At 67.4% G+C, this 111047-nt stretch carries 111 protein-coding genes, 1 tRNA gene and 2 pseudogenes (2 of these 114 cut by a window edge); 40 read left to right on the forward strand and 74 right to left on the reverse strand.

Annotation, left to right across the window (positions count from 1 at the left end; all coding sequences use genetic code 11):
- Positions 1 to 1262, forward strand: partial view of a PPE domain-containing protein gene (locus tag AAHH99_RS03330; protein WP_418767373.1) — the 3' portion only. The gene continues 274 nt to the left of window position 1, outside the view; the window shows 1262 of its 1536 coding nt (coding positions 275-1536); the start codon falls outside the window, past its left edge; it ends in the stop codon at positions 1260 to 1262.
- Entirely contained in the window at positions 1259 to 1588 is a 330-nt protein-coding gene (locus tag AAHH99_RS03335) for a YbaB/EbfC family nucleoid-associated protein (RefSeq protein ID WP_120279458.1), read from the forward strand. The genes AAHH99_RS03330 and AAHH99_RS03335 overlap by 4 nt, the downstream gene beginning before the upstream one ends.
- Here the strand turns inward: AAHH99_RS03335 and AAHH99_RS03340 are convergent.
- From AAHH99_RS03340 to AAHH99_RS03355, 4 genes are read right to left on the reverse strand one after another with little or no spacing between them, the layout of a single operon-like run.
- Positions 1585 to 2079, reverse strand: coding sequence for a TIGR04338 family metallohydrolase (locus AAHH99_RS03340; protein ID WP_418767374.1), 495 nt, complete (start codon positions 2077 to 2079; stop codon positions 1585 to 1587). The two genes, AAHH99_RS03335 and AAHH99_RS03340, sit on opposite strands and share 4 nt — an antisense overlap.
- Positions 2076 to 2852 (reverse strand): DUF2786 domain-containing protein, encoded by a 777-nt coding sequence (locus AAHH99_RS03345; RefSeq protein ID WP_418767375.1) that lies wholly within the window; start codon positions 2850 to 2852, stop codon positions 2076 to 2078. Before AAHH99_RS03345 ends, AAHH99_RS03340 begins: the two co-directional genes overlap by 4 nt.
- A gap of 40 nt (positions 2853 to 2892) precedes the next feature.
- Positions 2893 to 3846, reverse strand: coding sequence for a hypothetical protein (locus AAHH99_RS03350; RefSeq protein WP_418767376.1), 954 nt, complete (start codon positions 3844 to 3846; stop codon positions 2893 to 2895).
- Positions 3847 to 3881: 35 nt separating this feature from the next.
- Positions 3882 to 4721 carry a lysophospholipase gene (locus AAHH99_RS03355; RefSeq protein ID WP_418767377.1) on the reverse strand — a complete coding sequence of 280 codons (840 nt, stop codon included), beginning with the start codon at positions 4719 to 4721 and terminating at the stop codon, positions 3882 to 3884.
- A gap of 16 nt (positions 4722 to 4737) precedes the next feature.
- Here AAHH99_RS03355 and AAHH99_RS03360 point away from each other — a divergent pair, with 16 nt between their 5' ends.
- Complete coding sequence (locus tag AAHH99_RS03360; protein ID WP_418767587.1) at positions 4738 to 5760, forward strand: sigma-70 family RNA polymerase sigma factor; 1023 nt, start codon at positions 4738 to 4740, stop codon at positions 5758 to 5760.
- A gap of 1 nt (position 5761) precedes the next feature.
- On the opposite strand, the gene AAHH99_RS03365 is transcribed toward AAHH99_RS03360, so the two are convergent.
- Positions 5762 to 6682: a DUF4436 family protein gene (locus AAHH99_RS03365; protein WP_418767378.1), complete on the reverse strand. Its 921-nt coding sequence runs from the start codon at positions 6680 to 6682 to the stop codon at positions 5762 to 5764.
- A gap of 152 nt (positions 6683 to 6834) precedes the next feature.
- On the opposite strand from AAHH99_RS03365, the gene AAHH99_RS03370 reads away from it, so the two are divergent.
- Positions 6835 to 7959: an NDMA-dependent alcohol dehydrogenase gene (locus AAHH99_RS03370; RefSeq protein WP_066841943.1), complete on the forward strand. Its 1125-nt coding sequence runs from the start codon at positions 6835 to 6837 to the stop codon at positions 7957 to 7959.
- Here the strand turns inward: AAHH99_RS03370 and AAHH99_RS03375 are convergent.
- Positions 7934 to 8398, reverse strand: coding sequence for a MarR family winged helix-turn-helix transcriptional regulator (locus tag AAHH99_RS03375; RefSeq protein ID WP_418767379.1), 465 nt, complete (start codon positions 8396 to 8398; stop codon positions 7934 to 7936). The genes AAHH99_RS03370 and AAHH99_RS03375 overlap by 26 nt on opposite strands.
- A 66-nt stretch (positions 8399 to 8464) precedes the next feature.
- Here AAHH99_RS03375 and AAHH99_RS03380 point away from each other — a divergent pair, with 66 nt between their 5' ends.
- Together AAHH99_RS03380 and AAHH99_RS03385 are read left to right on the forward strand one after the other, a co-directional pair.
- A complete protein-coding gene (locus AAHH99_RS03380) occupies positions 8465 to 9256 on the forward strand; it encodes a pirin family protein (protein WP_418767380.1) in 792 nt (263 codons plus the stop codon).
- On the forward strand, positions 9234 to 10538 hold the full coding sequence (locus AAHH99_RS03385; RefSeq protein WP_418767381.1) for a PQQ-dependent sugar dehydrogenase: 1305 nt from the start codon (positions 9234 to 9236) through the stop codon (positions 10536 to 10538). The genes AAHH99_RS03380 and AAHH99_RS03385 overlap by 23 nt, the downstream gene beginning before the upstream one ends.
- Here AAHH99_RS03385 and AAHH99_RS03390 read toward each other — a convergent pair.
- Entirely contained in the window at positions 10535 to 10816 is a 282-nt protein-coding gene (locus AAHH99_RS03390) for a GlsB/YeaQ/YmgE family stress response membrane protein (protein WP_066841950.1), read from the reverse strand. The two genes, AAHH99_RS03385 and AAHH99_RS03390, sit on opposite strands and share 4 nt — an antisense overlap.
- Positions 10817 to 11088: 272 nt before the next feature.
- Between AAHH99_RS03390 and AAHH99_RS03395 the strand changes: the two genes are divergently transcribed.
- Positions 11089 to 12162 carry a phosphodiester glycosidase family protein gene (locus AAHH99_RS03395; RefSeq protein WP_067080279.1) on the forward strand — a complete coding sequence of 358 codons (1074 nt, stop codon included), beginning with the start codon at positions 11089 to 11091 and terminating at the stop codon, positions 12160 to 12162.
- Here AAHH99_RS03395 and AAHH99_RS03400 read toward each other — a convergent pair.
- The 17 genes from AAHH99_RS03400 to fadD5 form a co-directional block, all read right to left on the reverse strand.
- A complete protein-coding gene (locus tag AAHH99_RS03400; RefSeq protein ID WP_067080281.1) occupies positions 12159 to 14660 on the reverse strand; it encodes a hypothetical protein in 2502 nt (833 codons plus the stop codon). The two genes, AAHH99_RS03395 and AAHH99_RS03400, sit on opposite strands and share 4 nt — an antisense overlap.
- Positions 14661 to 14803: 143 nt before the next feature.
- Positions 14804 to 15571, reverse strand: coding sequence for a fructosamine kinase family protein (locus AAHH99_RS03405; protein WP_067080284.1), 768 nt, complete (start codon positions 15569 to 15571; stop codon positions 14804 to 14806).
- Between the two features lie 3 nt (positions 15572 to 15574).
- On the reverse strand, positions 15575 to 16405 hold the full coding sequence (locus tag AAHH99_RS03410) for an SDR family NAD(P)-dependent oxidoreductase (protein ID WP_418767382.1): 831 nt from the start codon (positions 16403 to 16405) through the stop codon (positions 15575 to 15577).
- A gap of 9 nt (positions 16406 to 16414) precedes the next feature.
- The gene (locus AAHH99_RS03415) at positions 16415 to 17098 is read right to left on the reverse strand and encodes a YoaK family protein (protein WP_067080293.1); all 684 of its coding nucleotides are present in this window, start codon (positions 17096 to 17098) and stop codon (positions 16415 to 16417) included.
- A gap of 15 nt (positions 17099 to 17113) precedes the next feature.
- Entirely contained in the window at positions 17114 to 18004 is an 891-nt protein-coding gene (locus AAHH99_RS03420; protein ID WP_067080297.1) for a mammalian cell entry protein, read from the reverse strand.
- On the reverse strand, positions 17971 to 18522 hold the full coding sequence (locus AAHH99_RS03425; RefSeq protein WP_067080300.1) for a mammalian cell entry protein: 552 nt from the start codon (positions 18520 to 18522) through the stop codon (positions 17971 to 17973). Before AAHH99_RS03425 ends, AAHH99_RS03420 begins: the two co-directional genes overlap by 34 nt.
- Entirely contained in the window at positions 18519 to 19502 is a 984-nt protein-coding gene (locus AAHH99_RS03430) for an RDD family protein (RefSeq protein ID WP_067080303.1), read from the reverse strand. The genes AAHH99_RS03425 and AAHH99_RS03430 overlap by 4 nt, the downstream gene beginning before the upstream one ends.
- Positions 19499 to 20143, reverse strand: coding sequence for a hypothetical protein (locus AAHH99_RS03435; RefSeq protein ID WP_067080306.1), 645 nt, complete (start codon positions 20141 to 20143; stop codon positions 19499 to 19501). Before AAHH99_RS03435 ends, AAHH99_RS03430 begins: the two co-directional genes overlap by 4 nt.
- Positions 20113 to 21681: a virulence factor Mce family protein gene (locus AAHH99_RS03440; protein ID WP_067080307.1), complete on the reverse strand. Its 1569-nt coding sequence runs from the start codon at positions 21679 to 21681 to the stop codon at positions 20113 to 20115. The genes AAHH99_RS03435 and AAHH99_RS03440 overlap by 31 nt, the downstream gene beginning before the upstream one ends.
- A 3-nt stretch (positions 21682 to 21684) precedes the next feature.
- Positions 21685 to 22836 carry an MCE family protein gene (locus AAHH99_RS03445; RefSeq protein WP_067080309.1) on the reverse strand — a complete coding sequence of 384 codons (1152 nt, stop codon included), beginning with the start codon at positions 22834 to 22836 and terminating at the stop codon, positions 21685 to 21687.
- Positions 22836 to 24491, reverse strand: coding sequence for a virulence factor Mce family protein (locus AAHH99_RS03450; protein ID WP_067080312.1), 1656 nt, complete (start codon positions 24489 to 24491; stop codon positions 22836 to 22838). The genes AAHH99_RS03445 and AAHH99_RS03450 overlap by 1 nt, the downstream gene beginning before the upstream one ends.
- 3 nt (positions 24492 to 24494) lie before the next feature.
- Positions 24495 to 26069: an MCE family protein gene (locus tag AAHH99_RS03455; protein ID WP_067080315.1), complete on the reverse strand. Its 1575-nt coding sequence runs from the start codon at positions 26067 to 26069 to the stop codon at positions 24495 to 24497.
- Positions 26066 to 27097: a virulence factor Mce family protein gene (locus tag AAHH99_RS03460; RefSeq protein WP_067080318.1), complete on the reverse strand. Its 1032-nt coding sequence runs from the start codon at positions 27095 to 27097 to the stop codon at positions 26066 to 26068. The genes AAHH99_RS03455 and AAHH99_RS03460 overlap by 4 nt, the downstream gene beginning before the upstream one ends.
- Positions 27094 to 28305, reverse strand: coding sequence for an MCE family protein (locus AAHH99_RS03465; protein WP_067294124.1), 1212 nt, complete (start codon positions 28303 to 28305; stop codon positions 27094 to 27096). Before AAHH99_RS03465 ends, AAHH99_RS03460 begins: the two co-directional genes overlap by 4 nt.
- Positions 28306 to 28309: 4 nt before the next feature.
- Positions 28310 to 29179, reverse strand: coding sequence for an MlaE family ABC transporter permease (locus AAHH99_RS03470; RefSeq protein ID WP_067080323.1), 870 nt, complete (start codon positions 29177 to 29179; stop codon positions 28310 to 28312).
- 1 nt (position 29180) lies between these two features.
- Positions 29181 to 29978: an MlaE family ABC transporter permease gene (locus AAHH99_RS03475; RefSeq protein WP_067294127.1), complete on the reverse strand. Its 798-nt coding sequence runs from the start codon at positions 29976 to 29978 to the stop codon at positions 29181 to 29183.
- A 212-nt stretch (positions 29979 to 30190) separates the two neighbouring features.
- Positions 30191 to 31867, reverse strand: coding sequence for a fatty-acid--CoA ligase FadD5 (gene fadD5, locus AAHH99_RS03480; RefSeq protein WP_418767588.1), 1677 nt, complete (start codon positions 31865 to 31867; stop codon positions 30191 to 30193).
- Between the two features lie 136 nt (positions 31868 to 32003).
- Here fadD5 and AAHH99_RS03485 point away from each other — a divergent pair, with 136 nt between their 5' ends.
- Both AAHH99_RS03485 and AAHH99_RS03490 read left to right on the forward strand, forming a co-directional pair.
- Positions 32004 to 32696 (forward strand): GntR family transcriptional regulator, encoded by a 693-nt coding sequence (locus tag AAHH99_RS03485; RefSeq protein WP_418767383.1) that lies wholly within the window; start codon positions 32004 to 32006, stop codon positions 32694 to 32696.
- Positions 32697 to 32975: 279 nt separating this feature from the next.
- Positions 32976 to 33314 (forward strand): hypothetical protein, encoded by a 339-nt coding sequence (locus AAHH99_RS03490; RefSeq protein ID WP_418767384.1) that lies wholly within the window; start codon positions 32976 to 32978, stop codon positions 33312 to 33314.
- Positions 33315 to 33324: 10 nt separating this feature from the next.
- Here AAHH99_RS03490 and AAHH99_RS03495 read toward each other — a convergent pair whose 3' ends face one another.
- The 3 genes from AAHH99_RS03495 to AAHH99_RS03505 all read right to left on the reverse strand — a co-directional run bounded on the left by AAHH99_RS03495 (position 33325) and on the right by AAHH99_RS03505 (position 34885).
- The gene (locus AAHH99_RS03495; RefSeq protein WP_418767385.1) at positions 33325 to 33765 is read right to left on the reverse strand and encodes an SRPBCC family protein; all 441 of its coding nucleotides are present in this window, start codon (positions 33763 to 33765) and stop codon (positions 33325 to 33327) included.
- A gap of 16 nt (positions 33766 to 33781) precedes the next feature.
- On the reverse strand, positions 33782 to 34219 hold the full coding sequence (locus AAHH99_RS03500; RefSeq protein ID WP_418767386.1) for an acyl-CoA thioesterase: 438 nt from the start codon (positions 34217 to 34219) through the stop codon (positions 33782 to 33784).
- A 510-nt stretch (positions 34220 to 34729) separates the two neighbouring features.
- Complete coding sequence (locus AAHH99_RS03505; protein ID WP_418767387.1) at positions 34730 to 34885, reverse strand: hypothetical protein; 156 nt, start codon at positions 34883 to 34885, stop codon at positions 34730 to 34732.
- Positions 34886 to 34977: 92 nt separating this feature from the next.
- Between AAHH99_RS03505 and AAHH99_RS03510 the strand changes: the two genes are divergently transcribed.
- Positions 34978 to 36084 (forward strand): alcohol dehydrogenase catalytic domain-containing protein, encoded by a 1107-nt coding sequence (locus tag AAHH99_RS03510; RefSeq protein WP_418767388.1) that lies wholly within the window; start codon positions 34978 to 34980, stop codon positions 36082 to 36084.
- A gap of 3 nt (positions 36085 to 36087) precedes the next feature.
- Here the strand turns inward: AAHH99_RS03510 and AAHH99_RS03515 are convergent, their stop codons facing one another.
- Both AAHH99_RS03515 and AAHH99_RS03520 read right to left on the reverse strand, forming a co-directional pair.
- Positions 36088 to 37884, reverse strand: coding sequence for an acyl-CoA dehydrogenase (locus tag AAHH99_RS03515; RefSeq protein ID WP_418767389.1), 1797 nt, complete (start codon positions 37882 to 37884; stop codon positions 36088 to 36090).
- Positions 37881 to 38564 carry a TetR/AcrR family transcriptional regulator gene (locus tag AAHH99_RS03520; RefSeq protein WP_064418125.1) on the reverse strand — a complete coding sequence of 228 codons (684 nt, stop codon included), beginning with the start codon at positions 38562 to 38564 and terminating at the stop codon, positions 37881 to 37883. The genes AAHH99_RS03515 and AAHH99_RS03520 overlap by 4 nt, the downstream gene beginning before the upstream one ends.
- Before the next feature lie 135 nt (positions 38565 to 38699).
- Here AAHH99_RS03520 and AAHH99_RS03525 point away from each other — a divergent pair.
- A pseudogene (locus AAHH99_RS03525) lies at positions 38700 to 38813 on the forward strand (CAP domain-containing protein); the annotation flags it as partial.
- Here the strand turns inward: AAHH99_RS03525 and AAHH99_RS03530 are convergent.
- The 6 genes from AAHH99_RS03530 to AAHH99_RS03555 form a co-directional block, all read right to left on the reverse strand.
- The gene (locus AAHH99_RS03530; RefSeq protein ID WP_418767390.1) at positions 38810 to 39331 is read right to left on the reverse strand and encodes a DUF2231 domain-containing protein; all 522 of its coding nucleotides are present in this window, start codon (positions 39329 to 39331) and stop codon (positions 38810 to 38812) included. The pseudogene AAHH99_RS03525 and the gene AAHH99_RS03530 sit on opposite strands and share 4 nt — an antisense overlap.
- Before the next feature lie 49 nt (positions 39332 to 39380).
- Positions 39381 to 40265 (reverse strand): potassium channel family protein, encoded by an 885-nt coding sequence (locus tag AAHH99_RS03535; RefSeq protein WP_418767391.1) that lies wholly within the window; start codon positions 40263 to 40265, stop codon positions 39381 to 39383.
- A 107-nt stretch (positions 40266 to 40372) separates the two neighbouring features.
- Entirely contained in the window at positions 40373 to 40993 is a 621-nt protein-coding gene (locus AAHH99_RS03540) for a DUF3159 domain-containing protein (RefSeq protein WP_418767392.1), read from the reverse strand.
- Between the two features lie 3 nt (positions 40994 to 40996).
- Positions 40997 to 42430: an NAD(P)(+) transhydrogenase (Re/Si-specific) subunit beta gene (locus AAHH99_RS03545; protein ID WP_418767393.1), complete on the reverse strand. Its 1434-nt coding sequence runs from the start codon at positions 42428 to 42430 to the stop codon at positions 40997 to 40999.
- A complete protein-coding gene (locus AAHH99_RS03550) occupies positions 42427 to 42765 on the reverse strand; it encodes an NAD(P) transhydrogenase subunit alpha (protein WP_418767394.1) in 339 nt (112 codons plus the stop codon). The genes AAHH99_RS03545 and AAHH99_RS03550 overlap by 4 nt, the downstream gene beginning before the upstream one ends.
- Positions 42765 to 43880 (reverse strand): Re/Si-specific NAD(P)(+) transhydrogenase subunit alpha, encoded by a 1116-nt coding sequence (locus AAHH99_RS03555; protein ID WP_418767395.1) that lies wholly within the window; start codon positions 43878 to 43880, stop codon positions 42765 to 42767. Before AAHH99_RS03555 ends, AAHH99_RS03550 begins: the two co-directional genes overlap by 1 nt.
- Before the next feature lie 114 nt (positions 43881 to 43994).
- Between AAHH99_RS03555 and AAHH99_RS03560 the strand changes: the two genes are divergently transcribed.
- Both AAHH99_RS03560 and AAHH99_RS03565 read left to right on the forward strand, forming a co-directional pair.
- The gene (locus AAHH99_RS03560) at positions 43995 to 44891 is read left to right on the forward strand and encodes a DUF4436 domain-containing protein (RefSeq protein WP_418767396.1); all 897 of its coding nucleotides are present in this window, start codon (positions 43995 to 43997) and stop codon (positions 44889 to 44891) included.
- Positions 44892 to 44960: 69 nt separating this feature from the next.
- Positions 44961 to 46100, forward strand: coding sequence for an acyl-CoA dehydrogenase family protein (locus tag AAHH99_RS03565; RefSeq protein WP_418767397.1), 1140 nt, complete (start codon positions 44961 to 44963; stop codon positions 46098 to 46100).
- Here AAHH99_RS03565 and AAHH99_RS03570 read toward each other — a convergent pair.
- Both AAHH99_RS03570 and AAHH99_RS03575 read right to left on the reverse strand, forming a co-directional pair.
- On the reverse strand, positions 46090 to 47256 hold the full coding sequence (locus AAHH99_RS03570) for a sensor histidine kinase (RefSeq protein WP_418767398.1): 1167 nt from the start codon (positions 47254 to 47256) through the stop codon (positions 46090 to 46092). The two genes, AAHH99_RS03565 and AAHH99_RS03570, sit on opposite strands and share 11 nt — an antisense overlap.
- A 46-nt stretch (positions 47257 to 47302) precedes the next feature.
- The gene (locus AAHH99_RS03575; RefSeq protein WP_418767399.1) at positions 47303 to 47956 is read right to left on the reverse strand and encodes a response regulator; all 654 of its coding nucleotides are present in this window, start codon (positions 47954 to 47956) and stop codon (positions 47303 to 47305) included.
- Between the two features lie 175 nt (positions 47957 to 48131).
- Here AAHH99_RS03575 and AAHH99_RS03580 point away from each other — a divergent pair, with 175 nt between their 5' ends.
- Positions 48132 to 48374 carry a hypothetical protein gene (locus tag AAHH99_RS03580; RefSeq protein WP_418767400.1) on the forward strand — a complete coding sequence of 81 codons (243 nt, stop codon included), beginning with the start codon at positions 48132 to 48134 and terminating at the stop codon, positions 48372 to 48374.
- A 66-nt stretch (positions 48375 to 48440) separates the two neighbouring features.
- Here AAHH99_RS03580 and ahpD read toward each other — a convergent pair whose 3' ends face one another.
- Both ahpD and AAHH99_RS03590 read right to left on the reverse strand, forming a co-directional pair.
- Positions 48441 to 48974, reverse strand: coding sequence for an alkyl hydroperoxide reductase AhpD (ahpD, locus tag AAHH99_RS03585; RefSeq protein ID WP_418767401.1), 534 nt, complete (start codon positions 48972 to 48974; stop codon positions 48441 to 48443).
- Positions 48975 to 48976: 2 nt separating this feature from the next.
- Positions 48977 to 49564 carry a peroxiredoxin gene (locus AAHH99_RS03590; RefSeq protein WP_064394629.1) on the reverse strand — a complete coding sequence of 196 codons (588 nt, stop codon included), beginning with the start codon at positions 49562 to 49564 and terminating at the stop codon, positions 48977 to 48979.
- Positions 49565 to 49781: 217 nt separating this feature from the next.
- Between AAHH99_RS03590 and AAHH99_RS03595 the strand changes: the two genes are divergently transcribed.
- From AAHH99_RS03595 to AAHH99_RS03605, 3 genes are read left to right on the forward strand one after another with little or no spacing between them, the layout of a single operon-like run.
- Positions 49782 to 50036 (forward strand): hypothetical protein, encoded by a 255-nt coding sequence (locus AAHH99_RS03595; RefSeq protein WP_418767402.1) that lies wholly within the window; start codon positions 49782 to 49784, stop codon positions 50034 to 50036.
- Between the two features lie 35 nt (positions 50037 to 50071).
- Positions 50072 to 51325: an acyl-CoA dehydrogenase family protein gene (locus tag AAHH99_RS03600; protein ID WP_418767589.1), complete on the forward strand. Its 1254-nt coding sequence runs from the start codon at positions 50072 to 50074 to the stop codon at positions 51323 to 51325.
- Positions 51326 to 52129: a tyrosine-protein phosphatase gene (locus AAHH99_RS03605; protein ID WP_418767403.1), complete on the forward strand. Its 804-nt coding sequence runs from the start codon at positions 51326 to 51328 to the stop codon at positions 52127 to 52129.
- A 7-nt stretch (positions 52130 to 52136) separates the two neighbouring features.
- Here the strand turns inward: AAHH99_RS03605 and AAHH99_RS03610 are convergent, their stop codons facing one another.
- From AAHH99_RS03610 to AAHH99_RS03650, 9 genes are all read right to left on the reverse strand, one after another.
- On the reverse strand, positions 52137 to 53300 hold the full coding sequence (locus tag AAHH99_RS03610; protein ID WP_418767404.1) for an LLM class flavin-dependent oxidoreductase: 1164 nt from the start codon (positions 53298 to 53300) through the stop codon (positions 52137 to 52139).
- Between the two features lie 9 nt (positions 53301 to 53309).
- Entirely contained in the window at positions 53310 to 53795 is a 486-nt protein-coding gene (locus tag AAHH99_RS03615) for a DUF456 domain-containing protein (protein ID WP_418767405.1), read from the reverse strand.
- 9 nt (positions 53796 to 53804) lie between these two features.
- Positions 53805 to 54545, reverse strand: a complete 741-nt coding sequence (locus AAHH99_RS03620; RefSeq protein WP_418767406.1) for a methyltransferase domain-containing protein — start codon at positions 54543 to 54545, stop codon at positions 53805 to 53807.
- A 23-nt stretch (positions 54546 to 54568) separates the two neighbouring features.
- Entirely contained in the window at positions 54569 to 55279 is a 711-nt protein-coding gene (locus AAHH99_RS03625) for a haloacid dehalogenase type II (RefSeq protein WP_418767407.1), read from the reverse strand.
- Positions 55276 to 56247, reverse strand: a complete 972-nt coding sequence (locus AAHH99_RS03630) for an NADPH:quinone oxidoreductase family protein (protein WP_418767408.1) — start codon at positions 56245 to 56247, stop codon at positions 55276 to 55278. Before AAHH99_RS03630 ends, AAHH99_RS03625 begins: the two co-directional genes overlap by 4 nt.
- A 5-nt stretch (positions 56248 to 56252) precedes the next feature.
- Positions 56253 to 57116 carry an SDR family oxidoreductase gene (locus AAHH99_RS03635; protein WP_418767409.1) on the reverse strand — a complete coding sequence of 288 codons (864 nt, stop codon included), beginning with the start codon at positions 57114 to 57116 and terminating at the stop codon, positions 56253 to 56255.
- Positions 57117 to 57188: 72 nt separating this feature from the next.
- The gene (locus AAHH99_RS03640; protein WP_418767410.1) at positions 57189 to 58589 is read right to left on the reverse strand and encodes an aldehyde dehydrogenase family protein; all 1401 of its coding nucleotides are present in this window, start codon (positions 58587 to 58589) and stop codon (positions 57189 to 57191) included.
- A 70-nt stretch (positions 58590 to 58659) separates the two neighbouring features.
- Positions 58660 to 59595: a class I SAM-dependent methyltransferase gene (locus tag AAHH99_RS03645; RefSeq protein ID WP_418767411.1), complete on the reverse strand. Its 936-nt coding sequence runs from the start codon at positions 59593 to 59595 to the stop codon at positions 58660 to 58662.
- Positions 59596 to 59648: 53 nt separating this feature from the next.
- A complete protein-coding gene (locus tag AAHH99_RS03650; protein ID WP_418767412.1) occupies positions 59649 to 60284 on the reverse strand; it encodes a TetR/AcrR family transcriptional regulator in 636 nt (211 codons plus the stop codon).
- A 145-nt stretch (positions 60285 to 60429) separates the two neighbouring features.
- Here AAHH99_RS03650 and AAHH99_RS03655 point away from each other — a divergent pair, with 145 nt between their 5' ends.
- Both AAHH99_RS03655 and AAHH99_RS03660 read left to right on the forward strand, forming a co-directional pair.
- Positions 60430 to 60996 carry a TetR/AcrR family transcriptional regulator gene (locus AAHH99_RS03655; RefSeq protein WP_418767413.1) on the forward strand — a complete coding sequence of 189 codons (567 nt, stop codon included), beginning with the start codon at positions 60430 to 60432 and terminating at the stop codon, positions 60994 to 60996.
- 14 nt (positions 60997 to 61010) lie between these two features.
- Positions 61011 to 63179 (forward strand): FUSC family protein, encoded by a 2169-nt coding sequence (locus AAHH99_RS03660; protein WP_418767414.1) that lies wholly within the window; start codon positions 61011 to 61013, stop codon positions 63177 to 63179.
- Here AAHH99_RS03660 and AAHH99_RS03665 read toward each other — a convergent pair.
- The gene (locus tag AAHH99_RS03665) at positions 63160 to 64128 is read right to left on the reverse strand and encodes a pirin family protein (RefSeq protein ID WP_418767415.1); all 969 of its coding nucleotides are present in this window, start codon (positions 64126 to 64128) and stop codon (positions 63160 to 63162) included. The genes AAHH99_RS03660 and AAHH99_RS03665 overlap by 20 nt on opposite strands.
- A gap of 91 nt (positions 64129 to 64219) precedes the next feature.
- Between AAHH99_RS03665 and AAHH99_RS03670 the strand changes: the two genes are divergently transcribed.
- Positions 64220 to 64489: a hypothetical protein gene (locus tag AAHH99_RS03670; RefSeq protein ID WP_418767416.1), complete on the forward strand. Its 270-nt coding sequence runs from the start codon at positions 64220 to 64222 to the stop codon at positions 64487 to 64489.
- 18 nt (positions 64490 to 64507) lie between these two features.
- Here the strand turns inward: AAHH99_RS03670 and AAHH99_RS03675 are convergent, their stop codons facing one another.
- Positions 64508 to 64816 carry a hypothetical protein gene (locus tag AAHH99_RS03675; RefSeq protein WP_418767417.1) on the reverse strand — a complete coding sequence of 103 codons (309 nt, stop codon included), beginning with the start codon at positions 64814 to 64816 and terminating at the stop codon, positions 64508 to 64510.
- 283 nt (positions 64817 to 65099) lie between these two features.
- On the opposite strand from AAHH99_RS03675, the gene AAHH99_RS03680 reads away from it, so the two are divergent.
- The 3 genes from AAHH99_RS03680 to AAHH99_RS03690 all read left to right on the forward strand — a co-directional run bounded on the left by AAHH99_RS03680 (position 65100) and on the right by AAHH99_RS03690 (position 67729).
- Positions 65100 to 65399 (forward strand): hypothetical protein, encoded by a 300-nt coding sequence (locus AAHH99_RS03680; protein ID WP_418767418.1) that lies wholly within the window; start codon positions 65100 to 65102, stop codon positions 65397 to 65399.
- Between the two features lie 105 nt (positions 65400 to 65504).
- Positions 65505 to 66887 carry an acyl-CoA dehydrogenase family protein gene (locus tag AAHH99_RS03685; RefSeq protein WP_418767419.1) on the forward strand — a complete coding sequence of 461 codons (1383 nt, stop codon included), beginning with the start codon at positions 65505 to 65507 and terminating at the stop codon, positions 66885 to 66887.
- A gap of 29 nt (positions 66888 to 66916) precedes the next feature.
- Entirely contained in the window at positions 66917 to 67729 is an 813-nt protein-coding gene (locus tag AAHH99_RS03690) for a DUF427 domain-containing protein (RefSeq protein WP_418767420.1), read from the forward strand.
- Here the strand turns inward: AAHH99_RS03690 and eccD are convergent.
- The 13 genes from eccD to AAHH99_RS03755 form a co-directional block, all read right to left on the reverse strand.
- A complete protein-coding gene (gene eccD / locus AAHH99_RS03695; RefSeq protein ID WP_418767421.1) occupies positions 67726 to 69252 on the reverse strand; it encodes a type VII secretion integral membrane protein EccD in 1527 nt (508 codons plus the stop codon). The two genes, AAHH99_RS03690 and eccD, sit on opposite strands and share 4 nt — an antisense overlap.
- Complete coding sequence (locus tag AAHH99_RS03700) at positions 69249 to 70625, reverse strand: MinD/ParA family ATP-binding protein (RefSeq protein WP_418767422.1); 1377 nt, start codon at positions 70623 to 70625, stop codon at positions 69249 to 69251. The genes eccD and AAHH99_RS03700 overlap by 4 nt, the downstream gene beginning before the upstream one ends.
- 91 nt (positions 70626 to 70716) lie before the next feature.
- Positions 70717 to 71016 (reverse strand): WXG100 family type VII secretion target, encoded by a 300-nt coding sequence (locus tag AAHH99_RS03705; RefSeq protein ID WP_064394651.1) that lies wholly within the window; start codon positions 71014 to 71016, stop codon positions 70717 to 70719.
- A 28-nt stretch (positions 71017 to 71044) separates the two neighbouring features.
- On the reverse strand, positions 71045 to 71344 hold the full coding sequence (locus AAHH99_RS03710; RefSeq protein ID WP_064394652.1) for a WXG100 family type VII secretion target: 300 nt from the start codon (positions 71342 to 71344) through the stop codon (positions 71045 to 71047).
- Between the two features lie 85 nt (positions 71345 to 71429).
- Positions 71430 to 72725 carry a PPE family protein gene (locus tag AAHH99_RS03715; RefSeq protein WP_418767423.1) on the reverse strand — a complete coding sequence of 432 codons (1296 nt, stop codon included), beginning with the start codon at positions 72723 to 72725 and terminating at the stop codon, positions 71430 to 71432.
- Between the two features lie 50 nt (positions 72726 to 72775).
- Positions 72776 to 73069: a PE family protein gene (locus AAHH99_RS03720; RefSeq protein ID WP_064417703.1), complete on the reverse strand. Its 294-nt coding sequence runs from the start codon at positions 73067 to 73069 to the stop codon at positions 72776 to 72778.
- A gap of 166 nt (positions 73070 to 73235) precedes the next feature.
- The gene (eccCb, locus tag AAHH99_RS03725; protein ID WP_418767424.1) at positions 73236 to 74993 is read right to left on the reverse strand and encodes a type VII secretion protein EccCb; all 1758 of its coding nucleotides are present in this window, start codon (positions 74991 to 74993) and stop codon (positions 73236 to 73238) included.
- Positions 74990 to 77221, reverse strand: a complete 2232-nt coding sequence (gene eccCa, locus AAHH99_RS03730) for a type VII secretion protein EccCa (RefSeq protein ID WP_418767425.1) — start codon at positions 77219 to 77221, stop codon at positions 74990 to 74992. The genes eccCb and eccCa overlap by 4 nt, the downstream gene beginning before the upstream one ends.
- Positions 77218 to 78690 carry a type VII secretion protein EccB gene (gene eccB, locus AAHH99_RS03735; RefSeq protein ID WP_418767426.1) on the reverse strand — a complete coding sequence of 491 codons (1473 nt, stop codon included), beginning with the start codon at positions 78688 to 78690 and terminating at the stop codon, positions 77218 to 77220. Before eccB ends, eccCa begins: the two co-directional genes overlap by 4 nt.
- A 2-nt stretch (positions 78691 to 78692) precedes the next feature.
- Entirely contained in the window at positions 78693 to 80414 is a 1722-nt protein-coding gene (eccA, locus tag AAHH99_RS03740; RefSeq protein WP_418767590.1) for a type VII secretion AAA-ATPase EccA, read from the reverse strand.
- On the reverse strand, positions 80407 to 80889 hold the full coding sequence (locus AAHH99_RS03745) for a YbaB/EbfC family DNA-binding protein (RefSeq protein WP_418767427.1): 483 nt from the start codon (positions 80887 to 80889) through the stop codon (positions 80407 to 80409). Before AAHH99_RS03745 ends, eccA begins: the two co-directional genes overlap by 8 nt.
- On the reverse strand, positions 80879 to 81658 hold the full coding sequence (locus AAHH99_RS03750) for an ESX secretion-associated protein EspG (protein WP_418767591.1): 780 nt from the start codon (positions 81656 to 81658) through the stop codon (positions 80879 to 80881). The genes AAHH99_RS03745 and AAHH99_RS03750 overlap by 11 nt, the downstream gene beginning before the upstream one ends.
- Before the next feature lie 56 nt (positions 81659 to 81714).
- Positions 81715 to 82038, reverse strand: coding sequence for a type VII secretion target (locus AAHH99_RS03755; protein ID WP_418767428.1), 324 nt, complete (start codon positions 82036 to 82038; stop codon positions 81715 to 81717).
- A 513-nt stretch (positions 82039 to 82551) separates the two neighbouring features.
- Here AAHH99_RS03755 and AAHH99_RS03760 point away from each other — a divergent pair.
- Entirely contained in the window at positions 82552 to 83844 is a 1293-nt protein-coding gene (locus AAHH99_RS03760) for a MinD/ParA family ATP-binding protein (RefSeq protein ID WP_418767429.1), read from the forward strand.
- A gap of 10 nt (positions 83845 to 83854) precedes the next feature.
- Here the strand turns inward: AAHH99_RS03760 and AAHH99_RS03765 are convergent, their stop codons facing one another.
- Positions 83855 to 84586: a transcriptional regulator gene (locus AAHH99_RS03765; RefSeq protein WP_418767430.1), complete on the reverse strand. Its 732-nt coding sequence runs from the start codon at positions 84584 to 84586 to the stop codon at positions 83855 to 83857.
- Positions 84587 to 84892: 306 nt separating this feature from the next.
- Between AAHH99_RS03765 and AAHH99_RS03770 the strand changes: the two genes are divergently transcribed.
- Complete coding sequence (locus AAHH99_RS03770) at positions 84893 to 85183, forward strand: WhiB family transcriptional regulator (protein ID WP_066846576.1); 291 nt, start codon at positions 84893 to 84895, stop codon at positions 85181 to 85183.
- Positions 85184 to 85367: 184 nt separating this feature from the next.
- Here AAHH99_RS03770 and AAHH99_RS03775 read toward each other — a convergent pair whose 3' ends face one another.
- Entirely contained in the window at positions 85368 to 86936 is a 1569-nt protein-coding gene (locus tag AAHH99_RS03775) for an acyl-CoA carboxylase subunit beta (protein ID WP_418767431.1), read from the reverse strand.
- Between the two features lie 96 nt (positions 86937 to 87032).
- On the opposite strand from AAHH99_RS03775, the gene AAHH99_RS03780 reads away from it, so the two are divergent.
- From AAHH99_RS03780 to AAHH99_RS03795, 4 genes and pseudogenes are all read left to right on the forward strand, one after another.
- Complete coding sequence (locus AAHH99_RS03780) at positions 87033 to 87449, forward strand: EVE domain-containing protein (RefSeq protein WP_418767432.1); 417 nt, start codon at positions 87033 to 87035, stop codon at positions 87447 to 87449.
- A 15-nt stretch (positions 87450 to 87464) separates the two neighbouring features.
- Positions 87465 to 88431 (forward strand): annotated as a pseudogene (locus tag AAHH99_RS03785) (pirin family protein).
- A gap of 7 nt (positions 88432 to 88438) precedes the next feature.
- Complete coding sequence (locus AAHH99_RS03790) at positions 88439 to 88771, forward strand: GNAT family N-acetyltransferase (protein WP_418767433.1); 333 nt, start codon at positions 88439 to 88441, stop codon at positions 88769 to 88771.
- Positions 88772 to 88848: 77 nt separating this feature from the next.
- Positions 88849 to 89601, forward strand: a complete 753-nt coding sequence (locus AAHH99_RS03795) for an acyl-CoA thioesterase domain-containing protein (protein WP_418767592.1) — start codon at positions 88849 to 88851, stop codon at positions 89599 to 89601.
- A gap of 165 nt (positions 89602 to 89766) precedes the next feature.
- Here the strand turns inward: AAHH99_RS03795 and AAHH99_RS03800 are convergent, their stop codons facing one another.
- The 4 genes from AAHH99_RS03800 to AAHH99_RS03815 all read right to left on the reverse strand — a co-directional run bounded on the left by AAHH99_RS03800 (position 89767) and on the right by AAHH99_RS03815 (position 94102).
- On the reverse strand, positions 89767 to 90720 hold the full coding sequence (locus AAHH99_RS03800) for a ferritin-like domain-containing protein (RefSeq protein ID WP_418767434.1): 954 nt from the start codon (positions 90718 to 90720) through the stop codon (positions 89767 to 89769).
- A gap of 130 nt (positions 90721 to 90850) precedes the next feature.
- Positions 90851 to 91330 carry a nitroreductase family deazaflavin-dependent oxidoreductase gene (locus AAHH99_RS03805; protein ID WP_418767435.1) on the reverse strand — a complete coding sequence of 160 codons (480 nt, stop codon included), beginning with the start codon at positions 91328 to 91330 and terminating at the stop codon, positions 90851 to 90853.
- 4 nt (positions 91331 to 91334) lie between these two features.
- Entirely contained in the window at positions 91335 to 91835 is a 501-nt protein-coding gene (locus AAHH99_RS03810; protein WP_418767436.1) for a pyridoxamine 5'-phosphate oxidase family protein, read from the reverse strand.
- A gap of 14 nt (positions 91836 to 91849) precedes the next feature.
- Positions 91850 to 94102 carry a molybdopterin-dependent oxidoreductase gene (locus AAHH99_RS03815; protein ID WP_418767437.1) on the reverse strand — a complete coding sequence of 751 codons (2253 nt, stop codon included), beginning with the start codon at positions 94100 to 94102 and terminating at the stop codon, positions 91850 to 91852.
- Positions 94103 to 94236: 134 nt separating this feature from the next.
- Here AAHH99_RS03815 and AAHH99_RS03820 point away from each other — a divergent pair, with 134 nt between their 5' ends.
- Positions 94237 to 94839 (forward strand): helix-turn-helix domain-containing protein, encoded by a 603-nt coding sequence (locus tag AAHH99_RS03820; RefSeq protein WP_418767593.1) that lies wholly within the window; start codon positions 94237 to 94239, stop codon positions 94837 to 94839.
- Here the strand turns inward: AAHH99_RS03820 and AAHH99_RS03825 are convergent.
- Positions 94823 to 96013 carry a DUF7373 family lipoprotein gene (locus tag AAHH99_RS03825; protein ID WP_418767438.1) on the reverse strand — a complete coding sequence of 397 codons (1191 nt, stop codon included), beginning with the start codon at positions 96011 to 96013 and terminating at the stop codon, positions 94823 to 94825. The two genes, AAHH99_RS03820 and AAHH99_RS03825, sit on opposite strands and share 17 nt — an antisense overlap.
- Before the next feature lie 220 nt (positions 96014 to 96233).
- Here AAHH99_RS03825 and AAHH99_RS03830 point away from each other — a divergent pair, with 220 nt between their 5' ends.
- From AAHH99_RS03830 to AAHH99_RS03840, 3 genes are all read left to right on the forward strand, one after another.
- Positions 96234 to 96563 (forward strand): hypothetical protein, encoded by a 330-nt coding sequence (locus AAHH99_RS03830; protein ID WP_418767439.1) that lies wholly within the window; start codon positions 96234 to 96236, stop codon positions 96561 to 96563.
- 12 nt (positions 96564 to 96575) lie between these two features.
- Positions 96576 to 98234: an alpha/beta hydrolase gene (locus tag AAHH99_RS03835; RefSeq protein ID WP_418767440.1), complete on the forward strand. Its 1659-nt coding sequence runs from the start codon at positions 96576 to 96578 to the stop codon at positions 98232 to 98234.
- A 104-nt stretch (positions 98235 to 98338) separates the two neighbouring features.
- Positions 98339 to 98800 carry an LppA family lipoprotein gene (locus tag AAHH99_RS03840; RefSeq protein WP_418767441.1) on the forward strand — a complete coding sequence of 154 codons (462 nt, stop codon included), beginning with the start codon at positions 98339 to 98341 and terminating at the stop codon, positions 98798 to 98800.
- A 315-nt stretch (positions 98801 to 99115) separates the two neighbouring features.
- Here the strand turns inward: AAHH99_RS03840 and AAHH99_RS03845 are convergent, their stop codons facing one another.
- On the reverse strand, positions 99116 to 99751 hold the full coding sequence (locus AAHH99_RS03845; RefSeq protein ID WP_418767442.1) for a type I restriction-modification system subunit M N-terminal domain-containing protein: 636 nt from the start codon (positions 99749 to 99751) through the stop codon (positions 99116 to 99118).
- Between the two features lie 146 nt (positions 99752 to 99897).
- Positions 99898 to 99980: transfer RNA gene (locus AAHH99_RS03850), tRNA-Leu, on the reverse strand.
- Positions 99981 to 100229: 249 nt separating this feature from the next.
- On the opposite strand from AAHH99_RS03850, the gene AAHH99_RS03855 reads away from it, so the two are divergent.
- The 7 genes from AAHH99_RS03855 (at position 100230) to pknB (ending at position 110010) form a co-directional block, all read left to right on the forward strand.
- Positions 100230 to 101693 (forward strand): FhaA domain-containing protein, encoded by a 1464-nt coding sequence (locus AAHH99_RS03855; RefSeq protein WP_418767594.1) that lies wholly within the window; start codon positions 100230 to 100232, stop codon positions 101691 to 101693.
- Positions 101694 to 101820: 127 nt separating this feature from the next.
- Positions 101821 to 102288 (forward strand): FHA domain-containing protein FhaB/FipA, encoded by a 468-nt coding sequence (locus AAHH99_RS03860; protein ID WP_418767443.1) that lies wholly within the window; start codon positions 101821 to 101823, stop codon positions 102286 to 102288.
- Positions 102285 to 103865 (forward strand): PP2C family protein-serine/threonine phosphatase, encoded by a 1581-nt coding sequence (locus tag AAHH99_RS03865; RefSeq protein ID WP_418767444.1) that lies wholly within the window; start codon positions 102285 to 102287, stop codon positions 103863 to 103865. Before AAHH99_RS03860 ends, AAHH99_RS03865 begins: the two co-directional genes overlap by 4 nt.
- Entirely contained in the window at positions 103862 to 105274 is a 1413-nt protein-coding gene (locus AAHH99_RS03870) for an FtsW/RodA/SpoVE family cell cycle protein (protein ID WP_418767445.1), read from the forward strand. Before AAHH99_RS03865 ends, AAHH99_RS03870 begins: the two co-directional genes overlap by 4 nt.
- The gene (pbpA, locus tag AAHH99_RS03875; RefSeq protein ID WP_418767446.1) at positions 105271 to 106746 is read left to right on the forward strand and encodes a D,D-transpeptidase PbpA; all 1476 of its coding nucleotides are present in this window, start codon (positions 105271 to 105273) and stop codon (positions 106744 to 106746) included. The genes AAHH99_RS03870 and pbpA overlap by 4 nt, the downstream gene beginning before the upstream one ends.
- A 46-nt stretch (positions 106747 to 106792) precedes the next feature.
- Positions 106793 to 108136: a protein kinase domain-containing protein gene (locus AAHH99_RS03880; protein ID WP_418767447.1), complete on the forward strand. Its 1344-nt coding sequence runs from the start codon at positions 106793 to 106795 to the stop codon at positions 108134 to 108136.
- Positions 108133 to 110010 (forward strand): Stk1 family PASTA domain-containing Ser/Thr kinase, encoded by a 1878-nt coding sequence (pknB, locus tag AAHH99_RS03885; RefSeq protein WP_418767448.1) that lies wholly within the window; start codon positions 108133 to 108135, stop codon positions 110008 to 110010. The genes AAHH99_RS03880 and pknB overlap by 4 nt, the downstream gene beginning before the upstream one ends.
- On the opposite strand, the gene AAHH99_RS03890 is transcribed toward pknB, so the two are convergent.
- A complete protein-coding gene (locus tag AAHH99_RS03890) occupies positions 109988 to 110674 on the reverse strand; it encodes an aminodeoxychorismate/anthranilate synthase component II (protein WP_418767449.1) in 687 nt (228 codons plus the stop codon). The genes pknB and AAHH99_RS03890 overlap by 23 nt on opposite strands.
- A gap of 73 nt (positions 110675 to 110747) precedes the next feature.
- A protein-coding gene (locus AAHH99_RS03895) for a DUF881 domain-containing protein (protein WP_418767450.1) crosses the window boundary here: on the reverse strand, positions 110748 to 111047 show its end. The gene runs 486 nt beyond the window's last position; only the last 300 of its 786 coding nucleotides appear in the window; its start codon lies off the right edge, out of view; it ends in the stop codon at positions 110748 to 110750.

Below are 111047 nucleotides of genomic sequence, written 5' to 3' on the forward strand. Positions count from 1 at the left end.
AGAACCCCAACCGACGGGCAGCGGTCGATGCGATCGCGGTGCCCGCCCCGGCGACGCCGCCGCCCGCGCTTCCCCATCCGGTCGGCACTCCGCAGCCACTCGATGCGGCCGGCTACAGCGACGTGCACGAGACGCAGGCCGACCTGGTCGCCGGGGACAACGGCGCATCGCTGAAAATGGCCATGCTGCAATGGGGTCTGGCCAGTAACCGGGCCAGGGACGCCGCGCCGCGCCCGCCCAGCGGCGATTGGGAGGGACGGGCCGCCGACGCCGCGTACGCCAGGATGGCCGAGTTCAGCGGCTGGCTGGAACAACTCGCCGAGGGGTGGCACGACCTCGCGGAGGCGGCGGCGAAAATCATCGCGGCACATGACGCCGCAAAGGCCGAGCATGCAGGCATCCACACTGAGTACGCGGCGTTGGAGACGCAGTTGCGTGAGCTCGCGGCCCGCGCGACCGTGGGTAACTCCGTCGCGACTTCCAACGAGATGGCGAAGATCCAGGGGCGGATGCAGGAGCTGCAGCAGCGGTCCGACGACGTGCGCCAGGACTATGCGAGCGGGGCAACCTTCTCACCCGTGCGGCCCGCGATGCCGTCCGGCCCGGACGCCGACAGCGCTGCCGTCGTCGGTGACCCCGGCGGCACCGAGTCGCAACCCGGCGGCGGTCGTGCGGGTGTGCCGTCGTACGGCCCGCAGCCGTCCGGGATAGCGGACAGGACCGATGCTGCGGCGCGTTCGGGTGGTGCTCCGGCCGGAGGTCGCGCTCCGGCCGGAGGTGGTGCGCCCACGGGCGGTGGCGCGCCCTCGGGCGGTGCTGCGCCGGCTGGCGGTAGTGCGCCGGCTGGGGCTTCGACGTCAGGCCCGAAGTCGACCGAACCGCACGTGCGCCCCGCCGCTGTCGGCGGTGCCGCGGCAGGCGGTGGCAGGGGCGGTGGTGCCGCAGGCGGCGGTGGCATGCCTGCGACGCCGATGTCGGCGCCGGTCACCGCGGAGACGGTCGCGCCCGCGCCGACCGTGCCCGCCGCGGCGGGTGCCGCACCGGGATCCTCGACGGAGGGGCGCGCGGGTACGACCATGGCCGGGGGTATGGCCCCGATGGCGCACGGTGCGGGCGCCCATCAGGGCAAGGAGAAGCGGCGCGATCCCCGAGTCGCGCCCGACGAGGACCTCTACACCGAGGACCGGCCGTGGACCGAGGCGGTCGTCGGCATTCGCAGGCGCAGGGCAGTCGCCGACGGCGAGAGCCGAGACGACACGTGAGCGACGAGATGCACCCCGACGTCGCCGCCGTGTTGCGGCAGGCGCAGCAGTTGCAGTCGCTGATGGACGACCAGCTGGACCGGATGAACTCTCAAACCTTCACCGGCACCGACGAATCCGAGACCGTGCAGGTGACGCTGGACGGGCACCACCAGCTGACGGGCGTCGTCATCGGGGAGGGCCTGCTGAACCTGGGTGTCGAGGAGGTCCAGAGGCGGCTCAACGAGGCGCTGGACTCCGCGACGGCCGCGGCCACCGCGTCGCTCGAGGCCGACCGGGATCGGATCGACGCCGCCGTCGCCGACATCACCGACGGGAACCACTAGCGCACACCCTCTTTCGCGTACACCACGCGTAACACATGGGCCACCTCCGGCCCCATCACCGTGCCGGCGAGTTCGCAGAAGGTGCCCACGAACTCCGGCCCGTGCGGCGGCGCCGCCTCACACAGGTGGTGTGCGATCTCGTGCAGCACCACCAATTCGCGCAATGCCCAACGGGTCCGGACTTCCGGCACCGCGATGACGGCGCCGTCGTCATCGAGTTCGTAGTGAGCGGCGCTGGCTCCCCGCCTGGGCCGCACGCCGAGCGGAGCCGCCCGTGGCCACCGTCGCCGTACGGCGGGCAGCGCCAGCACCTCGTCGACATACCGCTGCACCGACTCCACCGATGCGAACCGCGCCTCGGGCGGCAGCGTCAACGTCGTCCCGAAGAAGTCGATGACGCGGTTGCCGTGCTCGGCTGCCCGGTCGAACAACGTCCGGACGAACTCCTCGGCGGCGTACACCTTCGCCCGCTGGCTGTCGCGCGGCGTCACGTCTCCCCGGAAGCGCGGCGCCCGTTCCCCGGCAGCGCCGAACGCGCATTCGCGAGTTCCGGGCTGGGCCCGAGCCTGGCCTTGCGGCCCGCGCGGTCACCCGCACGACGGGCGGCCGAGGAGTAGCCGGCCGTCGCGCTGGTCGCCCGCCACGTCCCGCGCGCCTCCGAGGTCTCGCGGTAGAAGTCGCGCAGTTCGAGATCCTTGTCCCGCAACGCAATCGCGGTGCCCGGCTGGCTGTTGCGCCTGTTCGTGGCCTCCCGGCGTGCCTCCTCCCGCGCCTCGACCAGTCGTTGACCGATGCGGGCGCCGAACGCCAACTGGAAGTTGATCCGCGCGGTGATGGTGGGCGTGGGGCGGTGAGCGCCCGACTCGATGTAGGCCTGCGACGCCCTGACCATCTGCATGACCAGGCTCGCGTACAGCGCATGGCTGGCGTCGATGTCCTCGGGAAACCCGTAGGCGTAGACGAATGTCGAATTCGACGCGACATCGCATTTCACGTCGTTGGCGTGTGCGATCACGGTGAACAACTGCACATACGTCCGCAGCCCTCGGGTGCCGGCGTTGCCGATCGTGATCGTGCGCTGCACCGGCATCTGCGCCTTCGTGCGCTGATCGGAATGCGACCGCGCCACGGCCAGATCGATGGAGGTGGCCGTCGCCAAGCGCTGCGCAGCGGCCATGAACGCGTCCGCCTCGTGCGGATTGTCGGTGCCCTCGGCCTGCCGCAGCAGGGCGGCGATACGGGCCAGCATCTTGTCGTCACTCATGCGCGATCCACTTCGTCCTCTCCCACCTCATGGCGCCAGATTAGGGCTGCTCGGCGACAAAGCGGTCCAGTGCTTCGACGACCTGTGGAGAAAGCGGATCTTGGGAGGCGTAATTGGCGACGTTGTCGCTCGGGTCGTCGCGCAGCACGTGGTTGACGCCCTTGAGCTCCACGACCGTCAGCGCGGTGTGCCCAAGCGCGTCGGCGAGGGGCCTGATCGAGTCGCACGACGCCTGCGCGTCGGAGTCCGAACAGGTCAGCAGGACCGGCGTGCCGGCGGGCACCTTGGCCGCCAGGGTCAGCGGGTCGATCTTGTCGGCTTCGACGACCGCGTTGACATTGCCCGGGTTCAGCATCGCGCCCAGGCCCTCGGGCAGATTCGCAGGCACCGTCGCCGTGGTCCGGACCTGCTCGACAGCAGCCAACCACGCGGACAGGGCCTTGGGAGTGGCGTTGGCGCGCACCCGATTGGTGATGATGTCGAGGTAGCGACCCGGCAGGGGCTGAAAGAGGCCGAGCGCGTGGATCTTTGGCGCCCCGGCGTTGGTGTCACCGGCCAGCGTCATCGCGTGGATGGTGCCTTCACCCACCGCGTAGACCGAGATGCGGGAGTCGTCGGTCCGCGGCTGGTCGGCCAGATACCGCACCGCGGCCTTCGCGCCCGTGGTGTAGACCGAGCTGACCACCTCGGTGGGCCGCTGCGCGTACGGGCCGAGGCCGGTCAGGCCGGTGCCGACCTTGTCGTAGCGCAGGCTGGCCACGTCGCGGTCCGACAACAGTTCGGCGAGTTGGCGCATGTTGCCGACCGGCCCGGCGACCTGGTTGTCGCCGTTGCGGTCGGTGGCGCCGCTCTCGGAAATCAGCAGCGCGGCGCGCCCCACCGCGTCGCCGGTCTCGTGCCGGTATGTGCCGTGGATGGTCAGCTCGTCGGCGGTGAAGCTGACGTCCTCGTCGACCCACTGCACATCGCCCGAGGACGAACATCCCGACAGCATGACGATCAGTGAAAGCGCCCCGGCGACAACTGCTTTCAAAGCTTAGCCTCGATCCACGAGGTGACGTCGTCGAGCACGAGTTCACGCTCGGGCTCGTTGAACACCTCGTGGTAGAGCTCCGGATAGACCTTCAGGTGCGCGTCGGTCGATGCGACACACGACAGCAGGTGGCGGCTGCCTGCGGCGGGGATCAACTTGTCCTGCTCGCCGTGCACCACCAGCAGCGGCGCGGTGAGCGCGGACGCCCGCTGCGGCATCGTCTCGCCGACCTTGATCAGCGCCTTGGCCACCCCAGCGGGAAGCTTGCCGTGGTGCACCATCGGGTCGGCCATGTACGCGGCCACCACGTCTGGGTCCCGCGACACCGCTTCGGTGGGCAGTTGCTCGACGGGCAGGCCCGGCAGGATGCTGCCGAGGACCTTGGCGACCGTGATCATGACCGGAGACACCGCGTCCTGGGCGTAGACGGCGGGCCCCGACAGCACCATCGCGGTGTAGTCGTCGGGGTGCTCGACGCCGTAGGTGAAAACGACGCCGCCGCCCATGCTGTGGCCGAGAACGATGCGCGGCAGCCGCGGGTGCTCGTCGGCGGCGATCGTCACCAGGGTTCCGAAGTCGCCGGTGTACTCGCCGATGTCGCGCAGATAAACCCGTTTGCCGCCGGAGCGCCCGTGGCCGCGCAGGTCCAGCGCATAGGTGAGCAGGCCGGCCTCGCCGAACCGCTGCGCAACGTGGTCGTACCGGCGGGCGTGCTCGGCGTATCCGTGGCACAGCACGACCACACCGCGCGGATCGCGCTCGGGAGTCCAGACGTCGTACACGATGCGCACACCGCCGATACCGTCGAAGCTGCGTTCGCTGCGGGTCGTGGCCACGCAGCGAGACTATCCGTTGTCGGACCCACTGATTAAGCTCGGCGGAGTGACGGTCCTGGCCCACGATCTCGACGACAGCAGCGCTGAGGATGCCTTCCTGGCCGATGCCCAGCGGTATCGCCGTGAACTGCTCGCGCACTGCTACCGGATGACCGGTTCCCCGCACGACGCCGAGGATCTGGTGCAGGAAACCTATCTGCGGGCGTGGAAGTCGTACAAAGGCTTCGAGGGCAAATCGTCGGTGCGCACGTGGCTGTACCGGATCGCCACCAACACCTGCCTGACGGCGCTGGAGAGCAGGCAGCGCAGGCCGCTGCCGACGGGCCTCGGGGCCCCGAGTTCCGATCCGCTCGACGATATCGTCGCCCGCGAGGAAGTGCCGTGGCTCGAGCCGCTGCCCGATCAGGCGGATGACCCGGCCGACCCATCGGTCATCGTGGGCTCACGCGAATCGGTGCGGCTGGCGTTCGTCGCGGCACTTCAGCACCTCTCACCGCGGCAACGCGCCGTACTGGTGATGCGCGACGTGCTGCAGTGGAAGGCGTCAGAGGTCGCCGACGCGGTCGGCGCGTCGACGGCAGCGGTGAACAGCCTGCTGCAGCGGGCGCGTGCGCAGCTGGATGCCGTCGGCCCGAGCGAGGACGACGAGCTGCGCCCGCCGGAGTCCCCGGTGGCCCAGGACCTGCTGACGCGCTATATCGCCGCGTTCGAGAGCTACGACATCGACAAGCTCGTCGAGTTGTTCACCGCGGATGCCGTGTGGGAAATGCCGCCGTTCGACGGCTGGTACCAGGGCCCGGAGAACATCGTGCAATTGTCGAAGACCCACTGCCCCGCCGAGGGGCCCGGGGATATGCGGTTCATCCGGACCACGGCCAACGGTCAGCCGGCCGCGGCGTTGTACATGCTCAACCGGGAGACCGGCGTTCACGAGGCCTTCCAACTCCATGTGCTCGACGTGACGGCCGGCGGCATCGCGCATGTCGTGGCGTTCCACGCCTCGACCTTTGCCCCGTTCGGACTCGCCGATACCGCCTGACCTACGGCTTGCGGCCCAACGCGTACTCGTCGATGCTCAGGCCCGCCCTTTCCGCTTCGGCGCGCTCATAGGCGATGTCGTGCCGGTAGCCGAGCACGACGCTGGTGATCAACGCGATCGAGATGACGCCCTCAGCGATGAAGAACGCCACAAAGTCGATGAGCGAGCCGATCGGCGGGCCGCCGGGCACGGCGTTGCGAAGAGGAATCAGTGCGAACAGGATCGCAGCCATCATCGAGCAGGCCGGCAGGACAAGACCTCTGCGCCACCGCAGCGCGTAGTAGGACGCCGTGACGGCCGCCGCGGCCAACCCGAGCATGAGCAGCATCACGAACACGGCGAACACCAGCGTCGGGGCGCTGCGGTGCAGGAAGAGATCCGCGTCGACGCTGTCGCCTTCGACATCCGGGTCGGGCCCCAGCGCGACCCGGAAGAACGAGTCGTTGTTGAACACGGTGAGCGTCGTGGGCAACGCGGTGCCGTCGTCGGCCGCGATGTTGAGCCCGAGGAAGGCGGTGTAGCGATCGAAGGGGTAGTCGGTCGGGATCCCGACCATCCCGAATTTCTGCTCGATGACGGGCACGGTCTCTCCGCTCGGCAGGTTCACCGAGGGATTTGTGAAGGAATTGCTCAGCAGCTTGGTGTCCAGGTTGAGATGGCCGCTTTCATCGGCGTACTTCCCGTTGGCCTCGATGTCGGTGATCGTCGCCGCCACCGTCGTCGTCTCGGTGTCGACCCGGTTCACCCACACGGTGAGGTCGACCCGGTCGGGCTTGTCGAAGTCGCCGAGTTGCAGACCGTCCTCAGCCCAGTGCCTGCTGGATGCGTACAGCGCGAGGTTGCCGGCCATCAGCAGCACAAGCGCCACGGCGAAGACGGCAAGCGCCCGCACAGCGCGCCATCGCGGCGAAGGTGTGCTCATCGCGGCAGCGTATTACGAGGGGGGCGCGCAAAAGAGGCTCGACGCGCAGGTGGCTGGCCGACAACGGTGCCTGCGACGGCCCGAAGCCCCTATCTGCGCAGTTCAAGGCGGAGTTGACACCTGTTCTGCAACGTGTTCTATAGTCAGCGGCCATGAAGACCAAGGGCGCGCTGCTGTGGGAGCTCAACTCACCGTTCCGCATCGACGAGATCGAGATCGGTGACCCCGTCGCCGACGAGGTACAGATCCGAATGCACGCCGCGGGCATGTGCCATTCGGACTACCACCTGACCACCGGCGCCACCCCGATCGGGCTGCCTGCGCTCGGCGGACACGAGGGCGCCGGCGTGATCACGAAGGTCGGCAGGAACGTCACCGGCCTCGAGGAGGGCGACCACGTCATCCTCGCGTTCATCCCGGCGTGCGGGCAATGCGCACCATGCCTCAAGGGCCATCGCTCGCTGTGCGACCGCGGCGCGGTACTGCTCGGCGGCAAGGCGATCGCCGACGGCACCTCCCGCGTGCATGCCGGTAGCACCGAGGTCTCGCCGATGAACCTGCTCGGCACGTTCGCGCCGCACATGACGGTGCACAAGGACTCCGTCGTCAAGATCGACAAAGACATTCCGTTCGAGTCGGCGGCCCTGCTGGGCTGCGCGGTCCCGACGGGCTTCGGGTCGGCCACCAACGTGGCCGAGGTGAACCCGGGCGAGACCGTCGTGATCGTCGGCGTCGGCGGTATCGGCATGAGCGCACTGCAAGGAGCGGTCATCGCCGGGGCCCGCCACGTAGTCGCGATCGACCCCAACGAGTGGAAGCGCGAACAGGCGATCAAGTTCGGCGCCACCCACGTCTACCCGTCGATGGCCGAGGCGATCGCACCCGTCATCGACCTCACCCACGGCGTGATGGCCGACAAGACGATCATCGCCGTCGGCGATATGAAGGGCGAGTACATCGAAGAGGCGCTGACGCTGACCACCAAGACCGGCACCTGCGTCGTGACGGGCATGGGCTCGATGATGGACGTCGACGTCAAGCTCAACCTGTTTTTGTTCACGATGTTGCAGAAGACGTTGAAGGGCAACATTTTCGGCGGCGGCAGTTCGCACATCGAGACCCCGAAACTGGTCGGCCTGTATAAGTCGGGCTTGCTGAACATCGACGACATGGTCACCAGGACCTACCGCCTCGAGGACATCAATTCCGGCTATGCGGACATGCTCGACGGCAAGAACATCCGCGGCGTCGTCACCTACGACGAGGCGGACTGGTAGCCAGCCGGTCCAGCACCGCGTCCAAAACCTCGTCGAATGCCTGAAGCTGTTGTGGTGTCAACCCCTCGAACACCGTGCTGCGCACGAATTCTGCGTGCCCCGGAGCAGCCCTCTGCAGCGCTTCGAGCCCACCGTCGGTAATCGAGACGCTGGCGCCCCGCCGGTCGTCGTCGCTGCCGTGCCGCCCGATCAGTGCGCGCCCGCGCATCCGCCGCAGCTGGTGTGACAACCTGCTCTGCTCCCAGCCGAGCGTCTCGGCCAGGTCGTTGATGCGCTGCGGACCGCGCTCGTTCAACGCCACGAGGACCTCGTAGTCCGCCAGCGACAACTCGCAGTCACGTTGTAATTGCCGGTGCATGGCCGTCTGCAGACGGCTCGTGACCGTCAGGAACTTCCGCCACACCTCTTGTTCGTGCCTCGTCAGCCACACGGAATACATGACACATCATCTATGTTGTCGCGTCCAGTAGCCCCATTTAGGCTGGGCGCCGAGCGAGAGGTAGCCATGACCGCCCCCACCATCGACATCCGCCGGGCAGACGATCGCGCGAAGACCGCGATCTCCTGGCTGGACTCCAAGCATTCGTTCTCCTTCGGCAGCCACTACGAGCCGGACAACACCCATCACGGCCTGCTGCTCGTCAACAACGACGACATCGTCAAACCGGGTACGGGGTTCGACACCCATCCGCACCGGGACATGGAGATCGTCACCTGGGTGCTGCGCGGATCGCTGGTGCACCAGGACTCCACCGGCCACTCCGGCGTGATCTATCCCGGCCTGGCGCAACGGATGTCGGCCGGCCGCGGCATCTTGCACTCGGAAAAGAACGACTCGTGGACGCTGACGGGCGCCGATTCCCGCTGGGGGCACCTCCCGCCCGAAGGGCAGGGGGACGAGCCGGTGCATTTCGTCCAGATGTGGGTGGTCCCCGACGAATTCGGAATCGACCCCGGCTACCAGCAGCTCGAAATCGATGACGAACTGCTGCGCGGCGGTCTGATCACGATCGCCAGCGGTATGCCCGAACACCGGGACCAGACCGCGATCTTCATCCGCAACAAGTACGCCGCCCTACACGGAGCGCGCATGCAGCCCGGTGCCAGCGTCGAGTTGCCGCACGCCCCGTATCTCCACCTGTTCGTCCCCCGCGGCGAGGTCACGCTCGAGGGCGCGGGCCCCTTGGGTGAGGGCGACGCCGTTCGTTTCACGGGTGCGGGTGGCCAGCGCGTCACCGCCACGACGTCGGCCGAAATTCTGGTCTGGGAGATGCATGCGAGTTTGGCTGCGGCATAACGCGGTCGCCTGCATCGCAGGTGTGATGCTGGCGACGGGCTGCTCGTCGGATTCCGGGAGCGCGCCTGCGCCGGACCCGTCCACGAGCGAACCCTCGACCACCGCGGAAGCGACCTCGGACCTGTCCGAGGTGACCGTCGCCGTCGACCCGGCGCTGGCGCAGGCGCCGTTCGACGAGCCGCGTCAGGCGCTCGTTCCCGCCGGTTGGTCGATGTCGGTGTGGGCGCGCATCCCGAAGGCGAGGCTGGCTGCGTGGGCACCCGACGGTGCGCTCCTCGTGTCGCAGCCGAGCACGGGCGAGGTGTTGCGCCTGCAGCCCAGCGATGCGCAACCCCGCCAGTCGACCCTGCTGTCAGGACTTGACCAGCCGCACGGGCTGGCGTTCGAAGGCGACACGCTCTACGTCGCCGAAAGCGACCAGGTCGACGCCTACGCCTACGCCAACGGCGCGGCCACCGTTCGGCGCACCGTCGCGGGGGATCTGCCCGACGCGGGAAGTCCGGACCTGCGCGGCGCGTATGCCCACGCCCTCAAATCCGTCGCGATCGGCTCTGATGGCAGCGTCTACTTCTCGATCGGTTCGACGGGCAACATCACTGCCGCCGATCGCGACGCCGATCCGCCGCGCGCCACGATCATGCGGGTCCCGCCGGGAGGTGGCCCCGCCGAGCCGTTCGCGACCGGGGTCCGCAACGGGACCGGCCTGGCGATCGCGCCGGACGGAGCGGTGTGGACCGCCGTCAACAACCGCGACAACGTCGCCGACCCGCGCACCGGCGAGGTCCGCCAGGACTACGTCAGCCTGCATCCGCCGGAATCGGTGGCGCGACTGACGCCCGGCCGCGAACTGGGCTGGCCCTTCTGCAATCCCGAGGGTGGCCCGGCGCGGCTGCCGTTGATCCGCGACGTGCAGACCAACGCCGACGGCAGCCGCCTCGACTGTGCGGCCCTGCCGCCGATCGAACAGAGCCTCGGCGCGCATGCCGCCCCGCTCGGGATGAGCTTCACCGACGGCGCGTTACCTGCTCCGTACTCGAGCGGTGCGCTCGTCGGCGTGCACGGGTCGTGGAACCGGGAGCCGCCGTATGCCCCCGAGGTGGCGTTCTTCGGCTGGCGCAACGGAGAACTCGCCGACAAGCAGACGCTGGTCGGCGGGTTCCAGTCCGAAGACGGCTCACGGTGGGGCCGCCCGGTCGCCGCGGTCGTCGGGCCCGACGGCGCCGTCTACATCACCGATGACTACGCCGACGCGGTTTACCGGTTGGCCCCGCCGGAGCGTTAGCGCGTTCTCGGCGCTCCCGTGCCCCGCCGTCCGGTGATCGCTACGTAGATGCCGATGAGGATGATGGCCACTACCAGCCCGATGACGAATGGGATCGGGGAGAACATCTTGTCCCCGGTGCCGAACATCTCATTCGAAATCCACGAGCCGAGCAGGGCTCCCACTGCACCGAGCAGCACGGTGATGAGAACACCGACGTTCTGCTTACCGGGCAGAATCAGGCGCGCCAGTGCGCCGAGGATTGCGCCGACGACGAGCGCAACAATGATCGTCCACATATGTGACTCCTTCAGTTGGCGGCACTATGTGCCGCTAAGCACACAGTGCCCGTCTTGAGCGGTTCGTAACCCCTTGATTCGGCCTCCCACTCGTCTCCTGGTGCGTGGTCGCACACAATGATTTGACTCCTGCGGGACCTCAAGCGGCGCCGGAGCATCGAATCGCGACCTCCCAGCAACTCAACTGTGATGTAACTGCGACATATGTTGACAGTGGGATTGTTGTGAATAATGTGGCATTCGTTCCGCAGTCAACGCCAAAGGAGCCTCACGTGTCGGCGCGAACAGCAAACATCAAACGCTTCGCGGCCTCGGCTGCGGCGCTGTTGCTGTGCGCGGTGCTGTCGACGGCCCCTGCCGCCAATGCCGCCGGCGCACGCGAGAAACTCGCCAACGCGATCGCCAACACCCGCGGGTCCTATCTCGTCTACAACTTCGGCGGTGGCCATCCCGCCCCGATGCTCAACGCGGGCGGCGGCTGGTACGAGACCACCAGCGGCGGGCGTCTGATGATCATCAAGGCGGCCTCCACCCGGCTTGCGCCGCGGCTGCTGGTCGACTCGCACCGGGGTTATCAAGCGCGTTGCGAGCGCGATCCCCGCGCCCGCACCGGGGAGGGGCTGTTGCAGGCGTCGGAGATCTTCACTCCGCTGCAGGCCTGGCAGGCGCTCGGACAGCCGACGATCGCGATCAACGCCAACTTCTTCGACGTGCGCGGTCAGCGAGGCGGTTCGTGGAAGTCGACTGGATGCAGTTCACCGCTGGGCGCCTATGTCGACAACACCCGTGGCCAGGGTAAGGCGAACGTGGCGGTGACCGGCACCGTCGCCTATGCGGGTAAGCAGGGGTTGTCCGGCGGCAACGAGCACTGGAAAGCGTTGTCCACCATGATTCTCCCGGTGGGCGGAGCGCCGTACGTGGTGCCGCCTGCCAGCCCCGACGACTACGACGCGGCGTCACCGGTGGTGCAACGGCTGGTCGACGAGGGCGTGCGGTTCGTGGCGGTCGCAGGCATCGGCCTGCTCGCCCCCGGGGACACCGGGCAGCTCAACGACGGTGGGCCGAGCGCGGCGCGCACCGCGCTGGCATACGCCAAGGACAAGGACGAGATGTACGTCTTCCAGGGCGGCAGCTACACCCCGGACCAGATCCAGGATCTGTTCCGCGGGTTGGGCAGTGACACCGCCATTCTGCTCGACGGCGGCGGTTCGTCGTCGATCGTGCTGCGTCGCGACACCGGCGGCATGTGGACCGGTGCGGGTGTGCCCCGCGGATCCTGTGACACACGGCAGGTGCTCTGCGATTCGCGCGAACGCGGATTGCCGAGCTGGCTCGCATTCAACTAGGCGGCGGCGCTGTCGGAGCCTTCGCCGGATGTGCCGCCGGCGGTATCGCCGGTGCTGGTGGCCGAGGAGTCGTTGTCCGGCTTGGCATGTCGCGGTGACGATCCCGGTATCGCGCTGACCGGTTCGCCGTTGTCCGGCTTGGCGTGCTTCGGGCCGGACTTGGCTCCCGTGTTCGGGCTGAACTTGTTGCCCGGCTTGTAGCCCTTCTTCGACGAGACGGTGTCACCGTCCTTGTCGGTGCCGGTCTTGGCTTCCCCGGTCTTCGGGTCGCCGGTCTTCGTGTCGCCGGTCTTCGTTTCGCCGGTGTTGGTGTCGCCGGTCTTCGTTTCGCCGGTGTTGGTGTCACCGGTGTTGGTGTCACCGGTCTTGGTGTCACCGGTCTTGGTCTGGGTGACCTCGGTCTCGCGCACCGGAGCTTCGTCGGCCTTCACGTCCCCGGTCGCGGTCTCTTCGGTGACAATCGTCTGCCCGTCGGGCGTCTGCGCGACGGTTTCGCCCTCGAGTTTGTCTGCGACGACTTCGTCGCCGGCCTTGTCCGTAACGACTTCGTCGATGACGTGGGAGCCGATCTCGTCGGTGGGCTCCTCACCCGGTTCGCCCGTCACGAGGGTGAGCATCCGCGCACCGGATTCGGGCAGGTCCGTCGGCGAGGGAAGTTCGCTCTCCTCCTGCGTGGCGCCCGGGAGGATGCCTTCGGTAGCCTGTTCCAAGGCCTCATCGACGATGCCGGTCAGCACACTGGTCGGCGTTGTGCCCCACAGGGATCCGCCGGTGAGGAACCGGAGCAGACTGGTCAGGACGTTCGGTGTGCCTGCGGTCGGGTTGCCGCTGAAGAACTCCTTGAAGATGCCCTGGACCAACTGGTTGAGGATGACGCCCGGCGCCTGGGCCCAGTCGACGTTCGGAAAGGACATGAACGGCGTCGGGTCGCCGGCCTCGTCCAGTGTCCGCTCGTAACCGCCCGTCTGCGGGTTGTAGTAGACGTCGGTGTAGCCGAGGTTCACCAGGCTGGTCAACGCCGGGGCAAGCGCGTTGGCCACCATGCTGAACGGGTTGTAGCGCGCGACGCCTCCGAGCGTGACAAGGTTGAGCACGTCTGCGGCCAGATACAGTGGCTCGAGCAGAGGCAGGGTCGCCGAGCGCAGCGTGAGATAGAGGTTGACCGCGAGCGGGTCGCCGTTCGCGATGCGCTGCGCAAGATCGTCGAGCTGCAGCAGCTGCTGGGGGTCGAGCGTGACGCCGCGAAGCATGTAGGTGGGGAGCAGCCCCGCAAAGAGGTTGTTGGCCAACGAGAACGGGTTCGGCCATGCGGCGAAGTCGCTCAGCAGGTCGTACTGGACCGTCGCGTCGAGCTTGATCGGGATCAGGTTCGCGCCGCCGACGGAAAGGCCGGTGCCGGGCACCGGGAGGCCCCCGCTGTAGGAGGCTTCGGTCTCCGGCGTGACCGTCTTGATGCCCGCAAGCCCGAAGAGGGGATAGAAGCGGGCGAACATTCCGCCGTTGGCCCGTCCGGGATTACGCAGCAGGATCATCGGGAGGATGGTGATGCTGCCCAGGAGCGGATGCTCGTCGGCGTTCTCCCCGCCCGGTTGATTCACCAGATCGGCAACGATTCGCTCGTATGCCGCGCCGGCGGAGAAGGCACCGAGCCCCATGCTCAGAACCACCGGGACCCGGACCTCGACGGCGTCGATGTCGGGGATGGGAATGTTGAGCAGGTCCAGCACCGGGTTCAAGATCTCGAGCTCGCGAAGCACTGACTCGAGGCTGACTTCAGCGTCGAGGTACGGGGTCTTGTTGACCTCCTCGGCGATGGCGCGCGGCAAGCCGGGCACCCAGCCCAGGTCGACTCCCAACAGCTTGAGCAGGGTGAATACCGGGCCCGCAGTTATCACGTTGACCGGGCCGGGGAGGTTGGAGAGGTTGAACGGATCGCTGAGGTCGAGGCCGAGCAGTCCGAGCAGACCACCGAGGGTTTCGGGTAGTGAGCCAGCCAATAGGTTGCTGATCTGCTGCTCTACGTCGGGGGCGAGTACCCCGAGGGGATCGATCAGCGCACCGACGACACCGGGTACATCGACCGGGATCGCGCCGACCACATCTTCGAGCAAACCTGGTGGAATCTCACCCAGGACCCCGCCGAGCAGGTTGTTGAGCACCGACTCCGGGTCCGCGCCGGCCGCCTGCGCCAGCACGGCCAGGTTGAAATTCTCGACCACCAGTCGGATCAGCACCTCGGCGGCGACCTGGCCGAGGTCGTAGACCGCCGAGCCGAGGCCGAATGTCAGGTCGGGGATCTCGTCGGGCCCGGGCCACTGATTCACCGCCGCGGCCAGGCTGACGTCGGTATCTACCACAGCCTTCGCATCGTCGCTGGGCTCCGGAAGGGGTGCCGCACCGATGGTGAGCGCCGTCGCTGTCGCAGTTACCGCGCCGATCGCCGCGATTTTGTTGGAGCTCCGGCTGCGTTTGCCATGCCTGCCGCGTCTGCCAGCCACTGATCCGGTCCTTTCGAACGAAACAGCAATTTACGTGACCGTAACAGGCAGACTCTCACGAGAGCACAGTTTGAGCAAATTTCTTTGCACGGTAAATAAGTTAACTTATCGAACCCGACGCATAGCCAGCGGAATCGTTTCGATCACCCGACGAGGACGCTGCGCGCCGCCGCCGATGTTTGCCGTACATAACCGCCACCGAACAGGACGACGTGGGCTAACAGCGGATAGAGCTGATGCAGACCGACCCGGCCGCGCCAGCCCGCCCGCAACGTCCGCGCGGATTGGTAGCCGTCGATCACCTCGTCGAAGTAGGGGCAGCCGAACAGTGCAAGCATGGCCAGATCGGTCTCGCGGTGGCCGCCGTGGGCGGCCGGGTCGATCAGCACCACTTCACCCGGTGTCCACATAACGTTGCCACTCCACAGGTCGCCGTGCAGGCGGGCGGGTGGGTCGTCGTCGTCGAAATCGCCTTCTTCGCACTTCACCATCGCCGTGTCGATGGCAGCGCGGCACTCCGCGTCCAGTCGATCGGCCGCTGCGCGCGCCATCGGGGCCAATCTCTCGCGCGCGTAGAAGGCGCCCCAGCGCTCGTGTCCCCTCAACGACATGGGCAGCGGATCGTGGAGCGGCCCGAAGAACCCGGGCCCTTCCCATCCGTCGGGCGGGGCTCCGAACGCCCCGGCTCCGGCGTCGTGCGTACGAGCGAGTCGGCACCCGAACTCGCGCGCGGCGGATCGGCTGGGTCCAACGCTTCGCAGCCGTTCCAGGGTGAGGCTGCGGTCGTCGTAATCGAGCACGGCCGCGCACGGAACCCCTCCGTCGGCCGCCGAAAGCCACTGCAGCCCAGCGGCTTCACAGGCGAAGAAGCCTGGGGGTGCGGAGGCGTTGCGCTTGACGAACTCGCCCATCGGTCAGGGTTGGCCGGACACCCGGCGCAACACGGCGTCGCGCACGCGGGTCGGCAACTTCGGCACCACGGCAACCTGCAGTTTGGGCCCCACCCCGACCACATAACGAGCTCGTGGTCTGCGCGCGGTGAGCGCCTCCTCGACCACGGCGGAGACTTTCGCGGTCGGGACAGCCATTCGTTGCGCGACGGGCACCATCTTCTTCATCCCCGCGATGTGTTCGGCGTACAGCGCGCGGTGCTCCGGGGAAAGGGCGGCCTCGGCTTCGACCACCATGGTGTCGGCGGTACGCCACATGTCGGTGTCGGTCTGCGCCGGCTCGACGACGACAACCGGTATCTGCCAGGGCCGCAACTCCATACGCAACGCATCGGCCGCGGCCTCGAGCGCGAACTTGCTCGCGGCATACGCTCCGAGCAACGGCATCGACATCCGACCGTTGACGCTGGAGATGAACACGATCCGGCCGCGGGCTGCCCGCATCCGCGGCAGTATCGCCCTGGTGACGGCGAGCTGGCCGATCACATTGATCTCCAACTGCTTTCGCCATTCATCCGATGTCACCGTCTCCATGGGCCCGGTGACGACCACACCGGCGTTGTTGACCACCGCGTCCAGTCGCGGAGGCAGGACGTCGGCCAACGCGGCGATGTGGCCGGCGTCGGTGACGTCGAGGAGTACCGCCGAGATTCGGTCCGGATCCAGCCCGGTGACCGCTTCGGCATCCTGCTCCGTGCGGACACCGGCGATCACCTGCCATCCACGTGCGGCCAGGTGCTCGGCGATGGCCTTGCCGATTCCGCGTGACGCGCCGGTGACGAGTACCGAAGGCATGCGGCAAGACTAGCCTCGGCCGCGCCTGTCCCCGACCCAGAACAAGACTCCGGACAGCGCCACCATTGCCGCGGCGATGCCGATGATCGGCGCGACGGTGAAACGGCTCATCGTCGCCCCCACGACCGCCCCACCGCACATCGTCAGAACCACGCTGTAGCGCAACTTCTCCCGCTCACCGGTGCCACCGGCCAACCGGCTGTCGAAGCCGATCCGCACGATCGTCGTCGTCAACACCGTGGTCGACAACTCCTGGATGCCGAACTGCTGGGCGCTGGAGTTCTGGACGCCGAACGCCACAGCCAGGCCGGCGATGAGCAGCAGTTTGGTGTTGTCCTGATAGTCGAGCACGCCGGTCCCGGCAAGCACCGACAGGGCCGCGAGCAACACGACCTCGAACGTCAGCGTGATCGCCAGCCACCGGCGGACATCGGTGCCGATGTGGCGGGTGAACCGGCCACTGACCACCGCACCCGCGACGAAGCCGGCGAACGCGACGAGCGCGGCGGTCACGTCCACCCCGGAGTTCGGCACCAGCCAGAAACCCAGGAAGATCACGTTCCCGGTCATGTTCGCCACGAACACGTGACCGAGCTTCAGCACGCTGACCGCATCGACCAAGCCGGTCGCGAACGTCAACAACAGCAGGCAGGTGATCGTCAACCGTTGCGAGACAGGCGATTCGACCGCCATGCGCCAGCTCCCCGACTACAGCTGTGGTGTCAGGTCCAGCGACGTGATGGTCGACATATTCGTGATCAGCCACTTGGCATCGCGGCGTTCCATCGTCAACCGGTAGGACAGGTAGCGCAGCGAAGGGATGTTCTTGCTCATCGGGCTGGTCGCCACCGAGTTGGTGTAGACGATCGCGGTGGCCTCGTCGGGGGTCAGGGTTTCCACCGCCGCGCCCAGCACCTGCGTGGTGTTGGTGACCTGCGCTTGTTTGTTCGTCGCGACGATCGCGTCGATGTACTTGCGGTACTCATAGGCGAAGTCGCCACCGAGGAACGCCGCCGACCGGTCCGGCAACGTCTCCATGTTGTCCGGCGTGTAGGTCCACAGTGTGGAGATCGCACTGGCCGCGGTGCGAGCCACGTCGAGTTTGGTGTCGATCTCGGCTCGCTCCGACAGGTAGGGCTGCAGGGTCGACGCGGCGAACGCGGCTGCACCGACGAACAGCACGGCGGCCGCCGCCATCGCCGCGACGAGCCGCTTGCCTGCTGGCCGGTGCGGTACGAACCGCACTTCCTGCGGCACGACGGCGGACTCGTCCGTGGGGTCAGGCTCGACGGCCCCGGCTTCGGCCTCTTTGGGTTCCGAGGCGGCTGCGTCCTGCGCCGCGGCGTCGACGGTGTCGTCGTCGGCCTCCTCGACGCGCGTCCTGCCCTGGCGTTTCGCCTTGCCGACCGGCCGACGCGCGGGCGTATCCGCTGCGGGTGCCGCCTCCGGCGTCTCCGCCGTGGCGGAATCCGGGGCGGCTTCCGCCGATTCCTTCTGCCGACGCCGAAGGAAGGACCACCGACGCCGGCTCGGCGCCGGGGTGGATTCCGCCGGGGGTCCGGTGGTCAGATCACCTGGATCAGCTGGCTGATCTTCCACTGCTGTCCCTCCTTGATAGCCGTTGCTATCCAACGACTTCCACTCTCGACTGTCGATTTGCCGTCCGGCCCTTTCGTGGAGACCTTGGTCGCGACCAGGATGTCGGCGCTGCCGTTGTCGTTCCACCGCTGCACACCCGCGGCCAGCACGGCTCCACTGGTGGGCTCAGCCTGCGCGACCTGGATCAGTATCTCGTTCTGCTTCTCCTTGAACATCTTCGCGAAATCACCCGTCCCCTGCGCCAGGATCCGGTCCACATAGGCGTTGGCGTTGAAGGGGTCCAACGACGTGTAGTCGGTCATGAATTCGCTGACGTACACCAGCGCGGCGTGGTCATTGGCGACCGTGCGGCGGTTGTTCTCGTGGCTGACCAACATCAGCGATCCCGCCGCGATCGCGGCCGCCATCAGAAGTGACGCCGCGGCGGCGATGATCGGAAGCCCCCAGCGGCGCGGTGGCCTCGGTTCCACCTCGAAGAAGTCTCGCTCATCGGCGTCGACTCTGCGCCGCGGACTCATCGGCCCTGCGTATTCATCTGGGGTCGCTTCAGCACGGTGAGATTGGCGACGCGCCACTGGCCGTCGCCGGATTTCGCCAACTCGACCTGCACGGTGGCGGTGATGAACTTCAGCTCGTTGGGGTCATCGCCCCGCTGGCCCTGCAGCGCCAGCAGCATCTCCGCGGTGTCCGGCGTCGCTTCGAGCACCGCGCTGCTGACCGCCCAGTACTCGTTGGAGCTGACACCCGCGCTCTGTCCGGCCTTCTGCTGGTCGATCAACTGCTGCCGGTAACCGTCGGTGGCCAGCGACTGTGCCCGCGCGAAATCCTCCTGCATGGTGTCGCTCTTGAAGCTCAGCATCTGCTCGACGATCCGCGGGCCCTGTTCGGCGATCTGTTCTCTGGTCTCCTCGACCGCGCGCTCGTGCCGGTACACCACCCAGTAGTTCACTGCGACGGCCGCCGCGCAGGCCACCGTGGCGACGATGAGCACGACGGCGGTCAGCGTGCTGACGTTGCGCTCGGGCGGCGGCACCGGACGTACCTCGGTGCGCAGCAGAAGGTCGGCGAAGGTGCGGTGGCGCCGATCCCACAGTGGCCATAGCCATCCGATGAACAACGCCGCGGTGTCGAGCACGTGCGCGCCGTCACGAATCAGCAGCCGCCACACTCCGACCGGTGAGCCGTCCCGCTTCCTGACCGCGATGCCGAAAACGGCGCGTCCCAGCGAGAAGCCGACGATGCCAGGCAGTACGAGGCGATTGACCGCGATCACCAACACCACGACGACCACCGCGGCGATGTAGCACCACCACAGCGGACTGCGCAGCGGCGCGGTCAGCGAAACCAATGCCAGCGTCACCAGCACGGCGAGCCCGATCAGGACGTCGACGGCGAACGCGCCGGCCCTGGCCGGCCACGACGCCACCGGCTCCACGGTGGCCTGGTCGGTGGCCGGCGAATCCGGGGTCGTGTCGAGTGTCAGGGTGGACGATGTCACGATGTGACCTGATCCAACTCGGCGACCTTGTAGGTCCCTTCGTCCGGTGCCATCCGCACCCGCAGCCGGTAGCCCTGCTCCTCATCGGCGGTGTCGGAGTTGGTGACCTTGACCCGCACCGCGACCAGGATGTCGAAAGACCCGTCGTCGTTGTGCTTCTCCACCGCCGCGCGCATATCCGAAACCTGCACCCGCACGTCGGCGGCCTGGTACGCGTCGACCAGCACCCCTGCGTACAGCGAGGACTGCACGGCGAAGTCGCCGGTCGAGCAATCGATGATCTTGGTCTGCGCCGCGGTCATGGCGGCGGTGTCGGGCGCGTGCGTCGCGGCCACACAATCCTTCGCCGCCTGCAGTGCCGCCGCTTCGGCGCGCTCGCTGGCCGCGACCCGTTGGTCATTTTTGAAGAGCAGGAATCCCGCGACACCCCCGGCGACGGCGAGCGCGAGCAGCGCCGCGCAGATACTGACAGCCAGGCCGCGACCGATCCGCGACGGTCGGCGGGGATCGGCCGAAACCTGTTCTTCTGTGGTGTCCGGATCCTCGGCGGGCGCTGGGCCTGGGGATACTGCTAACGACTCGTCGGGCGTCTCATCAGCATCGGTGGGGTTCAGCTGGCGGGTGCCAGCATCTCCTTCCATCCGTCGTCTCCTGGGTTACTCGAGTTGCTGACGTTGTATTTCACGCCGTCGGGTCCGACCACCTGGCCGCTGCTCGGGCTGTACACCGCCGTGGAGCCGGGTGGCCCTGGTGCCGGAGTGTAGATGCAGGGGTTGGGTTGTTGTCCACTGCAGGTCACGCTGCCCTGTCCGGGCGGGCTCAGCGGATCGCTGACCGGCGCCGTCGAGTTCGGCGGCGGCAGGTCGCTCGCGGGTGCAGGATTCATCCCGCTGTTGACCGACGGCGCCTGGATGACGCCGCGGCCCGGGTTGACGCCCTGATCGCAGCGCGCGCCAGGGGCCGGGCAGGACAGGATCTGGTTTGGGTCGCCGTACCACGGGTTGGTGCCCAGCGGAACGTACGGCTCATCGCTGCGGCACTCCATCGGCGTCGCCGCCCGCTTGCCCGGGACGTCGACGCAGGGATAGTTGCGGGCGCCGCGAACGACGTTGCCCTGGTAGTCCTTCGGGATCTTGCAGTAGGTGCCCCGCGGCAGCGGCGCCATGCTGGTGTCGGCCGGCGAGCGCCACTCGGACGCGGGCAGGAAGCCGGTCAGACATGGCGGCGGCTGGTTGAGTGCACCTAACGCGAGCGGCAGTTGGCCGTAGCCCTCAAACAACGTGCCCGCTTGCGCCACCGCCGCGCCCTGCGGTAAGAGAACTAGCGACTGCTCGAGGCCCTTGTTGTAGCGCTTGAGCATGTCGGTGACGATCGCGAGGTTCGCTAGCGTCTGCGGCAACGACTCGCGCACCCCGCCGAACACTGCGTTGAGCTGGTCGGCTGTCGGAGCGGCCTGCTGGAGGCCGCTCCGCAGCGCCGCATCCTGCTCGGCCGACTGCGCGGCGATCACGTTCAGGTTGCGCGACCACTGCTCGATGTTGTCGCCGGACTGCACCTGGCTGTCCAGGATCGGGCCTGCGTTGACGATGATGTCGTTGACCTGCGGCAGATGGTCCTTGAAGCCCTGCGCGATGTTGGTCGTCGAATCCACCAGCCGTTGCAGCGCCGGGCCCAGCCCGCCGACCGCCTGTGACGTCTCGGTGAGCAGCGCGTCGATCTTCTCCTTGGGCAGCACCGCCAGACCCCTGTTCGCGGCGTCCAGCGCCGGGCCGACCTCGCTGGGCACGGTGCTCTCGGTGATCGTCGAACCCGGCGACAGGTACTGGTCCGCGTCGCCCGTCGACACCAGGTCCAGATACTGCTCGCCGATCGCCGACACCGAGTGCACGTTCGCCGTCGCGTCGGCGGGAATCTTGTAGCGGTCATCGATGCTCATCACCGCGAGCGCGCCCCGCTGGGTCGGCTCGACCGAGGTGACCTTGCCGATCTGCGTGCCGCGGTAGGTGACGTTGGCCGTCGCGTACAGACCGCCCGAGCGGGGGAGTTCGGCCTTCAACTCGTACTGGCCGATACCGACGAGGCTCGGGATGCGCAGGTAGTACCACCCCAGCACCACCAGCGCGACGATCGTCAGGATGGTGAACAGCACCAGCTGGATCCTGATGAACCTGGTCAGCACAGCTCACTCACCCCTTTCCACCAGCGGGCCGTTCGGTGCGTTGTGCGCGTTCGGCACGAACCGCACATCCGGGATCATCGTCGCCGGGTCGCGACCCCACGCCTGCTCCAGCGCGCGCAGCATCCCGGAAAGGCCCGTGCCCGTCAGTACTGCATTGTCGAGCGACGAAAGTGTCAAGTCCACCATCAGTGACGCGTTGAGGTAGTCGCCGCGGATCACCTTCGGCACGTTCTCAATCGAGAACGGCGCGGTGAGCATGAGCTTGAGGGCGCCGATCAGGTACGGCGACGCCCGCCCGAGCTGCTTGAGCGGCCGCTGCAGGTTCTGCAGGTTGGTGTGCAGATTGTCGCTGGCCGGCGCCAACGCGTTGTCTGCGGCCCGGCTGATCCGGCCGACGGCCTCCACCGCGTCGGCGAACAGATCGCGCGTCTCCGCGAAATGCTTGATCAGCGGCGGGAACTCGGTCAACACCCGGTCCAGCGTGTTGTTGCGCTCCGCGACGATCGTGAGTAGCCGGTCGGTGGAATCGATTGCGCGCGTGATGTCCTGGCGCTGCTGGTTCAATTCGGCGGTGAACGTGTCCAGCTTGTTGAAAAACTCGCGGATCTCATCGGCCCGGCCGTTGAGCACGTTGAAGATCTCGGTCTGGATGACCTCGAGGTTCTGCACCCCGCCGCCCTGCAGGATGGTGGCGATGCTCGCCAGCACCCGCTCGGTGCTCGGGTAGGCCGACGAGTTCGCGAGCGGGATCGTGTCACCGCTTTGCAGCGGCTCCGGCGACGGGTTCGGCGGCGGCTCCAGCTCCACATGCTGTGAACCCAACAAGCTGGTCTGGCCGATGCGGGCTAGGGCGTTCCTGGGCAGTTCGATGTCGGGCTGCAGATCCAGCGTCAGCGTCGCGACCCAGTTCTTCAGCTCGATGGCGCGCACCCGGCCGACATAGACGTCGGCGACCCGCACCCGGCTGTTCACGTTGAGCGCCAAGGTGTCCGGCATCTGCACATAGATCGTCGTCGCGTTCGGCCCCGTGCCCGGACCGCCCGGCAACGGCACGTTCGCGATGCCCTTCCAGTTACCGCAGGAACTCAGCACGAGCGCGACCGCGCCCAGCGCGACGGCTCGCTGCGCGAACCTGCTCCACCTACGAACGCTCATCACCGACCTGCCTCTGCTGGTAGCGGCGGCCCTGCCGGGGCGGGCGCGGCCGGAGCGGGCCCCGGTCCCGGGCCGGGAGCCGGCAGCGGGCCGGCCATCGCCGCTCCGCCCGGATCGCCCGGGATCACACCCGGCGCCGGCGGCGGCGGCGGGCCCGGCTGCGGGTACCACGGCGGCGGCAGCGGGTTGTTCTGGTCGAAGGCATTCGGCGGACCGGGCAGATTGCCGTTGCGCGTCGTGCCGAACGCCGGCGGTGCCGCGGGGACCACACAGTTGGGTCCGCCCAACAGTTCCGCCAGGCACTCCGGGGTCATCATGTTCGCCGTGAACGGTTGCACGTCGACACCCTGCATACCCGGCGCGGCGACCCAGCCCGGTTCGTGGTTGCCGTGCGAGAACAAGGTGTCGCGTGACCAGATGCCCGGCACGGTCGTGTCCTTGTAGCCCGGCGGCGGCTGCAGCCGCGGCTCGGAGTAGGCGATCTGCTTGGGCAGCGTCATCGCCGAGCTGAACTGGTTGATCCCGAACGGCGGGAAGTTGAACTTGATCGCGTCCAGGATCGGCGCTAGGTACTGCGCGCACATCTCGGCCGACTCCTGATAACCCAGCCGGCTGCCCGCCTGGATTGCACTGCACACAAACTGCAGCGGATTGGCGAAGTTGTTTATGACGGCGTAGCTGTTTATGCCACCGGTGACCGGAGAAGCAATATTCACGAGATTCGCGCCGAGATTCGGGAACACGTGTAGGGCGGTCTCCAGACCGTTGCGCGGCTCTGGTTGCAGGATCGCGGTGGTCGCTTCGGCCAGGTTGTTGACGTCGGTGGTGAGCACCTCGGCGTTCTCGTCGAGGAACCCGCGGGTGGTCGTCAACAGCTGGTTGAGGTCCTGCAGTGCGTTCGCGACCTCGCGGTCGGTGTTGGTGAACGCGTTGGTGAACTCGGCGAGATCGTCGTTCAGCGCGACGAACTGCTGATCGCTCTGGTGCAGCGCGTTGACGAACAGCGCCAGGCTTTTCACCACGCTGAAGAAGTCGTCGCGGCCCTCGTTGAGCGCGAACAGTGCCTCCGACAGGTTGTTCAACGTCTCGTTGAGCTGCTTGCCCTTGCCCGCGAAGCCGTCGGCCGCGGATTCGATGATGTCGCCGAACGGGCCCATGGGCTGCTCCGGCGTCGGCCCCAGATCGGTCAGGATCCGGTTGATCGAGTCACGCAGCTCGTCGTACTCGACCGGCACCTGCGTACGCTCCAGCGGGATGACCGCACCGTCCTCCATCACCGGCCCGCCGGTGTACGGCGGCGACAGCTGGATGGTGCGCGACGCCACCAGGCTCGGGTTCAGGATCGACGCGGTGGCGTTGGCGGGCACCTTGTACTTGTTCTCGTAGTGGAAGGTGACCTTCATCTTGTCGCCGGCCGGTTCGATCGCGTCGATCGAGCCGACCTTCACCCCCATGATCTGCACCTTGTCGCCGGGATACAGCGCCAGCGTGTCGGTGAAATAGGCGACGACGGTGTTGGTGGTCAGCTTCTTGTACAGGTTGTACCCGACGAAGGCGGCCACCAACGCCAGCACCACGACCAGCGCGCCGATGATGACGGTCACCCGGGAAACCTTGGGCAACTTCAGGTTTCGGATGTTGAAGATCGTTGTCATCGATCAGCCCCCCTGTCCCTGAGAGAGTGGCGGCAGGAACGGTGGGTTCCCCGGCAGCGGTGGCGTGTTGGCGGGTGGCAGCTGCTGACCGGGGCCCGGGACCGCCGGCGCGGGCAACGCCGGTGGCAACGGTGCGATGCCCGGCGTGAAATCCGGCGGCAGCGGCGGTTGCGGCCCGACCGGCACTGTGCGCGCTCCTGGCGGGGCCGGCGGCAGCGGCATGTCCGCACCCGGCACCGGCGGCGAGATCTGACCCGGAATCGCCGCGGCCGGCACGCCCGGAGACGGCTGCGGGCCGTGCACATTCGGGTCAGAGGTCGCCACATTGGGTGGCCCGTACGCGGGACCGCCGAACGGCCCCACGGACAGATCCGCGCAGGGCAGCGGGTCGCCTGGTGTCGGCAGACCGTCGGCCGGCGGCGTGTACGAGCACGGTGAGCCCTTCAGCACACCGGGTCCCGGGTTCTCGGGGGTGCCTTCGAGCACGGCCGGTCCCGGCGGCGGGGCGCCGTTCTCGAAGCCCTGCGCGTTCGGGTCCGGGAACCGCCAGGCGGGCAGGCCCGCGTCGCGCCAGAACTTCTGCGGGTCGATACCGCGCTTCTTGAAGGCGGCGTCCACGAACGGCTGCAGGATCTGGCCCGGCAGCAGGTTGACCAGCATGACCTTGAAGTACGGGCCCGAAGCGACCGCTTCACCGAGCGACGCCACGAAGCTTGCGACCGTGGTCAGGGTGTCCATCAGGTCGTACTTGCGGTCGACCAGCACGCCGCTGACCACGCGGAGTTGTTCGAGCACCCGGTTGAGGTTCGGGTTGTCGTCGATCAAGCCCTTGACCTGTTCGGAGAACGAGCCGACGCGCTCGAGCAGCATGCTCACCGCGTACTGGCGCTCATTGATCGCGCCGAGCAAGGTCTGGGCGTTGACCAGCAATTGGTTGATCTGTTCACTGCGGCTGCCCAGGATGCCCGCGATTTTGTTGGCGTTGCTCAGCAGCTTCTTGATGTCCTCGTCGCGCTTGCCGATGGTGTCGGAGAACCGGGCCACCCCGTCGAGCGCGGCGCTCAGGTGTGGATAGGTCTGGTCGATGGTCTCCGAGAGCACGTTCAGCGAACGCTTCACGGTCTGGGTGTCCCAATCCGAGGCGGCCTTCGTCACGTCGAAGAACGCGTCGTAGATCTGGTACGGCGTCGTCGTCTGGCCGAGTGGCAGAACGCCGTTCGCGCGCAACGGATCCGAACCGCGTGGCTCGATCTCCATGGTGCGGCGTCCGAGAATGGTGTCGGTGCGGATGGCGGCGCGGCTGTCGGTGCCGATCTGCGTCCCGCCAAGCCCGAAGCCGATCTTGACCTTGTCGCCCTCGATCTCCATGCTGCGCACATCGCCGACGTCCACGCCAGCGATGCGCACCTTGTCGCCCGTGCCGATGCCACCGGTGTCAGAGAAGTACGCATAGTAGGTGGGCGATGCGAAAAGCATCGGGACACTGGCGAAGCTCTGTCCCACGCCGATGACGATGATCAGGATGATGATTCCCATCAACCCGCCACGGACCCGGTTCGACCCTTCGAGCGTCCTCATTGCGGTGTGCACCTACCCGACGGCTGACTGAAGAGTTTGACGGTCCGGACCGGCCCACCCGGCTGAAGGCCGTTGAGCCGCAAGGAGATATCGCAGGCGTAGAAGTTGAAGAAGTCGCCGTAGATACCGCCGGCCCTGCCGATGATCTTGAACGCGGTGGGCAGCCTGGTGAGCAAGTCGTTGAGCTCGTCCTTCTGATCGATCAGCGGTTGCTGGATGACCTCGAGATGTCCGACGGTGCTCTGCAGCAGCGGCCGGTTGTCGGCGAGCAGGTCGGCGACCGTGCCCGCCGCGTCGCTGATATCCCCGACCGAGGTGGCGATCGGATCCGCGCGGTTCTTCAAGCCGGTGATCAGCTTCTCGAAATCCTGCACGGTCTGGTCGAACTCGGCCTGATGCTTGACCGTGGTGTCCAGCACGGTGTTCAGGTTGCGGATCACCTCGCCGATCGCCTGGTCGCGGTCGGCCAGCGCCGATGTGAGCGAGGCGGTCTGGTCCAGGATGTCGTTGATCGTGCCGCCCTGGCCCTGGAAGACCGTGATGATCGACTCGGCGATGGTGTTGACCTTCTCCGGGTCCAGCGCGCGGAACACCGGCCGGAAGCCGCCGATCAGCGCGTCGAGATCCAGTGCGGGCTGGGTCTGCTCGAGCGGGATCGTTGCGCCGCTGGGCAGCCGCTTGTCGCTGTCACCCCGCTTGAGTTCCAGATAGCGGTCGCCGATGAGGTTCAGGTACCGCACCGAGGCGGTGGTGCCCTCGAACATCGGCAGCGATCGGTCGACATTGAATTCGACCTTCGCCTGCGATCCGCCGTTGACCAACTCGACGCTGTCAACCTTGCCGACCTCGACGCCCGACGCGCGGACGAACTGGCCGGCGCGTAGCCCGCTGGCGCTCGAGAAGATCGCCGAGTAGCTGGTGGTGCGGTCGAAGCGCATCTGTCCGAACACCACCACGATAATCGCGGTGAACAGCAGCAGCACCACTGAGAAGGCGCCGAGCTTGATGGCGGTACCGGTGATTTTCATGGGTTGATCGTGTTCTCCCCGACCTGGCGACCCCAGACGTACTCGATCAGGATCGGCTGGCCCAACTCGAAGTGGTTGTACGGCGCGATCGAAACACCCGTGTCCGCCACAAGATACGGCGCGGGATACAGGTCGCGCGTGATCGGCTGCCAGCAGCCCGGCCGGCCCTCGGGGCCACCGCGCGCGTTCACCCGCGGCAGGTTGTCCGGATACACATAGGGGTTACCGGCGCCTTCAATGGTGGACAGGGTCTGCAGCGAATACCCGTTGCCGCCAAGGGATGCAGCGACTTTTGGCTCCACGTCGTGAAAATTTCGAATGGTGCAGAACAGCGCAGGGCTGTACTCGTCGAGCGTCTTCGATGTCGTCAGAAGGTCTTCGGTGCCGCGAATCAGGTACGGCGCACTGCGCTCGAAGATGTCCGCACCGGTGTTGCCGAATCCGACGGCCGCCATCAGTGCCTGGTCGATGTTGCCCTGCTGCTCGTTGAGCGTGCGGGCGGTGGTGACCGCGTTCTCCAGTCCGTCGAACAGGTCGGGCGCCGCGTCGGCGTACACCTCGCCGAGGTCGGCCAGCAGGCGGTTGTCCCGCGCGAGTTCGGGCATCCTGGCGTTGACGTCGGTGAGGATCTCGTTGCCGTTGATGATCGACTGGCCGAAGCGATCGCCCAGCCCGTCGAGCGCCTCCGCCGTTGCGCTCAGAGTCTGGTTCAGCTTGATCGGGTCGACCTGCTCGGAGAGCGACACGACCGTTTCGAACAAGGTGTTGAACTCCGTTGTCACCGTGGTCACGTCGATCACGTCCGACGACGTGATGCGTTGCGGTGTCGGGTTTTCCGGTGACGAGAAGTTGATGTACTTGTTGCCGAAGACGGTGGTCGCATCGATGCTGGCATCGACGTTCTTCGGGATCAGCTCGAGGTACTTCGGATCCACGTCGAGGAGGATCTTGGCCCTCGGCTCACCGCCGACGTTGACCGCTTCCACGTCCGCCACCCGGCCGATCTCGACGCCGTTGTAGGTGACCTTGGCGCCGGGATCCATGGACAGGCCCGACCGCGCGGAGATGATCGTCAGCTGTTCGCGCGGCAGGAAGTCGCCGCGGAACTGCATGTACACCAGCACCAGCCCGACGACTGCCAGCAGGCTCAGCACCAAACCGGCCAGCTTGTACGGCGGGGTGCGGGGATTGTTCAGTGGGGCGGTCATGGCGCTACACCGTCAGGTTGAAGTTCGGGTCGACGCCGTAGAGCGCCAACGAGGCGAACAGGACCACACAGACGATCGCCACCAGCGATGCGCGCATCGAGCGACCGACGGCCTCGCCGACGCCGACCGGGCCGCCGCTGGCGAAGTAGCCGTAGTAGCAGTGGTTGAGCATCACGATGACCGAGATGATCACTGCCTGGATGAACGACCAGAAGACGTCGTCGGGACGCAGGAACGTTCGGAAGTAGTGCTCGTAGGTGCCGATCGACTGGCCGTAGAAGAACGTGGTGGTCACCTGTGCGGACAGGAAGCTCATGATGATCGCCATCGCGTACAGCGGGATGATCACGATGAAGCCCGCCATGATCCGGGTCGACACCAGGTACGAGATCGACTTGATGCCCATCACCTCGAGCGCGTCGATCTCCTCGCTGATGCGCATGGCGCCCAACTCGGCGGTGGCGCCCGCGCCGACGGTGGCGGCCAGCGCCTGACCCGCGACGACCGGCGCGGCGATGCGCACATTGATCAGCGCGGCGAAGAAGCCGGTGAACGCCTCGACACCGATGTTGCCGAGCGAGGCGAAGCCCTGGATCGCGACCAGCGACGAACCGGACAGTGTCACGAAGCCGACGATGGCGACCGTGCCGCCGATCACGGCCATCGCGCCCGTGCCCATGCCGATCTCGGCGATCAGGCGCAGCGTCTCCTTGCGGTAGTAGCGCAGTGCGTGGCCGATCGAACCGACCGCGGTGATGACGAACCACGCGACGTGCCCGACGCTGTCGAGGAACCGTGCGGGTGCGCTGGCCACACCTTTGGTGCGCTCGTACGCCCGCGGAAACCGAGAACGCAGGACCGTTGTCGTCGACACGTCAGCTCCCTGTTCCGAACCGGACACCGATCGTGGTCAGGACCACGTTGACCGCGAACAGCGCGATGACGCAGAGCACCAGGGTCTCGTTGACCGCGGTGCCGACGCCCTTCGCGCCGCCCGCGACGGTCAGGCCGCGGTAGCAGCCGACCAGGCCGGCGATCAGGCCGAACGTCATGGCTTTGATGATCGAGATGACGACCTCGGGCAGTCCGGTGATCAGGGTCAGCGTCGAGACGTACGCGCCCGCCGAGACGTTCTGCAGGTAGACGCCGAAGATGAAGCCGCCAACCAGGCCGACCGTGATCACCGCGCCGTTGAGCAGCAGCGCGACGAAGGTGGAGGCGACGACGCGAGGCACCACCAGGCGGTGGATCGGGTCGATGCCGAGGACCTCGAGCGCGTCGATCTCCTCGCGGATGGTGCGTGCTCCCAGGTCTGCGCAGATGGCGGTCGAGCCCGCCCCGGCGACCACGAGCACCGTGACCAATGGCCCGAGCTGCGTGACGGCGCCGATCGCCGCCCCCGCACCGGAGACGTCGGCGGCGCCGAACTCGGCCAGCAGGATGTTGAGCGTGAAGATCAGGAGCACGGTCAGCGGGATGGAGACCGCCAGCGTCGGCAGGAACGCCACCCGCATCAGAAACCAGCTCTGCAGAATGAACTCGCGCCACTGGAACGGCGGCCTGAGCAGTGCTTTACCGACGAGAACGCACATGCGCACGAAGCCGCCGACCGCTTCCAGGCCGGGTCTGACCTGATCGCGTACGTAACCGACAACGCCGGTCGACGCCGTCACCAGTGTGCTCCCGTGGCGCAACGGCGACTGTCGCGGTGCACCGGCAGCCCCTGTCGCACGACCCCTCCTTGCCCCGACCTGATTGTTGTTATCCCCGTCTCGCTACCGGTCGGTAGTAAGACAGACCACAGGAATGTACCCGATGCGATTCCCGCCGTGCAGGGCATCGGCCGGATTGTGCCTGTAACCGTTAGCAAACCCGATTCCGTTCTCTAATTCGGCTGTGGCGCAGCAGAAACCGTACCTTCGGAGCTGCTTTCAGCGGCGTCAACCGGCTTCGCGGCCCCAAACCGTGCGCGGAGTTCGGTTTTCAGGACTTTGCCGGCGGGGTTGCGCGGCAACGCATCAACGACCTCGACGGCCTTCGGGTGCTTGTACCGGGCGAGGCGCTCGTCGAGGAACGTGTCGAGCTCGCGCAGGTCGAGATCGGCCTGGCCGACCGCGCCGAGGGCGACGACCGCAACGGGGACCTCGCCCCATTTCTGGTCCGGACGCCCGATGACGGCGACCTCCGCGATCGCCGGGTGGGCGGCGAGCGCGTTCTCCACCTCGGCGCAGTAGATGTTCTCTCCACCGGAGATGATCATGTCCTTCTTGCGGTCGACCACCCAGACATAGCCCTCCTCGTCCTGGCGGACGAGATCGCCGGAGTGGAACCAGCCGCCGGCAAACGCTTCCGCGGTGGCCTGCGGGTTGTTCCAGTAGCCCGCCATGAGAGTCGGTGCGCGGTAGACGATCTCGCCGACCTGACCGATCGGAACGTCGTTCATGTCCTCGTCGACGACACGCGCCGCGACGGTGGGGATCACCTTGCCGACCGACCCGAGTTTGCGGATCGCGTCCTCACCCAACAGCATGCAGGTCACCGGCGACATCTCCGTCTGGCCGAAGGCGGCCAGGATCTGGGTGCCGGGGAAGGTCTCGGACATCTGGCGCAGCAGGGTGTCCGACGCCGGCGCGGCGCCCCAGGACAGCACCCGCAGCCGCAGTTGACGAGGCCGTGCCTGCTGTGCGGCGCACACCGCCTGCCACTGTGCGGGCACCAGGAAGATCCCGGTCACCTGCTCGGCCTCGAGGACGTCGAGCAACTCATCCGGATTGAAGGCGCCCAACGGATAGATGACAGTCGGCCGGCCCAGCAGGAGGCCGGGGATCATGTTGCCGATGCCCGCGATGTGGAACAGCGGCACGCCGATGAACCCGACGTCGTTGTTGATGTCGGCGCCGTTGGTGAACAGAAACGTCAGCGCCTGGCCGGCGATGTTGGTGTGGGTGAGCACCGCACCCTTGGGCCGGCCCGTGGTGCCGGATGTGTACATGATCAGCGCCGGGGAGTCGTTGGGGATGTCGACGACCGTCGCCGGCTCACCGGACTCGGCGATCAGGTCGTCGTAGCCGATAACGTCGTTCTCGGTGGCGCCGCCGGCGACGACGACGGTGGTCAGGGTCGTCGAAACCTCGGGGAGGTCGCGCACCGCGGTGGCGACGTTGGCCAACACCGCCTCGGTGATGACGACCTTGGCCTGGCAGTCACTGACCAGGAACCCGATCTCCGGCGGGGTCATGCGGAAGTTGACCGGTACCGCTACCGCGCCGAGCTTGTTGACCGCGAGGAACGCTTCGACGTACTCGGTGCGGTTGAGCATCAGGATCAGCACCCGGTCACCGAAGCTCACCCCGCGGCGGCTCAATGCGCCGGCCAGCGCGTTGACCCGCTCGTCGAGCTCACGCCAGGTCGTGGTCTTGCCGAGGTGGCGCAGCGCGGTGGCGTCCGGCTGCATCAACGAGTGGCGGGCCAGCTGGTTCGTCCAGTTCTGCCGACGGGCGAGATACGGCTGTGTGGTGGGGTCGGGGTCCGGCGGTGGGGAACTCAACTGCTGCTGCTCCATCGGGATCTCGGGGTTGCGCGCGTTTGACATTTGATCAAACATGGTGTTGCCCCGGTCACACTATGGCCTCGGCCGCTCGGGTACAAGCCCTCGTCATTCCCTCGTCGTTGATGGCCAGATCGAACCGGAGAACACAGTGAACGCACCGACCGCACGGCTTCCGAAGCCGCGGCGGGGGGTACGGCGTGAACAACTGTCCGACGAAGTCGCGGCGCGTCTGCGCGCCGACATCATGACCGGCGTGCTGCGCCCAGGCACCTTCATCAGGCTTGACGAGACCGCCGCCGCGCTCGGGGTGAGCATCACCCCGGTGCGCGAGGCGCTACGCACCCTGCGCGGCGAAGGCATGGTTGCGCTCGAACCGCACCGCGGCCACGTTGTTGTGCCGCTCTCGCGGGCCGACGTCGAGGACATCTTCTGGCTGCAGGCGACGATTGCGCGGGAGCTGGCTGCCACGGCCGCAGGGCGCATCACCACCGACGAGATCGACGAGTTGGACCGGCTCAACGACGAGTTGGAGATCGCCGTCTCGCGCCACGACGTCGAGGAGATCGCCGCCGCGGAGTTCGTGTTCCACCGTGCGTTCAACCGGTCGACCGGCCGGATCAAGCTGGCCTGGTTCCTTCTCCACGTCGCGCGCTATCTGCCCGGGCAGATCTACGCGGGCGACCCGCAGTGGGGGGTTTCGGCGGTGGCGACCCACCGACAACTCATCGCTGCGCTGCGCCGAAGCGACGCCGACACCGTCGTCGCGTTGACGGCCGGCGAGTTCACCGACGGCGCCCAGCGGCTGATCGCGCGCCTCGACGAGACGGGGTTATGGAGCTGAGGCTCCCGGCCCGGCACGCGGTTTATCCGTCCGCGGAAACGACTGCGGCCCGTCGCGCGAATTTCTCATCCGCAGGACGAGAGCTGCCGACCACTTCGATTAGTGCCCGGCTATCAGCGAATTATTCGCTGGCAGCGAATTTTTCGCTGCAAGGCGGGCACGTTCGCCAATGGTCGGCAGTCGATATGCCCTCGGGATGGCGAGACACCTGGGGACCGACTGAGGATGATGCGACGCGGCGGGCCGGAACTGTCGGTCGCTCGCGGCACAGTCGTGGCCATGGCCAGCAAGCGGCACATCTACGGCGTCGAACTGCGGTACGTGCTGACGTTCCATCTGTCCCAGCACGGCCCCACGACGATTCCCGACCTGATCGACGCACTCGACTACTACAACTTCGCCCTACCCGGACCGGCCCCCAAGTGGGTCTCCGACGCCTTGCGCTGGGAGATGGCACACGGCCGGGTCCGGCGGCTGCGGCGCGGACTTTACGGCCCGGGCGACACCCCGCGTTCGACCGCAGACCGGATTCGCAAGCGGGTGCTCGACCTGCGGGCCGAAGCCGACATGCTCGTGGGCCGCGACTTCGAGAAGTGGCTGGATGCGCTGCCCGATTGACGAACCGGCCCTACTTGGAGGCCAGCTGTTCGGCGCGAGCCTTGAGGTTGTCGGCCAGGTAGTCCAGCGTGTCCCCGATCGCCTTCTTCACCATCTGTTTCGGGATGGGCAGCTTGGTCTCGACGTCGAGGTCGACGGTCAGCAGCGAGGTCGGGCCCATCGGAACCACCGAGAACTTCTGCTCCTGCTTCTCAAAGTGATCGCCCTGCTGCAGCACCGTGAAGATCTGGTTCTCGCCCGGGTAGTAGACCGCAGTGATGAAGGTGCCCGACTGTCCCTGCACCACGACGTCGAGGCGCAACTGGCTGGGCCGGCCGTCGTCGTACCGGGCCAGCACCCAGCACCCTTTGATCTCTTCGTTCCACTGGGGGTAGGCCTCGAAGTCGGCGACGATCCCCATGATCGCCTCGGCGGAGGCCGCCACCTCGACGGTTTTACTCACGAGCGGCATCCGACGAGCATATCGACTACTCCACGCGCGCCTTTTCCAGCAGCTCGCGGATCGACGCCGGGATCGGCACCGGCCGCCGACCGTTTCGGTCCACATAGACGTGCACCCAGTGCCCCACCGCCGCGGTGGGCCCGTCGTGCTGCCAGAGCCCCAACCGGTAGGTGACGCTGCTGGTGCCTAGCCGGGTGACCGCCACGCCGACCGTCAGCGGTTCCGGGAACCGAAGCTCGGCCAGGTACCGGCACCCCGATTCGGCCACCACACCCAGCCAGGGCACGGTCAGCGGGTCGATACCGAGGCTGGTGTTGATCCAGCCGTTGATCGCCGAGTCGAACAGCGCGTAGTACACCGCATTGTTGAGGTGGCCGAACATGTCGTTGTCGGCCCACCTGGTGGTCACCGGCCAGTGCACGGGGAAGTCCGCGCTGGGGTGTGCCTGCTGGCTACCGGTCATGGCAGCAGTCTCGCAGTCAAGGCAGTCAGGTGCGTGTCGCCTCCCATGACGAGCGGGTGGACGATCGCCGGCATGCCGCGCCAGACGACGTTTCGGGCCGAGACCGTGAAACCGCTGGCGCGCAGACGCCCGACGGTGTCGCGGTTGCAGCGGCAGCCACCGGCGAAGTGGCGCCACCGTGCCACGGGAAGTGCGCGTCGCCTTTCAGGGAAATGAAAGTGGCGCCCGGATTCGCGGCCGCGACCTCGCGCCCGAGCCAGTACGGCACGGCACGGTCGTCGCGGCGATGCACCACCAGCGTTGGCGCACGGACGCGCGCAAGACAGGCACGAACATCTGCTTGTATCGCAGCCAATATCGCGTCACCGACGCCCGACGCCGTGAGTTCCGTTCCGTCCGGATAGGACCCATACAGCACCAACCGCTCGACACGCTCGGAGAATGCCGCGCCAAATGCAACTGCCGTGCAACTCCCCGATGAGCCGCCGATGAGCGAAATGCGTTCAAGCCCTAGCTCGTCGACGAGCGAGCGACGTTCTGCCAGTCGAGATCGAGGTGGCTGACCCACCACGCCGGAGCGATCAGCGGCGGGCCGCAGCCCCGCACCTCGTACGCGATGCTTCGTCCGTCCACGCGCAGAAACCGAATCTCGGACTTTTCCAGCACGTCAGCAGCGTAATGCGGACCCGCTCGTCGGATTGTCTTGTCAGCACGCAACTGGATTGTCGGCTCAGCAGAGGTGACGGCAAGCTGTAGAGATGAGAATTCGCGGCGCCGTACTCGAACAAATCGGCCTGCCGAGGCCGTACACGGAGTCGAAACCCCTGACGGTCGGCGACCTCGACCTCACCTCGCCCGGCCCCGGCGAACTGCTTGTGCGGGTGGAGGCCGCGGGTCTGTGTCACTCGGACCTGTCGGTGGTCGATGGCAACCGCGTGCGGCCCGTGCCCATGCTTCTCGGCCACGAGGCGGCCGGGATCGTCGAGGAGATCGGCGCCGGCGGGTCCGACCTGGAAGTCGGCGCCCGCGTGGTGATGACCTTCCTGCCTCGCTGCGGTGAGTGTCCGGCGTGCGCGACGGACGGTCTCACGCCCTGCGAGCCGGGTTCGGCGGCCAACGGGGCGGGCACGCTGATGACCGGTGAGCGCCGGTTGTCGCGGGACGGCGAGCCGGTCCACCACCATCTCGGCGTCTCGGGTTTCGCCACCCACGCGGTCGTCGACCGCCGTTCGGTCGTGCCGGTGCCCGACGACGTGCCCGCGGCGGTGGCGTCGCTCCTCGGCTGCGCGGTGCTGACCGGGGGCGGTGCGGTGATCAACGCCGGCCGACCGCGAGCGGGTGACACCGTGGCCGTCGTCGGCCTCGGCGGTGTCGGGATGGCCGCGGTGCTCACCGCACTGGCTGCCGACGACGTCCGCGCGGTGGGCATCGACCAGCTGCCCGACAAACTCGAGCGGGTCCGCGGCCTCGGAGTGCACGACGCGTACACCCCCGAGGAAGCTCGAGACAGCGGGTTCAAAGCCGCCGTGGTGATCGAGGCCGTCGGTCATCCGAGTGCCCTGGAGACCGCGGTGGAGCTCACCGCCGCAGGGGGCCGCACGGTGACGGTCGGCCTGCCTCCGCCCGATGCACGGGTATCGTTGTCGCCGTTGGGTTTTGTCGCCGAGGGGCGCTCGCTGATCGGCAGCTACCTCGGTTCGGCGGTGCCTTCGCGCGAGATCCCCCACTTCGTCGGTCTGTGGCGTGCGGGACGGTTGCCGGTCGAGTCGCTGGTGTCGTCGACGATCACGCTCGACGAAATCAATTCCGGCATGGACGAACTGGCTGACGGCCGGGCCGTGCGTCAGGTCATCCGCTTCGAGTAGGCGTCAGAACCAGCTGTCGCGCATGTCCAGCGTGGTGCGGTCCAGGCTGGCGAGCAGGTCGAGTTGCGGTGCGGTCTTGGGCAGTTCGTACCGGAAGAAGTAGCGGGCGGCTTGGCGCTTGCCGTCATAGAAGCCCCCGTTGCGACCGTGCGCGGCGATCTCCTGCTGCAGCCACATCCAGGCGACGGCGATGTGCCCGAACGCCTCGAGGTAGATCACGCTGTTGGCCATCGCGGCCTCGACGTCACCGGAGCCGAACATCTCGGCGGTGACCGCGGAGAGGCGCCGCCATGCGGCGTCCAACAGACTTGCGTGTTCGGCGATCTGACCGCCGAGTGGACCGGCCTCTGTCACCGTCGCGCCGATGGCCGCACCCAGCGCCGACAGCCCGGCACCACCGCGCGCAGGGACCTTGCGGCCCAACAGATCCAAGCTCTGAATGCCGTGTGTCCCTTCGTGGATCGGGTTGAGCCGGTTGTCCCGGTAGTGCTGCTCGACGTCGTATTCGCGGGTGTAGCCGTATCCGCCGTGCACCTGGATCGCCAGGCTGTTGGCCTCCAGACACCACTGCGACGGCCAGCTCTTGCCGACCGGTGTCAGCATCTCGAGCAGCAACATGGTGCTGTCGCGCTCTTCGTCGGAGGCCGCGCTGTGCTGCAGGTCGACGAGCTTGGCGCAGTACAGCAGCAACGCCAGCCCACCTTCGGCGTAAGCCTTCTGCGCCAGGAGCATTCGCTTGACGTCGGCGTGCTCGATGATCGGCACCTGCGGCGACGACGGATCCTTGTCGCTGACCGGGCGCCCCTGTGGGCGCTCGCGGGCGTAATGAACCGACTTGAGATAGCCGGTGTAACCGAGCGCCACTGCACCCATCCCGACGCCGAGGCGCGCCTCGTTCATCATCGTGAACATGTAGGCGATCCCGCGGTGCGGCTCACCGACGAGGTATCCGACCGCGCCGGGTTTCCCGAAGGGTGTGTACGCGCCCTCACCGAGGTTCAGCACCGTGTTCGTGATGCCCCGCTGGCCCATCTTGTGGTTGAGCCCGGCCAGCACGACGTCGTTGCGTTCACCGGTCGCACCGTCCGCGCCGGGCAGGTACTTGGGCACGATGAACAACGAGATGCCCTTGGTTCCCGGTGGGCCGCCGGGGATCTTGGCGAGCACCAGGTTGACGATGTTGTCGGTCAGTTCGTGTTCGGCGCCCGAGATCCACATCTTCGATCCGAACAGCCGGTGGGTGCCGTCGTCGGCCGGTTCGGCGCGCGTGACGATGTCGGCCAGCGACGAACCCGCCTGGGTCTCCGACAACGCCATGGTGCCCGAGAACCGCCCGGCCAGCATCGGTTTGACGAACTCCTCGACCTGCTCGTCGGTGCCGAAGCGGGCCAGCAGGTTGGCGTTGGCCATCGTCAACATCAGATAGCCCGTCGTACTCAGGTTGGCCGCCGAGAACCAGGCGAACGCGGCCTGCGCCACCGTCGCGGGCAGCTGCGCGCCTCCGAGACGGTGCTCCATCGACATCGCGATGAGGTCGGCCTCAGCGAACGCATCCCAGGCCTCCTTGACCTCGGGTATGACAGTCACCTTCTCGCCGTCGAAGGTGGGCTCGTTGGCGTCGCTCTTCTTGTTGTGCGGCGCGAAGAACCGGGTAGCCAATTGCTCGCACAAGTCGAGCACCGCGTCGAAGGTCTCGCGCGAGTGTTCGGCGAACCGCTCGCGCTCGGTCAACTCCTCGATGGACAGCCACTCGTAGAGCAGGAATTCGAGGTCACGGCGGGACAACAGAAGCGATTTCACGGTGCGGTCGCGATGTCCGGTTCGCCCGGGAGCGCGTCGACCTCGATGCCCAACGGCGACTCCGTCCGCACCGACTCGTCGCGGATCAGGCCGCGCAACAGCGCCGTGCTGAACTCAACCGCGATCTCCTGTGCGGTGCGCCTGCCGTGGGGCCGCAGCCAGCGGTAGGCGCCCAGTGTCATGCCGATGTAGCCGAGCGCGAGGACGTGCGAATCGCAGTCGTAGAACTCGCCGCTGGCGATGCCGCGATCGATGACATCGCGCACGTGTTCGTAGACCTGCGTCTCCTTCTCCCGGATGTAGGCCACCTGGTCTTCGGTGAACCACTCGCCGATGTACGGGCCCTCCTGGAAGTAGACGGCGGCGCGTTCGATGTCGCTGGCGATGCCGACAAGCAGCCGCCGGGTGAAGTGGTAGATCGTCTCGCGGGCCGACGCCGACGGGTCGTCGTGCAGCGCGTCGACGGTGAAGTCGGCGGCACCCTTATAGATGTCGTAGAGGATCAGCGACTTGCTGGCGTAGTAGTGGTAGACGGTCGCCTTGTTCAGGCCGACCGCATCGGCGACGTCGTCCATCCGGGTGCCGTGGTAGCCGCGCGCGGCGAAGAGCTTGGTCGCGACGGCCAACAACTCGTCGCGACGGGTCCTCCCGTTCGGGGTGGCGGCGTCCACAGAGGGCATGGCGACTCACTATATGCAGGCCGGAACGTCGTCCGGGTGTCAATCAACTGGTTGGAAGTGTAGGTGTTGGGGGTGTCGCCGCCCGCACGGCGGGTCTAGACTTCCCTCATAACCGGCCCGTACTCGAGAGGTGACCCCATGGATCCGAATCCGGACTATGACGCGAGCGACGAGCTGGAGTACGGCGTGAACTGGTTCGCGTGGATTCTTCGCGGGGTCTACCCGCCGCCGGCTTATCCGCCGGTTTAACCCGTCAACTGCCAGCGGTGCACACCCGCGCCCTGGGCGTAGGACAGATGTCCGCCGAGCGCGCCGCCCACTGAGACCGCGGTCAACCCGAGCACGCTGAACGTGCGCGCCGCGCCCACCTTGCCGCGCTTGTACTTTCGATAGGCCACCCAGAACGACACTGCCGCGACCGTGTTGCCCGCCGCGTGCAAAAGCCCGACCCGCCTCTGCCGCTTCCCCAGCGTGGGGAACTCCGCCAGCCCCGCCAGCACGGCGGGCGGCGTGGCGGCCAACCCGATCGCGATGAGCTGCCGTGCGGCGGCGCGGTCCTTGAACACCAAGTCCAGCACCATCGATGACATCCACGCGCCGATCGGCAGGGTGATCATCAGCGGATGTGTGGGGTGACCCAGCCACGAGCCGCGCAGCCCCCGTGCCAACGCGCCGTCACCGAGGATGCGGTCCACCGCGTCGGCGGCGCGCTCCGCCGTCGGGTCGAGAGAACCGGCCGTTTCTGGGATCTGGAGGAGCGCATGCATGTCCATACCGCCCGGTTACCCGACCGGTGGATGTCAAACCGCCTCGGTGTCACGCCGCCGCCTGGCCTCCGTACCCGTGCTCGTCCGCATAGGCCTCGATGACTGCCCTGGTGTCGCCGCCCAGATGCAGGAACTCCTCGTCGAGAAGCTCCGCGAGGTTGTCCACGGCGGCGCACAGCATCGCCCCGGCCATTCGTGTCTTCGGGTCCGCGCTGGCGCTGGCTTCGGCGCCGAGGGTGGCGGCGTAGTCGAGCGAAGCGGCCAGCGCCGCATCGGCTTCCAGGTCTCGGAAATAGTAGGTTGCCCCGTACTGAGTCAAGTCGTTGCGTGCGCCCACGAGACCGCCGCTGAGGGAGCTCAGCACCTCGGTCGGAACTTCGTCGATACCCTGGCCGGCCTGGCTACGTCGCGCCTGACGCAGGCTGGAGAGCTGTAAGGCCAGCACCCGGCGTCGGTGCAGCGCGGGATAGATCTGCAGCACCCACGAGACTGCGGCGGTGATGAGCATGAAACCGAACAACGCCTGCAGCGGTACCACTATCCGCAGCCACGGCGAGGTCGGCAGGATGTCGCCGAAGCCGAGGGTCGCGACGGTGACCAGCGACAGGTACACCGAGTCCAGCAGCCCGCCTCTGGTCGCGGCGGCGATGTCCGAGCTGAATTCGAATCCGTGCGGCATCTGGGAGAAGTAGATCAATGCCCACCCCACGAGGGCGCCGAGAGCCCAGATGGCGATGACGGCCACCATGCCCAGTGGGCCGGTCAGCGTGGTGACGCGCAGTCGAGCGGGCAGGGGCCGCAGCACCCGCCACACCGCCCTCATCACCAGCGGAGAGATGCTGCCGCGGCCGATCGGATGGAATAGGGTGTGAAACACGTCCCGAACGACGGCGAGCACCAGCGCGAACCCCACGATCGCGAGCGCCCAGTCCATGATCTCCTTCAGGTTCCCGCTCCGACGCGTCTCATGTCGGGTCGTGAACGGTTCGGTCGGGGCTTCCCGGCCCGCCGCCACCCCAAACGGCTTCCGGCGACGCCCCGCTAGGCCGCGTGCGGCAGGGCACGCACCGCGGTTCGGATCGCGAGGTAGACGGCCGTCGAGGTGAGCAGGAAGATGGGCCAGCCCATCGCGACACGGGCCGCTGCGAGCAGTCCAGCCTGGTCGGTGTCGTATAGGTGGTACTGGACCAGGAATCGTACCCAGGACGCCGTCGCCATCACCGCGGTTGCGAAGTCGAAGGCCAGGCGCACCCTCGGGACACGTCGCCAGGTGCCGTCGCGACCGCTGATCCACGCCCAGACCACACCCACCAGCGGGCGACGGACCACCACTGAGGTCGTGAACCCGATCGCGAGCGCCAGATACATCGCGATGCCCGGCAGGTAGAAGTCCTTGGCTTGTCCGGTGATCAGCGCCAGCACACCGCACACCGCCACGCCCGCGAATCCGACCAGCGCCGGTCGCATCGATCCACGCCGCACCACCTGCCACACCAGGAAAACCGCGGCCACCCCGATGGCGGCCGCAATGGCCGCCTGCAGGCCGAGCACCGCGTTAGTCCCGGCGAAGACCGCCACCGGCAGCACCGATTGGAGCAGCCCGCGGACGCCGCCCGCACGCGCCAGAAGTATGTCGACGGGTGGACGGCGATCGGCGGGCACGGTTTACAACGCCTTGAGTTCCTCGATGACCGAGGTCACGGACTTCTTGGCGTCACCGAACAGCATCGAGGTCTGGTCGAGGAAGAACAGCGGATTCTCGATGCCCGCGTAGCCCGCGTTCATCGACCGCTTGAGCACGATCACCGACCGCGACTCGTCGACGTTGAGGATCGGCATGCCGTGAATCGGGCTCGACGGGTCGTTACGCGCGGCCGGATTGGTGACGTCGTTGGCGCCGATGACCAAAGTGACGTCGGTGCGGCCGAATTCGCCGTTCACGTCGTCCATCTCCTTCATCGAGTCATACTCGACGTCGGCCTCGGCCAGCAGTACGTTCATGTGCCCCGGCATGCGCCCCGCGACGGGATGGATGGCGTACTTCACCTCGACGCCTTTGCTTTCCAACAGGTCGGCCATCTCTTTGACGGTGTGCTGGGCCTGCGCGACGGCCAGCCCGTAACCGGGGACGACGATCACCTGGTTGGCGTAGGCCATCTGGATCGCGGCGTCCGCGGCCGAGGTCGCCTTGACCGTGCCCTGGTCGCCCCCTGGCCCAGCCACCGCCTCGGCGCCGCCGCCGAAGGAGCCGAACACGATCGCCGGGATCGACCGGTTCATCGCCACGGCCATCAGGTTGGTCAGGATCGAACCCGATGCGCCGACGATCATGCCCGCGACGATCATCGCGGTGTTGTCCAGCGCCAGACCCGCTGCGGCCGCGGACAATCCGGTCAGCGCGTTGAGCAACGAGATAACGACCGGCATGTCGGCGCCGCCGATCGGGAACACCACGAACAGGCCCATCAGCCCGGCGAACACCAGGACCAACGCGATCGTCCACCCGGGACTACCCGTGCCGGCGTTGATCCCGATGTAGATCGCGGCGGCGGTCGCACCGAGCAGCAGCAGCACGTTGGCCGCCTGGAACACCTTCGCGGAGGCGACAAGTCGCTTCTCAACGTTTTTGGGGATCGACTCCTGCAGTTTGAGGAACGCCACCAGCGAACCCCAGAACGACACCGACCCGATGATCGCAGCGAGCAGTGACCCCGCCACCAGCGCCACCGTCGGATGCTGGTCGGGCGTGAAATGCGCGAAGCCGTCGGTCTCGATGAACTCCGCCCACGCGATCAACGCGACCGTGCCACCGCCGACGCCGTTGAACAGCGCCACCAACTGCGGCATCGCGGTCATCTTGGTCTTCTTGGCCGGTGGTACACCGAGAATCACGCCAAGCGCCAATCCGGCGACGATCAGGACCCAGTTGATCGGCGCGGTGTCGCGCACCTTGATCAGTGTGGCGATCACGGCGATGGCCATACCGGTGGCGGCGATCCAGTTGCCCCGCACCGCGGTCTTGGGTCCGGTCAGCCCGGACAGGCCGAGGATGAACAGCGAGAACGCGACGATATAGAGGACGGTGACGAGATAGTTCACTTGTCAGCCGCCTCAACAGCTTTGGTCTCGGTGTTCTGGGCGGGCCTTCGCCCTTTGAACATTCCCAGCATCCGGTCGGTGACCAGGAAGCCGCCGATCACGTTGAGCGTGCCGAAGATCAGCGCCACGAACGCGATCGTCCGCACACCCCATGGCGCGTCTGCGGGCAGATCGCCCAGCACGATCAGCGCACCGAGCACCACGATGCCGTGAATGGCGTTGGTGCCCGACATCAGCGGTGTGTGCAAAGTGTTGGGCACCTTGGAGATCACGGCGAACCCGACGAACCCGGCGAGCACCAGGATCGCGAGGTTGGCCAGCAGATTGTCGTACATCAGTTTTCTCCCCGGGTGACGCAGGAGGCCGCCACCACCTCGTCATCGAAATCGGGCATGAGCTTGCCATCGCTGATCAGTAGCTCCAGCAGCGAGGTCAGGTTCTTCGAATACAGCTCGCTGGCGTGTTCGGGCATGGTGGCCGGAAGGTTCAGCGGTGAGGCGATCGTGACGCCGTGGCGGACGACGGTCTGCCCCGGCTCGGTGAGCTCGCAGTTGCCACCCGTCTCGCCGGCGAGGTCGACGACCACGCTGCCCGGTTTCATCCCCTCGACCGCGGCGGCGGTCACCAGTCGGGGCGCCGGCCTGCCGGGCACCAGCGCGGTCGTGATCACGACGTCGAAGCCGGTGATCGCCTGCTCCAGTTCCTTCTGCTGCTGCGCGCGTTCCTCTTCGGACAGCTCGCGGGCGTAGCCGCCCTCCCCGGCCGCCTCGATGCCCAGCTCGAGCCACTGCGCGCCGACCGAGCGGACCTGATCGGCCACCTCGGGGCGCACGTCGTATCCGGTGGTGCGCGCGCCGAGCCGCTTGGCGGTGGCCAGCGCCTGCAGCCCCGCCACACCGACGCCGAGCACCAGCACCGAGGCCGGTTTCACGGTGCCTGCGGCCGTGGTGAGCATCGGAAAGAACCGCGTCGACTCCGAAGCCGCCAGCACCACGGCCTTATAGCCCGCGACATTGGCCTGCGACGACAGCGCGTCCATCACCTGGGCGCGCGAGATGCGCGGGATCGCCTCGACGGCGAAGGCCTGCACACCCGCGGCCTTCAGGGCGGCGATCTGGTTGTCGTCGTTGCGTGGGGCGAGAAAGCCGATCAGCGTCTGCCCGCTCGTGAGCTTGGCGACCTCTTCGGCGGTCGGCGGCGCGACCTTGAGCACGACGTCGGCGGTCCATGCGTCGCCGACCGTCGCGCCCACCGCGGTGTAGAGGTCGTCGGGTAGAAGGGCCCGCTCGCCCGCGCCGGATTCCACGACGACGGCGACACCACTCTTCACCAGCGACGCGACGGCCTTCGGCACCAACGCGACGCGGCGCTCGTCGGCTTCTGATTCGCGTACCACCCCAACCGTCGGGGCCGCCCCGGCGGCGACATCAGCATGCGTCTGCTCTGTCATGACGGAACACCTTAACCGCTACCGCTGGTCACATCTAAATCGGTACGGCCAGTCGCGGATTTCCATCGGCACGGCGCACCGGAAACGGCGTCCGCGCGAACTAGCATCCCGAAGGTGCCGGAAGCGTCGTCGCCGAAGTCCCGTAATCGCCGACGCGCACGGCTGGCCGACATCGCCACGGTGCTGATCATCCTGGTCGTCTACATCACGTCGCTGGTCGGTTATCACTATCTCTCCGGCGAGCCCGTCTCCTTGGGTCCTCCTGACCTCGGAGACAGCGGGGACAACATCGTCCAGGTCACCCTGTCGGAACTGCACACGGTCGCCAACCAGATCGACGTGAAAGTCGTCGTCTTCCCGTCCGACAACCACATGAACGACGACCTCAATGTGGTCAACACCGATATCGCGGTGCGGCTGTTCATCAACGAGATCAACATCGACATCGAAGACCTGCAGACGCCGAAGGGCCAGTTGCCTGCCCAGATCAGCGCCACGCTGTCCGCGAAGGGCGACCCGGACAAGTGGCCATTCGACTCGTACACGGTCGGCGCGCTGGGAGCCGACATCATCGTCGGAAGCGGTGACGACCGCACGTTCGAGCCCGCTCGGGTGGTGGTGACCGGCGGACTCGACGGGTGGGACGTCACCAGCACGCGAAGCGGGCCGGCCACCCAGTCGGCTGACGACGGCGACTACGAGACGGTGACGTTGAAGCGCGCGAAGGGACCGCTCGCCTTCGATGTGGGCCTGTGCCTGGTGTTGATCACCCTGCCCGCGCTGGCCCTTTTCGTGTCGATCGAGATGCTGCGCGGACGGCGCAACTTCCTCCCGCCATTCGGCACGTGGTACGCCGCGTCGCTGTTCGCGATCATCCCCATCCGCAACTTCATGCCCGGTGCGCCGCCGCCGGGCGCGTGGATCGACCAGATCCTGGTCCTGTGGGTGCTGCTCGCGTTGACCGGGGCCATGGTGCTGTACTTCGCGGCCTGGTGGCGACGCAGCGACTGACGGCGCGGTAGCCGCCGTCTGGGCCCACCTATGGTTGTCTCGACCAGTACAACCACGGGAGGCCATCGAATGGCTGTCGACCGGCTGCTGCCCACCTCGGACGCCGAAGATTTGATCGCGCTGACCCGCGACATCGCCGACAAGGTGCTCGAACCGATCGTCGACGACCACGAGAAGACCGAACGCTATCCCGAAGGCGTGATGGCGCAACTGGGTGCGGCCGGACTGCTGAGCCTGCCCCAACCCGAGGAGTGGGGTGGTGGCGGCCAACCCTACGAGGTGTACCTCCAGGTGCTCGAGGAGTTGGCGGTCCGGTGGGCGGCCGTCGCGGTGGCGGTCAGCGTGCACAGCCTGTCGTCGCATCCCCTGCTGATGTTCGGCTCCGAAGAGCAGAAGCGTCGCTGGCTGCCCGGCATGTTGTCGGGTGAGCAGATCGGCGCCTACAGCCTTTCAGAGCCGCAGGCCGGTTCGGACGCCGCGGCACTGCGCTGCGCGGCTGCCAAGACGGGGGACGGGTACGTCCTCAACGGCTCCAAGTCATGGATCACCCACGGCGGACGTGCCGATTTCTACACGTTGTTCGCGCGGACGGGCGAGGGGTCGAAGGGCATCTCGTGCTTCCTGGTCCCCGGTGACCTGCCCGGGCTGAGCTTCGGGAAGCCCGAGGAGAAGATGGGCCTGCACGCGATCCCGACCACGTCGGCGTTCTACTCCGATGCCCACATCGACGCGGACCGGCTGATCGGCGCGGAGGGCCAAGGCCTGCAGATCGCCTTCTCTGCACTGGATTCCGGGCGGTTGGGCATCGCCGCGGTCGGCACCGGGCTGGCCCAGGCCGCGCTCGACGAGGCCGTCGCCTACGCCAACGAGCGAACGACGTTCGGGCGCAAGATCATCGACCATCAGGGCCTCGGCTTCCTGGTGGCCGACATGGCTGCCGCGGTCGCCAGTGCGCGGGCTACCTACCTGGATGCGGCACGTCGACGCGATCAAGGCCGGCCGTACTCACAGCAGGCCAGCGTCGCCAAGCTGATCGCCACCGACGCCGCGATGAAGGTGACCACCGACGCGGTGCAGGTGTTCGGCGGTGCCGGTTACACTCGCGACTACCGCGTCGAGCGGTACATGCGGGAAGCGAAGATCACCCAGATCTTCGAGGGCACCAACCAGATTCAGCGCCTCGTCATCGCCCGCGGCCTCACGTCCTGATCTCAGCCGGTTTACCGAGCGGCGGTTCCGGCGGCGAGGTGACCGTGACCTGTGTGCCGTGGCCTTCTTCCGAACTCACCTTTAGCGACCCGCCCATGGCGTCGAACCGGGCCAGCAGCGAGCCCAGGCCGATATGCCCGTCAGCGACGTACCGTTCGACGCTGGCCGGGTCGAACCCCTTGCCGTCATCGGAAACCGTCAGCACCACCCGGTCCCCTTGGCGCGACAGTCCCACCCGCACCGTCGTCGCGTCGGCGTGCTTGTAGATGTTGGCCAGGAGTTCTCGGGCCGCCCGGTAGAGCAACTGCTGCGATTCGGGCTTGCCGACGTCGTCGAGCTCCGCATCGATCTCATAGTGAGCCCGAGACTCAAACTGTCGCAACAGCTCTCGTAACGCCGGCGTGAGACCCAGTTGGGCCAGCACCTGAGGGTGCAGTTGGGTCACCGTGGAGCGCAGCGCCGCGGCGGTCTGCTGTAACGCGTCGCGAACCACCTCCAGCGCGGGATCGTCGTTGTTCTCCTGAAGTTCGTCGAGGTCGAGACGCGCCGCGAGCAGCGTCTGCAGCGGTCCGTCGTGCAGATTTTCGGCGACCTCTCGGTTGTGGCGTTCGTCGGCCTGCATCGCCTCGGAAACCAGTTGACGCCGCACCGCCTGCAGCTTCGCCACCCGGGCCTGGCGACGGACCAGCACGACGCACAGTGCGGTCATCGCCACCGCGCCCCACAGCAGGAAGCCGAATTGGGTGTAGACGACATCCGGCAGCCCGACCGAGTCGTCGCGTTTCGAGTACACCACCCACGCCGCGAGATAGGCCGTCGCCGTGCCGATTCCGAGCAGCGCGGTCAGCATCGGCCGGTCCTGGAACGCTACCGCGATGGGCAGCAGGAAGAAGACGGGGAGCAGCGCGGCGGTGGCGCCACCCGATACCAGGCACAGCACCAGGATCATCAGGACGTCGACGCCCGTCGACACCCAGCCTCCCCACCAGGGCACCGGGCCGCGCAGCACCGCGACAAGCCACAACATGGCCGCGACCGCCCATATCCCGAGCACCACCGCGTACAGCCCCGGCAGCCAGTGGTCGACCTCCCAGATCACCACCAGCGCCCCGATCAGCGCGAGCAGCGGCAGCCGCAGCACCGCGGAAACACGCACTGGCTCCGCAGCGAAGAAGCTCGCGATCCGGTCCACCACGGCGGCGTCAGTCCAGCAGCTTGCGGCGCATCGCCTCGGCGACGGCAGCGCCGCGGTCGTTGACCCCGAGCTTCTCGTAGAGCCGCTGCACGTGGGTCTTCACCGTCGATGGCGCCAGGAACAGCTGCTTGGCCATCGCCGGGATGCTGGTCCCAGACGCGATCAGCCGGAGCACCTCGCGTTCCCTCGGGCTCAGCGTCGGACCGTTGGGTTCAGAGCGCTTGCGGATCTCACCGGCCAGACCGGCGGCCAGGCTCGGTGCGACGACATCTCGGCCCTTGGCGCAATCGAGCACCGCGTTGACGAGCTCCGCCCGAGTGGATTCCTTGGGCAGGAATCCCGCTGCGCCGTTCTGCAGGGCCTGGTAGACGATCGCGGACTCGTCGTGCGCCGAGATGAGCAGGACCCGCGTGGGCAGATCGTCCCGCACGACCGCGGCCGCCACCTCGGCCCCGTCCATGCCGGGCATCCGATAGTCCAGCAGCGCCACCTGGGGGCTATGCGAGCGGATCGCTTCGAGCGCTGCCGGCCCGTCGTCGGCCTCGGCGACCACCTCGATCTGCCCGCTGGACATCAGCGCTCGGACCACCCCGTCGCGAAACATCGGATGGTCGTCACCCACCACCACCCGGACCTTGTCACCGGTCGTGCCGCTCGCCACGGTGTCAGCTTGGCATAGCGGGACGTCCGCTTCCCCTATTTGGGGGACACGAGATTCATCCCGATCGCCCGCCGGTCGCCCGACATACAGCGCGATTGTGTTGCAGCACTCTTGAGTCATCGCCGGAACAACCCGGTGGTCAAAACAGAAAACCAAGGATCAAAGGAGATTCGCAATGACCACCAACAGCAATCGCCGCATCACCCGTTTCGTCGCGCTGCCGGTCCTCGGGGCCGGAATCCTCGCCGGGGCACTCGGTTTCGCCGGAGCCGCCAGCGCGGGTACCTACTCCCCCGACAACACGCCGCGGCCGGGCATCGTCGCGACGCCCAGTGTCCACGCTCCGTCGGTTCAGAGCGGAACGCACGGCCACCGCATCGACCACATCCACGTCGAGGAGCCGGGCTACCACCGTTGAGGCGAGACACCAGAGCGGGGGCACCGAGATTCGGTGCCCCCGCTTCCATGTGTTCGATGTGTTCGATCAGACCGAGGTCAGCACCTCGGCGGTCTGCAGCGCCTGGCCCACACCGGAGACGATCGAGGCCAACCGGATCGCCTCGAAGATGACCGTGCGTGACACGTCAGCGTCGCGCAGGGTCTTCTCGTGCGCTGCGACGCAATAGCCGCATCCGTTCGTCGCCGACACCGCCAGCGACCACAGCTCGAAATCCTCTTTGGCGACACCGGGATTGCCGATGATGTTCATCCGCAGCCCGGCCCGCAGGTCGTCATAGGCGCCGTCGAGCTGGCCCTTGGTGCGGTAGAAGACGTTGTTCATCCCCATGATTGCGGCCGCGCCCAGAGCGGCGTTGTAGGCCTCCTGGCTGAGGATGTCCAGAGCGTCCTCGGCGATCTCACGCAGCAGTCGCTCGTTCTTGGTCGCCGCGGCGGTCGCCACAAGGGCGCCCCACAACTGCTCCTCGGACAGCTCGGTCGTCTTGACGATGCTGCCGAAGTTCAGCTTCAGGTCCTTGGCGTACTCCGGAAGCGCTTCCTTGATGTTGTCGATGCTCATGGTTACACCGCCTCTGCCAGCAGCTCGGCCGGCTTGATCGTGGGATCACCCTTCTTCCAGTTGCAGGCGCACAGCTCGTCGGACTGCAGCGCGTCGAGCACGCGCAGCACCTCGTCGACGTTGCGGCCCACGGACCCGGCCGTCACCGACACGAATTGGATCTCGTTGTTCGGGTCGATGATGAACGTCGCCCGGTCGGCCACGCCGTCGGCATTGAGCACACCGGTCGCCAGCGACAACTCGCGCTTGAGGTCCGAAGCCATCGGGAACGGCAGCTTCTTGAGGTCCTCGTGCTGGGCGCGCCACTGGAAGTGGACGAACTCGTTGTCGACGGACACGCCGATGACCTTCGCGTCGCGGTCCTCGAAGTCGTCGTTGAGCTTGCCGAACGTGGCGATCTCCGTCGGGCACACGAAGGTGAAGTCCTTCGGCCAGAAGAAGACGATCCGCCACTTGCCCTCGTGATCCTCGCTGGTCACGCGGGTGAAATAGTCGTCGGGCTGCTTGGCATCGACCTCAGAGAGGTCACCGCCGACCACCGCCGCCATGTCGTACCTGGGGAACTGGTCACCGATTGTCAACAATGCCATTCGCGAGCACCATCCTTATCGCTTAGTTTGGAGTCAGTCCAGATTACGTGTTCGATACTGGGCCTTTCTCGGTGCGAAGGCAAGCTAAACGAACGTGATTGTGGCCACACCGGCGCTCTGAAATGGGTTCGCTATCAGCGTATTTCGGGGTCCAGCGGGCCGGGGGCATCGGCGGCCGCGCGAACCGTCGCGCGAGCGGCGTTGCTACGGTCGATGAATGTCGAACATCTCCGAGAACGACCGCATCGAGGACGTCACGCCCGGCGACATCGTCCTCGTCGACCGCGGCGCCGCACCCGTCCCGTGCAAGGTGGTGCACAAGGACGTCAAAGACGGCACGGCCGTCATCACCTACGAGCTCGACGACGGTACGACGTTCCAGCTCGAATACGCCGCGGGCACCCGGGTGACCCGCAGCCTGGAGGCCAAGTGGGAGTCCGGGCAAAGCCCGACGCAGCACAAACCCCTCTGAGGAGGTGACATATCGTGGCGGGCATGGACTTCGCGATGTCGGCCAAGGCCCAGGACTACCACCAGCGCCTGTGCGAATTCATGACGGAATTCGTCTTCCCCGCCGAGACCGAGTACCACCGCTACCGCGAAGAGGCCGGTCCCAAGGACCACACCGTCCCGCCGATCGTCGAGGACCTCAAGAAGCTCGCCAAGGAACGCGGGCTGTGGAACCTGTTCCTGCCCGCCGAGTCGGGTCTTAGCAACCTCGAGTACGCGCAGCTGGCCGAGCTGACCGGTTGGAGCATGGAGATCGCGCCCGAGGTCACCAACTGCGCGGCCCCCGACACCGGCAACATGGAGACGCTGCACTTGTTCGCCAACGAGCAGCAGCGCAAGCAATGGCTCGAACCGCTGCTGGCCGGCGAGATCCGCAGCGCCTTCGCGATGACCGAACCCGCGGTCGCTTCCAGCGACGCCCGCAACATCGAGACCACGATGCTGCGCGACGGGGACGACTACGTCATCAACGGTCGCAAGTGGTGGATCACCGGCGCGGCCGATCCGCGCTGCAAGATCATGATCGTGATGGGCCGGACGAATCCGGATGCGGCCAGCCACCAGCAGCAGTCGATGATCCTCGTGCCCACCGACACCCCGGGTGTCGACATCCAGCGTTCGCTTCCGGTGTTCGGCTACCAGGACCAGCACGGGCATTGCGAGATCGTCTTCGACAACGCCCGAGTGCCGGCCGAGAACCTGCTCCACGAAGAGGGCAGCGGGTTCGCGATTGCCCAGGCCCGCCTCGGTCCCGGCCGTATCCACCACTGCATGCGCGCGATCGGCGCCGCCGAGCGGGCCCTCGCGCTGATGATCGACCGCGTGCAGAAGCGCGTGGCGTTCGGTAAGCCGCTGTCCGAGCAGGGTGTGGTGCGCGAGTCGATCGCCAAGTCGCGCAACCAGATCGACCAGGCCCGCCTGTTGTGCCACAAAGCGGCGTGGACCATCGACGAGCAGGGCAACAAGAGCAAGGACGCGCAGGTGCTGGTCGCCCAGATCAAGGCGGTCGCCCCGCAGATGGCGTGCGACGTCATCGACCGCGCCATCCAGGTGCACGGCGGCATGGGCATCTGCGACGACGTGCCCCTGGCGCGGCTGTACGCCTGGCACCGCGCGATGCGGCTGTTCGACGGGCCGGACGAGGTGCACATGCGGACTATCGCCCGCGCCGAACTCGGCAGGGAGAAAAGCGCTTTCGCGTCGGCGGCGAGCCGCCAATCGGGCCCCGCGGCGACCGGAGGAGCCGGATAGGTGGTGGGCAACCCCGACGCCCTGTCAGGGGCGTGGAACTTCCGCGACATCTCCGAGGAGACCGGTATCAGACCCGGGCAGTTCTTCCGGTCCAGTGAGCTGAGCGGTCTGGACGAGGTGGGCCGCGAGCTGTTGCGCCGGTTGAACATCAGCGATGTCGCCGACCTGCGCTCGGATCGTGAGGTCGAGCGGCGCGGTCCCGGGCGGGTGCCCGACGGCGTCGCGATACACCGGCTGCCGTTTCACGAGCTGGCCAAGCCGGGCGCGGAGGCCCCGCATGAGCAGAGCTTCCAGCGCATGATGACCGAAAAACCCGACGACGAAGACGTGGCGGTGGCTGCGGGCCGGTTCATGACCGAGGAGTACCAGAAGTTCCCGACGCTGCCCGGTGCACATCTGGCCGTGCGCCAGGTCATTTCGATGCTCGCCGGGCAGCGCCCGGTCATCGCGCACTGCTTCGCCGGTAAGGACCGCACGGGCTTCACGGTCGCCACGGTGCTCGAGGCGGTCGGTGTGCAGCGCGATGCCATCCTGGCGGACTTCCTACGCAGCAACGAGGCCGTGCCGCAACTGCGCGAGAGCATCCTCGAGTCGATCCGCAACCGGTCAGAGGACACCACCGACGAGATCGTCACCTTCGCCGAGGCGCGGCTCACCGAGGAGGTGCTCGGCGTGCGCGAGGACTACCTCGAAACCGCGCGCCGTTCGATCGTCGAGAACTACGGCTCGGTGCGGGGCTACCTGGAGGCCGCGGGCGTCACCGACGACGAGGTCGTGCGGCTGCGCACCGTCCTGCTCGGCTGAAATCAGGTCAGGCCCCGCCTTTTTCGGCCTCGTACTTCTGCGTCATGTGCTCGATCGCGGACAGCTGAGTCTGGGCCAGGTTCTCGCGTACATCGCGGGCGCGCGCCGCGGCTTCGAGCGTCGGCTGGGCCTGACCCTGGAAGTGCGGTATGACCTCGGCGGCGAACAGTTCCGCGCTGCGCTTGGTGGCGGCGGGATTGGCCCACTCGTGCCCCATTTGGAGCATGCACCCGAAGCCGCCTGACTGATCCCACAGCCGCTGCACCTGGGCCCGCGCCCGTTCGGGTGTGCCGATCACTCCGGCGCCTGCGTTGTTGATGATGTCGATCATGTCGTCGATACGGTCCCCGGGAATCGTCATCTGTGGGAATGCGGCGACCTTCTGGAAGTAGTTGAACCACGGCTCGATACCGAAGCGGACGTCAGCGCGTGCCTGTTCGTCGGTTTCGGCGATGTGCATGGGGCACACCAACGACCAGTTGCGGCGGTCGACCGTGGTGCCGAACGCGGCCGCACGCTCCTCGGCGATCCCCCAGTGATGCGCGAGCGCATCGAAGCCCTCGACGACGAGCGTCGCACCGATCGACAGCAGACCGATCCCGTGCTTGCCTGCCAGCCGCGCACCGGTCGGCGAGGCCACCGCGGCGACACTGAGCGGGATACCGTCCTCCGCATAGGGCGCCAGTTGCAGCCTGGCGTCGTGGAGTTCATGGGTGGCGGTCTTGGCCGAGACCGTTTCGCCCTTGAGCAACCGCACGACGATGTCGAGGTTGGTCTCCAGCAGTTCACGGGTGTCGGTGGGCGTCAGGCCGATCATCGCCGAGTCGGTGGGCAGCGAGCCGGGCCCCATGCCACCGATGATGCGGCCGTGGGTGAGGTGGTCGAGCAGCATCAGTCGGTCGGCCGCCCACAGCGGGTTGTGGTACGCCAGCGAGATGACGCCGGTGCCGAACCGGATCCGTTTGGCGCGCTGCGCGGCGGCCGCGATGAACACCTCGGGTGAGCTGATGATCTCGCTTCCCGCCGAATGGTGTTCGCCGATCCACGCTTCGTCGAAGCCCACCGCGTCGAGGTGCTCGATGAGCTCCAGATCGCGCTGCAGCGCGAGCGTCGGGTTGGTGCCGGCGCGGTGAAACGGTGCGATGAAGTATCCGAAACGCAGCTTGGCCATGCCTGCAAGCTACTGCGTCAGGTACACCCCGATGACCCAAACGACGGTGGCGAGCAACGCGCCGGCCATTTCGACACCCACCGATAAGGCGACGCCCTTGAGCGCGTGCTTCGTCGATAGCCACGCCACGCGCCGGTCGCGCCGGTCGGCCAGTTCGGCGAGGTAGATGCCCAGCACGAAGCCGATCGGCAGCCCGAGCACGGGGATCACGAAGAAGCCGACGACTCCGAGCCCCCCGCCGGCCACCAGGCTCGACGTGCGCACCTCGGCCTCACGCATCCGCCGGACGGGCCAGGTGTACTTGATGAACGCGGCCGTCAGCAGCAGCGCCGTCGCGACGCCGAGCGTCACCCACGCGGTGACGTCCCGCTCGACGACTGCCCACACCGCGATCGCGCCGAAGACCAGCAGCGTGCCGGGGAGTAGCGGTATGACGATGCCGACGATGCCGACCGCGATCGCCAACGCGACCAGGACGATCCCGCCGGTGCTCATGCGTCGAATCTACGGGTGCTGCGCCCGCACCCACTGCATGTTGCCGATGGTCTTGGTACGCACGCGTTCGAATCCGCGTTGTTCGAACAGGTCGCCCAGTTCATCTTCGGCGAAGAAGTGCGCCCCGCCCCGCGACAACCATCGCAGCGGCGGAGGCACGCTGCCGACCGTCGGCACCATGATCGCGATCCGGCCGCCGGGCTTGAGCACCCGGTGCATCTCGGCCACCGCCGACGTCGGTTCGGGGATCAGCTGCAGCACCGCCAACGATGTCACCGCGTCGACGGTCGCATCCCGGAACGGCAGCCGCTGCGCGTCCGCTCGCAGGAACCCGACATTCGGCCCGGCTTGCGCGCTGACCGCGCGCGCCAGCATCGGTTTCGAGATGTCGACACCGAGCGCCAACCCTTCGGGTCCGGCTGCGCGGGCCAGCGACGCGGTCACGTTGCCGGGGCCGCTTCCGATGTCGAGCGCGACGCCGCCCTTCGGGATGTCCAGCCACTCGATCGGCAACTGCCACATGCTCAGGAACCTGCGGGCGAATGCCTGTGAGTAGTCGTAGAACATCGACCCGGGGCCCGACGCCCACACGGCCTGGATCAGACCCTTGTTCTCGGGCGGTGACTGGCTGTGCGCGGCGTCGTCGAGCAGATCCAGGTAGCCGCCGCTGACGTAGAGGCGTGCCGGCGGTTCGGCGAAGAGTTCGACCGCCCGGCGCAGCGCCGGCGGCAGCGAGGATGTATCGGTCACGCTCCCACGCTACCCTTGCGATTTCACGTCCCGAGCTGGTCGGCCAGGTCGGCGAAATCGGCTGCCATGACGTCGAACTCGCCGTCGGCGATCTTCGACGGGCGTCGTCGGCCCGCTCCGTACTCCAGCGGCCGGTCGACGTACCCCGTCATCAGGCCCGCCCGCTTCGCGCCGCGCAGGTCGCTGGCGTGCGCGGCCACCAGCATCAGCTCACCGGGCGCGACGTCCAACAGATCGGCGCAGCCGAGATAGGCCTCGGGATCGGGTTTGTAGTGGCGGAACAGCTCGGCCGAGATCACGCAGTCCCACGGCAGCCCCGCCCGCTTGGCCATGTTCGTCAGCAGCGAGACGTTCCCGTTGGACAAAGTCGTGATGAGGTAGCGCGCCTTCAACCGGGTGAGGCCGTCCACGGCGTCGGGCCACGGGTCGAGGCGGTGCCAGGAGCGGTTGAGATGCTCGACGGCCGCGGTATCGACGCGCGTGATCCCCGCCGCGTCCAGCAGGTCGACGAGGATCAGGCGGTGCAGGCCGTCGATCTTGGTCCACGGCAGCTCACCGCGACGCACCCGATCCATTGCGGGTGGATAGCCGGCCCGCCAGTCGTCCGCGAAAGCCGCCCAATCCCGTTGCACGCCATGGGCACGACCGAACTCCTCGAGCTCGCGGATGACGCTCGAACGCCAGTCGACCACCGTGCCGAACGTGTCGAACGCCAACGCGCGCGGCGCCGTCATGGCTCCAGCACGACCTTGCCGAGCACGCCGCCGTCCGCGAGTGCCTGCAACGCGTCGGCGCCCTTCGACAGCGCGAAGCGCATCGGCGGCGGCGGGCGCAATCCCGCCTCGACGAGCTGTGCGACGCCGAACTCGAACACCGACTGTGATCCCGGTTTGCGGTTCACGTATTCGCCGTAGCCCACTCCGATCACCGCCACATTGCGCAGCAGCAGCCGGTTCACCTTCACCGCCGGGATACCGCCGGCCGCAAAGCCGATCACAAGCAGCCTGCCCTCCACGGCGAGCGCGCGGATCGCGTCGTCGAACGCGTCGCCGCCGATCGGGTCGACCACCAGATCGACGCCGCGGCCGTCGGTCGCGTCCTTGACCGCCTGCAGCCACCCGTCGGTCAACGGCAGCACGACGTCGGCGCCCAGCGACTCCACGAACTCGATTGCGTGCGGCCGGTGCACCATCGCGATCACCTTGGCGCCCAACGCCTTCGCGATCTGCACCGCCGCGGTACCCACACCGCCCGCCGATCCCAGCACCAGCACCGTCTCGCCCGGTCGCAGCGCACCTCGCTTGGCCAGCGCGAAGTACATCGTCTGATAGTTGCCCAGCAGCGCAACGGCTTCCGCGTCGTCGAGACCGTCAGGCGTCGGCGTCAGGCTGTCGGACGACACCGCCACCCGTTCGGCCCACCCGCCGAGCATCGACAGCGCAGTCACCCGCTGCCCGGGTTTGAACTCCGACTCATACGGCGCCGAGCGCACCACCCCGGCGACCTCCATGCCGGGGACGAACGGCGGTTCGAGCCGCAGCTGATATTCGCCGCGCAGCAGCAACAGGTCGGGGAAGCTGGCCCCGGCCGCACCGACGTCGACGACCACGACGTCCTCGCCGCCGGCATCGGCAGGGTCTTCCACATCGGTGTAGACCAATCCGGAGGGCCCGGTGAGTTCCTGCGCGACAAGCGCTTTCATCGAACTCAGCCGAGGCTGAACGTCGCCCGCTGCGCCGCCGACAGGTCGGTGATCTCGCCCCACTTCGCGGCGATGTCGTCGACAGAAGGAACCTCGGAGAAGGTGAGCCCCTCGTTCTGGAACAGCGCTGCCCGCTGGACTTTGCCGCCACCGACGATGAACACCGAAGCGGTGTCGGGCAGTTCCTCGGTCATCAGGTAGGCCACCACGGGCGCAACGTATTCCGGCGTCAGCTTCTCGAAGACCTCAGGCGGCAGGATGTCCTGCGTCATCCTGGTTGCCGCGATCGGGGCGACGGCGTTGGCCTTGATGTTGTACTTCGCGCCCTCCTGGGCCAGCGTGTTGATCAGGCCGACGAGGCCGAGCTTGGCCGCGCCGTAGTTGGCCTGGCCGAAGTTGCCGAACAGGCCGCTGGTCGAGGTGGCCACCACGACGCGCCCGAAGCTGTTCTCCCGGAAGTGCGGCCATGCGGCGCGGATCACGTTGTAACCGCCGTACAGGTGCACCTTGATGACGGCGTCCCAGTTGGCGAACTCCATCTTGTGGAATGTGCCGTCCCGCAGGATGCCCGCGTTGGAGACCACGCCGTCGACCTTGCCGAACTCGTCGAGCGCGGTCTTGATGATGTTCTCGGCGCCCTCGGGCTCGGCGACCGAGTCATAGTTGGCGACCGCCCGGCCGCCGGCGTCCTTGATCTCCTGGACGACCTGATCAGCCATCGCCGAACCGGCGCCGGTGCCGTCACGGGCACCGCCGAGGTCGTTGACGACGACGCTGGCGCCCTCCCTGGCGAGCGTCAACGCGTATTCGCGTCCGAGTCCGCCTCCGGCCCCGGTGACGACGACGACGCGATCCTGCACTCCTGGCATGGGGTTCCTTTCCACATTCCGCGATTTCGGTGTAGTTGGTTGCGCTGGCCGCCACCAACTACACCCGAATCGCTAAAACAGACGCTTGGCGAGCTTGAGAGCCTTCTCTGTATACGGGGGATAGATGAACGCGCCGACGTCGGGTCGGGTCGGCTTGGTCATCACGGTCTTCTTGTGGCTGAACTGCTCGAAGCCGTACCTGCCGTGGTAGGCCCCCATGCCCGACGAGCCGACGCCGCCGAACGGCAGCTTGTTGGTGGCGAAGTGGAACAGCAGGTGGTTGACCACCATGCCGCCCGCAGGCACTTCCTTGATCACCCGTTCCCGGATGCTCTTGGTCTTGGTGAACAGGTAGGCCGCCAGCGGCTTGGGCCGCGAGTTGACGAAACTGATTGCGTCGTCGAGGGATTGGACCGTCACGACGGGCAGGATCGGACCGAAGATCTCGTCGGTCATCAACGGTTCCGCGGGGTCGGGATCGACGACGACGGTCGGCTGGATACTGATCTTCGCCGCGTCCGAACCACCCCCGATCACCACCTCACCCTTGGTGGCGGCCAGTGCGTCGGTCAGCCGCCCGAAGTGCCGTTCGTTGACGATGCGCTTGCCGTCGGGGTTCTCCGACTCGAACGTCGTCACCGCCTCTTTGATCTTGTCGACCAGCTTGTCGCGGATCTTCGCGTCGGCCAGAACGTAGTCGGGCGCAATGCAGATCTGCCCGGAGTTGATCAGCTTGGTCCAGGCGATGCGCTTGGCCGCGACGTCGATGTCGGCGTCGGCTGCCACGATCACCGGGCTCTTGCCGCCGAGTTCCAGCGTGACGGGAGTGAGGTGCGGTGCGGCGCCCTCGTAGACCTTGCGGCCGATCTCGGTGCCGCCGGTGAAGCAGATGTGATCGAAGCCCTGCGAGATGAGCTCCTGGCTGACCGAGCCATCGCCCTCGATCACCGCGATCGCGTCGGTGTCGAGGTACCGCGGCACCAGTTCGGCCATCAGCGCCGACGACGCCGGGCAGACCTCAGACGGCTTGAGCACCACGGTGTTACCGGCCGCGATCGCCCCGATCGCCGGGCCGAGCGTCAGCACGAACGGGAAGTTCCACGCGCCGATGACCAGGACCGTGCCGAAGGGCTCGTACTCCACCCAGCCCCGCCCTGGCAACTGCGACATCTCCAGCAGCCGATAACGACGGCGGGTCCACTTGCGAAGGTTCTTCGCGGCATCCTTGGCCTCGCCCGCTGTGCTCGCGATGTCGGCCAGCCACGCCTCGAAGCGGCTGCGGCCCAGATCCTGTTCGAGCGCGGCGGCGATGGCCTCCTCGTTCTCGACGGCGAGGCGCTCGATCGCCTTGAGCTGCTGTTTGCGCCACTCGATGTCCCTGGTGCGTCCGGTCTTGAAAGTCTCGCGCAGACGGCGGACGACGCTGGGAATGTCTTCGGTGGCTTGTGCCGGCGTGGCGATGTCGGTGGTCATGGGGAGTCCTTCCTGACCCGAGGAATGCCCCGATCCTAACCAACCGGTTGGGCCGCCTAGAAGGGCTCTCTCACTCCTTGTACGCGATGACGAACTCGGAAAAGCCGTCGTCGTCGGTGTACTCCTCGGGAAGCACCCAGCGGTTCAGCCGGCGCATCTCCTGTTGCGAGGTCACCGCGGTCGACCGCCAGCCGTGCGCTTGGAGCCAGTCCGAGACGTCGGCGCGGTCGGGGTCGTTGTACATCAGCTCCGCGACATCGACGGAATCCTCCATGCCCAGTTGCGCGCGAACCTTCTCGAAACGTTCCCGCATCTGCTCGCGCCGCTCCTCGGCCTGCACCCCGACCGTCTCCACCGAGACGCGGCTACCCGGCGCGCTGAGCGCGGTGATCTGCTCGAAGAGCCGGTCCTGGGCATCGGCGGGCAGGTACATCAGCAGACCCTCGGCCAGCCACGCGGTCGGGGCGTCGGGGTCCAGACCCGCTTCCCGCAGTGCGGCCGGCCAATCCTGGCGCAGGTCGACGGCCACCGCGACGCGCTTGGCGATCGGCAACGCGCCCTCCTCTGCCAGCCGGGCGGCCTTGTATTCGAGCACCTTGGGCTGGTCGATCTCGTACACCGATGTCCCCGCCGGCCACTGCAGGCGGTACGCACGGGAGTCGAGCCCCGACGCCAAAATGACGACCTGCCGGATACCGGCCTCGACGGCATCGGTGAAGTACTCGTCGAAGAAGTGCGTCCGCACCGCCTGGTAATTACCCATGTGCTCGAAGATCGCGGCAACGTCTTCATCGGCGTCGGCGACCTTGACGCGGGTCTGCGGGTCGAGCATCACGTCCCAGATGCCGCCGCCGGCGGCCGCGACCAGCACTCTGGCGTAGGGATCGCGGATCAGCGCGTCGTCTCGTTCGGTCTCGGCGGCTCGGGCGGAGGCCACCATCACCGCGGTCGTGCCCACGCTGGTGGCGATGTCCCAGGTGTCGTCTTCAGTGCGCAGCGAACTCACGTCCGCCATGGTAGCCGAGAACTTAGGTAGGCTATCGAGCGTGGGGCCGTCGGTCAGGACTGCAGGCGCCACAGGTTGTTGGACATCAGCAGCTCGAGCTGGCGCACCACCGCTTTGAGCTCCTCGTGGCTGCCGACGAATCCGGCGTAGAAACCCATCCCCCACATCACCGCGACCAGCATCTCGACCAGCGAGTCGACCTCGGTGTCGGTGGTGAGCTCGCCGCGCGCGATCGCGTCGTTGACCGCCCAGGCCACGAACTCGCGGGAGTGCTTGAGCGAGTCGTGCTCCTCGTCACCGAGCTCCGGATGGCGCTGGGCCTCGAGCACAGACGTCACCAAAAATGCTGCGGCCGAACGATCTTCGGAGTCGGCCTGCATCGCCGCCGTGAAGTACGCCGACAACCTGGCGAGCAGTTTGGTTTCGTCTTGCGCGCGCGCTTTCCCCGCGCTGACTATCGCGGCGTTGGTCTGCTGCACGACTTCGCGCCATAAGACTTGCTTATTGGCGAAATAGTGGTTGATCGCGGGGCGGGTCAGATCCGCGCGAATGGCGATCGCCTGGAAGGTCGCGGCATCGTATCCAAGTTCGCTGAAAACCTCGCGCGCGGCTCCTATGATGCGCTCACGCGTCTCGGCAGCCTTCGCTGCGGGGGGACGACCCGGACCTCTACTCGCCGTATGCGGCACGGTCAAATTGTGCCACACGTCACTTACCTCTTCAGACGTCCGCTTCCCCAGAGGCCCCGACCTGCCTTTTATCAGCAAATTGCGGACTTTGCGACGGGAAATTCAACGTAGAGAATCGGCCCGACTTAGAACTAATGTCCACGTAATGGGGAGCGCCGTGTCGCGAGACGGTTACTTCGACGTGGGTATCGAGATCCTGTCCGACCTGGGGTACGGCGGCCTGAAGCTCGCGGAGGTCTGTCAACGCCTCGGCGTGACGACCGGCTCGTTCTACCACTACTTCCCGAACTGGCCCGCCTACACCAGGGAACTGCTCGCGCACTGGACACAGGAGCGCACTGTGCAGGTGATCGAAGCGGTACGCGCCGAGCCAAACCCGCGGCGGCGCATCGACGCCCTGTTCGAGTCCGCCTTCGACGTGCCGCACAGCGCCGAATCCGCCATCCGCGTGTGGAGCTCGCTGGACCCGCACGTGCACGAGGTACAGGTGGCGGTCGACCAGCAGCGATTCGACATCCTCTACGAGTCGGCGTTCGAGATCCTGCAGCACAAGAGGCAAGCACAGCTCTTCGCCGAGTGCGCGGTGTATGTCTTCGTCGGTTATGAGCAGACGACGTTGCCGCGCGACACCGAGGGGCTGCGATGGATCTCCTGGCAATTGCGCGAGGCCCTTGACGACGGTCGGTTCGCGACGGTTCCCGACGGTGATTAGCGCGGGCATCGGGGTTGTCGCTCACTGAAGTCGTCGCCCCGGTGTGGCGCCACGCGGAGAGCCGCCTGCGACGGCGCGATCCCGAACTCGACGCGCTGCGCCGTGCGATCCGGGCGGCGATCGTGCTGCCGATCGCGGCCGCGGTGAGCTTCGCCGTCGGCGGTGGGACCCAGACGCCGATGATCACGATCTTCGGTTCGGTCGCGTTGCTGATCCTGGTCGACTTCCCGGGAAACCGGCCGGCTCGCGCGCTCGCCTACTTCGGGCTCGCCTTCAACGGCGCCGTCCTGATCACGCTCGGCACCCTGGTGGCTCCGCATCCGTGGCTCAGCGTCGCGGCAATGTTCGTCCTCGGGGTGGTGGTGACGTTCTCCGGGGTGCTCAGCGAGATCATCGCCGCCGGGCAGCGCGCCACGCTCATGACGTTCGTGCTGCCCGCGTGTACTCCCGCCGGGCCCATCCCGGATCGGCTGCTCGGCTGGTTCATAGCGCTCGTGTTCTGTGTGCCCGCCGCCCTGTTCCTGCTGCCGCCCCGCCATCACGACGAGTTGCGCAGCGGCGCCGCGCGCGTGTGCGACCGGCTGGCCGACTGTCTGCAGGGCACCACCCCGGCCAAGAACGTCACCCGGGCGATGAACCATCTGTGGGAGACGTTCCTGGGTGCCGACTACCGACCCGTCGCGCTGACCGCCGGCAGCCGCGCCCTGGCCCGGGTGGTCGACGACCTCGGTTGGTTGTCGGACCGGATCACCGACAGCACGGGGCGACTCCTCGGCGATATGAAACACCCGCTGATCCGGGTGCTGCGGGATTCGGCTGCCGTACTGCAGATCTCCGACGTCTCGACCCGCGCCGCCCGCACCGCCGACCTGGACGCCGCGCTCACCGAACTCCGCGAGATCGCCCAGGGCCGCTACCGGGAGGACATCCTCGAGATCCTCGCATCCTCAGACGACGCGAACGCGATCGCCGTGGGCCGGAACCTCCTCGGGCGACGCACGTTTTCGGCGACGGTCGGGGTCACCGGCCGCATCATCCGCAATGCCGCAGCCGCCGACGCCCGCCCCGTGTGGGCCCGGGTGGTGGGCCGTGGCCTTCCCCAGACCGGGACGGCGGACTGGGTGATGCCCGAGACCACCGCCGTCGCTGCGATCACCCGTGGGTTCGTCACCACCCGGGCGGTGGTGTTGCGCAACAGCATCCGCACCGGCCTCGGCTTGGCGCTGGCGGTCGCCGTCACCCACCTGTTCCCCCTCGAGCACGGATTCTGGGTCGTGCTCGGAGCGATGTCGGTACTGCGCAGCAGCGCGCTGACCACCGGAACGCGGATGCTACGGGCCGTCGCCGGTACCGCGATCGGATTTCTGTTGGGCGTCGGGCTCATCGAGCTCGTCGGCGTCGATCCGGTCGTCATGTGGATGCTGTTGCCGCTGGTGGCATTCGGATCGGCCTTCGTTCCGGAGGTGGCGTCCTTCATCGCCGGGCAGGCCGCCTTCACGATGATGGTGCTGATCATCTTCAACCTGATCGCGCCGACGGGTTGGAGCGTCGGCCTCATACGCGTCGAGGACGTCGTGGTCGGCGCACTCGTGGGAGTGGTGGTGTCGGTCCTGTTGTGGCCGCGGGGGGTGGGTAACCGGTTGGGACGGGCCATCGACGACGCGTTCGCCGTCGGCGCGACGTTCCTCAACGCGGCGGTGCTGAGGGTGACCCGCGGGGCGTCGGAGGAGGCCGCCGATCGGGTGATCGCGCTGAGTCAGCAGGCGCTACGGGTGACGCGGACCGTGGATGATGCAGTACGACAATTCCTTTCGGAGAGCAGCGGCCCCACCGATATCCGCGGGCCGGCGGTGCGGTCGGCGAACCGGGCCATCAGGCTGCGCGCCGCCGCCGAACTGATCGCCGACGTCGTTCCCCCGCCCCACGGGATCTATCCCAGGACCAGAGAGGTGCTCGAAACCCACGCCGAGGCGATCTGCGCGAGGGTCACCGGCGGCGCGGTCCATCCGCTGCCACGGCTTAGCGACGACTTCGTGACGGCCCTGCGCGCCGAGGCCACCGACGACGATCTCGCTGTACCCGCGGCGCTCCCTTTGGTGGCCGTCGCCGCCCATCTCGGGGCACTGAACCTGCTGTACCCCAAGGGCGCACCGGCACTATCGGTCAATGACGGTGAGGCATAAGGGCGTTCGGAGGAATCTGTCCGAACTTGCCCGCCTGGTAGTCCTCGAGCGCCTGGATGAGTTCGGGCTTGCTATTCATCACGAACGGGCCATACTGGAACACGGGTTCGCGAATCGGGAGGCCGCCGAGGATCAGTACTTCAAGGGCTGGACGGTGGGCGTCCTGGCTCCGGTGTGCTGCCACCTTGATCCGGTCGCCGGGCCCGAGTACCGCAAGTTGGCCCTGGTGGATCGGGTGCGCGACGGGGCCGACCGTACCGCGTCCGGACAGCACGTAGACCAGCGCGTTGAAGTCGCGCCTCCAGGGCAGGTTGAGATGGGCGCCGGGTTGAATCGTGGCATGTGCCAACGTGATCGGGGTATGCGTCACACCTGGGCCGACATGGCCGTCGATGTCACCGGCGACGATTCGCACCAGCGCGCCACCGTCGTCGGACGACAACAGCTTGATCTGGCCGCCCTCGATGGCCTGGTATCTCGGCGTCACGAACTTGTCCTTGCGGGGCAAGTTGACCCACAGCTGGACGCCGTGGAACATGCCGCCACTCTCGACGAGTTCGGCGGGTGGCGTCTCGATGTGCAGGATGCCCGAGCCGGCGGTCATCCACTGTGTGGCGCCATCGGTGATCAGGCCGCCGCCACCGTGCGAGTCCTGGTGCGCGAATCGGCCGTCGATCATGTAGGTGACGGTTTCGAACCCGCGGTGTGGATGCCAGTCGGTGCCACGCGGTTCTCCCGGCTCGTACTCCACCTCGCCCATCTGGTCCATGTGAACGAACGGATCGAGGTCGGCGGCCGAGACCCCGGCGAAGGCACGGACGACAGGGAAACCCTCGCCTTCGAAGCCGCGCGGCCCGGTGGTGATCGACCGAACGGGGCGGTCGGTGTCCGACGGTCCGGCCGCGGTGATGCGGGGAAGAGTGAGCGTATCGACGGTGACTGCAGGCATATACTGAATAACCGGACTATAGTCCGGTCCATTCCCTTGCCTGTGGATGAGTAACTGCGGGCTGTCACACCCTGGAGCTACGCTTTCGTACATGCGTTCGGATCAAGTTTCTGATGTGCTCACCAGGTTGGAGTCGCTGCACCGAGAGCTTGCGAGTGTCCGGCTCGACGGGTTGACGCGCACCGAGCTTTACGCGCTGATAGAACAACTCCACAAGGTCGACAATCAGGTCGGGGCGCTCGAGCAGCGGCTGTTCGGCCGCCTGCTTCTCGACCGGAGCGCGACGCCTCGGGATGTAGCAAGGCGCTTGCGCATTTCTCCTGGAGAGGCGCAGCGGCGGCTGGACCAGGCGGCTTCTTGACCATGAGTGGGAGCGCGGTCAGTCCGCCTTGGGCTTGAGCGTCCATGCGGGGATCCAATGCGTGACGGCTTTCCGGCGCGCGCCGTAAGCGATCTCGTAGGTCACCAGCCCCCACCAGTAGCCCTGCTCGCACAAACCCCAGCACGTCAATCGTCCCTCGACGACCGCGTGCATCTGCAAACCGGCGGGGTTGTAGCCGCCGACGGCGTGCGGTTCGCGCGGAAAGACCGCCGCGAGATCGACGAGCACGGCGATCGGCGGATCGACACGACGGAAGGCTTGCTGAACGGGCTGCCCGTTGTACCCGATGCCCTTCAGCCCGCCCATCTCTCGATCATACGTTCGAACGCCTGGTTGCTGGACGCGGACCGTCCCGTGACCGCGAGCGTGCGGTCGGCACCACCGCTCACCGCGCCGGCAGTGGGCCAATTCGGACGTCCGAACATGAGCAATCGGCTGCCCCGCAGCACTATTCCTGCCATCCGGCAATCAATTTCTGCCATCGGAATTAAAACCTTTGACCACGTGGTTTCCAAGATCAGCTGCAGCTACGAACCGCGACACATGCCACGGCTCGGATACGAAACGAACAAAAGAAGAAGGCTCGGAAATGAAGAAGTTTGGTATCGCTACCGTCGCCGCTAGCGCCCTTGCCGCCGCTCTGATCGGACTGGCCGCACCCGTCCAGGCCGCACCATCCGGACCCGGAAGCGCGCAGCAGACCATCAGCGAGCTGGAATCGCAGGGCTACCACGTGATCGTGAACCGCATCGGTAACGTCCCGCTGGACAGGTCGTCCGTGGTGGCGGTGCGCCCCGGTCAGACCTACACCCAGACCGACAGCCTGGGCGTCGGCGGTGACCGCAACACCCGGGTGATCAACAAGACGATCTATGTAGACGTCAAGTAGCTCCCCCCGCGAGACAGGCCCCCGGATGCACCCCCTGGCATCCGGGGGTCGTCCATTTCAGCGAACAAGTGTTTCGGAATGCGCAGGCGTGGCTAACACACTGTCGTGGCCTTCGACCTGACGCCCACCGAGGCGCAGCACGACCTGGCGCGACGGACCCACGAATTCGCCGAAGAGGTGGTCCGTCCCGTCGCGCTCGACTACGACCAACGCCAGGAGTTCCCCTGGCCGGTCCTCGAGGAAGCCGCCACGCGCGGCTTCTACAGTCCCTTGTTCTATCGCGACCTCATCGGCGATCCGACGGGGCTTTCCCTACCGATGTTCATGGAGGAGCTCTTTTGGGGCTGCGCCGGCATCGGCCTTGCCGTGGTGATGCCCGCGCTCGCGCTGTCGGCCATCGGCCAGGCCGCGTCGCCCGAACAGATGCTGCAGTGGGCACCCGAATGCTTCGGCACCCCAGGCGATCTCAAGCTGGCGGCGCTGGCGATCTCAGAGCCCGAGGGCGGTAGCGATGTCCGCAACCTGCGCACCACGGCCCGCCGCGACGGCGACGACTGGATCATCGACGGCCACAAGATGTGGATCGGCAACGGCGGCATCGCCAACGTGCACGTGGTCAACGCCGTCGTCGACCAGGAACTCGGACACAAGGGCCAAGCGCTCTTCATCGTCCCCGGCGGCACCCCGGGCCTGGAGATGGTCCGCAAGCTCGACAAGCTCGGCTGCCGTGCCTCGCACACCGCGGAGCTGAAGTTCACCGGCGTGCGCGTCCCCGCCGACAACCTGCTCGGCGGCCAAGAGAAGCTCGACTACAAGCTGGCCAAGGCCCGCGAAGCCGTCGAAGGCGCCAAGCACTCCGGCTCGGCCACGCTGGGCACCTTCGAACAGACGCGACCGATGGTCGCCGCCCAGGCCCTCGGAATCGCCCGGGCTGCACTCGAATACGCGACGGAGTACGCAAACCGGCGAGAGGCGTTCGGCGCCCCCATCATCGACAACCAGGGGATCGCGTTCCCACTCGCCGAACTGGCGACCACACTCGACGGCGCCCGCCTGCTCACCTGGCGCGCGTCGTGGATGGCCGCCAGCGGTGTTCCGTTCGAACGCGGCGAGGGCTCGATGTCCAAGCTCGCGGCCAGCGAGGTCGCGGTCCGCGCGACCGAACGCGCCATCCAGACGATGGGCGGCTGGGGCTACATCACGGACCATCCCGTCGAGAAGTGGTACCGGGATGCGAAGCTGTACACCATCTTCGAGGGCACCAGCGAGATTCAGCGGGTCGTCATCGCCAATGCGCTCGGTGCCGCTGACGGGAAGCCCCCGCTGCACTTCGACCTCGAACCGAGCGGCGGGCCGTTCAACCGCATGTTCGGCCGCGGTACTCCGCTACGCGGTCGGGCCGCCGATGCCGCACTTTCGGCCAAGGATCGGGTGCCCGCGCCCATAATGCGGATGGCGATGAACGTGTTGCGCCCGCCGCGTAAATGACTCGCAGATAAGCAGAGAAGGGGTGCCCGATGGCCGTTCGGATGGCCGATCTGCTGCGCGGCAGCCTCGACGCCCTGCGGTACGAACCGACACCGAAGCGAATTCGCGTGGCCCTGGCCGGTGAACCGCTCGTCGACACCTGCGACGCCGTGCTGGTGTGGGAACCACGCCGGATCCTGCCGACGTACGCCGTGCCGGTTGCCGACCTCGCCGGGCAGTTGGTGCCCGCGGGCGCCGAATCCGGCGACGACGACGCGGATCGTCCCGGCGTCGACCGCGCGGTGCTCGATCCCACCGTTCCGTTCGGCACCCATTCGTGTCCCGGCGCCGAGTTCGACGTCGTCGCCGGCGAGGAAACGGCACCCGCAGCGGCCTTTCAACCCGAGGACCCCGACCTCGCCGACTACCTAGTGCTCGACTTCGGCGCGTTCGAATGGCGCGAAGAGGACGAGCCGATCGTCAGCCACCCGCACGACCCGTATCACCGCATCGACATCCTCACAAGCAGCCGCCACGTCCGCATCGAATCCGACGGCCATCTGCTCGCGGAGACGAAACGCCCGCTGCTGCTGTTCGAGACACATCTGCCGGTGCGGTACTACCTGCGGCGCGAAGACGTCGTCGCCGACCTCGTCGACAGCGACGCCGTCTCCTACTGCGCGTACAAGGGCCGGGCGTCGTACTTTTCGGTGCCCGACGGGCCGCGCGACGTCGCATGGACTTACCGCGATCCCCTGCCCGACGGCGAACGTGTCCGCGACCACGTCTGCTTCTTCGACGAGCGCGTCGACGTCACCGTCGACGGAGAGCGCCGGGACCGCCCCGCGACGCAGTGGAGTTAGAACCGCAAGTTGCGCAGCAGATCGTAGACGCCGGCGATCCACAGCAGCATCGGGATCACCGCGGCGATCGCGGCGCCGTCGAGCAGTTCGAGGATCCGCTTCGTCACCGGTGAGATCCGCCGCACGCTCGCCGTGGCACCGACGGCGGCCAATGCGACGATGCCCGCGAGTGCGTAGATCGCCAGGACCAACCAGGCCCTGTCCGGATACCACAGGCACAGCCGATCCATCACGCCTGTCGGGATGGCGACGGTAGCCGTCAACAGCGCCCAGGCACACCATCTTTCGGCATACAACCGGGACCGGAATCCACAGATCACCGCCGTCAATCCCGCGACGATCATGCTGTGCACGAAGAAGTGGCCCTGCGTCACAACCGCGATCGCGCCGACCGACAGCACGAGCGCGCCTGCCGCGACGAATCCGATCAGCAACCGCCTGGCCAACTGGCTGCGCTCGTGCAGGCGCGCCGCGGACTCCGGAACGGAGGCGATGATCGCCTGCCAGGTCGGCGACTCCTCGTCGCTGTGCGATGTCGCGACGGGATCGAGCAGTTCGTCGTTGGACACCGTCTCCCCCGGGGCCGGGATCGGCGGCAACGCGATGCGGGCGACCGCGACGGTCAGTTTGGCGGCATTAGTGACCACGATGAGGCCAAACGCGATCGCTCCCGTGGGCACCCAGTGCTGCCATCCGTAGCCGAAGGCCACCGCCGCGCCCGTCGCCGCGATCGACGCGACCGCCAGAAACGAACCCAACTCCGCTCTGCGGCGCGGCCCGCCGCGCGTGGCCAACGTCAACAACAACACCACTGCGGAGGCACCCGCGATCTGCGGTGCGCCCAGCGAGTCGACGCCCCGGGGAAGGGGGACCGCCAGGGCCACCGCACCCGCGAGCGTCGGCAGCGCCGCCGCCAGCAGGCTCTCGGCCAGGTCGACGTTCCGGTAGCGGTTGTTCGCCACCGCGCTACCGCCGAGCAGACCCAACCCCAACACTCCGAGAGCGGCCGCCCACCACCAGTCGTGCCCAGCGCTCGACCATGCCAGAATCGCCGTCGCCGTGACGACCACCGACACAAGCGGAATCGCAACTCCGACAAAGCGGTTCAGAGCCGAGCGGTCGAACTCCGGCGACTCGTCCAGCACCGCGATCGCGTCGATGACATCCTCGACGAGCGGGCGATAGCGCTCGGTACGGCTGACCGAAACCAACGTCAGGAGTGATCCATCGACGACCCCAGCCTCATCCAGCGACTCGCTGAACCTCAGCGGCGGTGCACCCGGCCTGGCGAACGCCCACACGCCCTGTGCCTTGAAGTCGAACCCCGCCAGCACATCCTTGGGTGTGTCCTCGAGAAGCTCGGCCAACACCGAGACGGTCTCGTCGATGTAGGTTTCGATCGGCGCCGCCGCAGGCAACACCAGATCGGTCATGCGCCGTCCGGTGAGGATCGTGACCCGAGTGGTCGACGGCCGCCCGGGCGTGACGCTCGAGGCGGATGTCGCTGCGGCGGTTGAGGTCACCGGCGTTCGAGCCTGTCGAAGTCGTCGGACAGGGCAGCGGCCAGCTCCACGATCCGGCGCCGGAACGTCTTGCCGAGCAGATCCAGCTGGATCTCGGTGCCAGCCGCGATGTGCTTGTCGTACGGCAGCACGATGACCCGCCCCGGCGGCACGTGGCGCTCGAACTGCGCGACTAGATCGTCGACGTCGATGTTCGGCTTGCCGGACACGATGTGGTTGATCACCACGCATGAGCGGCTAAGCAGATCCTGATATCCGTTCTGCCGCAACCAGTCCATGGTCATCGCGGCCTGTCGGGCGCCGTCGATAGATGCGCTCGCCACGATGACCAGGCCCGAGACGGTCGACAGCACGCCGCGGGCGGCGGGCTGGAACAGTCCGGCTCCGCAGTCGGCGAGCACGAGGTTGTAGTAGCGCGACACGATGTTCGTCACGCCCTTCCAGTCCTCGTCGTTGAACTCGCGCCGGGCTCCGCTGTACTCCTCGCTCGAGAGCACCTCGAGGTTCGCGCCGTTCATGCTCGTGTAGGCGCGAATGTCGTTGTAGCGCTGCAGTTCCTTGTCGGCGAGTAGATCGGCGATGGTGGCCGCGGACTGGCGTCCCGCCCGGTCGGCGAGGTTGCCGCCGTCGGGGTCCGCGTCGACGGCCAGGATTCGGTCGCCGCGCACCTTGCTCATGGCCGAACCGAGCGCGACGGTCACGGCGGTCTTGCCGACGCCGCCCTTGAGCCCGAATACACCGATCTGGTAGGAGTCCCTGGCGTTCCGGCGAATCCGGGTGTGCAGTTCCATCTCGTAGAGCTCGTCCGGTGACAAGCCCAGGTTGATCCGCGTCAGCATGTAGAGCACGTGGCGCCAGCCCCGCTGCGACGGCATCTTCACCGCCGACTTCACCCCGACATGCGACAGCGCGTCGATCGCGCGGTGATTGCCGATGGTGGCCGCCGACGTCTGCGCGGGCGGGGCACTGGCGAAGGCGCCATTCTTCTCCGATTCGGCGAAGTGCTGGCTCGGCGCGGGCGCGGGCGCAGGCCGCGGCGCCGGTGCGGGCGCCGAGCGTGGCTGCTCGAACCGTGCACCGGCCGGTGCGCCGCTCATCGGCACCCGCATCATCGAATTCGGTTGCGGCGGCGGTGTTGTCGACCGCGCGGCCGGCATCTGCGTCGTGATCTCGTTCTGCTGCGGCGGCGGCGCCTGTTTGGTCTGTCCGACCGGCACCGTCGGCCCCGTCATCTCGACAGGGACGTGGCCACTGGACAGGGGTGCGGGCGGGCGCGTGGCCGCACTGGTGGTGTCGCGATCCACGGCGTCGTCGTCGGCTGTTTGGACAGCGTCTCCCGCGGAGTGGAAAAGCCGGTCATAGTCTGCCGACATGGGAACCTCTCTATGTAGTCGCTATGCGAGGACACACACGCGGTGGGCAAGACCCCCCGAAGGTTGAAACCTGCCCACCCGCGTGCAGTTCCTATCCGCCGAACGAGCTCTCAATCATCTTGTCGGCCTGGAACATGGTTCCCCCGCTTCCGCCTGCCTCCTGGATGGTGGCGGCGAGTTGCCGGAGGGCGGCGTTGAGCTCGGCCGAAGCGGTGTCCCAGCGCATCTGCACGGCCTGGTAGGCCTCCGAGCTGGTGCCGCCCCAGACGCCGGCGAGAGCGGTGAGAGAGGCCTTGCCCTCCTCGAGCAGACCCTCGGTCCGGCCGACGGCGGTGTTGATCTCGGCTGACGACCCGTCGATCGCCGCGTAGTTGTAAACCTTTTCGCTCATTGTGTGTTCTCCGTTCGTCGGGTTGGGTTCAGAACTGCATCGCGGTCGACAGCGCCGCGGACTGGTCGCTATCCGTCGCGGCGTACTGCGCGCCGGCGGAGTGGATGTTGGCCGAGATGTCGTTGAGCGCCTGGACCTGACGAACGGCGGCTTCGTGGAAGCGCATCAGGGCGGCTTGTGCGGCCGAGCCGGCCTCACCGATCAGCTGCGCGGACAGGGCGCCTGCCGTGGACTCCACCTGCCCGATGACGGCCTGCAGCTCTCCACCGATCCGTTCGAAGTTCGCTGCCTCCTTGGCGAGGACAGCAACGTCGGTATTCATTGCCATGCTGGATACTCTTTCTCTCTTCCTCTGTCCTCACCATCGATGGCGAGTCTTTCCGGTCGGGTGACCGGGAAGTCGTGTTGGACGATCACCAGTCGTCGTCCTCGTCTTCGCCGAGGTCCTGGGGTAGGACCCGCGGCGCCGTCAATCCGTGCTTGCTTCCCCCGCTGGTCGCTCGCTGGCCCATCTGGCCCATCGGTCCGGCACCGCCTCCTGGGCCGACCGGTGCCAGCCCGGCACCGCCTCCGCCGGCCGCAGCGCCCGGCCCGCCGGCCATCGCGGTCGGCTGACCGATCAGGTCGGCCATCAACGGGGTGCGGGCCATCGTCCCGCCCGCACCGGGCAGCGACGCGGCCCGCACGAGCCCCGCGCCGGACGTCGCCCCCGAGCCACCTGCCAGCGGGTGATTCGACAGCGGGCTGGCCCCGACCAGGCCCACCTGCATCTTCTCGCTGCCCAAACTGCTGCCGAGCTGGGTGAACAGCGAGCTGACCTGTTGCAACGGCTGGGTCATCTGCTGCACCGGTTGCATCACCATCTGCATGCCCTGTTGCGGCACCTGCGCCAGTGATGACCCCAGCTGGGACGCCATCTGCACGCCCATCTGCATGCCCTGCTGGGTCATCTGGTTCGGGCTCGCCGCCCGCTGGGCGAGGTTCTCGGCCTTCTGCACCTGGCCCTCGGCCTGCTGGGCCGACATGCCGATCTGGGCGGTCGCGCGTCCACCCTGCAGCACCGCCGACTCCATCGAGGCCTGCGTGCTCACCTGCGCGATCACGGCGTTGCGCACGGCCGTCATCGGCGCCGACGCCGCGGCGTACCCAGCGGCGACCGCCGTCGCGCCGGCGGCCACACCGGGTATCACAATCGGCTTGGGGGGCACGATCGGTTCGAACAGGAGGTTCAAGGCGGTCTCGGCCTGGTAGACGTCCATCGCCCCGGCCGCTTGGTTCCACATGCGGACGAAGTAGTCGAACTCGTTGACCCCGATCGGCACTGTGTTGACACCCAGGAAGTTGGTGGCTTCGAGCACCGCGTGGGTGATGTGGTTCTGCTCGATCTCCGGCAGAGGCGGCGTGGTGGCCATCGCCAGGCTGTAGGAGTTCGCCTGCGCGGTGGCCTGCAACGCCCGCTTCTGGGCCTGTGCGGACACGGTCCGCAGCCACGCCACCATCGGCATCGTCGCGGCCACGACGCGCTCGCTGGCCGCACCACTCCACACCGCCGTCAATGACGCCAGGCTCGCGGCCAATTCGTCGGCCTGTGTTTCCAGCGAGATCGCCAACGCCTCCCAGCCCGCGGCGGCCTGCAGCATCGGCGCCGCGCCCGCGCCGGCCATCAGCCGGGCGGTATTGAATTCTGGCGGCATGGCGTGCCAGAACATCGTCTAGGTCTTCCCTGGTTCGTCGAGTGAGGGTGTGCGGTGGTCCGCGGTCAGAACGTTGTGGCGTTCGCGCCGTCCACGGCGGTGTAGATCCCGGCGCCTTCGATGACGGCCGCACCCATCCGGGCCAGTTCCTGCTGGGCAAAAGTGTTCATCGCGAGCGTTTCCACGCCCTCGGCCGCGAAAGCGACCGCCGCCTGCGCCGACACCTCATCGGCACCGGCCGGCACCAGTGCGGTGACCGCCGCACCGGCCGTGGTGCCCGCGGCGAGGCCACGGGTGCCGTTAGCCACGACCTGGGTGCCGACTCCGACCGCACCCGGATTGTGCATCAACGGTTCCATCTGTTCGTCTCCTCGTGGGTCATGAATTCAATGCGTATGAACTTGTGCACGCTCGGACGCCGCTGTCCGCCAGCCAGGAACCGTTCCCCGACCTCTTTGCTAAGGCCTCACGGCAAAATTTGCTGGCGTGTCTCGACCAATCTTAACCGCGGCCCAGGGGTGCTCATTACACAACTTCTTCCGGGGGGTCCACATACGCCGCCTGGATGACCTCCTTCCCATCCGGTGAGACCAGAAATCCCTGGCCGGGGGGACGACGCTTGAGCCTGACCTCACTCGAGGGAAACTCCTGTTTCTCCCCCGAGAGGAACAGCGTCGGAGATCCGGCGCCGTACGCGGCGCCCACGAACTTGTCCATGGTGGCGCGGTGCGCCTGGCTCATCTGACAGGTGACGATGATGTGCAGGCCGATGTCGGCGGCCGCGGGCAGCAGCGGAAACAGCGGAGCCATCGGCGGCACCACACCACTGGCGGCCACGATCATGTGCCAGTCGTCGACGAGCAGCACCACATCCGGCCCGCTCCACCAGGACCTGGCGCGCAGCTGGGCCGTGGTGAGGTCCGCGGGCGGGAGCCGCCTCTGAAGGTTGATGGCGAACGCCTTGATCGCCTCTTCCAGGCTCGCGTTGTTGCGGTTGATGGCGCCCGCTGCCAGAAGATGTGTCTCCGGGACGGCGTCCAGCAGGCCGGACCGGTAGTCCGCCAGCATGAATCGCACCTGGTCTGGGCTGTTGCGCGCGCAAATCGCTTGCGCGACAGCGTGTGCGATTCGCGTCTTGCCCGACTTGGGCCCGCCGAAGATCAACATGTGCGGTGTGGTGTGCATGTGGTTGTAGGCCACAGCCATGTCGGATTCGCGCAGACCAAGCGGCACCGTCCACCGGGTGCGGTAGTCGGCGTCCGGGCCGGGCGGGTTGGGGTCCAGGTGGTGCAGGTAGATGCGTTCGGGCAGGACGCGCACCTTGGGTGCCTGGTCGGTGTGCCGCGCCGCGATCACCTGGACCGCGTCGGACATCGCGGTGACGAGGTTGTCGGCGCTGTGCACGCCGTCGAGCCGCGGCACTCCGATCATCAAGTGGTGCTTCTCCATCGACACCGCGCGGCCGGGCCGGTTGGCGGGGATCTCGCGGGTGATGCGGTCGATTTGGGTCTCGTTGACGTCGCCGAGCCGGAACTCGACCTTCGTGCCGAGATAGTCGCGCACGCGGGCCTTGAGCTCGGTCCAGCGCGGCGTCGAGATCACCGTGTGCACACCGAACTGCAGGCCCTGGCCGGCAAGGTCCTGCACGACGGGCTCGAGGTCACCGAACTCTGCGACGAACGCCGGCCATCCGTCGATGACCAGAAACACGTCGCCGAACGGATCGGCGGCCAGCGGATGGGTCGCGTCGTCGCGCATCTCGCGATAGGCCGCCATCGATCCGACGCGATACTGCTTGAACATCGCTTCGCGTTGCCGCAGAACGCCTTTCATCTCGGCGACGACACGGTTGACCCGGTCCGGCTCGGAGCGGGTCGCGACTCCGCCGACGTGCGGTAGGTCCTCGAGGTACAGCAGGCCGCCGCCGCCGAGGTCGACACAGTAGAACTGGACCTGCCGGGGCGTGTGGGAAGCAGCCGCCGACAGGATCAGCGTCTGCAGGAAAGTGGACTTGCCGGTCTGTGGCGCGCCGCCTACGGCGATGTTGCCGCCTGCCGACGACGTGTCGATACCCCACACCTCCTGGCGGTGCCTGCGCGGTTCGTCCATGATGCCGAGACCGAAGCGCAGCGGCTGACGCTGCCCGTCATTGGCGATCAGTTCGTTGACCGGTGTCGGATCGGCTAACGGCGGCAACCACATCCGATAGGCACGCGTCTCGCCGGTGGTCAGCTGGTCGAGGACCACCTCGCGGAGCACCCGCTGGTCCGGTTCGATGCTCATGACGTCACCGTCGTCTCCGGAATCGGCGCGGCCGTGAACGGACGGATTCGCAGCCGGGTATGACCGTTGGTCTGGGGTCGCGCTTGCCCGTTGTCCTGCCGCGCGGCGGTCGGAACATAGTTGACACCGGTGTAGACGCTGTGGAACTTGACCGGATCCTCCATCCCGACGCGAAGGAAGCCGACACCGCTTTCCTTGTTCGTGATGTACTGCGCCTCAGGGGTTCCGATCACCGCCTTCGATTCGGCCGAACTGGTGGTGCGCAATGCGATCCGGTAAGTGAGGTTCGGCTCGAGCTTGTCGATGCGCACACCGCCGGTGTTCAGCGACTGCGTCGCCAGCAGCAGGTGCACCCGCAGCGAGCGCCCCACCCGGCATATCCGGTCGAACAGCGCGATGAAGTCCGGGTGGTTCTGCAGGAGTTCGGCGAACTCGTCGACCACCACGAAAAGCGTTGGCAACGGCGGTAGGTCGGCACCGCGTTCGCGATGCTTCTCGTACTCGGCGACACCGGACAGCGCGCCCGCCGCGCCGACCTGCATACCGGCCTGCCGCAGGATGGACTGCCTGCGGTCCAGTTCACCGCTGAGCACCTCGCCCATGCGGCTGACCAGTTCGGCTTCCTCTTCCATGTTGGTGACGACGGCGGCGGTGTGGGGCAACTTCTCCATACCCAGGAACGTCGAGCCACCCTTGAAGTCGGTGAGCAGCAGGTTGACCTGGTCGGGGTGGTGGGTGGCCGCCAGCGAGAGGATCAGGGTGCGGAGAAACTCTGACTTACCCGAACCTGTTGTGCCGATCAGCATTCCGTGCGGTCCGGCGCCGAACTCTGCACCTTCCTTGATGTCGAGGTGCATGATCTCGCCGGTCTTGAGTTCGTGGCCGAACGGGATGCGCAGCCTGTCGCGGTCGGTGTCACTGAACATGCGCCACCGCGCCGGGGTCACTTCCTCGATCGACTGCGCCCCGACGAGTTGATGCCATTCGGTGGCGACCTTCTTGTGCACACGCACGCTCTTGTCGATGATCGTGCCGGTGATCGACCAACCCGCCAGCTTGCGCGCGATGCGGGCGGCCTGCCCCGGTGTCATCCGATCGACCGTCGACGTGATCAGCCGGAAGGTCTGGTTGGGCAGCCGATCGTCGGCAGTGCCGTCGTCCGCCACCCGGATCCGGTAGGCCGAGCCGCGGTGGTTGCCGAGCGTGATGACCGTGACACCGGCCCGGCCGTCGACCGGAAATCCGGCCTTCCCACCGGTCAGGTCGAAGACGACGACGTATGGTCCGCTGGGGGCCGCATCCGCGGCGTGCGGGCCGCGCGCGGTCAGGTCGCTCAGGCCGTCGGGACGGGTGAAGATCATCCGGGTGGGCCCCGCCGCGTCCGTGTCGGTCTGATGCTGCACATGCGGTAACCACTTGAGCCAGGCCCAGTTCGGGTCCTCCGGGTTGTCGATGAGCACCCGCATCTGCAGCAGGTCCGGCGGATGGAACACCGCGAGGTGACAGATCATGGCGGTGAGCAGCCCCGCAGCACCGTCCGGGTCACCGCCGATCGCGATGGTCGGAAAGGAGCGCAGCTGCAGGAGTTTCGGGCAGTCGTGGATGAGCCCGTGGGTGCGCAGGAACTTCGTCACCCACATGTGGCTCACCGGTTCCAGGTGCGGTTGCGGTGCGCCCTGCGGACCGGCCAGCTCCCCGCCGACCGCCGGCTTCAACAGCCGGTCGACCGCGGGTTCGGTACCCAACCCGATCCGGGTCGCGGCGTAGAAGTCGGCGTTGCTCTGCCGGGACCACTGGCGGTTGGTGCCGATGATCGACAGCAGGTCCTGCGGGTGTGGCGCGTGGTAATTGAAGAACGTCACCTGAGCCGCCGCCGACGACGTGACACGGGTGCGGAGCCCGGCCAGGTAGCGGAGATATTCCTTACGGTCGGCGTTGATTTCGGGGACGCGTTTGCCGCCGGGACCGCCACCGGCCATGAAGCCGACGGTCGCCATGACCATCATCAGCGGCATCATCAGCATGTACGGCGACAGTTGCCGGATACCGGTGAAGATCATGATCGCGATCATCCCGAGCATGCCGCCACCCATCACCCACGGCAGCGCCTTCTGGATGCCCGACGGCGGGATCTCGACGCCCAGGTCTTCCGGCGGTGCGACGTTGATCTCGCCCGGCGTCAGCCTCGGGCCGCGCTTGATGATCGGGGTGAACTTCTTGGTCGTCATCGGCCGCCTCCGGACTGCGCTGCGGCCGGTTGGGCGGCAGAGTCCCCACCGACCCTGCGCGGGTTGGGGTCCGGTGGCAGAGTGTCGTGTTCGATGAGCGCCGACTCTTTCGACAACACCGGGCCGTCCATCAGAAGTCCGACCACCTGCCACGGCGCGGTCGTCGGACCGTTGAGCCCGAGTGTCTTGCCGGTGTCGGTGTTGGGCAGCCCGTACCGGACGCCCTGCGGATCGATGTAGTAGAGACTCTCGCCGTACCGCGGATCGGGTGACTGCAACTGGATGTACTGTCCGCTGTCGATGTAAACCGTTGCATCACCCCCGATCTGCTCGATGCCGGTGCCCATCGCCGACGGTGCGATCGGCAGGTGCCGCCCCGCGATCACCGTTGTCTTCGGCGCCTGATCCCCCGGCTCGCGCTGCCACGCCCAGCACAACGTCGGGGTGTCCTCGCGCGGCAGGATCTCCAACGGCTTGTCGGGCAGCGGTGAGGCGAAGACGTGTTCGGGGATACGCGCGACCACGCTGGCCTCCACCGACGGCGGCGTGACGAGGCCGAACGAGTTGGTCGCGCGCAGGGCGGCGGCGGTGGTGTCGTTGATCCTCGCGACACCGTCAGGCAGCACCACGAAATGCTGTTCGCCGTCCTCGGTCAGCGCCTTGAACACCGAGCCGACAACGAGATTGGGCGGCAGCCCAACCGAATTGGGGGCCCCGAAGGCCGGGATGTCGGGAAGACGCCACGGACCCGCGTTGGGAAGCGCGTTGAACAACCCCCGCGAAATCGGCGTCGCCCGCGCCGTCACCGGGACTCCGACCGCCGAGGTGACTGCGCGATCGGCGAGATCGATGTCGTGCCTGCCGCTTTCGGTCACCAGCCAGATGTCGTTCTCGTAGGAGACCAACATGCCCTGATCGGGACGCATCGGCGCGACCGAGGCGTCGGTGACCAGCGGCCGGACGATGATCGACGATTCCAGGTTCGGCGCCACGCTCTCGGGCTTGGTGACGGTGTCACACAGCGTCCACATCGAGTTCGCGCCGCCGACAGGCGTCGCGTAAGGGGCTCCGGGAATTCCGATCGACTGACCCTTCGGCATGCGGTTCAACTCGTCGGACTTGACCGCCACCGGTGTCCCGGCGTTACCGAGCACGAGCCGCGCCGAGGTCAGGTTGTACACAGGGCGCAACTGACCGCTGCCGGGCAGCACGACATAGAGCTGGTTGGTGTTTCGATCGACGAGAAGTGTGTCATCACCGCGCTTTCCGAGCGGTTTGAAGTAGGCCAGCAGCGCGGCGCCCAGGCACACCGCCACCGCGATGATCACACCCGCGGAGACAGCGCGGCTGTAGAACTGCAGCGGGTCGTCGAACATCCGGGTGTCGCGGCGCACGATCGCGTGCTCGACGCGTCGCAGCAGGAAGCGCCAACCGCTGACCTGCACCTTGGTGGTGAGTCGAAATCCCATGGCTAATCGCCGACACTCAGACGTGCGTGGACCGCGCCGATCGCGGCGGCCATGTCCTCACCATTGATCTCACTGAGCTGTTCGTCGCCGAGGTTGTCGATGTCGACCGAACGGGCCAACCGCATGTCACGGTTCTGTTCGCCCGCCTCGACCAGTTGGCGGGCATAGCGGCCGTTGCCTGCGATGTCGAGGGCGGGTTTGCCGTTGAGTGTGCGGCCGCTCAGCAGGGTGGCGGCCTCGAGAACCTGCTTGGCGGCCTGCTCATCCAGCGACGAGTCATTGGCCTGCGCAATGACTTCGGCGATCTCGACGATCTCGTCGGGGGTGTAGGAGTCGAACTCGATGCGGGTGGCGAACCGCGACCGCAGGCCGTCGTTCGATTCCAACAGGCGGTCGATGTCTGCGCTGTAGCCGGCGATGATCACCACCAGCCTGTCCCGGTCGTTCTCCATCCGGGCGAGCAGCGTGTCCAGCGCCTCGGTGCCGAAAGGGTCGGCGCGGCCGTCGCGTTCCTGCACCAAGGTGTAGGCCTCGTCGATGAACAGCACCCCGCCGAGGGCGCGGTCGATCGTGCGGCTGGTCTTGACGGCCGACTGCCCCTCGTACTCGGCGACGAAGTCCTTGCGGGAGGACTCGACGAGCTTCGGCTCGGTGATGACGCCAAGACCCGCAAGGCTATTGGCGACGACACGGGCGATCGTCGTCTTGCCCGTACCTGGGGGCCCGGCGAAGATCATGTGCTTGGACGTCTGCGCCACCTTCATCCCGCGCGCCGCGCGGATCTTCGCCATCTGCGTCGCGGCGCGGTAGGCCTCGATCTGCTCCTTCACCCGCGTCAGCCCGATCTGTCGGTCGAGTTCGGCCTGCGCCTCGGCGAGGAGCCGCTCGCGACCGGAGGTGTCGGCCTCGACACTGTTCGGGTCCCACGGATCCTTGCGGGCCGCGATCTGCTCCGCGGTCGTCGTCGTGAGCCGGTATGACGGGTCGCGGAGTGCTTCAACGACTTTTGGGTCGGGATAAGTGGCCTGCAGCCACTCCAGCAGTGCGACCGCCGACTCTTCGTTGCCCTGGCTGCGGCGCGTCATCGCCAGGAACCACGCGATGGCCGGGGCGCACGCCTCCCCGGCGGGTGAGGAGTTGGATTCGGTGAGCCGTCGTTCGGCCTCGGTGAACAACCCGAGATTGGCCGCCGCGACGCCGTGCGCCACGCCCGCGGCCGCGGCAAGGAACTTGTCGGGCCACGCGGCCGCGCCGCGGACCTGTTCGATCACATCGCTCCAGCGCTCGGCGGCGGCGTAGATCACGGCCTTGATCCAGGACACCAGGTGCTCGGCCCCTGCGGTCGGGGCGTCGTCGAGGGCCTCCATCGCGTCGGCGTAGTTGCCGATCGACGCCTCGTTGGCGGCGAAACCCATGGTGATGGCCAGCGGTGAATTGACCGGATAGGTGATGTCGCCGAACCCCCCGCCGATCGGCACCCGGGCGTTGAGGCTGTTCATCGAGATCTCGGCCGAGCCGGCGAGCTGACCGAAGTTGGCGCGGGAGTACCAGGCGCGGAACAGCGTGACCCTGTCGGTGTCGCCGCAACGAATGCGGCCCACCCACGCGTCGCAGGCAGATTCGTCGAAAGTGGTGATCTCCGTGAAGATCTCGAATGAGCGCGCGGGCGTGCTGGCCAGCATGCCGACCGCGCTTCCGAATAGGCTGGCGAGATGCTCAGTCATGGTCACCGGCATATCTTGACGCGAACACGCGGGTGCGCTCAGCGCGGGCTTGTTCCGGGCTGGGGAGTCCGAGATCGCGGCTGAGGAAGTCGCGGGTTGCCGCGTCATCGTGGCCCTGTTCGCGCATGCCATCGAGCATGCTGATGTACTGCGTCGACTTCGCGTCTTGGCTGGCGAGTCCGGCGACGACGACGACCTCTTCGGCGAGCATGATCTCCGTGAGCCCGCTTGCCTTGGGAGACAGCGCGATTCGACTGATCCGACCATCGGACAAGGCGCTGACGGAGACGGTGCCGGGCGGGTTGGTCACCGTGACGACGGCGATCGGTGGGTGGGTTTCGTCGGTTTCACCCGGGCCGTAGACATCCAGTGCGTCGAGCATGGAGTCTTCGCAGACATCGGGTGGGCTGAAATCGAGCGCGGCCATGTCGTCGCGCTCGTCGTCGGCATCGTGTTGGGACCGCTCATCCACCATGGGAGGCCTCCGCAGGGTCGAGCGTGGTGTGCTCGAACCACTTTCCGGACGGCAGGAATCCGATCAAGCCGTCCAGCGCGCGTTGCAGGTTGTCGGTGCTGCCGGGCAGGAAGCTGCCGTACAGCTCACCGCTCACCCGCCGGGGAATCGACACGATCCGGCCGTATTTCGAGTCGAGCACACCCGCAGCGACGTCGGCTTGGGTGAACGTTCCGCCAGGATGCCGCTCGATCGCGGTGATCTCCGCCCAGCTCTCCGGGTCGGCAATGATGTCGGCGTAGGCACGCGCCGACGACGGGCCGATTCCGTAGGCCGCGATCTGGTTTGCGTCCCGGCATGCGGCGAGTTTGCTCGCCACACCCGTCAGCGGTTCGACGTCCGCCGCTGTCGCGGTGCCCAGCACCGTCATGACCATGGCCGCCAAACCGACCTGGGGGGCCACCCGCTGCAACACGAGCATGTCGCCGTCACGGGCCGCAACGACATGGCGGTCACCCTTGCGGCAGACCACGAAACGGATCAGCTTGCCGCCGACGTCGCGGCGCCACCAGCGGGCCTCCAACGTGCGGTCCGCCCGGCTCAACGTGTCGACCATCGCCGCCACCTCGGGGTGCGGGTGGCCGAAGACGTCGAGCACGCCCTGCGCGGTCAGATCGCGGGCGACCTGATCCCACACGCGGTCGCGCAGTTCGGGCTGGGGGATGTTCAGCCGGATGCCCAAGGCGGTGGGGAATTCCATCAGGCCGAGCCGGTCGGCGATGACCAGCATGCCGTCGATGGTGACCTCGACGCCCACGACGTCGTCGATATGCGTGGCGTCCGTGCTCACGGCTGACCTGTCTGCATCTGGGCGGTCAAGGCCGAGGCCGCCGCCTCATCGGTCCGGTCATAGAGGGCGGCGGCGTCGGTCAGTTCGGCGGAGAGGGCGGCCGACGATTCGGCGGCTGTGACGCCTGCGTGGTCTCGCGACGTGAGCACGGCATCCAGCGCATCGGCGGTCGGCGCTGCGATGATGCCGTGGGTGTTCTCGACCGCTGCCTGCATGCCGTCGACGGCGCGGTTCATCGCTCGGGTGTCCGCGGCCGCGCGGTCGTGCCGAGCGGCCAGATCGCCGAGGTGAGCGGCGGAGACGCGCACATCTTCGGACATCGCCGTTCACCCCTTCCCTTCGTCGTGCGGTGACCACCCTCTTTCGGCACCGCCCGTTTGCGCACCGACCTCGAGCCTTTTGCCGCGGACCCCTCCACACGGCCGGAACCGAGTGCGCAGGCCCTCGTCGCCGCGAGCTAGCGTACCAGCGGTTGAGCACACCCGATGTCACCAATTTTCGGCTCCGCGGCACCCGCCCTCGTCGCGCACAGGCAACTGGCAGTTAACCTGCAGGATGCCATCTCAGCGGCATAACCGCGCCTATGCCAGCTGTAGCAAACTCTGTTGACGCACTTGCCCACCGTCTTCGTGTGCTGAAGCCGCCGTCGGCTGCTTCCACTGGCAAGCACGCCCCGCCCCACGGTTCCAGCCAGCTGAACGTCGACTTAGGCGCCTCACCTCGTCACCGACGCCCCCGCTCGGTGTTAGCTGGGAGTGCAGGCGGGGGGCAGCTGGGACGGTGGTTGATACTTGAGCCCGGGGACCGATAGACGACATTCGGAGGAGATCGCATTGAGCGACCGCGATGACGCGTTGCGGAAAGAACTCGGCTGGACGAGCCCCGAAGAACCCGCACCGGAGCCGCCACCGCCCGCCGAACCGGAGCCGCCGCCACCGGGTTTCCGGGATCCGGACGCACCGCGCGCCAGTTTCCGCGAGCAGCCGACCCGATTCGGCCCACCTCCGGACTCTCTTCACGACACCGGACCGGTACCCGCCGCACCCCGACCCGATCCGCGGATGTGGGGCCACCCCACCAGGCCGCAGCCACCGCCTCGTCCTCCGCAGCAGCCCGGCCCGCCGGCCGGTCCGTGGCCGGGTCCCGGACCGCAGGGCCAAGCCGCACCGCCGCAACCGGGCTCCTACGCAGAACGGATCAGGCCCGACGAGCTGGTGCCTCCGCGCAAGGCGGCGCCCACGCGGGGTTGGCGGTACGCCTTGTATCGGGCCACGTTCGGATATGTGAACCTCGGGCCGGGCCCGGACGAGATCCGGCAGGCCGAGTTGGAAGCGAAGATCCGCGGCGCGCTGCGGGGTCACTACAAGATCGGCGTGATGGGCAAGGGCGGGGTCGGTAAGACGACCGTGTCGGCCAGCATCGGCTCCGTATTCGCCGAGATACGTCAGGACGATCGGGTCGTCGCGATCGACGCGGACACCGCGTTCGGCAAGCTGGGCAGCCGGGTCGACCCCAAGGCCCAGGGCTCGTACTGGGAACTGGCCTCCGACGAGCACCTGGAAACCTTCGCTGACGTTCGCAGCCGAGTCGGAAACAACGCAGCCGGACTGTTCGTGCTCGCCGGTGAAGGCACTCCCGCGCGACGCCGCGTGCTCGACCCGGCGATCTACCGGGAAGCCACCTCTCGGCTGGACCGCTACTTCACGATCTCGATCATCGACTGCAGTTCGACGATGGACTCCCCGGTCACCCAGGAGGTGCTTCGGGACCTGGACGCAATGGTCGTGGTGTCCTCACCGTGGGTCGACGGCGCCGCCGTGGCCGGTCAGACACTGGACTGGCTGGCTGCACGCGGGCTGACGAGGCTGCTGCAGCGCACGGTCATCGTGCTCAACGACTCCGACGGGCATGCCGACAAGCGCACGCGTTCGATTCTGGCCCAACAGTTTTCGGGTCAGGGCCAGAGGGTCATGGAGGTGCCGTTCGACGGGCATCTGCGGCCGGGCGGCGTTATCAACGGGACATCGGAGATGTCTGCGAAGACCCGCAGGCAGTTCCTCGAGATCGCTGCCGCGCTGGCCGACCACTTCCCCACCAGCGACGACCGCAGCCGCGAGCGCTACTGATTCTGATGCTTCAACCGAGTTCGTCGACGAGTGCGGCGATCGCCTCGGCGGCCTGCGCCTGCACCTGCTCTTCTGCCTCGGCGTGCGAGATGTCGTCATCGGAAACCCCTGCCGCCTGAGCGGTTTCGGCGATGGTGAGGTTCGCCCGGCGTCGGGCCGCATAGAGGCGCTGACCCAATGTCGCGCCCGGAGATCGCGCCGCGCGCAACATCAGCTCGTCATACCGCGTCCGCACGGCGCTCAACGCCTTGATTAGCGGCGGGGTCACCCTGCTGATCCGCGCCGCCCGCGCCGCGACGGCTTCCAGCTGACGAAGGTCGGTCAGGATCTTCGCCGCCTTCGTGCCGAACTCCGGGTGCTCGGCTGCCGGTAGCGCCGCGATGGCCGAGTCGAACGTCCTCGCGGCGGTGATCACCGCCTCGGCGATCAACGGCACCTCGTCGCTGCGCGGCGCCGCTGCGGGCCGGTGGTTCTCGCCGACGGGTTCTCCCCGCCGGAGCCCGGCGATCGTGCCGGGTGGCCATCGCAGCACCTCTTCGAGCTTTGCTCGGGTCCGCTCACGCGGCCAGCTTCTGCCCTTCTCGAAGGCGATCAGGGCGCCGGCGTTGATGATGCCGTCCGCCGCGAGGCTGCGTTGGCTGATGTTGAGTTCACGACGCCGAGCCGCGGCGGCCGCGCCCGCTCGAACCATGCCCGGATCGAGCGCCTCGGTCGATCCGTCGATCGACTCCGGATTAGTCATGGCGCGGCGGGTCCTCGAGGCGGGGGTGAGAAGGCACCGTAATCGTATCCGCCGTTATGTTGCGCGCTACGGCTTGGGGCGGCGTGGCGGCCGCCAAATCGTGTCGATGCTCCGTTTCCACTGCCGACGCAACAGTAGCTGCTACACCTTTTAGCGGCGCTGTATCGCCTTAAAGCGCACTTCAGCGCTGTTTCAGTAGGTCCGCACCCCCACAGCCAGCTGATAACCGTTGCATCGCTACGGTTTTTACGCTACGTTTTCGTCCATCGCGACCGACGGGCCGCGCACAGCGCAGAGGAGCATCAAATGAACACGACTGAATGGGATGAGACGCCCGTCGGTGCTTGCACCCGGGACCCGGAGCGGTGGACCACATCGGCCGACGAGCAGGCGAAGGCCATCTGTCGCGCGTGCCCTCGCCGTTGGCTGTGCGCACGGGAGGCCTGCGAGCTACCGCGCGCCGAGGGTCTGTGGGCGGGGATCTTCGTACCCGAGGCCGGGCGCGGCCGCACGTTTGCTCTGCGGCAGCTGAAGTCACTGGCGGAACGGCACGGCCACCCCGTGCGTGACCGTCGGCTCTACGCGGAATCGGCCTGATCACCGGTCGGCCCGCCGCCGGATCGGGGGGTCGGCGGCGGGCCTCGACCCTCGACCGGAATATCTCTGGGGACCGGCTGGTTGATGGATGCGACGGTGCCGGGCATGCCCCGGGCCCCAACCACAATCGTCGCTTCGAGCGACCACTCGCCGAGAGGCGCAGGCGGCACCGTCCCTTAGTCTTCTACCAGGTGTCGACGAACCGTCGGCCCTGACGACGCGGCGCGTGCGCCGTGGCCGCATTCAAAGCGTTGATCACGACATCACGGGTCTCGGCCGGGTCGATCACGTCGTCGATCTCGAACAGCGCAGCGGCATTGAGCGCCTTGGCGTTTTCCTGCGCGGCCGCCGTCGCCTGCCTGACCCGTTCCTCGCGCTCGTCCTCGTCGGCGATCGCTTCCAGTTCCTTGCGCATACCCAACCGGACCGCGCCCTCCAGGCCCATCGGTCCCAGGTGCGCCCCCGGCCACGCCACCGTCAACGCCGGCTCGTGCAGGCTGCCGCCCGTCATCGCCTGCGCGCCCAGTCCGTACCCGCGCCGCAGGATCACCGCGATCAGCGGCACCTCGAGCGCCGCACCGGCCACCAGCATCCGCGACGCTCGGCGCACCAGCGCCTCGGACTCGGCCGCCGGACCCACCATGTAGCCCGGGCAGTCGACCAGTGAGAGCACGGGCAAGCCGAACGCGTCGCAGAGCTGCAGGAAGCGGGCGGCCTTGTCCGCGGCGGCCGCCGTGATCGCGCCGGCCATCACCATCGTGTTGTTCGCGATGATCCCGACCGCGCGGCCGTCGATGCGGGCCAGCGCGGTCACCATCTCCGGCGCGAACTTCGTCCGCAGGAACGTCACCGTGCCCTCGTCGGCAAGCGTCTCGACGATCGGCGCGACCTGATACGCCCGGCGGGCGCGCTCGGGAACGATTGTGCGCAACCGTGTTTGGTCGGCAATTGGCCCTGGCTCGGTCGGTCCTTGAAAGTATCCGAGCACCCGCTTCGTCACCGCGACCGCCTCGGCCTCGTCGGCCACGACGACGTCAACCACACCGTTGGGCGACTGCACGCTGATCGGGCCCACCTCATCGGGTGGCACGTCACCGAGCCCGCCGCCCGCGATCATCGCGGGTCCGCCCATACCGATCGACGTGTTCTCGGTTGCCACGATCAGGTCCGCGCACCCGGCGATGACGGCGTTGCCCGCGAAGCAGCGGCCATGGACGACGGCGATGCGCGGCACCACGCCCGACAGCGCCGCCCACAGTTTGAACGCGCGCGCATCGAGCGACGACACCGCCGGATAGTCGGTGTCGCCCGGCCGCCCGCCGCCGCCCTCGGCGAAGAACACCGTCGGCAGCCGCAGCCGCTCGATCAGCTCGAACAACCGGTCCTTCTTGCGGTGGCCCAGCGCGCCCTGCGTACCGGCCAGCACCGTGTAGTCGTAGGACAGCACCGCACACGCGCTGCGCTCGGCGCCGAACAGCTCGCCGTTGATCCGTGCCGTTCCGGCGACCAGACCGTCGGCGGGGGTGCGGGCGATCAGGTCGTCGAGGTCGCGGCGGTGGCGCTGCGCCGCGATCGCGAACCGCCCGTACTCCACGAACGAGCCCTCGTCGACGAGGTCGGCGATGTTTTCCCGAGCGGTCCTGGCGTTCGCCTCGTGTCGCCGGGTCACGGCGTTCGGCCGCGCCGCGTCCTCGGTGAGTTCGCGGCGTCGCAGTAATTCGGCGTGGTCGTCGCGCACCGACTCGTCACTCACGGCGTCCGATGCTAATCACGCGACGTCGACTCGAGTTGTCCACAGGCACTTCGTGCCACGCCGAGAACTGTCGGCCGAGGCGCTTAGCGTGCGGATATGACGAACTGGATCAACACAGTGAGCCGTGACCACGTCGAACTCGGCGTCCGCGGCCGCTTCACGCAAGCGAATCACGGCAAGCCGACGATGCTGCGCAGGATGGCGCGCGGCGATTGGATCGTCTTCTACTCCCCGCGAACCGTCTACCCCGACGGCCCGCCGCTGCAGGCGTTCACCGCGATCGGACAGATCGTCGACGACGAGCCCTACCTCGATGCGTCGACCGACACCGAACGGTGGCGACGCAACGTCGATTTCCTCGACTGCGCGGAAACACCCATCCGCCCGCTGATCGAGCACTTGAACTTCATCGAGGACAAGTCGCGGTGGGGATACAAGTTCCGCTTCGGCGTGTTCAAGATCGGCGACGCCGACCTCGAGGTGATCCGTTCGGCGATGACGGGTGCGGCTTAGACCTAGTGTGGGTGGATGAGCAACACCGACCCGTCGCCGCCCGAAGTAACGTGTGCGGCAGTCCCGTTCGCGGGTGTGTTGCATCCGCGGGATGTGCCGCTGGGTGGGCCGCGGGCGATCCGGGTTCGGCGCACGCTGCCACAGCGGGAGCGATCGCTGATCGGTGCGTGGTGCTTCGCCGACCACTACGGCCCGCACGACGTGCGGGGGTGGGATGGGAATGGATGTGCCTCCGCATCCGCACACCGGGCTGCAGACCGTCAGTTGGTTGTTTCGCGGCGAGGTCGAACACCGCGACAGCGGCGGAGTTCACGCGCTGGTGCGCCCGGGCGAGCTCAACCTGATGACGGCAGGAGCGGGCATCTGCCACTCGGAGGTGTCGACGAGTGCCACCACGATCCTGCACGGCGTGCAGCTGTGGGTGGCTCTGCCCGACGCGGCGCGCGACACCGGGCGCGGCTTCGAACACTTCGTCCCCGCGCCGCGCGCCGTCGGAGACGCGACGCTACGGGTGTTCATCGGCGAGCTCGAAGGCCTGCGCTCGCCCGTCGACACGTTCACACCGCTGCTCGGCGCACAGGTCGACCTCGACCCCGGGGCGGAGGTGACCCTGGAGGTCGATTCGGCCTTCGAGCACGGGGTGCTGCTCGACCACGGCGACGTCACCGTGAACGGCACTGCACTCGAGGTCGCCGACCTGGCATTCCAGGCGGTCGGCGCCGAAAGGTTGTATCTGGCCAACCGCGGCAGCGCACCCGCTCGACTGGTGCTGCTCGGCGGACCACCGTTCCCCGAAGAACTGGTCATGTGGTGGAACTTCGTCGGCCGCAGCCATGACGACATCGCGACGTATCGCAGACAGTGGGAGAACGGTGACGACCGGTTCGGCGCGGTGCAGGGATACCGCGGCGGGGTATCGCGCTTGCCCGCTCCCCCGCTGCCCAACGCGACATTGCGTCCGCGACCGAACCCGGGGGTATAGAGAAACCATGACGACCGACAAGACCGGCGCGCCCACCGAGGTCAACGCCGAAACCGACCGCTACACCATCGCCGTCGACGGGAAGAGCGTCGGACTCGCCGAGTTCGCCGACCGTGACGGTCAGCGAGTGTTCACCCACACCGAGGTGGACAGCGACTTCGAGGGTCGCGGCCTCGCGACGATCCTGATCGGCGAGGCACTGCAGAAGACTCGCGATGCCGGGCTGCGCATCGTGCCCGTCTGCAAGATGGTGGCGTCCTACCTCGACAAGCACGACGAATTCACCGACGTCGTCGATCCGGTGTCCGACGACATCGAACAGTGGCTGGAGAATCGTTAGTTCGACTAGACCGCTATCGTCTTCGCGATGGCGGCCCGTTCTTCACCCAGCAGGGTGATGCCTTCGTGCCCGCGCCGATGGCGCAGGGCCCGTGGGGACAGACCATCAGCGGCAACTACGTCGGCGGTCTGCTCGGACACGTGCTCGAACGCGACGCCGGCGACCCGGACTTCCAGCCGGCCCGCCTGACCGTCGACCTGTTCCGCCCCGCCGCGCTGGCGGCGGTCCGGGTCGAAACCTCCGTCGTCCGCCAAGGCCGCCGCCTCAAACTGGTCGACGCACTGATGACCCAGGGCGACACGACCGTCGCGCGTGCGACCGCGCTGTTCCTCCGCCGCGGAGAACAACCCGTCGACGAGATCTGGACGTCGCCGGTCACCATGCCTGCGCCACCTCCGACACCCCATCCCATCCCCCGCGAACTGTCGACGTTGGTGTGGACGTACGGCAGGGACGAGCGCGAACCCGGCCCCGGTGAGGGCTTGGCGAACTGGCAGCACTCGGGTCCGAAACACCTGTGGGTCCGCGACTTTCGGCCGCTGGTCGCGGGCGTGGACCTTACGCCGTTCACCCGCGCCGCGATGGCGGGCGACATGGTCAGCTCGTTGACACACTTCGGGCCGAGCGGCCTGCAGTGGATCAACGCCGACTACACGCTGACCCTGTCGAGGCTGCCGAAGGGGCCCTATCTAGGCCTCGCCGCGTTGACGCACTTCAGCGACGCCGGAGTGGCCACCGGGACCGCGACCCTCGTCGACGAGTACGGGCCGATCGGCAGCGGTTTGGCCAACGCCCTGGCGAATCCGGGCTTCACCCCGCCCCGTATGTAGCGTTGCGATCCCGCGCACTAATTTCCGCGTCGACTTCTGCGGCAGGGTCGCGATCGTCGACAATTCACAGCCCTCCCGCAGAATTCGGCAACACCACCGAAAACCCTTTGCAACAAGAAACACCCCGCGGTTTCCCGCGGGGTGTTTCCGGTGCCATCCAAAAGGTCAGCTGATGCCCACGACCTCCTGCGCGATATCGGCCAGGCGCGTCTGCGCTGCCGACACCAGCCGCTGGCGGTTCTTGTGCATCTCCTCGTAGGCGATGATCGTGCGGATGTCGGACGGATCGTCGAGATCCTTCACCGCGGCCACCGCGTCGCTGAGGTTGAGATCCTCGTACCCGGCGATCGGCAGCTCGTCGGCGTCGACGACTCCACTCTCGGCACGCGCCTTGTGCAGCGCATCGGCCGCGTCGCCGGCACCCTCGCGGCGGACAACCTTCTCCGCGCTGCGCAGGGCACCGTCGCGCGACGCCCCGAGCGCCTTGAAGGTGATCTCGCTGGCGCGCTGGGCACGCTCGCGCAGATCATCGACGGCCGGTCCGGCCGAACGCAGCAGCTCCGCGAGCCGCTCGACCGACTGTGCCGACCACTGACCCGGCAGGTTCACCAGCTTCACCGCGGTACCCGCAGCAGCCTGCAGAGGGGTGCGCTGCAGCGCGGCCGGGCCGCCGAGTGCATCCTCGGCCAACACCGTGGTCAGCCAGCTCACCGTCGCGGAGTGCGCGGTGATCAGGCGATCGGCGAGATCCTGCACGGCCGGCTCCTTGGCTGCGACCGCGAGTGCCTTGACGTAGCGGGCACGGTCGAGCAGCTGGTCCTCGAGCGCCAGGTCGCCGAGCAGCGCCTCATCGAACGGCTGTGCCTGCTCGGTGAGCGCCTTCACCGCGGCGGCGGCGCGGCCCAGGAACGGGCCGATCGTGTCGGGGAAACCGCCCAGATCGCGGATCGCCTTCTCGATCGCCTCGGCGCGGATGCGGCCGTTCTCGGCGTTCTGAGTCAGTTCGCGACGCACGGCCTCCGTACGCGCCTGCGCGATCCGGGTCTCGGCGACCTGAATCTCGGTGTGCGTCAGGTCGAGAATCGTGCGCAGCTGGTTCAGCAAAGTGGTGGTACTCATATGTAGAAATCGCCCCTTAAGCGTTGACGGTTTGGGTCGGCGCTGGGGTGCACCTGTCCAGTTGGCTACCCGGTGCGCGGGGGCGGCCGAACGCTTCAGAAGTGTGAGATGAATCGCACTCGGCGTGTCGTCAGCGGGGTTGCAGGATGACCACCGGGATCTCCCGGTCGGCCCACGCCTGATAGGTGTCGAAGTCCGCGTAGGCCTCGACCAGCTTCGGCCACAGTCGCGCCCGCTGCTCCGGCGTCGCGGTCACCGCACGTACCGCGCGGCGGTCCGAACCGATCTCGATATAGGCGTCCGGGTTGGCTACAAGATTGCGGTACCACTGCGGGTCGGTGTCGCTGCCCCCCTTCGAGGCCACCACGATCACATTCTCGCCGTCGTTGATGTACACCAGCGGAGACACCAGCCGTCTGCCGGATTTGCGCCCGATGTGCTCGAGCAGCAGCGTCGGTACCGGCTTTTTGAACCCGGCGCCCACCCGCCACGTCGCGCCGATCTTGCCGCCCGAGCGGCGATACACCCACACGTGGGCCTTGCCCGCGTACTTCATGATCTTCGTGACGACGGGCGAGTTCAGCTGCTTGGGCTTGTTGTTCGGGTCCATGGAATCAACCTAGGTACTGCGCCGTGCTGCCACCCAGCGGCATCTCGGGCATGCCGAGCTTGCGGTGGTCCCAGCTGCGGGTGCGCAGCGGCACCACGCGCACGCAGATGCGGTTGTTCATCATCTGGTCAACGAATGGGCGCATCTCGTCTGAATAGGGTCCGGTGTAGCGCTCCCACACGCTGATGCCAACGCGCAGAACAGTTTCCGGGTCGTCGACGATCTCGGCCCTGCCGTCGATCGAGACACCGCGCAGGGTGTCGTAGGTGTGGCCGTCCTCGATCATCACGGTGACCGTCGGGTTGCGGCGCAGGTTGACCGCCTTCTGCGACTTGGCCTTGGTCTCGAACCAGATCTCGCCGTCGAGCACGGCGTACCACATCGCGACCAGGTGTGGCCGCCCGTCGGGCAGCACGGTCGCCAGCGTGGCGGTGCGGCTGCGTTCGATGAATTCGGCGATCTCTTCGTCGGACATGACGATCTTCGCGCGTTCGTTCTTGCCCACGGTCGAAGATCTTGTCAGGTGGCCGCGGCGACGACGGTCACCGGGATGCCGTTCAGCGCGCCGTTGCCCGACGGTTCGTCGATGAATGTCGGCGGTGAGAGCACGTTGGTGTTCGCCCCCGGCGTCTGGTTCGCCACGGACATCCGCGTGCCGGGCTTGCCGTGACCCCAGCCGTGCGGCATGGACACCACGCCGGGCTTGATCGCGTCCGTCACCTCGACCGCTACCTCGATCTCACCTCCCGCGGAGCTCACGCAGACGCGGTCGCCGGTCGCGACACCACGCTTGACGGCGTCGTCGGTGTGCATCAGCAGCGTGCAGCGGTCCCGGCCCTTCATCAGCGGCGCCACGTTGTGCAGCCAGGAGTTGTTGGAGCGCAGGTGTCGTCGACTGACCAGCACCAACTCGTCGGGGGCGCGGTCGAGGCGAGCGGCCAGCCGGGGCAGGTCGTCGAGCAGGTACTGCGGCGCGAGCCGGATCTTCTTGTCGACGGTGCCGAGCACCTCGGGGATGCGCGGCACCATCGGCCCGAAGTTGATGCCGTTGGGTTGCGCCTTGAGCTTCTCGAGGGTGAGGCCCTCGGGGTTCTCGCCGTAGCGGTCGCCGAACGGGCCGGTGCGCAGGGTGAGGTCGAGGATGCGTTCCGGGCCGCCGTGCGTGTAGTGCTTGCGGACCTCGGCGCCGTCGAGGCCCTGGGTGAACGCCATGTAGTCGAAAAAGCCGTCGTCGATGGCGGTGACGTCGACGTCCTCGGCGGGCGTCCCGCTGCACAGGCCGGTCAGCCGGATGAGGATCTCCCACTCCTGCGGCCGGTCGGGGTCCTCGGCTTCGAACACCGGCGGCGAGTAGTTGGCGATGCTGTTGATCGCGAAGTTGAGGATCAGATCGTCGTGGTGGGGCTGTTCGAGCGGTGACGGCGCAGGCAGGATCACCTCCGCGTGCCGGGTGGTCTCGTTGACCCACATGTCGAGGGCGATCATCGCGTCGAGCATCGGCAGCGCCTCGTCGAGCTTGTGCCCGGCCGGCGTGGAAAGCACCGGATTGCCCGCGACGGTGATCAACGCCTTGATCTGCCCCTCCCCCGGCGTCGCGATCTCCTCGGCCAGACACGACACCGGCACCTGCCCGAGCACCTCCTTCGCACCCCGCACGCGGGTGCGGAACCGGCCGAACTCCGCGGCGCCGTCCTCGAGTCCGGGAATCGGTTGCACGGTCACCGACCACGCGGCCGGCAGCGGGAACATCGCCCCGCCCGGCGTGTCGAAATGCCCGGTGAGGATGTTCACGACGTCGACGAGCCAACTGGCCAGGCTGCCGAATTCCTGATTGCATAACCCGATTCGGCCGTAGACGACGGAACGCTCGGTGCCGGCGAGCTCGCGCGCCAGCCCGCGGATGCGCTCGGCGTCGATTCCGGTGACCGCTGCGACGCGGTCCGCTGGCCAGTCCGCCGCCACCTCCCGCATCCGCTCCAGCCCGTCGACGTGTGGCGCCAGCCGGCCGAGCGAAACCAGGTTCTCGACGAACAGCGTGTGCGCCACCGCCAGCAGCAGCGCGGCGTCGGTGCCCGGGGTGATGGGCAGCCACTCGTCGGCCCTCGCCGCGGTGGCGGTGCGGACGGGGTCGATCACGATGACCTTGCCGCGCTTGCGGATCGAGTCGATGATGCCCATCACGTCGGGGGCGGCCAGCAGCGAGCCCTGCGATGCGGCGGGGTTGGCGCCCATCACCACCAGCAGGTCGGTGCGTTCGATGTCGGGGACGGGGAACGACCACCACCCGCCGTACATCAGGTGCGAAGACAGGTTCTTCGGCCACTGGTCGACCGTGCCCGGCGAGTAGCTCAGCGGGATGCCGGACATGCCGAGCAGCACGCCGGTGTAGCGACCCAGCGAGAACGAGTGTGCCAGTGGGTTTCCCGTGTAACAGGTGACCGCGCCGATGCCGTGCTTCTCGATCACCGGGGCGAGCAGTTCGGTACACCGGCGGAACGCGGCGTCCCAGCTCACCTCCTGCCACTGCCCGTCGACCTTGACCAGCGGTCTGCGGACGCGGTCGGGATCCTCGTGCACCGCACCCAGCGTCGCGCCCTTCGGGCAGATGTGCCCGTGACTCCAGGTGTCGTCTCGGTTGCCGCGGATGCTCGCGACGTGTCCGCCGTCGACGTGAATCTCTAACCCGCACATGGCCTCACACAGCGGACAGGTGTACAGATGGCGGCCGTCCTGGCCCGGGGCAGCCAGTGGTAGTCCGAGATCTGCGGTCACCGCGGCCTCCTCGGCGTCACCCGCGAACGTGGGTTACCCGCACGCATCCGGCGCGGCAGACGTGCGGGTAACCCACGTTCGGCACCTACTTGTCGTGACATACTGTAACGACAATGTCGGGTGGAGGGGCGGGAATGGCGGAGACGGCGGTACCGCGGCGCACCCGGCACGGGTCTCGGCGGGACCCCTCCATCGACGCCGACGTGCTGGCAGCGACGCGCCGACTGCTCACCGAACACGGCTACGCGAAGACCACGATCGACCTGATCGCGACCACCGCGAACGTCAGCAGGCCCGCCGTCTACCGCAGATGGCGGTCGAAGGCCCATCTCGTCCACGAGGCGCTGTTTCCCGACCTCGGCCGAGAACCGCCTGCCGACGACTTCGTCGACGAGATCACCCGGCTGTGTCACGGGGCGCTGGCCATGTACTCCGATCCCGCTGTGCGCGAAGCGATCCCCGGGCTGCTCGCCGACCTGCGCACAGACCGCGGCATGCGCCGCGTGCTCAGCGACCGGCTGGAGGCGACGGCGCGCAGTCAACTCGGCGAACGCGTCGCGGCCGCCGTCACCTCCGGGGTGGCCAGGGCCGGCGTCAGCGCCGACACGATCATGGACGTCATCGCCGGTGGCGCCTGGTACGCGGTATGCGTCCGCCGCATCAAGGACATCGACGTGGCGGCCGACGAACTCGCGGCGCTGGTGCTTGGCGGCGTACTGGCTAACTCATCAGCATGATGTACTGCGCGGCCGTCATCTGTTGCGCCGCAAGCAGAGTCGGGGCACTGGTCTCGATAGTGTACTCGTCGGCGGTGGCCAGACAGTAGAAACCGCCTTCGTTCGTGCGCAGGCAGCGGCTGCCGGGCATGTCCGGCACCGGGTTAGCCGGCTTGGCCGTCGCCGACACCTCCTCGGCGAACTCCTCGACCACGCCTTGGGCGCCCGCGACATCCTCGGCCTCGTAGACGGTCGTGCCCGCCATCGCGACCAGGTCGACGCCGGTGTCGGAGAAGAGCTTGGCCGACCGCACAGGATCGGACTGGAAGTGCAGTGCGCCGCGCCGTTCGTAGGTCCCGCCCTTGGTGAACGTCGGGTCACGGCCTTCGAGCGGGAGCGTGCGGGCCAGCAGCCCGGTCGGATCGATCGAGATGTCGGCCAGCTCGCTCGGGTCCGTGGCGCGGAACTTGTCGATCTCCGGCGCCTGCAGGTCCAGGCTCTCGGTCACCAGCCGGGCGGCGGCGTCGATACCGGCAGTCGCCTGGGCCAGCTGCATCAGCACGTAGGACCCGTGCGCGGTGAACGACCGCACCGCACCGAATTTCCCGATGTTGCGATCGGTCCCGGTGTGACTGCTGGCGCGTGCTTCGGGATGGCCGGGGATCTCCAGCTTCGGCGACGGTCCATCGGTGCCCTGCGGCTGCGATACCGCGTCGGCCATGTCGTCGGCCGCGGCCTGGGCAGCCCGATCGTCGCCGAAGCGCAGCACCGCGTTGAGGAGTATCTGCTTGTTCTTCTCGGTCCGCGTCGTGGCGAAGCCGGTGACGAAGTCGTGCCGGGCGGCCGCCGCCGCGACGTTCATCGGACCGATCATGGCCAGCGCCTCGGCGCGTGGCAGCACCATCGCGCCAAGGCCGAACCATTCCGTCAGCGCCTCGTCGACCTCCCACGGGCCGATGACGTGGTTAGCGAGTCGCTGGCCCTCGAGCACGACACCGAGCATCGGGTCGTCGGCGACGCCGAGCGGACCCCGCGGTGCCGTTGCGAACCGGCCAGGGTCCAACCGGTCGAAATCCAGCGTGGGCCCACCCGCGGCCCTCACCGCGGATCCCTCGACGGTCGATGTGCACGCCGTGGCAAGCAGTGCGACGACAGAGATGAGCGCAAGGATCGCGTTCCGCATGTCGTTCCGCATGCCTTGGAAATTACCCGCGCCGAGTCGGCCGGAGATTCAGGCATGCCGAAGCCGCGGCGGGACGTCATACAAATGAGACGAGCCACCGAAATCCGGCGGCTCGACCGGCGAAATCGCGGACGCGATCCAGGTATTGCATTGCAGCCTGCTGCCTACGGCGCGGCCGCAGCCACGATATTCTGGAGCTCGCTACTGTTTGCTCGGCGTGGGAGGAGGGATTTTGCCGAAGGCGGTCCAGGTCACTCCCGAGGATCTGATGGTGTCCGCGTCCACGGTCGATGCACACGCCGATGGCATGTGGCTACAGCACGGGACGGCAACGGGTCGTATCGAGAGCGCGCAGAAGGGTGTGCCTACGGGGTCCACCATGGCGTTGACCGGAGCCGTCTCCAAGTGGGAGGCGGACTCGACTGCCCTTTTCGGTCGTCTGGTCGAACACAGTCAGGCGCTACGTGCTGGCGCGGCTGCCTACGAGCAGACTGACGCACAGAACGCGGAGAACCTCACGGCCACAGGCGATCAAATGAACGTCGTTGACCTTGGGCTCTAGCGGTCGTTTGCCGTGACGGTCTCGGTTGCCGATATTGATCGCTGGGACGCGGGAGATGTCCGCGAAGTGTTTAACGCTGCGCGCGGCCGGGCGGAGGCCACCTTCGAGGCCCGCGATGGCATCGCCACGCTACCGGCTTTCGGGTCGTGGGGCGGTGACGCCGCTGAAGCGGCGAAAAACGCGAACGAGCAACTGCGCAAGGATCTCGACGCGCACGGAAACGAAGCGCTAGCTGTCGCGCGGGCGGCCGACCAGGCAGCTGGCGCCGTCGAGTCGGTTAAGAGTCGGTTGGCTAACCTGCGCGCTGAAGCCTCGCGGCTCGGCATGGAGATCGACCCGGTGACGAGCACGGTTGTGCCGGGGCCGAACGCCGGTGGCAATCCGATGGAAATCTTGCTCAAGACCGAGCAGCTGCAAGCTGAGCTGGCGTCGATTATGGCCGAAGCGCAGCAGGTCGATGACGAGCTTGCCCGCGCGATCAACATGGCCACCGGTGCCGAGCCGATTCCGCACGACGCCGGACCGCCCGTCGGGCCGGCTGGCCTGACCCCGACGCAGATCGCCAGTGACGTCAACGAGCGCCGCCTGAACCAGGAGCGCGTGAGCACACAAGCCACCGTCGATGAATTGCAGAGCCGCTACGACCAGTTGGCTGCCCAGGCGTACACGACCGGTGATCACAGCCCGGCCACGATGAGTGCGCTGGAAAATCTCGGCAAGGAGCTGACGGACGCCAAAAGCTACCTCGGTGATCTGAACGCGGTGCACGACGCACTCGGTAAGGCTCCGGAAACGTACCTGACGATGTTCGATCCGCGCACGGGCACGGGCAAGCCGGTACTGGCCGCGGTTGCGGTCGGTAACCCGGACACCGCCAAGAACGTGTCGGTGTCCGTGCCCGGTGTGGGCACGACACCCGGAAGCTTGCCTGACATGGTTACGGAGGCAAGCAATCTGCGTGATACCGCCCAGCGCCAGCTCGATCGGGTGGGTACGCCGGGTTCGGTCGCGGCAATCGCATGGCTCGGGTACGACGCACCGCCCAATCCCATTGACACCAAGAGCCCCGCGGACCTGTGGACCACGATGACCGATGATCAGGCCCATGCCGGTGCGGCCGGACTGTCCTCGTACCTCCAAGAGGTCCGGGCCAATAATCCGGATGCACACGTGACGCTGCTTGGCCACTCCTACGGCTCGCTGACGTCGTCGCTGGCGCTGCAGGACCTGCACGCTCAGGGCGTGCATCCGGTGAACGACGTGGTCTTCTACGGCTCGCCCGGTTTGGGGCTCACCAATCCAGAGCAGCTCGGCCTTGGCGCCGACAACGCGTATGTAATGCGAGCGCCCGATGATCCGATCACCACTTTCGTCGCGCCGACAGCTCCGCTGCACGGCTGGGGTGCCGACCCGTATGCCGGCATGTTGCCCGAGCTGTCGTCGCAGGCGGGTTTCGATGCCGGCGACGCCTTCCGCGAGGGCGTCCAAAGCCACGCCGACTACCCGCGCGCGGACAACGACGGCAACCTGCGCATGTCCGGCTACAACCTGGCGGCCGTCGTGGCCGGACTACCGGACAACGAACTGGTGTTCGCGCCACCACCGCCCGCGGTTCCTCTCATCCCGCAGGGTGGCCAGATACCGCTGCCGCGAGCGATACCGGGAGGCTGAACGTGGCGATACGCGTCGCGAGAATGATCGCGCTGACCCTTATCGGGCTACTCATCATGACCGGCTGCGGTAGCGGGTCGGAACCCGGCCAAGAGGATGGTGGTATGACCACGTCGATGAGCGATCCAGAAGCCACGCTTCGTTCGAAGCCACCGTTTGAAGCGGCGCAAGAGCAGTACCGAAATGCGTTGCGGGACATGGCTGATCGGGTCGCCGCGCTCGTGCCGGGCCTGACGTGGCAAATTAAGGAAGACAGCTGGCGTGGCTGCGGTGGCGCGTACGCCAGGACGTCCGGAGTTCAGGTGTATGTCTACATCGTGTTTGGCGGGCCGGTACCAGATGACAAGTGGGCGCCCGCCCTGGCGATCGTCAAGGATGGTGCCGCGCGCCTCGGCGCGACAAACATGACCACACTTGTCGACAATCCGGGCGACCACGACGTCATGTTCGGCGGCGATGACGGCATAGAGATCGAGTTCGGCACCAAGGCCAACACCATCTTGTCCGCGAAGTCGGACTGCCGCTTACGCCAGGCCGATCTTCCTGCACCCAGAACCGGCACTTAACCGAGCCTCTGGGATGAAAATGGTGGCGAGTGGCGCTATTTCCCCGGCGACAAGTACCACAATCCGCACTGGGACTTTAACCCGCATAATGCTCCGAACTCCCCGTGGGACAACGTACCGATTGGTGATCTGCCAACCGTGAAGGAAAATCGGGTCATCACCGGCTGCCGCCTGGCTGGAAAGTCCGACGGCGCCCGGCACAGCCGGGCCACCCCAAAACCCCTTGCTGGCACCGTTTCCCGGCGTCGAGATGCCGAGCCCATCACCTTCTACACCGCTCCCCAGCTCGGGACCGCCTGACCTCTTTTCCGAATGTCAACATCGACGCACCGAACCCTCAGGACTTAGAGAAGGCCGGCACGGGTGTCGTGGCTGGCGGTGGGCTGCTCGCGTTGCTCTGCATGATCTTCGTGCAGAACTGATCGGCCCATGTTCAGCAAGTTCAATATGGCCGGCGCGGTGCCATCGACTCGCGATCTTGGACAACAGGTACTCGTAGAGATAGCCGTTGGTGTCCCAGTCGTTCATCGGAATCTCGTCGAGCAGATCAACCACCCTTGAGAGCAGTTGCGGCGCCGGGATGGTGAACCGGGCATCTTTCATATGCTCGCCATAGGTTGAGCCGTCGCCACCGAGGGTCCGCAGGAACGGGAAGACCCTCTCCCCGACCGTCGCGAACATGACAGCCGGCTCCTGATTCTTGAAGCGCGCCCACCGGAGCTCTTGTTGGTCTGAACCGAAACGAAGCTCACCGGCCGCGCCAAGGCGAGCTTTGCGCTCCTCCAGCGTCTCCAGGTCGTCGAGACGCCGGATGAACAACAAGTAGGTGATCTCCTCGATGACCTCCAGCGGGTTGGAGATGCCGCCAGACCAGAATGCGTCGCAGACCCGGTCGACAAGTGGCGCACAACGCTGAGGATCGACTGGCGGATCGGGGCGACCCCGCTTCAAGCGACCATCCAGATGGGGACTTGCACTCAATCTCCCGCGGCGCTGCCGCCGGGAGGTTCACTCGGGCAGTCCTCACCAAACACAAAGGTCACGAACCATTTCTGGTTCGTGACCTCTGTGCCTGCAGTTCGTAGAACCGCTCCTTGTGGGCGAAGGGGGACTTGAACCCCCACGTCCCGAAGGACACTGGCACCTGAAGCCAGCGCGTCTGCCATTCCGCCACTCGCCCCAACAACCGGGGGAGCCTATCACGCACGACACCCGGCTCCCCAACCGTACCGGCCGGCCCCCGGGCACGTTCGGTTGATCGTGATCGGGGGCGCTGAACTGCGGTGTTTCGATTCTCAGAGTTCTGTTGGTCCCGCTGCCCGGCGCTCGGCCGATACCATGCACATGAACAATGTGGTCAGGCGACACGCTGGCTCCCGTCGCGGTGAGCAGGGCCGACGGACGACAACCGAGTGAGGCGGGCGGTGACATGGGTCTAGTCGACCGCTTCGAGCGCAAGCTCGAGTCGACGGTCGGCGATGCCTTCGCCCGGGTGTTCGGCGGTTCGATCGTCCCGCAGGAGGTCGAGGCGATGCTTCGGCGGGAGGCCGACACCGGCGGACGCGAAGTGCTCGGCGGTCAGGTTTTGGCACCAAACGACTACGTCATTACCCTCAGTGTGCCTGACTATCAGAAGGTGAGCGCCGACCCAGACCTCACGCCAGCGACTTTTGCCAAGCACTTGGAGGGATACATCCGTGAGCAGGGGTGGCAAACGTATGGTGATGTGGTCGTCAGGTTCGAACAATCACCCACCCTGCACACCGGACAGTTTCGCGCGCGTGGAGCGGTCAATCCCGACACGACCACTGGCGAACCCGCACCACCACACCATGTACGTGCGTCCAGCGCAGAATCAGGAGTACCACCGATGAGCGACAACCCGACCTACCGCGGCGGCCAGGGGCCGGGGAGGCCCGCCGACGAGTACTACGACCGTCCGCAGGACGATCGCTACGGCCGCCCGGACGACCGTGGCCCTTATCCCCCGCCCGAGCAGGGCGGCTACCCCCCGCAGGGCGATCCGTACGCCCCGCGCCAGGGCGGCTACCCCGACCAGGGTGGCTATCCGGACCAGGGCGGCTACCCGGACCAAGGTGGCTACCACGACCAGGGCGGCTACCCCGATCAGGGCTACCCGCCGCCGTCATACGAGCAGCGCCCGCCGGGCGGTTACGGCCCGCCGCCGCAGGGCGGCTACCCGGATCAGGGTTACCGCCAGGCTCCGGGTGGCTACGGTCCCCCGCCGGGCGGCCAGCCCGGCTACGGCGGTGCACCCGGGCCCGACTACGACTACGGGCGTCCCCCGGCCCCCGGCCGCCACGAGGACGGTGGCTACGGCCGTCCCGAACCCCGGCCCGCCTATCCGGATCAGGGTGGCTACCCCGATCAAGGCGGCTATCCCGACCAGGGCGGTTACGGCGGTCAGCCGTACGGGCGGCAGGACCAGGGCTACGGCGCACCGCCGGACTACGGCCGCTACGGTGACGCGCCCGCAGGCGGCTACGCCGAACCGGGCTACTCCGAGCCCGCGGGCGGCGGCTACGACTACGGTCAGCCGGCCGGCTACGGCGGTGGCTACGGCCAGGCCGACTACGGCACGGGTGCCGCGACCGTCACGCTGCAGCTCGACGACGGCAGCGGTCGCACCTACCAGCTGCGCGAGGGCACCAACGTGATCGGCCGCGGCCAGGACGCACAGTTCCGGCTGCCCGACACCGGGGTGTCCCGGAGGCATCTGGAGATCCGTTGGGACGGTCAGGTCGCGCTGTTGTCCGACCTGAACTCCACCAACGGGACCACCGTCAACAACGCGCCCGTCCAGGAGTGGCAGCTCGCGGACGGCGACGTGATCCGGCTGGGCCACTCCGAAATCATCGTCCGCGTGCACTGAGCGCCCGCCGGGGCGGAGAAGCTGTCGCTTCCCCCTCATGTCGGTAACCGTCCAAGTATCGTGACGGTGCCGAGGCTGGCTGCGTTGCCGAGGCGGCTGAACGGGATGGAGACGGAGAGGACGTCAGATGCAGGGGTTGGTACTGCAACTGACGCGCGTCGGATTCCTGTTGCTTCTATGGCTGTTCATCTGGTCGGTGCTGCGAATCCTGCGGACAGATCTCTACGCCCCGACCGGCGCCGTCATGGTGCGGCGCGGGCTGCCGCTGCGCGCCGCGCTGCTACCCAGCCGAGCCCGCCGTAACGTGGCTCGGCATCTGGTGGTCATCGAGGGTGCGCTGGCCGGCACCCGCATCACTCTGGGCAGTCAGCCGGTGCTGATCGGGCGCGCCGACGACTCGACGTTGGTCCTGACCGACGACTACGCCTCGACGCGCCACGCGAGGCTGTCACCTCGAGGTTCGGAATGGTACGTCGAGGACCTAGGATCGACCAACGGCACATACCTCGACAGGGCGAAGGTGACGACGGCGGTACGCGTTCCGATAGGCACGCCGGTTCGGATCGGCAAGACGGTAATCGAGCTGCGCCCGTGACCCTGGTGCTTCGATACGCCGCGCGCAGCGACCGCGGCCTGGTTCGGGCGAACAACGAGGATTCGGTGTACGCCGGCGCCCGCCTGCTCGCGCTGGCCGACGGTATGGGTGGGCACGCCGCGGGCGAGGTGGCCTCTCAGCTGGTGATCGCCGCCCTTGCCCATCTCGACGACGACGAACCCGGCGGCGACCTGCTGAGCAAGCTCGACGCCGCGGTGCGCGAGGGCAACTCCGCGATCGCCGCGCACGTGGAGGCCGACCCCGAGCTCGAGGGCATGGGCACCACGTTGACCGCAATCCTGTTCGCGGGCAACCGACTTGGCTTGGTGCACATCGGCGACTCGCGCGGTTACATGCTGCGCGACGGGGAGCTGACCCAGATCACCAAGGACGACACGTTCGTTCAGACGCTCGTCGACGAGGGCCGCATCACCGCCGAGGAGGCGCACAGCCACCCGCAGCGGTCGTTGATCATGCGCGCGCTGACCGGCCACGAGGTCGAGCCCACGCTCATCATGCGCGAGGCGCGCGCAGGCGACCGCTATCTGCTGTGCTCCGACGGCCTGTCCGACCCGGTCAGCCACGAGACCATCCTCGAGGCATTGCAGATCTCCGACGTCGCCGAAAGTGCAGACCGGCTCATTGAATTGGCGTTGCGCGGCGGCGGTCCCGACAACGTGACGGTCGTGGTGGCCGACGTCATCGACAACAACGCCTACGACTACGGGCAGACCCAACCGATCATCGCCGGTGCGGTATCGGGTGATGACGACCAACCACCGCCCAACACCGCGGCCGGTCGCGCGTCGGCGTTCAACCCGCGACGCAACGAAGCCAAGCGCGCGCTACCGGAACCGGAGGAACCGCCGCGACCGCCCAAGTCGCGGCGGCGAATGTTCATCGCCGCCGCCCTCGTGGTGCTGGTCGTCCTGGCCGGACTGGCCGTCGGTCGCGAGATCATCCGCAGCAACTTCTACGTCACAGCCCATGACGACGTCGTCTCGATCATGCGAGGTGTGCCCGGATCGATCCTCGGCTACCCGCTGCAGGAGCCGTACCGAAAGGGCTGCCTGACCGAACGCAACGGGCTGACCCTGATCAGTCCCGGCCAGGAACCGCGCGACTGTCAGCCATTTCGGGTGAGTGACCTCAAACCGTCCGAACAGCGGCAGGTCATCTCCGGCCTGCCGACCGGGTCGGAGGATCAGGCGATCACCCAGATCAACCAGCTGGCCCGCGATTCTCTGCTGCCGATCTGTACGCCACCGCCACCACCGGCGCCGCGCACGACGGCGCCGCACAGTCCCGGGCCGCCGAATTCGCCCGGGCTGCCGAACAATCCGCCCCCTCGTGGTGAGGAGGGCACGCCGGCACCCGAGACTCCGCGAACGGTGACGCCGCCGCCGACACCGAAGCCGCCGCCGCCCGCATCCGAGTCTCCGCGGGCCGAACCGGGCACACCGCCGCCGCCCGAATCTCCGGAGTCGCCGACTCCCAAACCGCCGCCGCCCCCGACCGTCACCGCGCTGCCGCCCCCGCCACCCGAGCCGGGAGTCAACTGCCGGGAAGTCTCATGACGACCCAACCGCAGTCCGCCGTTTCCGTCGCGCCACCACTTCCCAACCGGCGCAACGCCGAACTGCTTCTGCTGGGTTTCGCCACCGTCATCACCACCCTTGCGCTCCTGCTCGTCGAGGCGAACCAGGAACAGGGACTGCATTGGGATCTCGCGCGCTACACCGTCGCGTACATGGCGCTCTTCAGCGGTGCGCACCTTGCGATACGTCGCTTCGCCCCGTACGCCGACCCGCTGTTGCTGCCGGTCGTCGCGCTGCTGAACGGCTTGGGACTGGTGATGATTCACCGCCTCGACCTCGCCGCAGGCGAGCTGTCCCAGGACGGACTCGGCGGCACGGCGAACCAGCAGATGCTGTGGACCCTGCTCGGTGTCGTCGGGTTCTCGCTCATCGTGATCTTTCTTCGTGACCACCGCCTGCTGGCTCGCTACGGCTACGTGTGCGGGCTCAGCGGCCTCGTCCTGCTCGCAATCCCCGCCGTGCTGCCGCGTGCGTTGTCCGAACAGAACGGCGCCAAGATCTGGATCCGCTTGCCGGGCTTCTCGATTCAGCCCGCCGAGTTCTCCAAGATTCTGCTGCTGATCTTCTTCGCCGCGGTCCTGGTATCCAAGCGCAGCGTGTTCACCAGCGCCGGAAAACACGTCCTCGGCATGGATCTGCCCCGCCCCCGCGACCTCGCGCCACTGCTGGCCGCGTGGATCGCCTCAGTCGGCGTGATGATCTTCGAGAAGGACCTCGGCACCTCGCTGCTGCTGTACGCGTCGTTTTTGGTGCTGGTCTACGCGGCGACCGACCGGCTCAGCTGGGTTGTCATCGGGCTGGCCTTGTTCGCCGCGGGAAGCGTTGCGGCATATCACCTTTTCGACCACGTGCAGGTGCGGGTGCAGACGTGGCTCGACCCGTTCGCCGATCCCGACGGCGCGGGCTACCAGATGGTGCAGTCGTTGTTCAGCTTCGCCACCGGAGGCATTTTCGGCACCGGCCTCGGCAACGGTCAGCCCGGCACGGTGCCGGCCGCGTCGACCGACTTCATCATCGCCGCGGTCGGTGAGGAGCTCGGTCTGGTGGGGCTGGCCGCGGTGCTCATGCTCTACACCATCGTGATCATCCGCGGCCTACGCACCGCGATCGCCGTGCGGGACAGCTTCGGAAAGCTTCTCGCCGCGGGCCTGGCATCGACGCTCGCGCTGCAGCTGTTCATCGTCGTGGGCGGTGTCACCAAACTCATTCCGTTGACCGGGCTGACAACGCCGTGGCTGTCCTACGGCGGCTCGTCGCTGCTGGCCAACTATGTACTGCTGGCGATCCTGGTGCGCATCTCGCACGCCGCGCGGCGCCCGATCATCGCCGGACCCCAGACGCCCACCCCGATCGCGGCGGCCAGCACCGAGGTGATCGAGAAAGTATGAACACCTCGCTGCGCCGCATCGCCGTCACGGTCATGGCTCTGATCGTGCTGTTGTTGGGCAATGCCACGCTGACGCAGGTGCTGACGGCTGACGGGCTGCGCTCGGATCCCCGCAACCAGCGGGTGCTGCTCGACGAGTACTCCCGGCAACGCGGGCAGATCTCCGCGGGCGGCCAGCTGCTGGCGTATTCGGTGTCCACCAACGGCCGGTTCCGCTTCCTGCGGGTGTATCCCAATCCGCTGGCCTACGCCCCGGTCACCGGCTTCTACTCGCTGCAGTACTCGAGCAGCGGGCTTGAACGTGCCGAGGACTCCATCCTCAACGGCTCCGACGAGCGCCTGTTCGGCCGCAGGCTCGCCGACTTCTTCACCGGCCGCGACCCGCGCGGCGGCAACGTCGACACCACGATCAAGCCGCAGGTGCAGCAGGCGGCCTGGGACGCGATGGAAGAGGGCTGCGACGGTCCGTGCAAGGGCTCGGTGGTGGCCATCGAGCCGTCGACCGGCAAGATCCTGGCGATGGTGTCGTCACCGTCCTACGACCCGAACCTGTTGGCCACCCACGACATGGCCGCCCAGACCGAGGCCTGGCAGCGCCTGCGCGACGACCCCGAATCGCCGCTGCTGAACCGGGCGATCTCCGAGACCTACCCGCCGGGGTCGACCTTCAAGGTGATCACCACCGCGGCGGCGCTGCAGCGCGGCGCTACGGTGAACACGCAGCTCACCGCGGAGCCGCGAATCCCGTTGCCGGACAGCACCGCAACGCTGGAGAACTTCGGCGGCTCGGCCTGCGGCGGCGGGCCCACCACGTCGCTGCGGGAGGCGTTCGCCCGGTCCTGCAACACCGCGTTCGTCGAACTGGGGATCGACACCGGCGCCGACGCGCTGCGTTCGACGGCGCGCGGGTTCGGGCTCGACGCACCGGCGCCGACGATCCCGCTGCAGGTGGTCGAGTCCGGCGTCGGTCCCATCCCCGACGCCGCCGCGCTGGGCATGTCGAGCATCGGGCAGAAGGACGTCGCGCTGACACCCCTGCAGAACGCCCAGATCGCCGCGGCCGTCGCCAACAAAGGAGTGGCGATGAAGCCGTACCTGGTCGATAACCTGAAGGGACCGGACCTTGCGAACATCGCCACGACGGCGCCGCAGGAAGAGCGCCGGGCGGTGTCGGAGCAGGTCGCCGATACACTTACGGACTTGATGGTCGCCGCCGAGCAGGTGACTCAGCAGAAGGGAGCCATCGCCGGCGTGCAGATCGCATCCAAGACCGGCACAGCGGAGCACGGTACCGATCCACGCAACACCCCTCCGCATGCCTGGTACATCGCCTTCGCCCCGGCCCAGGCCCCCAAGGTGGCGGTCGCGGTTCTGGTCGAGAACGGCGGTAACCGCCTGTCGGCGACCGGCGGCGCGCTGGCCGCTCCGATCGGCAGGGCCACGATCGCCGCGGCCCTGCGGGAGGGCTCATGACAGCCCGGCAGCACGCGGTCGGCGTGGCATGTGACCGGGGGGCCGTATGACGGCTCGCGTAGGAGTGACGCTGTCGGGGCGCTACCGGTTGAAGCGGTTGATCGCCACCGGCGGCATGGGACAGGTCTGGGAGGCCGTGGACTCGCGGCTGGGCCGCAGCGTCGCGGTGAAGGTGCTCAAGGCCGAGTACTCCACCGACCCCGAGTTCGTCGAACGGTTCCGCGCCGAGGCCCGCACCGTCGCCATGCTCAACCATCCCGGCATCGCCAGCGTGTACGACTACGGCGAGACCGACATGGACGGCGAGGGACGCACCGCCTACCTGGTGATGGAGCTCGTCAACGGTGAACCGCTGAACTCGGTGCTCAAACGGACCGGCAGGCTGTCGCTGCGCCATGCGCTCGACATGCTCGAGCAGACGGGCCGCGCCTTGCAGGTCGCCCACACCGCGGGGCTGGTGCACCGCGACGTGAAGCCGGGCAACATCCTGATCACGCCGACGGGCCAGGTCAAGCTCACCGACTTCGGTATCGCCAAGGCTGTCGACGCCGCACCGGTCACGCAGACCGGCATGGTGATGGGCACCGCCCAGTACATCGCCCCCGAGCAGGCGCTAGGGCACGACGCCACCGCGGCCAGCGATGTCTACGCGCTGGGAGTCGTCGGCTACGAATCGGTTTCGGGTAAGCGGCCGTTCACCGGTGACGGTGCGCTGACGGTGGCGATGAAGCACATCAAGGAGACACCGCCGCCGCTTCCCGCCGACCTGCCACCGAACGTGCGTGAGCTGATCGAGATCACGCTCGTCAAGAACCCCGGCATGCGTTACCGCTCCGGCGGTGCGTTCGCCGACGCGGTGGCAGCGGTGCGCTCCGGACGGCGCCCGCCGCGGCCGAACGCCGCGCCCTCGATCGGACGGGCCGCGCCCACGGCCGTGCCGTCGGCCACGCAGGCCCGCGCCGCCGCCGATATGACCGGGCGCGCCCCGGCCACCGCCGCGCGTCCGCGCTCGGCGACCGGCAGCCATCGCCCTCCCCCGCCGCGGCGGACTTTCTCCTCCGGCCAGCGCGCCCTGTTGTGGGCCGCGGGCGTGCTGGGAGCGTTGGCGATCATCATCGCGATCCTGATCGTGCTCAACGCCCAGGACCGCCAGGACAAGCAGACCCCGCCGCCGACGATCACCAACACGATCACCGAGACCACCCCGTTCGAGTCGCCGGCGGCGCTTCCGGAGGGGACCGTCCGCGAAAGCGGTGGCGGTGGTGATGGACAATCAGGGGTAACCACACCGCAGGCGATGACGTCACCGGCAATGCCGCTGGTATCGCCGTCAGCCCCGGCACAGGAGCCCTACCAGCGGTATTCGGCTCCAGAACAGACATTGCAATGACGACCCCGCAACACCTGTCCGACCGCTATGAGCTCGGCGAGATCCTCGGCTTCGGCGGCATGTCCGAGGTCCACCTCGCGCGCGACATACGGCTGCACCGCGACGTCGCGATCAAGGTGCTGCGCGCCGACCTCGCCCGCGATCCGAGCTTCTATCTGAGGTTTCGCCGCGAGGCCCAGAACGCCGCAGCGCTCAACCACCCGGCGATCGTCGCGGTCTACGACACCGGCGAGGCCGAGACGCCCGCTGGTCCGCTGCCCTACATCGTCATGGAGTACGTCGACGGCGTGACGCTTCGCGACATCGTTCACAACGACGGCCCGATGGAAGCCCGGCGCGCGATCGAGGTGATCGCCGATGCTTGCCAGGCGCTCAACTTCAGCCACCAGCACGGCATCATCCACCGCGACGTCAAACCGGCCAACATCATGATCAGCAAGACCGGCGCGGTGAAGGTGATGGACTTCGGCATCGCCCGCGCGCTGGCCGACGCCAACAGCGTCACCCAGACCGCCGCGGTGATAGGCACCGCGCAGTACCTCTCGCCCGAACAGGCCCGCGGCGAGAAGGTCGACGCCCGTTCCGACGTCTACTCGCTGGGCTGCGTGCTGTACGAAATCCTCACCGGTGAGCCACCTTTCGTTGGTGACTCGCCAGTGGCGGTGGCCTACCAGCACGTCCGCGAGGATCCGGTGGCGCCGTCGCAGCGCAATCCCGCGATCGGCCCAGAACTGGACGCGGTGGTGCTCAAGTCGTTGGCGAAGAACCCCGACAACCGGTATCAGACCGCCGCCGAGATGCGCGCCGATCTGGTCCGGGTGCACAGCGGTGAACAACCTGAGGCACCCAAGGTGTTCACCGACGCCGAACGCAGCTCGCTGCTGTCGGCGCCGACGGGCCACGAACGCACCGAGCCGATCGAACCGATGCCCCCGGTGCCGACCCACGACGACGGCGACCGCGTCCGTCGCGGCTCGGTCGCCCGGTGGCTGGCTGCGGTCGCGGTGCTGGCCATCCTGACGGTCGTGGTCACCGTCGCGATCAATATGTTCGGCGGAACCACCCGCAGCGTCGAAGTGCCCGACGTCAGCGGTCAGCCGTCGGCGGACGCGATCGCCGAGCTGCAGAACCGCGGATTCAAGACCAGGACCCAACAGCGTCCGGACTCGACGGTGCCTCCCGACCACGTGATCAGCACCGACCCCAGCGCCGACACGTCTGTCGAAGCGGGCGAGGAGATCACCATCAACGTCTCCACCGGCCCGGAGCAGCGTGAGATCCCCGACGTCAAGAACCTGACCTACACCCAGGCGACGGAGCGGTTGAAAGAGGCCGGCTTCGAGAAGTTCAAGTCGTCATCGTCGCCGTCGACACCCGAGCTGAAGGACAAGGTGCTCGGCACCAATCCCCCGGCCAATCAGACGTCCGCGATCACCAACGAGATCACGATCGTCCTCGGTTCCGGTCCTCAGAGCCGTCCCGTGCCGAACGTCGAGAACCAGCCGGAGGCGCCGGCACGCGAGATCCTGACGGCCGCCGGGTTCACCAATGTCGTGTCGGTCCAGGTCGACAGCCCCGAACCGTGCGGACAGGTCATCGGCACCTTGCCGACGGCCGGACAGGACACCGCGGTCGACGCGCCCATCCAGCTGCAGCTGTCGGCGTGCAACCAGTTCCTGATGCCCGACCTGCGGGGCATGTTCTGGACGGACGCGGAGCCGCGGCTACGAGCGCTGGGCTGGACGGGCTTTTTGGACAAGGGTGCCGACGTGCAGAACAGCGGTCAGCGCACCAACGCGGTCGTGACTCAGAACCCGGCGCCCGGCAGCGGGGTCAACTTCGGGGAGACGATCACGCTGAGCTTCGCGTCGTAGCCGCTTCCCGGCCCGCGGCGATGGCGCCGGTGACTTCGTCTTCCAGCTGCCGAACCAGGGACTCGGCGGGCCCTGCGCCGCAGTAGCCCAGCCAGTTCGCCAGCATCCGGTGCCCACCCTCGGTCAGGATCGATTCGGGGTGGAATTGCACGCCGTGGATCGGCAACCCGACATGGCGCACAGCCATGATGACGCCGCCTTCAGTGCGCGCGATGACCTCGAGTTCGTCGGGCACCGTATCGGGCAGGATCGTCAGTGAGTGGTATCTGGTGGCGGTGAAGGGGTTCGGAAGTCCTTGCATCACACCGGAATTAGCGTGGTGGACGACGCTGGTCTTACCGTGCAGCAGTTCGGGTGCACGGTCCACGGTGCCGCCGAACGCGACCCCGATCGCCTGATGCCCGAGGCAGACACCCAGCAGCGGGGTCCCGGCCGTCGCGCACGCCCTGACGAGCGGGATCGAGGCGCCCGCCCTCTCGGGCGTGCCGGGGCCGGGGGACAGCAGCACACCGTCGAAATCAGCGGCGGACTTGGCGATGTCGGCATCGGTGGCCAGTCGGTCGTCGTCGTTGCGCCACACCTGAGCCTGCACCCCGAGCTGACCGAGGTACTGCACCAGGTTGAACACGAAGCTGTCGTAGTTGTCGACGACCAAGACCTGCATCAGCACAGGTTACTGGTTGCGGTTTCGGTGTACTTGGTTGCGCCTGGCGCGACCGGCGACACCGAAATCGCTGTCAGTATCCGATCGGTCCCGCGGGCTTGGCGAACTGCATCCGCAGCGGCTCCTTGTGGCCGACCAGTTCGACCGACGCCCGCGGTTCCTCCGAATACCCCAGGCCGAACCGCACCACGTACTGGCGGTAGAGCGTGACCAGGGGAGCGGCAGCCAGGGCCGCCTGCATCGCGGGCGCGTCACCGATCGCGGTGATGACGTAGGGCGGGCTGTACGTGCGCCCGTTGAGCAGCAGGGTGTTGCCGACGCACCGGGGCGCCGAGGTGCCGATGATGCGCTGGTCCTGCATCTGGATGCCCTC

The sequence above is a fragment of the Mycobacterium neumannii genome, from assembly GCF_048452905.1.
Classification (GTDB): domain Bacteria; phylum Actinomycetota; class Actinomycetes; order Mycobacteriales; family Mycobacteriaceae; genus Mycobacterium; species Mycobacterium neumannii_B.

Excerpts from the sequence above, each read along its gene's own strand:
- AAHH99_RS03345 (WP_418767375.1), bottom strand. The coding sequence starts at position 2,852 with ATGAGTGACGACAAGATGCTGGCCCGTATCGCCGCCCTGCTGCGGCAG.
- AAHH99_RS03350 (WP_418767376.1), bottom strand. The coding sequence starts at position 3,846 with ATGCTGTCGGGATGTTCGTCCTCGGGCGATGTGCAGTGGGTCGACGAG.
- AAHH99_RS03365 (WP_418767378.1), bottom strand. The coding sequence starts at position 6,682 with ATGAGCACACCTTCGCCGCGATGGCGCGCTGTGCGGGCGCTTGCCGTC.
- AAHH99_RS03370 (WP_066841943.1), top strand. The coding sequence starts at position 6,835 with ATGAAGACCAAGGGCGCGCTGCTGTGGGAGCTCAACTCACCGTTCCGC.
- AAHH99_RS03375 (WP_418767379.1), bottom strand. The coding sequence starts at position 8,398 with ATGTATTCCGTGTGGCTGACGAGGCACGAACAAGAGGTGTGGCGGAAG.
- AAHH99_RS03380 (WP_418767380.1), top strand. The coding sequence starts at position 8,465 with ATGACCGCCCCCACCATCGACATCCGCCGGGCAGACGATCGCGCGAAG.
- AAHH99_RS03385 (WP_418767381.1), top strand. The coding sequence starts at position 9,234 with ATGCGAGTTTGGCTGCGGCATAACGCGGTCGCCTGCATCGCAGGTGTG.
- AAHH99_RS03390 (WP_066841950.1), bottom strand. The coding sequence starts at position 10,816 with ATGTGGACGATCATTGTTGCGCTCGTCGTCGGCGCAATCCTCGGCGCA.
- AAHH99_RS03405 (WP_067080284.1), bottom strand. The coding sequence starts at position 15,571 with ATGGGCGAGTTCGTCAAGCGCAACGCCTCCGCACCCCCAGGCTTCTTC.
- AAHH99_RS03410 (WP_418767382.1), bottom strand. The coding sequence starts at position 16,405 with ATGCCTTCGGTACTCGTCACCGGCGCGTCACGCGGAATCGGCAAGGCC.
- AAHH99_RS03415 (WP_067080293.1), bottom strand. The coding sequence starts at position 17,098 with ATGGCGGTCGAATCGCCTGTCTCGCAACGGTTGACGATCACCTGCCTG.
- AAHH99_RS03425 (WP_067080300.1), bottom strand. The coding sequence starts at position 18,522 with ATGAGTCCGCGGCGCAGAGTCGACGCCGATGAGCGAGACTTCTTCGAG.
- AAHH99_RS03435 (WP_067080306.1), bottom strand. The coding sequence starts at position 20,143 with ATGGAAGGAGATGCTGGCACCCGCCAGCTGAACCCCACCGATGCTGAT.
- AAHH99_RS03445 (WP_067080309.1), bottom strand. The coding sequence starts at position 22,836 with ATGAGCGTTCGTAGGTGGAGCAGGTTCGCGCAGCGAGCCGTCGCGCTG.
- AAHH99_RS03450 (WP_067080312.1), bottom strand. The coding sequence starts at position 24,491 with ATGACAACGATCTTCAACATCCGAAACCTGAAGTTGCCCAAGGTTTCC.
- AAHH99_RS03455 (WP_067080315.1), bottom strand. The coding sequence starts at position 26,069 with ATGAGGACGCTCGAAGGGTCGAACCGGGTCCGTGGCGGGTTGATGGGA.
- AAHH99_RS03460 (WP_067080318.1), bottom strand. The coding sequence starts at position 27,097 with ATGAAAATCACCGGTACCGCCATCAAGCTCGGCGCCTTCTCAGTGGTG.
- AAHH99_RS03465 (WP_067294124.1), bottom strand. The coding sequence starts at position 28,305 with ATGACCGCCCCACTGAACAATCCCCGCACCCCGCCGTACAAGCTGGCC.
- fadD5 (WP_418767588.1), bottom strand. The coding sequence starts at position 31,867 with ATGGAGCAGCAGCAGTTGAGTTCCCCACCGCCGGACCCCGACCCCACC.
- AAHH99_RS03490 (WP_418767384.1), top strand. The coding sequence starts at position 32,976 with ATGGCCAGCAAGCGGCACATCTACGGCGTCGAACTGCGGTACGTGCTG.
- AAHH99_RS03495 (WP_418767385.1), bottom strand. The coding sequence starts at position 33,765 with ATGCCGCTCGTGAGTAAAACCGTCGAGGTGGCGGCCTCCGCCGAGGCG.
- AAHH99_RS03500 (WP_418767386.1), bottom strand. The coding sequence starts at position 34,219 with ATGACCGGTAGCCAGCAGGCACACCCCAGCGCGGACTTCCCCGTGCAC.
- AAHH99_RS03510 (WP_418767388.1), top strand. The coding sequence starts at position 34,978 with ATGAGAATTCGCGGCGCCGTACTCGAACAAATCGGCCTGCCGAGGCCG.
- AAHH99_RS03520 (WP_064418125.1), bottom strand. The coding sequence starts at position 38,564 with ATGCCCTCTGTGGACGCCGCCACCCCGAACGGGAGGACCCGTCGCGAC.
- AAHH99_RS03530 (WP_418767390.1), bottom strand. The coding sequence starts at position 39,331 with ATGCATGCGCTCCTCCAGATCCCAGAAACGGCCGGTTCTCTCGACCCG.
- AAHH99_RS03535 (WP_418767391.1), bottom strand. The coding sequence starts at position 40,265 with ATGGACTGGGCGCTCGCGATCGTGGGGTTCGCGCTGGTGCTCGCCGTC.
- AAHH99_RS03550 (WP_418767394.1), bottom strand. The coding sequence starts at position 42,765 with ATGTACGACAATCTGCTGGCCAACCTCGCGATCCTGGTGCTCGCCGGG.
- AAHH99_RS03555 (WP_418767395.1), bottom strand. The coding sequence starts at position 43,880 with ATGACAGAGCAGACGCATGCTGATGTCGCCGCCGGGGCGGCCCCGACG.
- AAHH99_RS03565 (WP_418767397.1), top strand. The coding sequence starts at position 44,961 with ATGGCTGTCGACCGGCTGCTGCCCACCTCGGACGCCGAAGATTTGATC.
- AAHH99_RS03580 (WP_418767400.1), top strand. The coding sequence starts at position 48,132 with ATGACCACCAACAGCAATCGCCGCATCACCCGTTTCGTCGCGCTGCCG.
- ahpD (WP_418767401.1), bottom strand. The coding sequence starts at position 48,974 with ATGAGCATCGACAACATCAAGGAAGCGCTTCCGGAGTACGCCAAGGAC.
- AAHH99_RS03590 (WP_064394629.1), bottom strand. The coding sequence starts at position 49,564 with ATGGCATTGTTGACAATCGGTGACCAGTTCCCCAGGTACGACATGGCG.
- AAHH99_RS03595 (WP_418767402.1), top strand. The coding sequence starts at position 49,782 with ATGTCGAACATCTCCGAGAACGACCGCATCGAGGACGTCACGCCCGGC.
- AAHH99_RS03600 (WP_418767589.1), top strand. The coding sequence starts at position 50,072 with ATGTCGGCCAAGGCCCAGGACTACCACCAGCGCCTGTGCGAATTCATG.
- AAHH99_RS03610 (WP_418767404.1), bottom strand. The coding sequence starts at position 53,300 with ATGGCCAAGCTGCGTTTCGGATACTTCATCGCACCGTTTCACCGCGCC.
- AAHH99_RS03615 (WP_418767405.1), bottom strand. The coding sequence starts at position 53,795 with ATGAGCACCGGCGGGATCGTCCTGGTCGCGTTGGCGATCGCGGTCGGC.
- AAHH99_RS03625 (WP_418767407.1), bottom strand. The coding sequence starts at position 55,279 with ATGACGGCGCCGCGCGCGTTGGCGTTCGACACGTTCGGCACGGTGGTC.
- AAHH99_RS03630 (WP_418767408.1), bottom strand. The coding sequence starts at position 56,247 with ATGAAAGCGCTTGTCGCGCAGGAACTCACCGGGCCCTCCGGATTGGTC.
- AAHH99_RS03635 (WP_418767409.1), bottom strand. The coding sequence starts at position 57,116 with ATGCCAGGAGTGCAGGATCGCGTCGTCGTCGTCACCGGGGCCGGAGGC.
- AAHH99_RS03640 (WP_418767410.1), bottom strand. The coding sequence starts at position 58,589 with ATGACCACCGACATCGCCACGCCGGCACAAGCCACCGAAGACATTCCC.
- AAHH99_RS03655 (WP_418767413.1), top strand. The coding sequence starts at position 60,430 with ATGGGGAGCGCCGTGTCGCGAGACGGTTACTTCGACGTGGGTATCGAG.
- AAHH99_RS03665 (WP_418767415.1), bottom strand. The coding sequence starts at position 64,128 with ATGCCTGCAGTCACCGTCGATACGCTCACTCTTCCCCGCATCACCGCG.
- AAHH99_RS03670 (WP_418767416.1), top strand. The coding sequence starts at position 64,220 with ATGCGTTCGGATCAAGTTTCTGATGTGCTCACCAGGTTGGAGTCGCTG.
- AAHH99_RS03675 (WP_418767417.1), bottom strand. The coding sequence starts at position 64,816 with ATGGGCGGGCTGAAGGGCATCGGGTACAACGGGCAGCCCGTTCAGCAA.
- AAHH99_RS03680 (WP_418767418.1), top strand. The coding sequence starts at position 65,100 with ATGAAGAAGTTTGGTATCGCTACCGTCGCCGCTAGCGCCCTTGCCGCC.
- AAHH99_RS03690 (WP_418767420.1), top strand. The coding sequence starts at position 66,917 with ATGGCCGTTCGGATGGCCGATCTGCTGCGCGGCAGCCTCGACGCCCTG.
- AAHH99_RS03700 (WP_418767422.1), bottom strand. The coding sequence starts at position 70,625 with ATGTCGGCAGACTATGACCGGCTTTTCCACTCCGCGGGAGACGCTGTC.
- AAHH99_RS03705 (WP_064394651.1), bottom strand. The coding sequence starts at position 71,016 with ATGAGCGAAAAGGTTTACAACTACGCGGCGATCGACGGGTCGTCAGCC.
- AAHH99_RS03710 (WP_064394652.1), bottom strand. The coding sequence starts at position 71,344 with ATGGCAATGAATACCGACGTTGCTGTCCTCGCCAAGGAGGCAGCGAAC.
- AAHH99_RS03715 (WP_418767423.1), bottom strand. The coding sequence starts at position 72,725 with ATGTTCTGGCACGCCATGCCGCCAGAATTCAATACCGCCCGGCTGATG.
- AAHH99_RS03720 (WP_064417703.1), bottom strand. The coding sequence starts at position 73,069 with ATGGAACCGTTGATGCACAATCCGGGTGCGGTCGGAGTCGGCACCCAG.
- eccCb (WP_418767424.1), bottom strand. The coding sequence starts at position 74,993 with ATGAGCATCGAACCGGACCAGCGGGTGCTCCGCGAGGTGGTCCTCGAC.
- eccCa (WP_418767425.1), bottom strand. The coding sequence starts at position 77,221 with ATGACGACCAAGAAGTTCACCCCGATCATCAAGCGCGGCCCGAGGCTG.
- eccB (WP_418767426.1), bottom strand. The coding sequence starts at position 78,690 with ATGGGATTTCGACTCACCACCAAGGTGCAGGTCAGCGGTTGGCGCTTC.
- eccA (WP_418767590.1), bottom strand. The coding sequence starts at position 80,414 with ATGACTGAGCATCTCGCCAGCCTATTCGGAAGCGCGGTCGGCATGCTG.
- AAHH99_RS03745 (WP_418767427.1), bottom strand. The coding sequence starts at position 80,889 with ATGGTGGATGAGCGGTCCCAACACGATGCCGACGACGAGCGCGACGAC.
- AAHH99_RS03750 (WP_418767591.1), bottom strand. The coding sequence starts at position 81,658 with ATGCTGGTCATCGCCGACCGGCTCGGCCTGATGGAATTCCCCACCGCC.
- AAHH99_RS03755 (WP_418767428.1), bottom strand. The coding sequence starts at position 82,038 with ATGTCCGAAGATGTGCGCGTCTCCGCCGCTCACCTCGGCGATCTGGCC.
- AAHH99_RS03765 (WP_418767430.1), bottom strand. The coding sequence starts at position 84,586 with ATGACTAATCCGGAGTCGATCGACGGATCGACCGAGGCGCTCGATCCG.
- AAHH99_RS03770 (WP_066846576.1), top strand. The coding sequence starts at position 84,893 with ATGAACACGACTGAATGGGATGAGACGCCCGTCGGTGCTTGCACCCGG.
- AAHH99_RS03780 (WP_418767432.1), top strand. The coding sequence starts at position 87,033 with ATGACGAACTGGATCAACACAGTGAGCCGTGACCACGTCGAACTCGGC.
- AAHH99_RS03790 (WP_418767433.1), top strand. The coding sequence starts at position 88,439 with ATGACGACCGACAAGACCGGCGCGCCCACCGAGGTCAACGCCGAAACC.
- AAHH99_RS03795 (WP_418767592.1), top strand. The coding sequence starts at position 88,849 with ATGGCGCAGGGCCCGTGGGGACAGACCATCAGCGGCAACTACGTCGGC.
- AAHH99_RS03800 (WP_418767434.1), bottom strand. The coding sequence starts at position 90,720 with ATGAGTACCACCACTTTGCTGAACCAGCTGCGCACGATTCTCGACCTG.
- AAHH99_RS03805 (WP_418767435.1), bottom strand. The coding sequence starts at position 91,330 with ATGGACCCGAACAACAAGCCCAAGCAGCTGAACTCGCCCGTCGTCACG.
- AAHH99_RS03820 (WP_418767593.1), top strand. The coding sequence starts at position 94,237 with ATGGCGGAGACGGCGGTACCGCGGCGCACCCGGCACGGGTCTCGGCGG.
- AAHH99_RS03825 (WP_418767438.1), bottom strand. The coding sequence starts at position 96,013 with ATGCGGAACGACATGCGGAACGCGATCCTTGCGCTCATCTCTGTCGTC.
- AAHH99_RS03840 (WP_418767441.1), top strand. The coding sequence starts at position 98,339 with ATGACCACGTCGATGAGCGATCCAGAAGCCACGCTTCGTTCGAAGCCA.
- AAHH99_RS03855 (WP_418767594.1), top strand. The coding sequence starts at position 100,230 with ATGGGTCTAGTCGACCGCTTCGAGCGCAAGCTCGAGTCGACGGTCGGC.
- AAHH99_RS03860 (WP_418767443.1), top strand. The coding sequence starts at position 101,821 with ATGCAGGGGTTGGTACTGCAACTGACGCGCGTCGGATTCCTGTTGCTT.
- AAHH99_RS03870 (WP_418767445.1), top strand. The coding sequence starts at position 103,862 with ATGACGACCCAACCGCAGTCCGCCGTTTCCGTCGCGCCACCACTTCCC.
- pbpA (WP_418767446.1), top strand. The coding sequence starts at position 105,271 with ATGAACACCTCGCTGCGCCGCATCGCCGTCACGGTCATGGCTCTGATC.
- AAHH99_RS03880 (WP_418767447.1), top strand. The coding sequence starts at position 106,793 with ATGACGGCTCGCGTAGGAGTGACGCTGTCGGGGCGCTACCGGTTGAAG.
- pknB (WP_418767448.1), top strand. The coding sequence starts at position 108,133 with ATGACGACCCCGCAACACCTGTCCGACCGCTATGAGCTCGGCGAGATC.
- AAHH99_RS03890 (WP_418767449.1), bottom strand. The coding sequence starts at position 110,674 with ATGCAGGTCTTGGTCGTCGACAACTACGACAGCTTCGTGTTCAACCTG.